76 protein-coding genes and 6 pseudogenes are annotated in these 88,137 nt (G+C 70.1%); 50 read left to right on the top strand and 32 right to left on the bottom strand.

The genetic code is table 11. The annotated features are described in order from the left end of the window. The first annotated feature begins 125 nt into the window (after positions 1 to 125). The 5 genes from ACIP94_RS27480 to ACIP94_RS27460 all read left to right on the top strand — a co-directional run bounded on the left by ACIP94_RS27480 (position 126) and on the right by ACIP94_RS27460 (position 4,690). On the top strand, positions 126 to 905 hold the full coding sequence (locus tag ACIP94_RS27480; RefSeq protein ID WP_402431083.1) for a D-Ala-D-Ala carboxypeptidase family metallohydrolase: 780 nt from the start codon (positions 126 to 128) through the stop codon (positions 903 to 905). A gap of 15 nt (positions 906 to 920) precedes the next feature. Continuing rightward, complete coding sequence (locus ACIP94_RS27475) at positions 921 to 1,058, top strand: hypothetical protein (protein ID WP_402431080.1); 138 nt, start codon at positions 921 to 923, stop codon at positions 1,056 to 1,058. A 734-nt stretch (positions 1,059 to 1,792) separates the two neighbouring features. Beyond that, positions 1,793 to 1,999, top strand: coding sequence for a ferredoxin (locus ACIP94_RS27470; protein ID WP_402431077.1), 207 nt, complete (start codon positions 1,793 to 1,795; stop codon positions 1,997 to 1,999). Positions 2,000 to 2,003: 4 nt separating this feature from the next. Next, positions 2,004 to 3,404 carry an NAD(P)/FAD-dependent oxidoreductase gene (locus tag ACIP94_RS27465; protein ID WP_402431074.1) on the top strand — a complete coding sequence of 467 codons (1,401 nt, stop codon included), beginning with the start codon at positions 2,004 to 2,006 and terminating at the stop codon, positions 3,402 to 3,404. A gap of 59 nt (positions 3,405 to 3,463) precedes the next feature. Then, positions 3,464 to 4,690, top strand: coding sequence for a cytochrome P450 (locus tag ACIP94_RS27460; RefSeq protein WP_402431071.1), 1,227 nt, complete (start codon positions 3,464 to 3,466; stop codon positions 4,688 to 4,690). A gap of 478 nt (positions 4,691 to 5,168) precedes the next feature. Here ACIP94_RS27460 and ACIP94_RS27455 read toward each other — a convergent pair whose 3' ends face one another. From ACIP94_RS27455 to ACIP94_RS27425, 7 genes are all read right to left on the bottom strand, one after another. Then, entirely contained in the window at positions 5,169 to 5,804 is a 636-nt protein-coding gene (locus tag ACIP94_RS27455) for an AAA family ATPase (protein WP_402431068.1), read from the bottom strand. Between the two features lie 232 nt (positions 5,805 to 6,036). Next, a complete protein-coding gene (locus ACIP94_RS27450; RefSeq protein ID WP_402431065.1) occupies positions 6,037 to 6,705 on the bottom strand; it encodes a response regulator in 669 nt (222 codons plus the stop codon). Next, positions 6,702 to 7,985 carry a histidine kinase gene (locus ACIP94_RS27445; protein ID WP_402431370.1) on the bottom strand — a complete coding sequence of 428 codons (1,284 nt, stop codon included), beginning with the start codon at positions 7,983 to 7,985 and terminating at the stop codon, positions 6,702 to 6,704. Before ACIP94_RS27445 ends, ACIP94_RS27450 begins: the two co-directional genes overlap by 4 nt. A gap of 52 nt (positions 7,986 to 8,037) precedes the next feature. Next, on the bottom strand, positions 8,038 to 8,889 hold the full coding sequence (locus ACIP94_RS27440) for an ABC transporter permease (RefSeq protein WP_402431062.1): 852 nt from the start codon (positions 8,887 to 8,889) through the stop codon (positions 8,038 to 8,040). Further along, complete coding sequence (locus tag ACIP94_RS27435) at positions 8,886 to 9,818, bottom strand: ATP-binding cassette domain-containing protein (RefSeq protein ID WP_402431059.1); 933 nt, start codon at positions 9,816 to 9,818, stop codon at positions 8,886 to 8,888. The genes ACIP94_RS27440 and ACIP94_RS27435 overlap by 4 nt, the downstream gene beginning before the upstream one ends. A 313-nt stretch (positions 9,819 to 10,131) precedes the next feature. Then, on the bottom strand, positions 10,132 to 10,956 hold the full coding sequence (locus ACIP94_RS27430; RefSeq protein WP_402431056.1) for an ABC transporter permease: 825 nt from the start codon (positions 10,954 to 10,956) through the stop codon (positions 10,132 to 10,134). Beyond that, a complete protein-coding gene (locus ACIP94_RS27425; protein WP_402431053.1) occupies positions 10,953 to 11,873 on the bottom strand; it encodes an ATP-binding cassette domain-containing protein in 921 nt (306 codons plus the stop codon). The genes ACIP94_RS27430 and ACIP94_RS27425 overlap by 4 nt, the downstream gene beginning before the upstream one ends. A gap of 208 nt (positions 11,874 to 12,081) precedes the next feature. Between ACIP94_RS27425 and ACIP94_RS27420 the strand changes: the two genes are divergently transcribed. Both ACIP94_RS27420 and ACIP94_RS27415 read left to right on the top strand, forming a co-directional pair. Further along, positions 12,082 to 13,257: a sensor histidine kinase gene (locus ACIP94_RS27420; protein ID WP_402431050.1), complete on the top strand. Its 1,176-nt coding sequence runs from the start codon at positions 12,082 to 12,084 to the stop codon at positions 13,255 to 13,257. Then, on the top strand, positions 13,254 to 13,916 hold the full coding sequence (locus ACIP94_RS27415; RefSeq protein WP_402431047.1) for a response regulator: 663 nt from the start codon (positions 13,254 to 13,256) through the stop codon (positions 13,914 to 13,916). The genes ACIP94_RS27420 and ACIP94_RS27415 overlap by 4 nt, the downstream gene beginning before the upstream one ends. Before the next feature lie 329 nt (positions 13,917 to 14,245). Here the strand turns inward: ACIP94_RS27415 and ACIP94_RS27410 are convergent, their stop codons facing one another. After that, on the bottom strand, positions 14,246 to 14,914 hold the full coding sequence (locus ACIP94_RS27410) for a hypothetical protein (protein ID WP_402431044.1): 669 nt from the start codon (positions 14,912 to 14,914) through the stop codon (positions 14,246 to 14,248). Between the two features lie 200 nt (positions 14,915 to 15,114). On the opposite strand from ACIP94_RS27410, the gene ACIP94_RS27405 reads away from it, so the two are divergent. Together ACIP94_RS27405 and ACIP94_RS27400 are read left to right on the top strand one after the other, a co-directional pair. Then, positions 15,115 to 15,930: a class I SAM-dependent methyltransferase gene (locus ACIP94_RS27405; RefSeq protein WP_402431367.1), complete on the top strand. Its 816-nt coding sequence runs from the start codon at positions 15,115 to 15,117 to the stop codon at positions 15,928 to 15,930. Positions 15,931 to 16,640: 710 nt separating this feature from the next. Next, positions 16,641 to 18,842, top strand: a complete 2,202-nt coding sequence (locus tag ACIP94_RS27400; protein ID WP_402431041.1) for a putative Ig domain-containing protein — start codon at positions 16,641 to 16,643, stop codon at positions 18,840 to 18,842. A 409-nt stretch (positions 18,843 to 19,251) separates the two neighbouring features. Here ACIP94_RS27400 and ACIP94_RS27395 read toward each other — a convergent pair whose 3' ends face one another. Next, the gene (locus tag ACIP94_RS27395) at positions 19,252 to 20,673 is read right to left on the bottom strand and encodes a protein kinase (protein WP_402431364.1); all 1,422 of its coding nucleotides are present in this window, start codon (positions 20,671 to 20,673) and stop codon (positions 19,252 to 19,254) included. 494 nt (positions 20,674 to 21,167) lie between these two features. Beyond that, positions 21,168 to 21,887, bottom strand: coding sequence for a DUF6461 domain-containing protein (locus tag ACIP94_RS27390; RefSeq protein ID WP_402431038.1), 720 nt, complete (start codon positions 21,885 to 21,887; stop codon positions 21,168 to 21,170). A 397-nt stretch (positions 21,888 to 22,284) separates the two neighbouring features. On the opposite strand from ACIP94_RS27390, the gene ACIP94_RS27385 reads away from it, so the two are divergent. The 3 genes from ACIP94_RS27385 (at position 22,285) to ACIP94_RS27375 (ending at position 26,066) form a co-directional block, all read left to right on the top strand. Continuing rightward, positions 22,285 to 24,066, top strand: coding sequence for a serine hydrolase (locus tag ACIP94_RS27385; RefSeq protein ID WP_402431035.1), 1,782 nt, complete (start codon positions 22,285 to 22,287; stop codon positions 24,064 to 24,066). 126 nt (positions 24,067 to 24,192) lie between these two features. Then, a complete protein-coding gene (locus ACIP94_RS27380; protein ID WP_402431032.1) occupies positions 24,193 to 25,080 on the top strand; it encodes a squalene/phytoene synthase family protein in 888 nt (295 codons plus the stop codon). A 290-nt stretch (positions 25,081 to 25,370) separates the two neighbouring features. After that, positions 25,371 to 26,066: a glycerophosphodiester phosphodiesterase gene (locus ACIP94_RS27375; protein ID WP_402431029.1), complete on the top strand. Its 696-nt coding sequence runs from the start codon at positions 25,371 to 25,373 to the stop codon at positions 26,064 to 26,066. 233 nt (positions 26,067 to 26,299) lie between these two features. Here ACIP94_RS27375 and ACIP94_RS27370 read toward each other — a convergent pair whose 3' ends face one another. Further along, the gene (locus ACIP94_RS27370; RefSeq protein WP_402431026.1) at positions 26,300 to 26,989 is read right to left on the bottom strand and encodes a class I SAM-dependent methyltransferase; all 690 of its coding nucleotides are present in this window, start codon (positions 26,987 to 26,989) and stop codon (positions 26,300 to 26,302) included. Positions 26,990 to 27,118: 129 nt separating this feature from the next. Between ACIP94_RS27370 and ACIP94_RS27365 the strand changes: the two are divergent. Beyond that, a pseudogene (locus ACIP94_RS27365) lies at positions 27,119 to 27,339 on the top strand (transposase); the annotation flags it as partial. Positions 27,340 to 27,389: 50 nt separating this feature from the next. On the opposite strand, the gene ACIP94_RS27360 reads toward ACIP94_RS27365, so the two are convergent. Beyond that, positions 27,390 to 28,208 carry a TrmB family transcriptional regulator gene (locus ACIP94_RS27360; protein WP_402431023.1) on the bottom strand — a complete coding sequence of 273 codons (819 nt, stop codon included), beginning with the start codon at positions 28,206 to 28,208 and terminating at the stop codon, positions 27,390 to 27,392. A 310-nt stretch (positions 28,209 to 28,518) separates the two neighbouring features. Here ACIP94_RS27360 and ACIP94_RS27355 point away from each other — a divergent pair, with 310 nt between their 5' ends. The 4 genes and pseudogenes from ACIP94_RS27355 (at position 28,519) to ACIP94_RS27340 (ending at position 34,440) form a co-directional block, all read left to right on the top strand. After that, positions 28,519 to 30,450 (top strand): putative Ig domain-containing protein, encoded by a 1,932-nt coding sequence (locus ACIP94_RS27355; protein WP_402431020.1) that lies wholly within the window; start codon positions 28,519 to 28,521, stop codon positions 30,448 to 30,450. A 107-nt stretch (positions 30,451 to 30,557) separates the two neighbouring features. After that, positions 30,558 to 30,998 carry a hypothetical protein gene (locus ACIP94_RS27350; protein ID WP_402431017.1) on the top strand — a complete coding sequence of 147 codons (441 nt, stop codon included), beginning with the start codon at positions 30,558 to 30,560 and terminating at the stop codon, positions 30,996 to 30,998. A 230-nt stretch (positions 30,999 to 31,228) separates the two neighbouring features. Further along, positions 31,229 to 31,405, top strand: a pseudogene (locus ACIP94_RS27345) (tautomerase family protein); the annotation flags it as partial. 353 nt (positions 31,406 to 31,758) lie between these two features. After that, positions 31,759 to 34,440 carry a TIM-barrel domain-containing protein gene (locus ACIP94_RS27340; RefSeq protein WP_402431014.1) on the top strand — a complete coding sequence of 894 codons (2,682 nt, stop codon included), beginning with the start codon at positions 31,759 to 31,761 and terminating at the stop codon, positions 34,438 to 34,440. Between the two features lie 126 nt (positions 34,441 to 34,566). On the opposite strand, the gene ACIP94_RS27335 is transcribed toward ACIP94_RS27340, so the two are convergent. Together ACIP94_RS27335 and ACIP94_RS27330 are read right to left on the bottom strand one after the other, a co-directional pair. Continuing rightward, a complete protein-coding gene (locus tag ACIP94_RS27335) occupies positions 34,567 to 34,929 on the bottom strand; it encodes a hypothetical protein (protein ID WP_402431011.1) in 363 nt (120 codons plus the stop codon). A 789-nt stretch (positions 34,930 to 35,718) separates the two neighbouring features. After that, the gene (locus tag ACIP94_RS27330) at positions 35,719 to 36,648 is read right to left on the bottom strand and encodes an ADP-ribosylglycohydrolase family protein (RefSeq protein WP_402431008.1); all 930 of its coding nucleotides are present in this window, start codon (positions 36,646 to 36,648) and stop codon (positions 35,719 to 35,721) included. A 461-nt stretch (positions 36,649 to 37,109) separates the two neighbouring features. Between ACIP94_RS27330 and ACIP94_RS27325 the strand changes: the two genes are divergently transcribed. Both ACIP94_RS27325 and ACIP94_RS27320 read left to right on the top strand, forming a co-directional pair. Next, positions 37,110 to 37,985, top strand: a complete 876-nt coding sequence (locus ACIP94_RS27325) for a polysaccharide deacetylase family protein (RefSeq protein ID WP_402431005.1) — start codon at positions 37,110 to 37,112, stop codon at positions 37,983 to 37,985. Positions 37,986 to 38,326: 341 nt separating this feature from the next. After that, entirely contained in the window at positions 38,327 to 39,451 is a 1,125-nt protein-coding gene (locus tag ACIP94_RS27320) for an alpha/beta hydrolase (RefSeq protein WP_402431002.1), read from the top strand. Between the two features lie 66 nt (positions 39,452 to 39,517). Here ACIP94_RS27320 and ACIP94_RS27315 read toward each other — a convergent pair whose 3' ends face one another. From ACIP94_RS27315 to ACIP94_RS27305, 3 genes are all read right to left on the bottom strand, one after another. After that, complete coding sequence (locus ACIP94_RS27315; RefSeq protein ID WP_402430999.1) at positions 39,518 to 40,942, bottom strand: M1 family metallopeptidase; 1,425 nt, start codon at positions 40,940 to 40,942, stop codon at positions 39,518 to 39,520. Further along, complete coding sequence (locus ACIP94_RS27310; RefSeq protein ID WP_402430996.1) at positions 40,939 to 44,898, bottom strand: Pls/PosA family non-ribosomal peptide synthetase; 3,960 nt, start codon at positions 44,896 to 44,898, stop codon at positions 40,939 to 40,941. Before ACIP94_RS27310 ends, ACIP94_RS27315 begins: the two co-directional genes overlap by 4 nt. A 664-nt stretch (positions 44,899 to 45,562) precedes the next feature. Next, complete coding sequence (locus ACIP94_RS27305; RefSeq protein ID WP_402430993.1) at positions 45,563 to 46,624, bottom strand: alpha/beta hydrolase; 1,062 nt, start codon at positions 46,622 to 46,624, stop codon at positions 45,563 to 45,565. 318 nt (positions 46,625 to 46,942) lie between these two features. On the opposite strand from ACIP94_RS27305, the gene ACIP94_RS27300 reads away from it, so the two are divergent. Next, complete coding sequence (locus ACIP94_RS27300) at positions 46,943 to 47,779, top strand: trypsin-like serine peptidase (RefSeq protein ID WP_402430991.1); 837 nt, start codon at positions 46,943 to 46,945, stop codon at positions 47,777 to 47,779. Positions 47,780 to 48,312: 533 nt separating this feature from the next. Then, positions 48,313 to 48,558 carry a hypothetical protein gene (locus tag ACIP94_RS27295; protein ID WP_402430988.1) on the top strand — a complete coding sequence of 82 codons (246 nt, stop codon included), beginning with the start codon at positions 48,313 to 48,315 and terminating at the stop codon, positions 48,556 to 48,558. 158 nt (positions 48,559 to 48,716) lie between these two features. Here ACIP94_RS27295 and ACIP94_RS27290 read toward each other — a convergent pair. The 4 genes and pseudogenes from ACIP94_RS27290 to ACIP94_RS27275 all read right to left on the bottom strand — a co-directional run. After that, a pseudogene (locus tag ACIP94_RS27290) lies at positions 48,717 to 49,038 on the bottom strand (transposase); the annotation flags it as partial. 332 nt (positions 49,039 to 49,370) lie between these two features. Then, complete coding sequence (locus ACIP94_RS27285; protein WP_402430985.1) at positions 49,371 to 50,519, bottom strand: hypothetical protein; 1,149 nt, start codon at positions 50,517 to 50,519, stop codon at positions 49,371 to 49,373. A 172-nt stretch (positions 50,520 to 50,691) separates the two neighbouring features. Then, a pseudogene (locus ACIP94_RS27280) lies at positions 50,692 to 50,985 on the bottom strand (transposase); the annotation flags it as partial. Beyond that, the gene (locus ACIP94_RS27275) at positions 50,975 to 51,190 is read right to left on the bottom strand and encodes a hypothetical protein (RefSeq protein WP_402430982.1); all 216 of its coding nucleotides are present in this window, start codon (positions 51,188 to 51,190) and stop codon (positions 50,975 to 50,977) included. The gene ACIP94_RS27275 and the pseudogene ACIP94_RS27280, both read right to left, overlap by 11 nt. A 127-nt stretch (positions 51,191 to 51,317) precedes the next feature. On the opposite strand from ACIP94_RS27275, the gene ACIP94_RS27270 reads away from it, so the two are divergent. Further along, entirely contained in the window at positions 51,318 to 51,638 is a 321-nt protein-coding gene (locus ACIP94_RS27270) for a DUF2795 domain-containing protein (RefSeq protein WP_402430979.1), read from the top strand. Between the two features lie 271 nt (positions 51,639 to 51,909). Here the strand turns inward: ACIP94_RS27270 and ACIP94_RS27265 are convergent. Together ACIP94_RS27265 and ACIP94_RS27260 are read right to left on the bottom strand one after the other, a co-directional pair. After that, positions 51,910 to 52,542: pseudogene (locus tag ACIP94_RS27265) on the bottom strand (HAD family hydrolase); the annotation flags it as partial. 343 nt (positions 52,543 to 52,885) lie between these two features. Continuing rightward, a complete protein-coding gene (locus tag ACIP94_RS27260; protein WP_402430976.1) occupies positions 52,886 to 54,310 on the bottom strand; it encodes an NAD-dependent succinate-semialdehyde dehydrogenase in 1,425 nt (474 codons plus the stop codon). A gap of 218 nt (positions 54,311 to 54,528) precedes the next feature. On the opposite strand from ACIP94_RS27260, the gene ACIP94_RS27255 reads away from it, so the two are divergent. Both ACIP94_RS27255 and ACIP94_RS27250 read left to right on the top strand, forming a co-directional pair. After that, on the top strand, positions 54,529 to 54,753 hold the full coding sequence (locus tag ACIP94_RS27255) for a hypothetical protein (protein ID WP_402430974.1): 225 nt from the start codon (positions 54,529 to 54,531) through the stop codon (positions 54,751 to 54,753). Next, positions 54,746 to 55,126, top strand: coding sequence for a DUF2267 domain-containing protein (locus ACIP94_RS27250; protein ID WP_402430971.1), 381 nt, complete (start codon positions 54,746 to 54,748; stop codon positions 55,124 to 55,126). Before ACIP94_RS27255 ends, ACIP94_RS27250 begins: the two co-directional genes overlap by 8 nt. A gap of 210 nt (positions 55,127 to 55,336) precedes the next feature. Here ACIP94_RS27250 and ACIP94_RS27245 read toward each other — a convergent pair whose 3' ends face one another. Then, the gene (locus ACIP94_RS27245; protein WP_402430968.1) at positions 55,337 to 56,227 is read right to left on the bottom strand and encodes a LysR family transcriptional regulator; all 891 of its coding nucleotides are present in this window, start codon (positions 56,225 to 56,227) and stop codon (positions 55,337 to 55,339) included. Between the two features lie 115 nt (positions 56,228 to 56,342). Between ACIP94_RS27245 and ACIP94_RS27240 the strand changes: the two genes are divergently transcribed. The 3 genes from ACIP94_RS27240 (at position 56,343) to ACIP94_RS27230 (ending at position 58,792) form a co-directional block, all read left to right on the top strand. Further along, entirely contained in the window at positions 56,343 to 57,683 is a 1,341-nt protein-coding gene (locus ACIP94_RS27240) for an MFS transporter (protein ID WP_402431361.1), read from the top strand. Positions 57,684 to 57,783: 100 nt separating this feature from the next. Further along, positions 57,784 to 58,629, top strand: coding sequence for an aldo/keto reductase (locus ACIP94_RS27235; protein WP_402430965.1), 846 nt, complete (start codon positions 57,784 to 57,786; stop codon positions 58,627 to 58,629). A 13-nt stretch (positions 58,630 to 58,642) separates the two neighbouring features. After that, a complete protein-coding gene (locus ACIP94_RS27230; RefSeq protein WP_402430962.1) occupies positions 58,643 to 58,792 on the top strand; it encodes a hypothetical protein in 150 nt (49 codons plus the stop codon). Positions 58,793 to 58,938: 146 nt separating this feature from the next. Here the strand turns inward: ACIP94_RS27230 and ACIP94_RS27225 are convergent, their stop codons facing one another. Continuing rightward, positions 58,939 to 59,508, bottom strand: coding sequence for a dihydrofolate reductase family protein (locus tag ACIP94_RS27225; RefSeq protein WP_402430959.1), 570 nt, complete (start codon positions 59,506 to 59,508; stop codon positions 58,939 to 58,941). A gap of 197 nt (positions 59,509 to 59,705) precedes the next feature. On the opposite strand from ACIP94_RS27225, the gene ACIP94_RS27220 reads away from it, so the two are divergent. From ACIP94_RS27220 to ACIP94_RS27150, 15 genes are all read left to right on the top strand, one after another. Further along, positions 59,706 to 59,960: a hypothetical protein gene (locus tag ACIP94_RS27220; RefSeq protein ID WP_402430956.1), complete on the top strand. Its 255-nt coding sequence runs from the start codon at positions 59,706 to 59,708 to the stop codon at positions 59,958 to 59,960. A 62-nt stretch (positions 59,961 to 60,022) separates the two neighbouring features. Then, positions 60,023 to 60,184, top strand: a complete 162-nt coding sequence (locus ACIP94_RS27215) for a hypothetical protein (RefSeq protein WP_402430953.1) — start codon at positions 60,023 to 60,025, stop codon at positions 60,182 to 60,184. A 279-nt stretch (positions 60,185 to 60,463) separates the two neighbouring features. Then, positions 60,464 to 61,438: a lytic transglycosylase domain-containing protein gene (locus ACIP94_RS27210; protein WP_402431358.1), complete on the top strand. Its 975-nt coding sequence runs from the start codon at positions 60,464 to 60,466 to the stop codon at positions 61,436 to 61,438. A gap of 101 nt (positions 61,439 to 61,539) precedes the next feature. After that, a complete protein-coding gene (locus ACIP94_RS27205; RefSeq protein ID WP_402430950.1) occupies positions 61,540 to 62,583 on the top strand; it encodes a sigma-70 family RNA polymerase sigma factor in 1,044 nt (347 codons plus the stop codon). Between the two features lie 106 nt (positions 62,584 to 62,689). Beyond that, positions 62,690 to 63,619, top strand: a complete 930-nt coding sequence (locus tag ACIP94_RS27200; protein WP_402431355.1) for an ABC transporter ATP-binding protein — start codon at positions 62,690 to 62,692, stop codon at positions 63,617 to 63,619. Continuing rightward, positions 63,616 to 64,386 (top strand): MlaE family ABC transporter permease, encoded by a 771-nt coding sequence (locus ACIP94_RS27195; RefSeq protein WP_402430947.1) that lies wholly within the window; start codon positions 63,616 to 63,618, stop codon positions 64,384 to 64,386. Before ACIP94_RS27200 ends, ACIP94_RS27195 begins: the two co-directional genes overlap by 4 nt. Positions 64,387 to 64,389: 3 nt before the next feature. Next, complete coding sequence (locus tag ACIP94_RS27190; protein ID WP_402430944.1) at positions 64,390 to 65,214, top strand: MlaE family ABC transporter permease; 825 nt, start codon at positions 64,390 to 64,392, stop codon at positions 65,212 to 65,214. Positions 65,215 to 65,234: 20 nt separating this feature from the next. Next, complete coding sequence (locus tag ACIP94_RS27185; RefSeq protein ID WP_402430941.1) at positions 65,235 to 66,482, top strand: MCE family protein; 1,248 nt, start codon at positions 65,235 to 65,237, stop codon at positions 66,480 to 66,482. Beyond that, positions 66,479 to 67,519 carry an MCE family protein gene (locus ACIP94_RS27180; RefSeq protein ID WP_402430938.1) on the top strand — a complete coding sequence of 347 codons (1,041 nt, stop codon included), beginning with the start codon at positions 66,479 to 66,481 and terminating at the stop codon, positions 67,517 to 67,519. The genes ACIP94_RS27185 and ACIP94_RS27180 overlap by 4 nt, the downstream gene beginning before the upstream one ends. Continuing rightward, complete coding sequence (locus ACIP94_RS27175; RefSeq protein WP_402430935.1) at positions 67,516 to 68,679, top strand: MCE family protein; 1,164 nt, start codon at positions 67,516 to 67,518, stop codon at positions 68,677 to 68,679. Before ACIP94_RS27180 ends, ACIP94_RS27175 begins: the two co-directional genes overlap by 4 nt. Further along, entirely contained in the window at positions 68,676 to 69,785 is a 1,110-nt protein-coding gene (locus tag ACIP94_RS27170; protein WP_402430932.1) for an MCE family protein, read from the top strand. Before ACIP94_RS27175 ends, ACIP94_RS27170 begins: the two co-directional genes overlap by 4 nt. Continuing rightward, the gene (locus tag ACIP94_RS27165) at positions 69,782 to 71,065 is read left to right on the top strand and encodes an MCE family protein (RefSeq protein ID WP_402430929.1); all 1,284 of its coding nucleotides are present in this window, start codon (positions 69,782 to 69,784) and stop codon (positions 71,063 to 71,065) included. Before ACIP94_RS27170 ends, ACIP94_RS27165 begins: the two co-directional genes overlap by 4 nt. Next, a complete protein-coding gene (locus tag ACIP94_RS27160) occupies positions 71,062 to 72,336 on the top strand; it encodes an MCE family protein (RefSeq protein WP_402430926.1) in 1,275 nt (424 codons plus the stop codon). Before ACIP94_RS27165 ends, ACIP94_RS27160 begins: the two co-directional genes overlap by 4 nt. Then, positions 72,309 to 72,842 (top strand): hypothetical protein, encoded by a 534-nt coding sequence (locus ACIP94_RS27155; RefSeq protein ID WP_402430923.1) that lies wholly within the window; start codon positions 72,309 to 72,311, stop codon positions 72,840 to 72,842. The genes ACIP94_RS27160 and ACIP94_RS27155 overlap by 28 nt, the downstream gene beginning before the upstream one ends. A gap of 34 nt (positions 72,843 to 72,876) precedes the next feature. Beyond that, positions 72,877 to 73,632, top strand: a complete 756-nt coding sequence (locus ACIP94_RS27150) for a hypothetical protein (protein WP_402430920.1) — start codon at positions 72,877 to 72,879, stop codon at positions 73,630 to 73,632. 292 nt (positions 73,633 to 73,924) lie between these two features. Here ACIP94_RS27150 and ACIP94_RS27145 read toward each other — a convergent pair whose 3' ends face one another. Continuing rightward, positions 73,925 to 75,880, bottom strand: coding sequence for a beta-propeller fold lactonase family protein (locus ACIP94_RS27145; protein ID WP_402430917.1), 1,956 nt, complete (start codon positions 75,878 to 75,880; stop codon positions 73,925 to 73,927). A 187-nt stretch (positions 75,881 to 76,067) separates the two neighbouring features. On the opposite strand from ACIP94_RS27145, the gene ACIP94_RS27140 reads away from it, so the two are divergent. The 8 genes and pseudogenes from ACIP94_RS27140 (at position 76,068) to ACIP94_RS27105 (ending at position 81,645) form a co-directional block, all read left to right on the top strand. After that, positions 76,068 to 76,250: a DUF6308 family protein gene (locus ACIP94_RS27140; RefSeq protein ID WP_402430914.1), complete on the top strand. Its 183-nt coding sequence runs from the start codon at positions 76,068 to 76,070 to the stop codon at positions 76,248 to 76,250. A gap of 429 nt (positions 76,251 to 76,679) precedes the next feature. Continuing rightward, positions 76,680 to 78,188: a sensor histidine kinase gene (locus tag ACIP94_RS27135; protein WP_402430911.1), complete on the top strand. Its 1,509-nt coding sequence runs from the start codon at positions 76,680 to 76,682 to the stop codon at positions 78,186 to 78,188. 74 nt (positions 78,189 to 78,262) lie between these two features. After that, the gene (locus tag ACIP94_RS27130; RefSeq protein WP_402430908.1) at positions 78,263 to 78,655 is read left to right on the top strand and encodes a roadblock/LC7 domain-containing protein; all 393 of its coding nucleotides are present in this window, start codon (positions 78,263 to 78,265) and stop codon (positions 78,653 to 78,655) included. Positions 78,656 to 78,658: 3 nt separating this feature from the next. Beyond that, positions 78,659 to 79,045: a DUF742 domain-containing protein gene (locus ACIP94_RS27125; protein WP_402430905.1), complete on the top strand. Its 387-nt coding sequence runs from the start codon at positions 78,659 to 78,661 to the stop codon at positions 79,043 to 79,045. Continuing rightward, the gene (locus ACIP94_RS27120; protein WP_402430902.1) at positions 79,023 to 79,649 is read left to right on the top strand and encodes a GTP-binding protein; all 627 of its coding nucleotides are present in this window, start codon (positions 79,023 to 79,025) and stop codon (positions 79,647 to 79,649) included. Before ACIP94_RS27125 ends, ACIP94_RS27120 begins: the two co-directional genes overlap by 23 nt. Next, positions 79,612 to 80,226, top strand: coding sequence for a GAF domain-containing protein (locus ACIP94_RS27115; RefSeq protein WP_402430899.1), 615 nt, complete (start codon positions 79,612 to 79,614; stop codon positions 80,224 to 80,226). Before ACIP94_RS27120 ends, ACIP94_RS27115 begins: the two co-directional genes overlap by 38 nt. 182 nt (positions 80,227 to 80,408) lie before the next feature. Continuing rightward, positions 80,409 to 80,816, top strand: a pseudogene (locus ACIP94_RS27110) (class I SAM-dependent methyltransferase); the annotation flags it as partial. Positions 80,817 to 80,997: 181 nt separating this feature from the next. Then, a complete protein-coding gene (locus ACIP94_RS27105) occupies positions 80,998 to 81,645 on the top strand; it encodes a dihydrofolate reductase family protein (protein WP_402430896.1) in 648 nt (215 codons plus the stop codon). Here ACIP94_RS27105 and ACIP94_RS27100 read toward each other — a convergent pair. The 6 genes from ACIP94_RS27100 to trxA form a co-directional block, all read right to left on the bottom strand. Then, positions 81,624 to 82,013, bottom strand: a complete 390-nt coding sequence (locus ACIP94_RS27100; protein ID WP_402430893.1) for a phosphoribosyltransferase family protein — start codon at positions 82,011 to 82,013, stop codon at positions 81,624 to 81,626. The genes ACIP94_RS27105 and ACIP94_RS27100 overlap by 22 nt on opposite strands. Positions 82,014 to 82,082: 69 nt before the next feature. Beyond that, positions 82,083 to 84,437 carry an FUSC family protein gene (locus ACIP94_RS27095; RefSeq protein ID WP_402430890.1) on the bottom strand — a complete coding sequence of 785 codons (2,355 nt, stop codon included), beginning with the start codon at positions 84,435 to 84,437 and terminating at the stop codon, positions 82,083 to 82,085. Positions 84,438 to 84,874: 437 nt separating this feature from the next. After that, the gene (locus tag ACIP94_RS27090; RefSeq protein ID WP_402430887.1) at positions 84,875 to 85,417 is read right to left on the bottom strand and encodes an Hsp20/alpha crystallin family protein; all 543 of its coding nucleotides are present in this window, start codon (positions 85,415 to 85,417) and stop codon (positions 84,875 to 84,877) included. Positions 85,418 to 85,465: 48 nt separating this feature from the next. Then, positions 85,466 to 87,280, bottom strand: coding sequence for an FAD-dependent oxidoreductase (locus ACIP94_RS27085; protein ID WP_402430884.1), 1,815 nt, complete (start codon positions 87,278 to 87,280; stop codon positions 85,466 to 85,468). After that, positions 87,280 to 87,543 (bottom strand): UBP-type zinc finger domain-containing protein, encoded by a 264-nt coding sequence (locus ACIP94_RS27080; protein WP_402430881.1) that lies wholly within the window; start codon positions 87,541 to 87,543, stop codon positions 87,280 to 87,282. Before ACIP94_RS27080 ends, ACIP94_RS27085 begins: the two co-directional genes overlap by 1 nt. A gap of 5 nt (positions 87,544 to 87,548) precedes the next feature. Continuing rightward, positions 87,549 to 87,995, bottom strand: coding sequence for a thioredoxin (gene trxA, locus ACIP94_RS27075; protein ID WP_402430878.1), 447 nt, complete (start codon positions 87,993 to 87,995; stop codon positions 87,549 to 87,551). Positions 87,996 to 88,137: the final 142 nt, after the last annotated feature.

Raw genomic sequence — 88,137 nt, 5'->3', positions numbered from 1 at the left:
ACCGTGGACGGCATCGTCGGATCCGACACCTGGCAGGCACTCGTCGTCTGACCCGCTCGGCCCTTGCGACCGTCAGCACATCCCCGTACAGCCGGGACTCCCCGAATCGAAGAGAGAGAAGGCTCATGAACACTGCAGCAGGAGTCGGCCGAGGCCTGGACCGGCGTACCATGCTCCGCGGCGCGCTGGGCTTGACGACCGCGGTCGGTATGGCGGCGGCCGTCAACCTGGGGTCGGCCTCCCGCGCCTCGGCCTACGGCTGGACCCGCACCCTTCAGCAGGGCTCCAACGGCTCCGACGTGAAGGAGCTGCAGATCCGCGTCGGCGGCTGGGCCGCATCCAGCGCCCAGCAGACCTACGTTGCCTGGGACGGAGACTTCGGCCCGGCCACGTACAACGCGGTCAGGCGTTTCCAGTCCGCGTACGGCCTCTCGGCGGACGGCGTCGTCGGCCCGCAGACCCAGAGTGTGCTCAACAGCCTTGAGAACGGCGACGGTTCGACCGCGCACTTCGACTGGAGCGAGTTCTCCTCCCACGACGGCTCCGGCTTCAGCGGCGGAAAGGTGAGTTCCACCGAGGTCAAGGAGAACGTGCGTCGGCTGATGTACAAGCTCGAGGCCGTGCGCAAGAAGGCCGGCGACAGCGCGATCACGATCAACTCGGGCTTCCGCAGCGTCTCCTACAACGCCTCGGTGGGCGGTGCGTCCAACAGCATGCACGTCTACGGTGTCGCCGCGGACATCGTGGTCTCCGGGCACACCACCCTTCAGGTGTACAAGATCGCTGAGACCTGCGGATTCTCCGGCCTCGAGGCCTACACCCATTCCTGGCAGCACGTGGACAGCCGCGTCCAGTATCCCTCCTACGGCTCCGGCTCGTGGTGGTGGGAAAGCGGCACCATGTGATCGGTCGGCGAGACCGTGTGCGCCGACGACCTGTACGTCCGCACCGACCCGGGCGGGCAGTTCGCAGTGGTCCGCGACACCAACCTCCGCTGGGGATTCCTGCCGATCGGCTGCGTCACCCGGCCCTCGGCCCTGTACAACGACAACGACTGAAACGGCACCTCAAGTCGGCTCAGCGCAACCGCCGACCTCGCGGCCCGAAGGCTGCGAGGTCGGTTCTCCCGGAGGGAGCCGAGCTGCGTGGGCACGTGGAGGCAGGGATTCGCCGGACCGGACCTTGGTGTTCTGGTGCGGCCGGCGAACTCTGGTGGCCGGGGCAGACCACGGCCCCAGAAGCCGGCTGTTCGGCACGGGGTGGGCCCGCCCGTCACGACTCGGTTCCCCGTGTCCTTTCCGTTCAGTGCACACCGCCCCAGCCCGCCTGACCTCGGAGCCCACCGGGTGACGTCCGCCGCTGGGTGTGCATGCGGCCCACCGTTCCCGGCAGGCCATGAGCCATGGTCGCCGCACCGTCCCGAACGCCGCCCACCGCGGGATGAAACAGGTGGAGCGAGCATATTCCCCTGGTAGCGGGTTTGTGGTCATGAAATATGGGGCGAATAATTCTCTTTGTGACGTGATGGTCTTGGCCGCCTTGTTGCTCAGGCCATTCCACATTGACCGCGATCTTCGAGCCGTGACGCCCTCCGGCAGCAAGCGTCCCCCGCGAAGAGATCGCGGGGGCGCACAAGATCGAACCTATGAGCGGTCAGTCGGTGGCTCGGCTGAGGCGACGGCTGGGCTGTCCGGCTGGGCCCATCTGGCGGGAGGCCCGTAGACCGTCTCGGAGAGGCATGACCGCGTCGATGGTCGCTGTGGGGCGCGAGACAGGACGGAAGGAGCCTGCCATGCGGATCGTCGTGGACCTGAACCGGTGCCAGGGATACGCGCAGTGCGTGTTTCTGGCACACGAGGTCTTCCGATTGAGTGGGGCGGAGACGCTTACCTACGAGCCGAATCCCGATGATGCGCAGCGCCTGCAGGTTGAGCGGGCCGCTGCCGCCTGCCCGGTGCAAGCGATCATGATCGACCGCCTAATGCGGAGCGGAGGGTGACCTCATGACCGTGTCGGCAACGGTCGCAGAGTTGGTGCGCGACTTCAGGGCCCACGGCCGAATCGTCATCGTCGGCGCCTCCCTGGCGGGACTGCGGGCCGCCGAAGCCCTGCGTGAGGAGGGGTTCAGTGGACCTTTGACCATCATCGGGGAAGAGCCGTACGAGCCCTACGACCGTCCCCCGCTGTCCAAGCAGGTGCTCAAGGGCTGGGTGCCGGCCGACCACACCAAGCTGCCCCGCCTGCGGGAGGTGGACGCGGACTGGCGGCTGGGGGTGGCCGCCACCGGGTTGGACCGGGCCACCAGGCACGTGCGCCTGGCGGACGGCGAGCAGGTCCCGTACGACCGGCTGCTGATCGCCACGGGCACTCGCGCGCGGCAGTGGCCGAACCCGGCCGAAGCCGCCCTTGAGGGCGTGTACACACTGCGTTCGCGTGATGACGCGGCGCGGCTGCAGCAGGCGCTGGCCGCGCGGCCGACGCGGGTCCTGATCATCGGTGCCGGGTTCATCGGTTCGGAGATGGCCTCCGTCTGCTGGGAACTCGATCTCCCGGTGACCGTCGCCGAGCGGGGCTCGGCGCCGCTGGTCGGCGCCCTTGGCGGCGTGATCGGCGAGATCGCCGCGGAGATGCAGCGCGACCATGGGGTGGACCTGCACTGCGGGGTGGGCGTGTCGTCGCTGGAGGGCGACGAGAGCGGGCACGTGCGGCGTGCTCGGTTCTCGGACGGGACCACCGTCGAGGCCGACGTGGTGGTGGCCTCGCTGGGGTCCATCCGCAATGTGGAATGGCTGGAGGGCTCCGGGCTGGCGGCCGGCTTCTGGGGCGTCGGCTGCGATGCCGGCGGGCGCGCCTTCGACATCAACGGCGTGGTGACCGACAGCGTCTATGTGGCGGGAGATGTGGCGCGCGCGCCACACGTGCTGTACGAGTACCAGTTCCTCGCGATGGAGCACTGGGACAATGCCGTCCTCGGCGCCGAGGCCGCGGCGCACAACATGGTGAACCTCGAACCCCGCTATCGCCCGCATCTGTTGCTGCCCAGCTTCTGGTCCGGCCAGTTCGGCGTCAACATCAAGTCCGTCGGCGTACCGTCCTTCGGCGACGAGATCGTCTTCACGCAGGGGTCGGTCAAGGAGCGCCGCTTCGCCGCCGCCTACGGCCGTCGGGGCCGCGTCGTCGCCGCCGTCAGCTTCGATCACGGCAAGTGGCTGGAGTACTACGCGCGGCTGATCGAGGAATCGGGTCCGTTCCCGCCCCCGCCGCCGGGCTGGGACCGGCCCGAGGACATGAAGCCGATCCCGGCCGAGTTCCCGGAGCCGGGCGCCCCGACGTCGATGCCCGACGTCGTCCTGACCGGCCACGACCCGAGCGAGCGCAGGGCCGAGTTCCGGCCCCGACGCTGAGGCGCCCTTCGCGACCAAGCGTCCAACCGGACCGCGCAACAGGGAAGAAGAGCATCATCATGGTCGAGGAAACCCCCTGGCAGCAGGCCCTCCGCTACGCCAACCGCGCCCATCCGTATCCGTTCTACGAAGAGCTGCGCAAGACCCCGGTGGCACGGCAGCCGGACGGCTCGTACGTCGTCAGCACGTATCGCGAGGTCGTCCGGTTGCTGCACCACCTCCAGGTCACCTCGGATCCGCGGAAGCGCCCCGCGGAGTACCGGCTCCCCAACAACCCTTTCGAGGGGATGATCATCGCTCAGGACCCGCCCGAGCACGATCTGGACCGCCGCCGGATGATGCGGCACTTCGGCCCCCCGGAGTGCCCCCACATGGTCGCCGACTTCGAGCCCGAGATCCGCCGCCTCACCGCCGAGCTGCTGGACAGGATGAAGGGCAAGGCCCGGATCGACCTCGTCGACGAGTTCGCCTTCCCGCTGCCCGTGACCATCATCTGCAAGGTCCTGGGCATACCGCTTCAGTCCATACCGCGCTTCCACGACTGGATCGAGAACGCCCTGGACGGGGTCGACTTCGGCCCGGAGGCGAGCGACCCGGAGCAGCGGCGCCGGGCGGAGAGGGCTGTCGGTGAGGTGGCCGCGCTCAGGCAGTTCATGGCCGACCTGCTCGACCGGTACGCCGAGCAGCCCGGCCCGGGCATGCTCTCGGGGATGGTCCACGACGACGGCCCCGAGGGGCGCATGTCCCAGGAGGCGCTGGTCAAGAATGCGATGCTGCTGCTCTTCGCCGGGCACGAGACCTCGGTCAACCTGATCTCCCACAGCGTACTCACCATGCTGCGGCACCCCCAGGTGTACGAGCGGCTGCGCGACCGGCCCGAGCTGATCGTGCCCGGGGTCGAGGAGTTCCTGCGCCTGGAGTCGTCGGTCCAGATCTGGCACACCCGGGCAGCGCTCGAGGACATCGACGTCGCGGGCACAACCATCCCGAAGGGCGCGCCGATCTTCCTCGCGTACGGCTCGGCGAACCGCGACCCTGAGCGGTTCGAAAACCCCGACGAGCCGGACCTCGAGCGCCCCGACAATCAGCACGTCGGCTTCAGCCAGAGCATCCACTACTGCTTCGGCGCGCCGCTCGCGCGGCTGGAGGTCCAGATCGCGCTCAGCGAGTTCCTCCGCCGCGTGCAGAACCCCCGGCTCGTCGAGGACCCGCCGCCGTACCGCCGCAACCAGATCTTCCGCGGCCCACGCCACCTCCTCATCGACATCGACGGAATCCGCGACTGACCGGCTCGCGGGAAGCACGCGGAATCGGGAGGGTGCGGTGCGATGGACGAGAGCGAGACGCGGGACACCGAAGCCGCTGATCGTCTGGGCAGCGGCATCCTGCGCGCGACTGCCCAGGGGACCGGCTCGCCGTGACGCTGTGACGCGCTGTCAACAGGACGCATTGCTCCGGGACTCCGCCATCCAGCGAGATCAGCCGGCGCGGTGAGGCCACCGGGCGAGCGGAGGCCGGTTCACGCGCGACCGCGCCCCATCGCTTCCGGCACACTCCTCAGGGGGCGCAGTGCGGCGGCGCCGGCCCGACCCACCGCGGACACCGAGGACCCCACCCATCGCATGAGGTCGCGCGGCAAGCCGGTGTCGAGCTCGATGGTCACCCGGACGTATCGGGTGTACAGCTCAGTGACCTTGACAGGACGCGGTACGGCGGCATCCGGTCCGCGCTGCAATGCGGCTCGGTAGGTGTCCTTGCGCTGATTCATGCCTTGTCCTGTCGCTTGATGAGTTCCTCTGCGAGGTCCATGTACGCCGAGCCCTTCGCCTTGACCGGGCTGCCGAATGACTGGGCGTACAGGTCGAGCCGCGGAATGTGGGTGGACAACACGTCGAATCCCCGCTCAGTGAGAGCTTCGCGGGCGTCGGCGTCGGGACCGGTACGCGTAGCGTCGGCACGATTCGTCCGGTTCAGCAGAACGGCGGCGCGGGCCGGCTGGATGCGCAAGGACTGAACGTCGCCCATCTCACCGCCGATGGGCGCCATGCGATCCAACTCGATGGGAGCTGGAGCGACCGGCAAGATCCACTCACTTGCGTACCTCATGATGCTCCGGGCGATGTGCGCCTGGTCCTCCAACTGCGGAGCGTCGAATACGACGGCCTGCCGGTCGCCCAGGAAGTCGTTCACGCGCCGGTGCACGTCGCCCACCGGAAGAGCGACCACAGGAAACGGAAAGCCACCTGCCAGTTCACTCCAGTGCAGCGCGGAGGAGGCGGGGTCACTGTCGACCAGCAGCGGTGGGATACCCGACTCGTGAAGTGCGTGGGCCAACCAGACCGCGCTGGTCGTCTTTCCCACTCCGGGTTTCAGGTTCACAAAGGCGTAGCTCAGCGACACAGGACTCAACGTATGGTCGCGAGCGACTGCCGGCCGCCGGCTGGGAGCACGCAATCCCGTCGTTCACCCTATGGCGCCGATCAATCATTCGGATGGTCCAGTACGGAAGCCGCAAGGCCCCCGAGGGGCCCGAAATGGCTCGAGAGGTCATGGCTACCGTCTGGAGACGTGATCTCGTCCCGTGCGACGGACCTCTTCCCCGCACTGTCGTACCGCGGCTGGACTCGTCGGCTCAGCCTGACTGGGGCCGGGCCAGGCCGTGGTCGTAGGCGAAGATCACCGCCTGGATGCGGTCGCGGGCGCCGATCTTGGACAGGACGCGGCCGACATGGGTCTTCACCGTGGACTCCGACAGCACGAAACGGGTGGCGATCTCGCCGTTGGTCCAGCCCTTGCCGATGGCGACGAGGATCTCGCGTTCGCGGTCGGTGAGGGAACTCAGTCTCGGATCCTCGGCGGAGCCGTCGGCGCGGGAGGGTACGAGACGGGCGAACTCGTGCAGCAGGCGGCGGGTGAGTGCGGGAGCGATCACCGCGTCGCCGACGGCTACGGCACGAATGCCGGCGAGGAGTTCCTCGGGACGGGCGTCCTTGAGGAGGAAGCCGCTGGCCCCGGCGCGCAGGGCCGCGTGGACGTACTCGTCGAGGTCGAAGGTGGTCAGGACCAGGACACGGGAGCGGTCGCCGGCGGCGACGATACGGCGCGTGGCCTCGATGCCGTCCATGCCTGGCATGCGTACGTCCATGAGGACGACATCCGGGCGGAGTTCGGCGGCCTTGCGCACGGCTTCGGCTCCGTGTGCCGCCTCCCCGACCACCTCGGTCTCGGGCACGGAGTCCAGAAGCATGCGAAAGCCGTACCGCTGAAGCGGCTGGTCGTCCACGACGAGCACGGTGGTCACCGGGCACCACCCTGGGGAGCGAGGTCGAGTGCGGCGCGCACCGCCCATCCCGGGCCCGCGGGACCCGCGCTGACGTGTCCGCCGTAGAGAGCTGCTCTTTCGCGCATGCCCACCAGGCCGTGTCCTTCCTCGTTCGTCGGTCCGCGCCGACCGATCGGGGCGGGCGGCCCGGAGTCCTGGACGGTGATGGTCAGCCGCGTGTCCGCCACGACGATCGCCAGCTTCGCACGGGCGCCGGCGCCCGCGTGCTTCAGGGTGTTCGTCAGGGCCTCCTGCACGATGCGGTAGACGGTCAGCTGTACCCCCTCATCGAGGGCGTCGACGTCACCGGCCGTACGGTAGATCACCTCCAGGCCGGCGGCGCGCACCCCCTCGCACAGCGCGTCGATGTCTGCGAGCCCGGGCTGCGGGCTCAGCTCGGGCTCGGTATCCGGGCCGTCCGCCTCGCGCAGCACGCCGAGTACGCGCCGCAGTTCGCTCAGGGCCTGGCGGCCCGTGTCGCCGATGAGGAGCAGAGCCTCCCTGCCCCGTTGCGGCGCGACGGCCGTGGCATAGGCACCCGCGTCGGCCAGCGTGATCATGACGGACAGGTTGTGGCCGACGATGTCGTGCATCTCGCGGGCCACCCGTGCCCGTTCCGCCGCGACGGCGAGCCTGCCGCGCTGGTCGCGTTCGATCTCCAGCCGGGCCGCACGGTCCCGCAGCCCGGCCAGCTGAGCCCGCCGGATGCGGATCATCAGGCCGAGTGCGAGGGCCGCGGTCGCCGTGCTGAGGAGAAAGAAGAGCGCGTCCCAGATCGACACCACCGCCGATACCCGTGCCGCGACCAGGCCCAGCGCGCCCGCCATGGCCGCACAGGCCCAGGGCAGCTGCCGAAGCCGCCCGTGCAGGGCCAGGCTGTACAGGGCGACGAAGAGGGCGACGTCCGCACGGAGTGCGGCGCCGAGGGACCACTGCAGAACGAACACGGCCGTGACCGCGCCGAAGGCCACCGCGGGCGCCCGCCGCCGCCAGAGCAGCGGCAGCACCAGCCCGGCCTGCAGGGCCAGCATGCCGGCTGCGGGCAGCCGGGTGAACGCCAGGCGGAAGCGGCGCGGGCCGTCGCCGTCCCCGCCGCCCCCGTGCAGCAGGTCCGGCAGGCAGAACAGCAGGAAGACCAGCACCACCACCGCGGTGTCCAGCACCCACGGCCGGGCCCGGTCGGCGTGCCGGAGCCGCTGGCCGGCCCGGCCGAGCCGGGCGACCAGCGGCCCCATCCCGCTGGGGTCATCGATGGTCACGGAGTTCACCAGTCAATGATGCGGGTCCGGCCCGTCATGCGGGCACAGGTGCTCAGACGTCGCTGCGCAGCAGCCGGTACGCCGCCCCGGCCAGCGCCACGGCCGTCCAGCCGAGGAAGACCAGGAGCCCGGCGGTGGGCGACAGCGTGCTGGAGTCGTGGGTCAGCGCGAAGATCGACTCGCCCGCGTGGCTCGGCAGGTAGGGGTCGATGTCGCCCTGCCACGAGGTGGGCAGCAGGGAGACCAGCCCGGGCACCAGCATGAGGGCGGCGACCAGGACCGAGATGCCGCCGGCCACGGACCGTAGCAGCGCCCCGAGGGCGGTGCCGATCACACCGACCAGGCCGAGGTAGAGCCCGGCGCCCAGCAGGCTGCGTACGACACCGGCGTGACCGAGGCCCATGGCGGCAGGCGTACCGGAGACGATCTGGCTGCCGATGAGGAAGGCGACGAACGCGCCGACAGTGGCGATGACCAGGGCGACCAGTCCGTACACAGCCGCCTTGGACCACAGCACGGGGAGCCGGCGCGGTACCGCGGCCAGGGTCGAGCGGATCATGCCCGTGGAGTACTCGCCCGCCGTGACCAGCACACCGAGTACGCCGAGTGCGAGCTGGGCGAAGTTCGTGCCGAAGAGGGACAGGCTCACTGCCGTGGCGGAGGCGAAGTCGCGGTCCATGTGCCGGCCGGAGTCGAGATTGGACTTGTAGTGGCTCGCGGCGATGACGCCGAAGGCCACGAGGAAGAGCAGGCCCAGGCCGAGGGTGATCCAAGTGGAACGCAGGGACCAGAGCTTGGCCCACTCCGAGGCCAGCACGCGTCGTCCGGTCACCCGGTAGACGGGGCGGGCCGGAGCCACCGCGGCGGAGTCGGGGGTCTCAGGTGTTGCCGTGACGGTGCTCATGCCGCGCTCCCGGAGGTGCCGGTCGTGGAGCCGTGGTACTCCACGGCGTCCCTGGTCAGTTCCATGAATGCCTCCTCCAGCGACACCGCCTTCGTGGTCAGCTCGAACAGCGGGATTCCGTGCTCGGCCGCCTTCAGCCCGATCTCGCGGGCGGACATCCCGGTCACCTGCAGCTCCTCCGAGCCGACACGGCCGGTGACCTCCACGCCCGGCCCGGCCAGTACGTCCCGCAATCGGGCGGGGTCCTGCGTCGCGACCTTCACGGTGTCGCCGCCCACCTCGGCGACCAGGGCCTGGACGGTCGTGTCGGCCAGCAGCCGCCCCCGGCCGACGATGATCAGGTGATCCGCCACCAACGCCACCTCGCTCATCAGGTGCGAAGAGACGAACACCGTCCGGCCCTCGGCAGCGAGCGACGTCAGCAGATTGCGAATCCAGAGCACACCCTCGGGGTCCAGTCCGTTCACGGGCTCATCCAGCATCACCGTCTGCGGATCGCCCAGCAGCGCGGCCGCTATGCCGAGCCGCTGCCCCATACCGAGCGAGAAGGCACCGGCCCGCTTCTTCGCGACACTGCCGAGACCCGCGAGTTCGATGACCTCGTCGACCCGGCGGCGCGGGATACCGTGGGTCAGGGCGAGCGCCCGGAGGTGGTTGTAGGCCGAACGGCCCGGGTGGATCGACTTCGCCTCCAGGAGCGCCCCGACCTCCTGCAACGGCGCTTGGTGGCGGGCGTAAACATGGCCGTTCACCGTGACAGAACCACTCGTCGGCGCATCGAGCCCGACGATCATGCGCATCGTCGTGGACTTCCCCGCCCCGTTCGGCCCCAGGAAGCCGGTCACCGTGCCCGGTTTCACGGTGAAGTCCAGCCCGTCGACGGCTGTCTTCTCCCCGTACCTCTTGGTGAGCTGCTGTGCCTCGATCATTCGCGTTCTCTCTCTCGGACCACGGCGTCCGGCACGCCTGACGCCTCCACCGCAACGCTAGGCCCGCGATCCCCCGGATCCGGTGGTACCGGGGGCCGAACCGCGCCGGGACCGTAGTACCGGGGTACTACGGTCCCGGCGCTGCTCGGTGACGGGAGCAGGCCATGGGGAGGCCGGGGGCAGAGCGCCGACACGAGCGAGGCCGATGCGTGCCGACCGGCCGCGAGGCGACGGCGGCGCAGGACGTGTTCGCTCATGAGAGACCGTCACAAGGCTGCAGTGAGCTACCGGGACGCCGCCCCTCGAGACACACTCACACGTCGCGGCGCCTCACGACGAGAATGGCGAGGGCGACCGTGATCAGCGGCCAGAGCGTGTACACGATCCAGGAGCCGGGGACCGTGGCGGTGTAGCCCAGGGACCCGGGATCCGGCTCCCAGGTTTGGACCAGGCGATTCCAGGCGGCCGACACCAGCGCGTGTTTGACGTCCGCCGACCAGCGGTTGCTCTCCGAGAACATGGTGGGCAGCATCAGCAGGGTGAAGACGCTGGTGACCATGGTCCCGGCGGCATGCCGGAGCAGAACGCCGAGGCCCAGACCGACCAGGGCACAGACCGGAGCCAGCAACGCGGATGCCAACAGCGCCCGGAACACCCCGGGGTGGGTGATGGGAACGCCGGCATGATGACCGTCCAGGATGGCCTGGGAGACCAGGAAGGAACCGGTGGAGACGGCCGTGCCGACCGCGGTCCACAGCGCGGCGGTGACGGCCGCCTTGGCCAGCACGACCGAGCCGCGGGCCGGGACAGCCACGGTCGTGGTACGGATCAGCCCGCTGCTGTACTCGCTCACGACGGTGAGCGCGCCCATGCTGCCGGCGACGAGCATCAGCGTCCAGTAGCCGGCCGCCGGGTAAGCGTCGAAGGGCAGAAAATCAGCGGGGCCGGAGCCCGCGGCCTTGTCCGCGAGCGTGGCCACGGCGGCGGAGCCGAGGACGAACAGGGCGGTGAGCCCGATCGTCCACGGGGTGGAACGCAGGGACCGCATCTTGATCCACTCGGAGGCGAGCAGGTCGCGGAAGCGGGCGGGCGGTACGGCGACGAGGGTGGCAGGGGAGGCGGAGGCAAGTGTGGTCATCGGGGCTGTCCTGCCGGGTATTCGACGCTGTCGGCGGTCAGTTCCATGAAGGCCGCCTCCAGCGAGGCGGTGCGGGTGGTCAGCTCGTCCAGCCGGATGCGGTTCTCGAAGGCGAGTGCTCCGATCCGGTCCGCCGGGAGCCCGGTCACGGCGAGCTTCTCGGCACCCGCCGAGTCCTCCGGCTCGACCAAGGCGCCCGCCGCAGTCAGCACCGCCGCCAGCTCGCCGGCCTGCGGTGTCTCCACCACCACACTGCTACGAGTGCTGCGGGCCGCGAACTCCCGTAGCGGCTCGGCGGCGATGAGGCGGCCCCGGCCGATGACGACCAGCTGGTCGGCGGTGTTCTCCATCTCCGACATCAGGTGGCTGGAGAGGAAGACCGTGCGCCCCTCGGCGGCCAGGCGCCAAAAGAGCCGGCGTACCCAGAGCACGCCCTCCGGGTCCATGCCGTTGATCGGCTCGTCGAAGATGAGCACGGGCGGGTCGCCGAGCAGGGCGGTGGCGATGCCGAGGCGCTGCTTCATACCGAGGGAGAATCCGCCGGTGCGGCGGTTCGCCACCTCGGCCAGCCCCACCTCCTGAAGCACCTCGTCCACCCGGCGCCGCGGGATGCCGTTGCTGCGGGCCAGAGCGGACAGGTGAGCCGCGGCGCTGCGTCCGCCGTGGATCTGTCCGGCGTCGAGGAGGGCGCCGACGTGCCGCAGTCCGCGCGGGTGGCGGTGGAAGGGGACGCCGCTGACGGTGGCGGCGCCGGTGGTGGGCGCGTCCAGGCCGAGGATCATCCGCAGGGTGGTGGACTTGCCGGCACCGTTGGGGCCGAGAAATCCGGTGACCTGGCCCGGCCGCACGGTGAAGGACAGATGGTCGACGGCCGTCTTGCTGCCGTAGCGTTTGGTGAGTTCGCTGACTTCGATCATGCCATCCACACTGCCGAGTTGGCCTCCGTCCGGACATGGGGCCGTGGGCTGCATTCGTGCGGCCGCATTGGCCCGTCGGCGTACGTCCCCGGGCTGATGCCGCGCGGGCGGTGGCCGGTTAGTCTCGCCGCGTGAACCCCATGACGATCACGCCGCTGCCCGCACGCGTCACGCCGCACGGTGTTGTTTCCGGAAGGCAATGCCGCCGATGACGAGAACCAAGGCCGTGGCCTGGGCGGGGGGTGTCTGTTACCTCCTCGTGGTGGGGCTGCTGGTTGGGGGCGCGCCGCGGGCGTCGGGCACGGTCCACGGTGTCGGGGCACTGCTGGCTGTGAGCCTGCTCGCCGACGTGGTGCGACGGATGCCGTTGCCGGCTCTGGCCATGGCACTCTTCGGCTCAACTGCTGTGGTGGTGGGCCCTCCGAGTTCCGGCCATGAGGGCCGGGCGGCGTCGTACCAGGGCCAGTTCCTGTCGTATCTGGCGGTCGACCTCGTGCTGGGTTTCATCGTCGCCACCTGTGTACGGCGCGCTTCGATTGTCGCCGTGGCCGTGACCTTCGCTGCGCAGGTGCTGGTGATCGGCGTCTTCGCCCACGGGGACGGCCTGGCCGTCAACGAGGTGATCGCCCTCCTGGCGTTGGCCGCATCCTGCATGGCCGGTCTGCTGAGTCGCGAGCGCCGTGCGCACGCGGTGGCGCTTCGTGCGCAGGAGGTGGCCGAGGCGGTGACCGCCGAACGGCTGCGGATCGCACGGGAGTTGCACGACATGGTCGCGCACAGCATCGGCATCATCGCCATTCAGGCCGGTGTGGGCGGCCGGGTCATCCAGACACAGCCGGCACAGGCGCGCGAGGCCCTGCGCGCCATCGAGGCCACCAGCAGAGAGACCTTATCGGGCCTTCGGCGCACGCTGGTGTCGCTCCGTCAGGCCGACCGGGGCGACACCGCCTCGGAGCGGTCACCGCTCGCACCGTCGCCGGGGCTGGCGGACGTCGAACGGCTGGCGGCAGCGACCGCGGGCGCAGGAGTACGCGTCGACGTACGCCGCAGCGGGAAGCAGCGTCCTGTGCCGGCCGACATCGACCTGTCTGCCTACCGCATCGTGCAGGAGGCGCTGGCCAACGTGGTCCGTCACGCGGGCACCGGGCGTTGCCGGGTGGCCGTCGACTACGGAGACGAGGAGCTGTCCGTGGAGGTCGTCGACGACGGGCGCGGCGCCGCCGACAACAGCTCGGCGCACGGCTTCGGCATCATCGGGATGCGGGAGCGGGCTGGCCTGCTGGGCGGCCACCTCAGCGCCGGACCGCGCCCCGAGGGCGGCTTCCGGGTGGCGGCCCGGCTGCCGCTGCCCGCACCCATCGCGGTTCCGGTGGAAACCCGATGACCGTCCGGGTGGTACTCGCCGACGACCAGCCGCTGGTGCGGTCCGGTCTACGCGTGCTCATGGCCGATCACAGCGACCTGGAGGTCGTCGGTGAAGCCGCCACCGGTGCCGAAGCCGTCCAACTGGTGAGCGACATCGGCCCCGACGTCGTGGTCATGGACATCCGGATGCCCGGCATGGACGGGATCGAGGCCACCCGCCTGATCACGGCCGGTCCGGCGACCACACGCGTCCTCGTCCTGACCACCTTCGACGAGGACGACCATGTCTACGGCGCTCTCCGGGCCGGCGCGAGCGGCTTCGTGGTCAAGGACATGGCGCTGGACGACATCCTCGCGGCGATCCGCGTGGTCGCCGCCGGCGACGCACTGATCGCGCCGGGTGTGACGCGTCGTCTGATCGCGGACTTCGTCGGGCGCCCGGCACCAGCCCCTGAGCACTCCCCACGGTCGGTCGAGGGCATCACCGAGCGGGAACGGGAAGTGCTGACCCTGGTCGGCCGCGGCCGGTCGAACGCCGAGATCGCCGAGGACCTCTTCATCACGGTGGCCACCACCAAGTCACACGTCTCACGCCTGCTCACCAAACTGGGCGCCCGGGACCGGGTCCAGCTCGTCATCACCGCCTATGAGACGGGGCTCGTCACCCTGCCTCGCTGATGGCGTCACCGGCCCGCATGGTGAAGCCGGAGATACCCTGTCGCTCACGTCGCGGGTACGAGCCGCCGAAGGAGCAGCCGCCGCCGCGCCACCCGCTGCGGCCGTAAACAGCACTGGCCGGTCTCGGGCCGGCTCAGCCCTCTCCGTCGTCGTCATCGTCGAGGTTGACGGCGTCCGGGTCGCGCAGGGGCCGCAGCCCGTCCACCGATCGGGAGGCGGTGAAGCCGTAACGGCCAAGCACGTTGGGCTGGATTCCTCGGGGAACCGACGACCGTTGAGTACGAAGTCCCACCGGCAAAGAACGTGCCGGTGGGCAGACGGATCGGCGCTCAGTGGGCCTGCGGATAGCCGATTTCGGAGATGTCTTGGGCCAGCTCCGCCAGGGTGACCTCTACGTTCAACGACGACACGAGTTCCTGGTCCAGCGGCCGCAAGGCATACAGGTCCCTCACGGCTTCCGGATCCACACAGACCTCGTAATAGTCCTCGGCAAAGCGCTGGAACGCTTCGGGTGAGCGGTCGATCAGCAGGGGGAAGAGGCCCGTCGCCCCATCAGGGTCGGGGTGGTCCAAGGGGAAATCGATCGTGCCGTGGCGCCACTGATCGTCCGTCGCTTCCCGCCACAAGCAGGCCGTCACGACGGGCACGCCGTCCTCGTCGCTGAACGCCGGCTCCTCGACGAAGGGCTTGAAGACATCGGGAACGTCGTCGATCAGTCCCGGCCAGGGCTCGCCGTCGTGGCCGTATGGGCTCATCGGCGATTCGTGGCAGAAGCCTCGGATATAGATCCCGGCCGCCGAGAACACGATGGAGTACTCGTCTCCTGACCCGTTGCGCATCGAGGCCATCTCCTCGCCCTCAGCCCAGGTGGCGTTGAAGGAGTAGTGCCGGCTTTCCCAGTCCGGGCTCAGGATCGCGTCGAGCATCGCAAGCGAGCGGCACAGGTCCCGCAGGTCGTCGGGGGTGGGAAGCCGGCGGGCTACGTCATGGACAGTCATGGGCTCATCCAACCGGATGCCTCTGACATCAACCCCGCCCCTGGCAGACGTCACGGGCAGTGGCGATACCACAGCGGGACGCGGTAGCGGGGCCGGCTATGTCCACGCATGAACCTGGCTCCCCTCATCAGGCCCCCATGGCATCGACCATCTAGGCTGGCGCGGTGACTGATGAGCGGGAGCGGGTGCAGCCGTCGGGAGTGTGGGCCACGGCGGTGGGGGTGGCCAGGGTGCGGGCGCTGGAGACCGAGCGGGAGAACGCGCTGTTCCGCGACCCACTGGCACAGGCCTTCGCCACCGCCGGCGGTCTGTGGCCCTCCTCGCCGCCGCTGCCCGATGACGAGGCCGCGCGACGCCGTCGGCTGGCCGTGTCGCTCTCCATCGTCATCAGGACGAAGTTCCTCGACGACCTGTTGCAGCAGGCCTCCGCGTCCGGGATCCGGCAGGTCGTGCTGCTCGGCGCCGGCATGGACAGCCGGGCCTTCCGGATCAACTGGCCCGAGGGCACCCGGCTGTTCGAGGTCGACACCGCCGCGCCACTGGACTTCAAGGCTTCGGTGCTGCGCCGGGAGCGGGCCGTCGCACGCTGCGAGCGGATCCCCGTCGCGGTGGATCTGCGTGAGGACTGGCCAGGCGCGCTGGCCGCCGCAGGGCACGACCCGGCCGTGCCGACCGCGTGGATCGCCGAAGGACTGCTGATCTATCTACCCGAGGACGCGGTGGAGCTACTGCTGGCCCGGATCAGCACGCAGTCGGCGGCAGGCAGTCGAATGGGGCTGACGTTGGGCTCGCGCGGCGTGATCGAGCGCTTCGGCGCGGACGCCGCGCCGGGATCGGCGGCGTCCATGTGGGTCTCGGAGATGCCCGACGACCCGGTGGGTTGGCTGGCCGGGCACGGCTGGGAGGCCGACTGCCACACCCTGCGCGAGCGCGCTGCCGCCTACGGCCGTCCGATCAGCACCCCGCCGCAGCGCGAGGAGCGGCCCGGCGGACTGATCTCGGCGGTGCGCCGGTAGAGCGCCTCCCGGTTCCGGGAAACGGCGGGCTGGTGATCGGCTGCAGGTGAAGTGGGGCTGGTCGACGCCCTCGGCGCCGCCTGGGATGAGGTCCGGTGGCTGACAAGGCATGGTGGGCGAGTTGACCAAGGGCAGGGCGTTGGGAGATCGCCGTGCCAGACGTGGACTTGGTGGACACCCCTTGCGTCGTGTCATGTACGGGTCCAGACTCCCGGTTGCGAACACGCGTGCACCTTGCGCGAACGTCCTTCACCCCCACCGCCGGGCGACCCTCGGCTGTCTGAAGGGATGTTCAGTGTCACGCTCCACATCTGGCCGAAGATGCCTCATCGCCGCGTCCACCAGGAGTGCGCCCTCGATCAGCGCAACGGCTCGGAGCGGCGGGACGGCACGAGCGAAGCCTGCCACGCCGACCAGGAGCGCGATCAGGACGAGCAACCGCCGAGCATGACGGCGCCACTTGCCGTGCACCCACCCCCCCCCGGATCGACGCCGCAGGGTCGTCGCCGCGCTGCAAGCCGCAGACGACAGGCGTCCGCCGGCCGGTGGGAAGAAGGCCGCACGGAATCTCCGGGCGCCACCTGACATAGGTGCACCCTTGGCGCGCTCCCGCTCATCTCGGTGCCTTCGTTCAGCGGCGTTGGCGGTACCGGTCTCCCGTTGTCCTGCGTCGACGGCAGCAAGCACCCACACCTACCGCGAGGAGAAGCATGTCCAGACCGGCAAGAGCGAGAATTCCCCTGCTCATCGGTGCCATGGCCGCGGCCATGGCGTTCGCCGCCCCCGCTTTCGCAGCCCCCTCGCCGCCCACGGCCGCCTCAACGTCCCCCCACGCCAATGCTCCTGCTCTCGCCCAGGTCAGCAGCGACCCGTACTCCGATTCACAGGCCCAGCACGCCACCGAGGTGGAGCCGGAAACCTACAGCTTCGGCAGCACTGTCGTAGCCGCCTTCCAGGTCGGCCGGATCTCCGGCGGCGGGGCGTCCAACATCGGATGGGCGACCTCGACCGACAGCGGGCAGAGCTGGACGCACGGCTTCCTGCCGAAGTCGACCACGAACACCGGCGGCCCGTACTCCGCCGCCAGCGACGCCTCTGTGGCCTACGACGCCAAGGACGGCGCCTGGATGGTCTCCTGGCTGGGCATCCGCTCCGGAAACAGCGTCGATGTCGACCTGAGCCGTTCCACGGACGGCGGCCACACCTGGAGCGCGCCGGTCATCATCTCCACCGGAACCTTCGACGACAAGAACTGGACGGCCTGCGACAACCATCCGTCCAGCCCGTACTACGGCCACTGCTACACGGAATACGACGACGCCAACGCCGGGGACGCCGAGCACATGAAGACCTCCACCGACGGCGGCGCGAGCTGGGGCACTCAGCGGAGTCCGGCCGACAGCCCCAGCGGCCTCGGCGGTCAGCCGGTCGTGCAGCCCGACGGCACCGTCGTCGTCCCGTTCTCCTCCGGCAGCGAGGACAGCCAACGGGCCTTCATATCCACCGACGGCGGCGGCAGTTGGGGCTCCAGCGTCCAGATCGCCACGGTCTCGCACCACCCGGTCGCGGGCTTGGAGGACGACGCCGCCGACATGTCGCGGCTGGACACACTGCGCGAAGGGCCCCTGCCGTCCGCGGAGATCGACGCCTCCGGCCGCGTCTACGTGGTCTGGTCCGACTGCCGCTTCCGCACCAACTGCACCGGCAACGACATCATCATGTCGACCTCGACCAACGGCACCTCGTGGAGCGCGCCGGCCCGCGTGCCGATCGACGCGGCCAACAGCTCCGCCGACCATTTCGTGCCCGGCATCGGCGTGGACCCCAGCAGCTCCGGCAACACCGCCCACATCGGGCTGACGTACTACTACTACCCGAACGCCGCCTGCACGGACGCTACGTGCCAGCTCTACGCGGGCTACGTCTCCACCGCCGACGGGGGCGCCACGTGGACGGCCCCGACCCAGCTCGCCGGCCCCATGACGCTGGCCTGGCTGCCGAACACCACGCAGGGCCGGATGTTCGGCGACTACATATCGACGTCCGTCCTGTCCGGCGGCAACGCCGTCACCGTCATCCCCATCGCCCACGCCGCGGGCGGCGCCACCTTCGACGTGGCGATGTACGCACCGACCGGCGGTCTGCCGATCGGCGGCGGCCAGCCGGGCGGCAACACCGTCACCGTCACCAGCCCCGGCGACCAGAGCGGCACCGTCGGCACCGCGGTAAGCCTGCAGATCACCGCGACCGACTCCTCGTCATCCGCGAAGCTCACCTACAGCGCGGCCGGCCTGCCGCCCGGCCTCGCCATCGCCTCCGGCACCGGCCTGATCTCCGGCACACCCACCACCGCAGGCACGTACCACGTGACCGCCACCGCCACCGACGGCACAGGCGCCACCGGCTCCACCACCTTCACCTGGACGGTCAGCCCGTCCGGCGGCGGAACCTGCGCCGGCACCGGCCAGAAGCTCGGCAATCCGGGCTTCGAATCCGGGAACACCGTGTGGTCCGGCAGCTCCGGCGTCATCGGTCAGTACGGCTCACAGGGCGAACCCCCGCACGGCGGTACGTGGGACGCGTGGCTGGACGGATACGGCGCCACGCACACCGACACCCTCTCGCAGTCCGTGACGATCCCCACCGGTTGCAAGGCCACCCTCAGCTTCTACCTGCACATCGACACCGCCGAGACGGCGAGTTCCACCGCGTACGACACACTCACCGTCAAGGCGGGCGGCACCACGCTGGCGACCTACTCCAACCTCAACGCCTCCACCGCCTACAGCCAGAAGACCTTCGACGTCTCCTCCCTCGCCGGACAGACCGTCACGATCACCTTCACCGGCACCGAGGACCAGTCCCTCCAGACGTCGTTCGTCATCGACGACACCGCCCTGACACTCAGCTGACCTCCCGCCGGCTCCGGCCCGCGGAGGACGTGTGGCGCGGCAGCGGCAGTGATCGAGACCGCCGCCGTCTCAACACCGTCCGCGGTGCCCTCTGCGGCACCAAGGGGGCACGACCAGCGCGGCCGTGGGCACAGTGGTGTGGAGCTGGCGTGGCTGCTGGATGGGCATCAGCGGGCACGCCAGCCCCGGTGGTCGCGATGAGGCCATCGCGGTACCGAGGCATCGCCTGTACCGCTCCACAATGGCTGCACCAGCCCGTGGTCTGGGACGACGCTCCCCCGGCCCCGATCCGGCACCATCGGTCCTCGTGCTCGTGGGGATGCCCTGCCCGGTCGCCACGCGGACCTCGCGTGGTTGGCTCTGCTGGGCCGATCCTCCGCCTCCAAGGAGGCCGAAATGCCCTCGGCCTCTAATGCGTCGGGCTTGGGCTGGGCGGTGTGCCGGTGGCGGCGCCGCCCTTCGAGGGCTTTGGTGACGGGGACGCCGTGCCGGCGGTTGGCGCCGCCGCTGGTGTCGTCCGGCTCGGGCCGGCGGCCCCGGCTGCGGTCGGCACGGATCGTGGCGGCGGTGACGCCGATCCGGGTGGCCTCGAGCTCGCGGGTGGTGCTGAGGCGCTGCGGGTCGAGCTCGGGTCAGGCGCCGGATAAGAAGCGTCGAGTGTCCTGGAGACGGGCTGGGCGTGAGATCCGGTGGGCGCAGCCGCAGGGTGGGACGCACCGAGTGCCCTGGAGGGGGGCTGAGCGCCGTGAGATCGGGTGGGTGGGAGGGCACCGGGCCCGCTCTTGGCAGTCGCCGTACCGGAGGGCGGGTGCGAGGGGGTTAGGGCGGGCGTCGCTGCCGCCCGGTCGTCGCTTCCACTGGTGCTCGATGTGACGGCGAGAGTCGCGCCCAGGGCCACGGAGAGGGCCAGGGCCGTGCCCGCTGCCAGGCGACGGCCGTGGCGAGTGCCGCCGGGGAGGTTGCGCCGGGTGGACGCCGCCTCCTGAGACCGTATGTGCTCCTCCGCTCCGGGGTGAGCGGCCGGCGGCGTCGGAGGGCGCGCCTCGGAGGGCGCCGAGAGCGGCAGGGGGTATGGATCAGGTCCGGCGTGCCGGGAGGCGAGGGCCTGCGCGCACTGCCCGGCGTCCGGGCGGGCCTCGGGGTCCTGCGCGGTCATGGCCCGCAGCAGGGCCGCGAGGTCCGAAGGGAACCAGGTGGGGACTTCGGGTGGGCGGTGGAGGCGGGCAACTGTGGCTTCCAACGGGGTGCCCTGGTACTCCAGTTCGCCTTTCAAGCACTCCAGCAGGACCAGCCCGAGCGCGTAGACGTCGGCGGCCGGCCCGATCCGCCCGCCCTCGACCTGCTCCGGTGCCAGATAGGCGGCGGTGCCTATCAGCACGTCCGGTGCCGTGTGGCGGGTGGCATTGGCCAGGCGCGCGATGCCGAAATCGGCCAGGTGAGGAGCGCCGGCCGCATCGAGGAGGATGTTCGACGGTTTGACGTCCCGGTGCACGACGCCGGCCCGGTGGACATAGGTCAGCGCCCGCGCGAGGGCGGCGCCCACATTCACCACACGCCGCTCAGGCAGCGCTCCACACCCCAAAAGGCTGCGCAGCGTGGGGCCCTTGATCAGTTGCATGACCAGGTAGGTGCGGTCGTCATGACGGCCGGCGTCGTAGACGGTGACCAGTCCCGGGTGCTGCAGGCGGGCCAGAAGGACTGCCTCCGCGGTGAGACGGTCCTCTGTCTGCGGGCCGGGCCGGAATACCTTGACGGCCACGGGGCGCCGAAGGCGCGTGTCAACGCCCTCGTACACGTCGGCCATGCCCCCCGCTCCGATTCTCGCGCCCAACCGGTAGCGGCCGGAGAGGACTTCGGCACGCTGCTCATCCGCTGGAACCGGCGCGGGCGTCGGCGGGGCTGCTGGTTGAGGGGCCTTCATCTGGTTCTCCGTTGCTGTCACCGCGTACCGGACTCGGCCATGGGCCATGCTGCGAGGCGGGTACCCCCAGCCCGCGTCAGGTATCCGGACCAAATCGGCGCAGCGACGAAAGCGGCCCTACTTCCCCCGTGGCCGGCGCGTTGCGGCAGGTCAGGCAAGCTGCCAGCCGGACAACCGGCCGTCGTCGCCGACCTCCGCCGCCCATGGGGAGCACGTTCCGAATGGCGCCCCACCCACCGATCACTGCCGGTGCTGCTGTCGCTCTCCCAACTGCTGCCTCCGCCGTAGCCACTGTCGCTGTTCGTGCGGTGATGGACAGCTCGTCGACGGCGACCCGGCACCAGCCCCGGGCGCCGGTATAGCCCGGCGGGGTCGAGTAGCACACCGCAGCGAAGCTCCGTGGGTCAGAGCTGATCCCGTCGAAGCTGCAGGTAAGTCCGCTCGCCGTAGGCATCCGTGAGGTCGATGGTGATGCTCTCCCACTCCTCTGCGGGCTCCTCGGGCACATCGCCTGTCCGATACTCGGCCTCCGCCAGCAGTTCCTCGGTCACCCGGACGCCGGTAAGGCGCTCGGTCAGTGCGAACACCGCCGCCTTGCGATCGACATCGGGAGCCTCTTCACCTGTGGGATCGAGACCGACCTCCCTCATCAGGCCGTTCAGCTCGTCCGGAGTGCTGCCGGTCCTGACCGTGGGCCACTCGAACGTAGTGCGCAACTCCCCGTTCTCATACCAGTGGAAGAAGTCCATGGGCTTCCCCCCGTTACTCGAATGGGAGACGCTCCGGGTCGCGGCGGAGAGTGCTTCCATGAAGCGAAGCGACCCCAGATCAGCGCCGAACACCAGAGCGAGGGTCCAGTCCCCGCCCTCGCCTCGAACGGTGCACGCTCCCGCGAGGATGGACTCGGCCCAGTCATCGGATTCGTAGATGAGCTCCTGGTGCTGCTCGATCAGTTCGCCGAGGCCCTCGCACACACCCCGTGGCTCGGCCCCCGCCATGCTGAGCAGCTCCGCAGGCGAGACTCCCCGCACCAGGATCAGGGTGTACCCGACCTCCAGCGCGTACCTGAAGGGCGAGGATGAGGAACGTATCCAGCCGTAGTCGGCTGCGGTGGCTGAGGTCATGCGGCGCATCCTGCCAGTCACCGCTGACACCTTGACGTCGTCCGACGGCGGCGGCTTGACTCCTGGCGCGGTGAGGTCTGGCTGCACCCGGGCTACCCCGAGGTCGCCGCCGCGTTCGATTGGCCCGAGTCGCTCGCTGCCGGAGCCACGGTGCCGGCGCCGGACACGAAGCAGTACGACGACCTGCCCGGGCCGCTCGACCGGCTGCGGGACAGCGGCGCCGACTTCCGACACGCCCGCGAACCGCACCTGCTCTACTGGTGATTGGCTGGGCCTGGCCGCCGCGCGGCACGGCCCGCACAGCGGACCGCCGATGTCGTGACACGCCCGCGCCAGCCGCCCGTCCAGCCGATCCGACACGCTGAATCACCTCCGCCAGTCGAAGGGAAGTGCACTGATGCTCTCTCGCAGAGCCGTCCTCGCCGCCGTGCCGCTGACTGTGACCGCAGCGCTGGTTCCGGCCCCCCGAGCGGCCGCCGCCCCCCGCAACGAGCTCCCGGAAGCGCCGCTCGCCGGGCGGTTCGACCAGCCCCAGCGCGGCTTCGCCCCGGAGAGGACCGTGCTGCGCGACGGCACCCCCGAGGAAGTCGGACTCGACCCCACCGCGATCAAGACGGCGCTGGACAAGGTCGCCGCCTACACCGTGCCGGACCCCGCCACCGGGCACCCGCTCTACTCCGGGCAGGTCACGCTGCTGGCCCACGACGGCGTCGTCGTGGGCGAGAACGCGGCCGGCTACGCGCTGCGGTACGCCGACCAGCAGGGCACCCCGTTGCCGGACGACCAGTGCATCGAGATGCGCACCGACACCATCTTCGACCTGGCCTCGCTCTCCAAGCTGTTCACCTCGATCGTGGCCATGCAGCAGATCCAGAGCGGCCGCCTGGACCTGAACGGCAGGGTGGTCAGCTACCTGCCGGAGTACGCGAGCAACGCAAAGGGAGACATCACGATCGAGATGCTGCTCACCCACACCTCCGGGCTGCCCGCCGACCCGACCCCGGCGCTGTGGGCCCACCCGGACCTGCCGTCGCGCGTCCAGGCCATCCTGGACACCGTGCCGCAGTACGAGGCCGGCTCCACCTACCTCTACTCCGACCTCAACATGCTCTCGCTGCAACTGGTTCTGGAGCGGGTCACCGGCCGGACGCTCGACGTCCTGGTGCGCGACGGCATCACCGTGCCGCTGCGGATGCACGACACGATGTACAACCCGCCGGCCTCCCTCAAGCCGCGGATCACCGCCGAGGAGTACGAGATCGGACCGGGCGAGCCGCAGCGCGGACTGGTCTGGGGCCAAGTGCACGACGAGAACGCCTGGGCGATGAACGGAGTCGCCGGCCACGCAGGCGTGTTCTCCACCGTGCGCGACATGGCAGTGCTCGCACAGTGCCTGCTCAACGGCGGCATCTACGCCGGCCACCGCATCCTCAGCGAGGAGTCGGTGACCCGGATGATGACCAATTACAACCAGAGGTTCCCCGGCGACTCGCACGGCCTCGGCTTCGAGCTGGACCAACGCTGGTACATGGGCCGCATCGACAGCACGGCGACCATGGGCCACACCGGGTTCACCGGGACGACCATCGTCATCGACCCCCTGTCACGTTCCATCGCCCTGCAGTTCAGCAACCGAGTCCACCCGACCCGCAACTGGGGCTCCACCAACCCGTCCCGCCGCGAAGCCGCCGACGGCCTGGCAAACGCGATGGCGGTCCGGGCGCCGGGCGGCGGACGCAGTTGGTATTCCGGCATTCCGGACGCCGGCACCGCGACGCTGAGCACCACGGTCACGCCGCGCTCCGGGGCGCTGCAGGTGAACTGGACCGGCTTCGTGGACACCGAACCGGGCTACGACCTGCTCACCCTGCAGTCCAGCACCGACTTCGGCAGCACTTGGCAGACCGTCCCCGTCAGCGCCACCGGCGACGGCGCGCCGTCCGGCGCGGTCTCCTCGCTGTCCGGCGGCAGCCGCGCCTGGTGGCAGGTGACCGCCCGACTACCCGCCACCACCGCCCCAGTGAGCCTGCGCTGGCACTACGCGACCGACACCCTGTACACCGGCCGCGGGGTCAACGTGGCGCACGTGCGGGTGCACGACGGCGCCGGGCTCCTGCTCGACGGTGACCGCACGCCGCGTGCCTTCACCGCGGAAGGCTTCACCCTCACCAGTCGCTGACCTCAACAACGCCGGCGTGGCGCGGTGGCTGTCCTCAGCGAGCAGCAACAGGGTCCGGGAGATGAAGATCCGGGACTCTCCTGACACTTGTTCGGGGGTGACGCGTCCGCGCTCTACGATCGGCTCATGCGAGGGTGGACGAAGAGCCTGGACGCGGCTGGTGTCCGGGAGCCGGGGTTGCGTGAGGACTACGACCGTCAGCGACAGCTGGTGCGACGCTTCCGGCGCACGGCGTACCTGGCGGCCAGGCTGCTGCTGCCACGGCCGTTGCTGCCGCACGTGGTGACGGCGACCGCCGTGATGCACCACGGGGACAACCTCCTGGATACCGGGCCCCTGTCGCAGCGTGAGACGGCATGGGCGTCCTGGGAGCGGCAGGTGCGCGAGGCGTTGCGGACGGGAACAAGTGACAACTCGCTGCTTCGTGCGTTCGTGCACACCGTGTCCGTCCATCCGCGGCTGCGAGAGATCGTGGAGACCTACCTGACGACCGCCACGGCCGAACTGCGTTTCGCGGGCTTCGCCACCGAGGCCGACTACCAGGCATATGTGGACGCCTACTCGTACCCCGCCTTCATGCTCGTGGCGGGAGTGCTCGCGCCGGAGGGCGACGATCTGCGGTACCGGACCGCATGCCGGACCTTCATCGAGGGCAGTCAGCGGCTCGACTTTGTCAACGACCTCGCCGAGGACGTGCAGGAAGGACGCGTGGGCATCCCGGTCGACGCGATGGAACGGTTCGGCGTCACCATGGACGGCGTGGTGTCCGGCGTCGGCGGCTCAGCCCTGGAGGAACTGATAGCCGATCAGGTCGCCACCGCACGCACCGCCTTGCTGGCCGCAAAGGAGCTCCCGGCGCTGACCCCGGCCGACGGCCGACGGCTCGCAGGTGCGCTGGTGGAGATCGAACTGCTCACGGCGGACGCCGTGCTGGCACGGGGCACCGGGGTACTGCACGGTTCCGCGAACCCGCCGCTGGGCAGGACGCTACGCGTTCTCGCGCACCGATACTGATCGGTATCGGGCGCCGGTGAACATCCGCTCGGGGGTAGACCCGGCGCTCGTCACCGTCCGGACCACGCCACGCGACAGGGCCGGCTCGAACCGTTCTACGACTCCCGTCGGCCCCATCAGGGCAGCGCGAACGGTGTCGAGGATGCGGCTTGCGGCTGTTGGGCGATCCAGCAGGCCAGGATCGGCCCCGTTAGGCTTGGGTGTTCCGACGGGCGGTCGCCCGCCGCCCGGTGGGGGTACGGCGCTCGCGCGGCTGCCCCGGGACCACCACACCCAAGGACGGCAACCGAGTGTCTTTCTTCACCATCGGCCACCGCGGTGTCATGGCCGCCGAGCCGGAGAACACCCTGCGCTCCTTCCTGCGGGCCGAACGCGAGGGGCTGGACGGCATCGAACTGGACCTGCACCTGAGCAAGGACGGCGAGTTGGTCGTCATGCACGACGAGACCCTGGACCGTACGACGGACGGCTCCGGGCCGATCGCCGACAAGAAGTTGCGGCAGCTCAAGAAGCTCGATGCCGGCCTCGGCGAGCGCATCCCCACGTTCGGGGAGGTACTGGACAGCGTCGGGCCGACGCTGCCGATCCAGGCGGAGATCAAGGACGTGGCCGCCGCCCGGTCGCTGGCCAGGGTACTCACCGAACGCGACCTGCTGGACCGGGTCTCGGTGCTGTCGTTCCACGACGCGGCGCTGATCGAGATCCACAGCCTGCTGCCGGAGGCCCGCACCGTGCTGGTGGCAGGCCCCAGCGCGCACCGCGGCACCTTCGTCGGCCGCGCTCAGAAGGTCGGCTCCACCCTGGTCAGCGTGGAGCTGCGCCAGCTGAACCGGGCCATCGTGGAGAAGTGCGGCGCCGCCGGCATCGACGTCATGGCCTGGACCGTCAACGACGAGCGCGACCTGGCGCTGGCCCGGACGCTCGGCCTCGTGGGCTGTGTGACCGACCAGCCCGGCATGAAGCGGCTGGTCGAGGCCACGGCCTGACCTCAAAGGCCCGGACCGACCTCGCCGCCGCATACGCCGAGAGATTCGCCGAATACGACGACGCGAAGATCATCACCACTGCCTCATCACACGCCAGAACTACGACGAGAACACCGCCTTCCCCACCCCACAACCAGTCCCGGCTTGACGTCATAGACCGATCGGATGCATTCCTGAGACTCCCTCACGCCCTGAGCGGGGGAGTCACTCAGCCGCGACTCCCAGGAGCAGTGTCAATGAGGAAGGCGGCTCACCCGCAGGACGGCGTCGTCGCGGGTACCGACCTCCCCCGTCGGCCCGGTCAGCTCGCGGGTGAGTACCTCATCGGTATCCACCGCCCATTCTCCGGGACCGGCCTCCAACACGCTGAGGACCTCGGCATTCGTCGGCAGCCGGAAGTCCAACGGCGGCTCCTCGAACCACGACGGCCACCCGGCGTGGCTGATGACCAGCAGCGTCCCGCCCGGTCCTACGGCAGCGGCCGCCGAGGCAAGGATCGCCTCCCGCTCCCCCACCCCGGCCACCGGTGAGTGCAGGAACTGTGCGGACACGAGATCGAAAACCCCGTCGGGGAACGAGCGGGACAGGTCGTGCTCCTGCCATTCGATCCCGTCGGCCACACCGGCCTCGGCCGCGGCGGCAGCCGCACGGCGCAGCACGGTCGCCGAGACGTCGACCGCGGTGACTCGCCACCCCCGCTCCGCGAGCCAGATCGCGTCGCCACCCGCACCGCATCCCAGATCCAGCGCCGTTCCGGCGGGCAGTGCACCGGCCTCGCGGACGAACAGCGGGTTGGCCCGGGCGACCCAGTCCGCGGGTGGCTCCCAGCCCCGGTAGAACCCTTCCCAGTAGCTCTGTGCGGTGTCGGTCGAAGTCGGGACGGGCATCGTCGGGCGAGGTGTCCTCGGAGCGGTGTCGGTCATGGATCCAGGGTCACCGGAAGGCCACGCCCCACACCACAATAGTTGCCGGAACAGCAAAGCCCTGGGCGTCGAACCGTGACAGCGTGGCCTGTGTGTGCCGGGCCCTCGAGATGGTCGGCGAGTGGCCGCACCACCAACGCGATCGAGTCGGACAACGCGCGGATCGGCGAGCGGTCAAGGCCCGCGGACACTTCCCGAACGAGCAGGCCGCGTTGAAGTGTGTCTACATGGCCATAATGTCGCTCGACCCTACCGGCAGGGGCCAGGCACGCTGGACCATGCGCTGGAAGACCGCGCTGAACGCCTTCGGCATCACCTTCGACGACCGGCTCTCAGCGGCCCGCCAGTAACCCGACCACCCGGGTTACACGCTCGTTTGACAGACCCCAATACGCCGGGGTCAAGCCCCGCGCACAGTGCTCGCCGGCTCGGCGCGGTCCCAGACACTCTGGAATGCCAGTTTCAAGCAGTTGGCGAGTGCCGGGTGTTCGATGCAGAGCGCGGTGGTGGCACCCGTGCCCGCAACCGGGTCCGGCATGTCACAGAGCACGAGCGAAGCATCGGCAATGATCAACTTCAGCGGCAATTCGGCGGTGAACCGCGCCTCCTCCCCGGCCTCGCTGAAACACCTCACATGCTCCAGCACTTCGGCGTCGTCGAGGGCGTCATGAGTGTAGACGGCTCGGGCCCGACCGCCCGCCTTGCGCAACCTGCGCACAGCTGCGATGCCTTCGGTGTTGGCGACCGGGGCGACAAAGGGCCGTTGGCAGAAGCTCAGCAGTTCACGTGTGGCCTGTTCCTGGATGTCGGCGAATCGTGCGGCAATGGCCTTGGGGTCGCGCAGCACCTCGATGTAGTCGAGCGGGTGGGTCTTGGTGCGCCCGTCTGACCAGATGGGCACCAGCGCGGTGGTCAGTGCCGACGCGACCTGTTCAAGCCGTTCCAGGGATTCGCGCTGCAGCGCCATGAGCCGGGCGGTGGCAAGTTCGGGTGCGACGGCGGAGAAACTGGCCACCCGACCAGGGCGGACGGTGGCAAGTCGGCGCCGCACCAGCGCATCCAGCACGTCGTAGACGCGTTGGCGCGGCACATCGGCCTCACGCGCCACCTCCGCCGCGGTGTACGACTCGCGTCTGACCAGCGCGAGGTAGACCCGCGCCTCGTAGCGCGCCAGGCCCAGTGCCGTGAGGTCATTGACCGGTCCGTCGTCCACATCCATGGCGCCACACGTTATATCCGATCGACTACGCACTCGCCCTGATGGGCCTGTGAATCAACTCCCGTCCCTTCCATGGTGGTTGATCCTTCAGAAGTTCATCCGTCAAGGACAAGCCTTTGCCATTGGCCGGTAGTGCCTTGGGGTGGCCGCTCACTACCTTCTGCACAGCCACCACTGCCCGGGGTGGCAGCCCGCAGCCAAGAACGCGCGCTACTCGCAGCCCACCGGCACCAGTGGATACGTGCTGTCCAAAAAGCGATCAATTGTCATGCTCGCAACATGAGCATCGATCCCCATGGAGGGCAGTTTCTTGCGATCGCAGAACACCGACCCCGTCAGACCCGACGGGCCCCGACGGCTCGCCCGCCGCGGGGCCACCGCCCTGCTGTCGGCCGCGGCTCTGATCACCGGCGGCATGCTGGCCGCCGCACCCCAGGCGGCCGCCGCGCCGACGGCATCCCACGCACCGAACAGCTCCGTCGCCAACCCCTACAGCCCCGCCTACCAGCACCCGTACCGGCACGGCGCGGTGCCGACCCTCCAGCAGCACGCCAAGATGAAGTCCTGGGCAGCCGCCCATCCGGCCGCCACCGCAGCGACCGGGCCGCAGACGCTGTCCTACGGCGGCGGAGTCGACGGCATCGGTGTCCAAAGCGGCCACTCGAAGGTCTACCTGGTGTTCTACGGCACCCAGTGGGGCACGCAGAGCACCAACAGCAACGGAGACATGACCTTCTCCGGCGACTCGGCGGGCGCCGCCCCCGTCGCCCAGGAGATGTTCAAGGACATCGGCACCGGCAACGAGCGGTGGTCCGCTGACCTGACCCAGTGGTGCGACGGTCCCAACGTGACGTCGGGCGCCACCAGCTGCCCCTCCAACGCCAACTTCATCCCCTACCAGAGCGGCGGCGTGCTCGCCGGCACGTGGTACGACAACTCCGCCGCCTCGCCCAGTGCCGCCACCGGGCACCAGCTCGGCGCCGAGGCCGTGAAGGCGGCCGGTCACTTCGGCAACACCACGTCCGCCGCCAACCGCGACGCGTACTACGTCATCCTGTCGCCCCACGGCACCAACCCGGACAGCTACCAGGGCCAGTACTGCGCCTGGCACGACTGGAACGGTGACACCACGCTGACCGGTGGTGCGGTCTCCTCGAGCTACGGCGACATCGCCTTCAGCAACCAGCCGTACAACATGGACTCCGGCTCGGGCTGCGGCGTCGGGTTCGTCAACTCCCCCGGCACACTCGACGGGTGGACCATGACGCTCGGCCACGAGTGGCAGGAAATGATGTCGGACCAGAACCCGGCCGGGGGCTGGACCAACCACACCGGCAGCTCCTACGACGGCCAGGAGAACGCCGACGAATGCGCCTGGATATCGCCGGGCAGCACGGGTGGAGCGGCGAACGTCCAGATGGGGACCGGCACCTTCGCCGAGCAGGCCAGCTGGTCCAACGACACCAACTCGTGCGCCATCAGCCACGCGATCGTCGGGGGCAGCACGGGGAACACGGTCACCGTCAACAACCCCGGGAACCAGAGCAGCACCGTGGGCACTGCCGTCTCCCTGCAGATGACGGGCTCCGACTCCGCCTCCGGCCAGACCCTCACCTACACCGCGACCGGGCTGCCGGCCGGGCTCAGCATCTCCTCCAGCGGCCTCATCAGCGGCACCCCCACCGCGGCCGGCACCTCCTCCGTCACGGTCACCGCCAAGGACAGCACGGGCGCCTCCGGCAGCACCTCGTTCACCTGGACCGTCAGCAGCACCGGCGGCGGCTGCGCGAGCCCCGGCCAGAAGCTCGGCAACCCTGGCTTCGAGACGGGCACCGCTTCCCCCTGGACAGCCGCCAGCGGCGTGGTCGACAACTCCAGTGGTGAGCCTGCCCACTCCGGCAGCTGGAAGGCCTGGCTGGACGGCTACGGCAGCACCCACACCGACACCCTGTCCCAGTCAGTGACCATCCCGGCCGGATGCAGCGCCACCTTCTCCTTCTACCTGCACATCGACACCGCCGAGACCACCACGACCACGGCCTACGACAAGCTGACCGTCCAGGTCGGCAGCACCACCCTGGCCACCTACTCCAACCTGAACGCGGCCGGCGGCTACGTGCTCAAGTCCTTCAACCTCTCCAGCTACGCCGGTCAGACGGTCACGCTGAAGTTCACCGGCACCGAGGACTCCAGCCTGCAGACCAGCTTCGTGGTCGACGACACCGCCCTCAACGCCTCCTGACCCCACCAGGCCCCTGGGCACAGCACGACACGTTCCGCCCCAGCAGGGAACCACTGCTGGGGCGGAACCGTCCCATCGGCACACACTGCCGGGAAGGAGTCTCGTTCATGGCGCTCCCTCGCACCCACTTCGCACTCCGTTTCGCCGCATGCCTGACTCTCACCGCCATCTCGGCCTGCGGCGCCGGCGCCGCGCAGTCCGCCGCGCCCACCACGCAGCGGCCCACCCCCCTCCGGCTGGATGAACGCGCCAACCACGCCACCGTCTCGGCCACGGTGGGTACCTCGTTGGTGGTCACGCTGCACAGCACATACTGGTCCGGCCTCACCAGCGGAACGCCGGATGTCCTGTCCGCCGCCGGCACCCCGCGGGTCACACGGGCCCACACCTGCGTCCCGGGCGCCGGCTGCGGCACCGTCGAACTCGCCCTGCGAGCCGTGCGGCCCGGCTCGGCAGACATCACGGCCCGCCGCACCAGCTGCGGCGAGGCCCGCCGCTGCAGCGGCGATGAGGGCCGATACAGCGTGACAGTGAAGATCCGTGGATAGGCACTGATGCCTCGGAGCCTGAACAGACTGTCCCTACCGCCTTCCTGCGCCGAGGGCACCGAAACCGGCGAGCCGCCCAGTCCAGCCCCCGGTACCTCCCTGCCCATCGGAAACAAGCGCCTCGCCCCTGGATGCCTCCGCCAACTCGTCATCGACCAAGACCGAGGCACGGCAGGCGACGATGGGTGTCAACGGGCGATGTCGCAACGATGGCCTCTGACCGTCACGACATCGTGTACATCGCCATCACGATGCGTTCCGGGCGCACCCCCGCACAGAAGCAGGCGCTGTACCGACGGATCGCCGACCTGGCTCACGAGTACGCAGGAACCGAGCCGCGGAACGTCTTCGTCACCGTGACCGAGAACGAGTCGATCGACTGGTCTTTCGGCAACGGGCTGGCATAGTACGCCATTTCATGATCCCTCACATCATCACGGCTCACCCAAGGGGGAAGACACCGGAGCGCCCTTCCGGGGCCCTGACGGGGCCGTGGAAGGGCGCCCAGCGGGACAAACGTTGGCGGCCGTCGGCAGCTCAGCTGCCGGTCAAAGCGTTGATCGATTACGCGGCGGGAGTCGGCTCACCCCCGCACCGCTGCTGACGCTCCGCCACCTCCACCCTCTCCGTTGACATGCTCGCGCCCGAGGGCGGAAGGTGATGCCGGCACAGATGCGCGATTGTGCTCGGAACGACGAGATTTCAAGCACCAGTTAACATCTGCCGGTTGGTATGAGCGGAGATGGAATCAGTGCGACGAATGAACCGAAGACTGTGTCGGCACGGGCGGTGGGCCGGCACACGCCGGGCCGCCTTCGCCGCGGCGGGGCTGGCCGCCGCCATGGCCGCCGCGCTCCTCGCGGCCCCCGCCCAGGAGGCCAGTGCGGCGACGCCGGGGAGCGGCCTGCTGGACAGCGCGCACGGCAGCGTGACCTGGCGGAGCCGGGAGTACGCCACCGGGACCGTGGGCGACCCGGCGAAGTGCCCGCCCCTGTCGGAGGACCCGGACGGCAAGGTCTGCGACCGCTTCGACCTCAAGGTCTCGGTCTCGGACGGGTACTGGGACGACAACCCCGAGGGCGGCGTACCGGTCTCGGTCGAGTGGCAGAAACCGGCCGACGACTTCGACATGTACGTCTACGACGACGCGGGCAAGCAGGTCGCCTCCAGTGCCGGCACGGCCGACCCCGAGGCCACGGTGATCCCGAGGGCGAACGGCACGTACCACGTCGTGGTCGTCCCATACGACGTGCACGACAACTCCATCGTCGGCAAGGCCTATCTGCCCGCGACGACCGACGCCGGGGACCTGACCTCCTTCACCGGCGGCCACGGCAGCTACACCATGGCGGCGGGTCGCCTCAGGGCGAAGGCCGACTTCCTCGAGGGCGGCGGACTGCGGCTCCAGGCCGACCCGTCCGGCGACTTCAGCGACCCGGCCGGCTCGCGGATCGTCCGCAAGCAGCCCGCCCCGCAGACGCACACGACGTCGTTCGACGCGGGCGCTTACTACGGCATCCGAACCCCCGGTGCCGTCCTGCGCGTCTACAAGAAGCCGCTGCGCTTCGGCCTCTACAAGGCCGACAACAGGACGCGCCTCTGGCAGGAGGACAAGCCCCTGCGCTGGTCCACCGGCGGCATGCGGCAGAGCCTCGACCGCGGCAAGGACGAGCAGTTCTTCGGCGGGGGCGAGCAGAACGGCAGCTTCTCGCACCGCGACAGGACGATGTACGTCGCCAACAGCTTCGACTGGAACGAGGGCGGCTACAACAACTCACAGCCCTTCTATCTGTCGTCGGCGGGCTACGGCGTCTTCCGCAACACCTTCGCGCCCGGTGTCTACGTCTTCGGCCCCTCCGTGCACACCGGCCAGCAGGAGCGCCGCCTGGACGCGTACTACTTCACCGGCGACGCGAAGCACGTCATCGGCTCGTACACCTCGCTGGTCGGCAAACCCTTCATGCCCCCGGTCTACGGGCTGGAGCCGGGCGACTCCGACTGCTACCTGCACAACGCCAACCGGGGCGAGCGCCACACCCTCGACTCGCTGAAGGTCGCCGACGGCTATGTGCACAACGGGATGCCGCTCGGCTGGATGCTGGTCAACGACGGCTATGGCTGCGGCTACGAGAACCTCCCCGAGACCTCCAAGGGGCTCCAGGACCGCGGCGCCCAGCTCGGTCTGTGGACCCAGGACGGCCTCGACAAGCTCGCCGAGCAGGTCAAGGCGGGCCAGCGGGTCGCCAAGCTGGACGTCGCCTGGGTCGGCAACGGCTACGGCATGGCGCTGGACGCCTGCGACCGGGCGAAGTCCGGCATCGAGGACAACAGCGACGCACGCGGGTTCGTCTGGCTGCCGGTGTCCTGGGCGGGCGCGCAGCGCTGCGGTGTCCTGTGGAGCGGCGACCAGAGCCTGTCGTGGGACTACGTGCGCTGGCAGATCCCGACGTACGCGGGCGCCACGATGTCCGGCATCGCGTACAACACGGGTGACGTCGGCAGCATCTTCCGCCACGACGCGAAGATGTACGCGCGCGACCTCCAGGCCAAGACATTCCTCCCGGCGATCATGACGATGGACGGCTGGGCCACCGACCTGACCACCCACCAGAAGGCCGATCAGCAGCCGTGGGTGGACGGTGAACCGTACACCTCCGTCAACCGCAGGTACCTGCTGCTCCGCGAGCGCCTGCTGCCCTACCTGTACACCCTGGCCGCGGACGCCGCGAAGACCGGCGTGGGCGGGGTGCGCCCGCTGTACCTGGAGTACCCCGACGACCCGCGCACGCTCGGCGACGACGCCAAGTACGAGTACCTGGCCGGCTCCGACTTCCTGGTCGCCCCCGTCTACAAGGACTCGGACACGCGTGACGGCATCTACCTGCCGAAGGGCGTCTGGACGGACTACTGGTCCGGCACAACCTACCGGGGCCCCACCACGGTCAACGGCTACCACGCCCCCATCGACACCCTTCCCCTCTTCGTCAAGGCGGGCGCGATCGTGCCGATGTGGCCGCAGGGCACGACCTCGTGGAAGACCCGTGACCGGCACGAGCTTGACTGGGACGTGCACCCGCAGGGACACAGCTCGTACACGCTGTACGAGGACGACGGCGTGACGCGGACGTTCGCCTCGGGCGCGTCGGCGACCCAGCGGGTGACGGCGGACGCGGACGAGCACGGTGTCACCGTCTCCGTCGGCGCGAGCAGGGGCAGCTACTGCGGCAAGCCTGACGCCCGCGCCTACCGCTTCACGGTCCACGGCGACCACGCACCCCGCCGCGTGTCGTACGACGGCCGCTCGCTGCCCCGCGTGGGCTCCGCGGACGCCCTCACGGCAGCCGGTACCGGGTGGTACTACGACGCGGAGACGGGGGTGACGACGGTGAAGACCGCACGGGCGTCACTCGACCGAACCTTCACGGTGGCCCTGAAGCGGTAGACACCGGCGCGGGCGCCACCGGAGGGGTGCGCGCCCGCGCAGGAGTCGCCGCGACGGTGCGTCAAGTGGACACAACCCGCCTCGCCGGGACGCCCGCCGATACCCGACGGGCTGTGCGTCCATACGTCAGCCGTGGTGCTCCGGAGCGGGTTCGGGCTGCGCCACAGCCACCGGCTGCGGGGTGGCCACCGGCTGCCGGGCGGCGGCAGTCGCCTTCCGGTGCGAACGCGACCGGAAGAAGTTGACGATGACCATGACGGGCAGGATGAACGCCTTGAAGAACACGATGTACGTGCCGCCCTGGAAGATGAACCCCAAATAGATGCCGTAGCCCATGAATCCGACACCGGCGATCACGTTGAACGCCCGCCAACCCTTGCTGAGACCACTGGAGTTGATGGCACCCAGGATCAGCATCGCGGCACCGCTGATGAAGAGCAGCACGACGTACCAGGAAAAGAGGGGCTCAGCACTGAAGTCGAGGTTCACAAAAATCCCTTGGAGAAACTGCGGATGACCAGTGAATGCGGACGGCGCACACTACCCAGGTCGCACGCGGTTTCGCCACACACTTTCGAACGGAAGGCCCGGCGCCCCCGAGTCGTCTTCTCGGCAGACCACCCCCAACAAAACGGGGCGAAGCACCGCATGAAGCCGCCGGGCCCACCCCCAACCAGGACTCCAGCGCACCCCAGGGCCCACGACCGGTGACCCAATCGTTTCCCGTTCGTGGCCCGTTCGGCTTCAAATTCCACACCGACGCCCCCGGCCCGGGGAGCTGTCATCAAAGGAAAAGGCTCTCTCAAAACGCCCCAGGCGGCGCCGCGCTCGAGCAGTCGGGCCCCCATGCCGCATGATTCAGACAGCGCGTGCCCTCCCACTTGAGTTTCGCCGTTTTCGCACGGTCGCCCCAAGGCGCGTTTCAGAAGGGGCGCCTCCGTCAGCCGCATCCCGCCTGTCTGCTGGAGGGACGGCGCTTCAATCTGCGCGAACGCCCCCTGCGGACCCTGATGGGCCGGGCCGTCCTTGGGCCGTGGAAGGGGGCCCACGGCAGCCAACGACGACCAATGGCGGCCGCTTTCCCCGTCGTCACGGCTGCGACGGATCGGGCCTACGCGACGTGTCAGAGGGACCCCCTACGGTGCCCGGCATGAAGCATGGGACACGTGGCCCGCTCCCGCACCACGAGGAAACCAACCTCGTCCTCTTCCGGGGGACGTCCCCGGCCGCGCTCACCCAAAGGGCTCTGTCACCCGGTCCCGCCGAGGCCATTGCCCTTCAGGTCGCGAGGCGCTGTGTCAGGCGAAGTAGCTCGCCACACCTGAGGACTCGCCCGCCAAAGCCTGGGAGAGGGACGTGCAGCGGTTCAGTCCAGCGGGTAGGGATCGCGTCCACCCCGTAGGCCGCGCCCGCGAGGCCGCCGGTGACTGCGGCGACGGTGTCGGTGTCGCCGCCGAGGTCGATCGCGGCACGTACCGCCTCTTCGAATGTGGCGGTGGTGCGTAGGGCCCAGACGGCCGAGCCCAGGCATGGCCATACGGCGTCGTTGAACTCCGTGGCCTGTTCGGGGTGCCAGTCCGGAGCGAGGACGGTCGCGTACCGCTCGCGATGGTCCGGGTGGACGAGGGCCAAGGTGGCGGGGAGCGCGCCGAGGGGATCGGCGCCGGCCAAGGAGACTCTGATGAGTTCGTGAAATATGGCCGTGCCTTCCCATGCTGCCCGGTCGCCATGGGTCAGAGCGGCAATGCGGCGGGCGGCGTCCATGGTCGCTTGCCGGCCCTGGGCAGCGAAGTAGACCGCAGAGGTCGAGGCCCGCATCAACGAACCGTTGCCCGCCGCTCGCCGGTTGACCTGGAAGTGAATCCCGGCGGCAAGATCCCACGGCATGCCGTTGCTCAGGACGTCCTCGGTCTGCAGTCCGATGTCCTTGGGATCGGACTTCGCCCATTGCTGAAAGCGGGCGAACATCTCTGGCAGGTCGAGCCCGCCCAGTTCCAGCAGCGAATCGGCGACCAGGACCGCCATCTGTGTGTCATCCGTGGCTTCACCCGGATCCCAGCCCCCGCCTCCGCACATCTCACCGCCTGCGCCGGGCCTGGGAAAGCGTGCGGAGAAAGCCCCTGCAGGGCCGAACTCGAAGGGTGCTCCGAGCGCGTCACCCACGGCCGAGCCGATGACCGCCCCGGTGGCCCGCTGAATGTGCCTCACCACGTCAGCCTATCGGTGGCGCACAGCCGGTCCGGTGTCGCCGTGATGTTCGCGTGCAGTACAGCAGCGGAGCGTCCGCGCCTCGCTCATGACGCGGATTTCGGCCACCGAGCCCTCTCCACCGGGCCCTCGGCCGATGCGGAACGACAAATCAGCCGTGCGACCTCTCTATTAGGGCTGTGTCCGCACCAACGAGTTCTCCGGCCCCAGCGCCCAGCGGCGCATGCGCCGCTGGGGGCCATCCGAGCGCCGCCCGGCTCCGGACAGCCCCCGGAAGATCCACGTGCACCTCCCGCGGCACCGGCCGCCTCCTGCCGGGCGTCGGCTGTGATGACCCGCATGGCGCCGGGGGTGGTGTCGGCTTTGGCCATATTCTCACCCTCCGCTGAACTTCGCCTTTCATACCGCGGTTATCTTCCCAGCAGAGTCAAGGTCAGCTTTGCATTCAGGAGACCGGTGCGGTGAAGCAACGCAACATAGGCGGCAGGTTCCACGCCCCGCTGGCCAGCGTGCTCCTGGCCGTGTCCGTAGGCGGCTGCGGCATGAGCGGTGGCAACGCAACCGGCCCGGCGGCCACCTCGTCGGCGTCCGCCACCGTCGGCGGCACGCCCGGGACCCCGTCGCACGTCACGGCTGAGCCTGCCGCCTGGCACAAGTGGGGCCTGACACCGCTGCCCGCGGCTCCCGAGCCCCCGGCGGACAAACCCATCAAGCTGTCCGCGACCGGCCCAGTCCCGGTCTTCGCGCACATACCGACATCCCAGAAGGTCGTCTTCATCACCGTCGACGACGGGCTGGAAAAGGACCCCAAGTTCGTCGAGATGATACGGGACCTGAAGATCCCGATCACGATGTTCCTGATGAACGACGCCATCAAGTCGGACTACGGCTACTTCAAGCCACTGCAGGCGATGGGCAACCACATCCAGAACCACACCCTGCACCATCCCGCGATGAACACCATCCCACTGGCCCGCCAGAAGCAAGAGGTGTGCGGCGACCAGAAGATCCTCACCCAGCAGTTCGGCACCGCCCCGTTCCTCTTCCGGCCGCCCTACGGCGCGTACAACAACAACACCAAGATCGCGGTGGGAGATTGCGGGCCACGAGCGATCGTCTGGTGGCGGGAGTCCATGCAGATACGCAATATGCAGTACCAAGAGCCGGGCAAGAAGCTGCGTCCCGGCGACATCATCCTCGCCCATTTCCGCGGCCCTGCGGAGCTCAAGGGCGCCACCATGACGGAGATGTTCGCCAATCTGCTCAAGCGCATCCGGGAACAGGGCTTCTCGGTGGCCCGCCTGGAGGACTACATCCAGCCCCCAGCCGGACACTGAACCGACCAAGAACCAGTCTGCTTCGCGCCGTTGCACTCCTTCGGCCTCGGGGCGGGCGCCGCGCAGTATGCGCCGCGGCCGACCGAATCGGGCCGGAACCTCGCCCGACATTTGCTCATCTATCTATCTGACAGACATCGCATCTCGTAGTTCTGCGAGAGACCTTGAACCCGGGTCCGATCGGGCATCCGGCGACATTGGGCCCTTTGGGGCGGTGTCCAGGGAGGAGAGGTTCACCTCCCACCGGAAAGTCGGGTCAAAGGCCAAGGAAAGCCCCGGGCAAGCCCTCGCAACGAAGCGCGGGCGGGTGCCGGGCAGAAAGCGCAGGCAGGTAACAGCCCATGGGTCTCACAAGCAACAAAGTGCTGATGCTGGCGATCGTCCTCACCGTCGTACTGTTCCTCGGCACGGTATGGCTGTGGCCGCGCCTGGCCCTGCGGAACTGGCGGGCCATCAGCGGACGGGTCGGGCTGCTGCTCGCCACCCAGCTGGCGGGCTTCGCCATGGTGGGACTCATCACCAACCAGGCCTTCGGTTTCTACGCCAGCTGGTCCGACCTGTTCGGCCAGGAGACCGGCCAGGGAGTGGTCGTCGACCATGTAGCGGGGGGCGGCGGCAACCCAGTCCAAGTGGTCTCCGCCTCCCGCGTCATCGGTGCGAGCAGCGCGCTGCCGCAGGTGGCCGGGCAGGTCCAGAAGGTCGACATCATCGGCCGTACGACCCATCTGGCCGCGCCGGCGCTCGTCTACCTGCCCCCGGAGTACTTCCAGCCGCAGAACCGCGCGCGCAAGTTCCCGGTGTCCGTTGTTCTCACGGGTTACCCGGGCACGGCCCAGGCGCTGGTGGACAAGCTGCTCTACCCGACCACAGCGCAGCAGCTGGCCAAGAGCGGGAAGATGCAGCCGATGATCCTGGTGATGCTACGTCCAACCGTGGCGCCGCCGCGGGACACCGAGTGCGTCGACGTTCCCGGCGGCCCGCAGACCGAGACGTTCTTCGCCAAGGATCTGCGCGATTCGGTGAGGGCCCGCTACCGGGTCGACAAGACGCCCGCCAGCTGGGGCATCGCCGGCGACTCGACCGGCGGCTACTGCGCACTCAAGATCGCCATGCACCACCCGCGTTCGTACGCGGCCGCCGCGGGCCTGTCGCCGTACTACAGGGCGCCGATCGACCCCACCACCGGGGACCTCTTCCACGGCGACAAGAACCTGCGGAACCGTGCCGACCTCTTCTGGGCGCTCAAGCATCTGCCCGCCCCCGAGACCTCGCTGCTCGTCACCAGCAGCAGGGTCGGTGAGCACAACTACAAGGACACGCTCAAGTTCATAAAGAGCGTGCAGAACACGAACGTGACCAGGATTTCGTCGATCATTCTTCCGAACGGCGGGCACAACTTCAACACCTGGAAGCGGGAGATCCCGTCGATGCTGCAGTGGATGAGCGAGCGGCTGGTCGCACACTGAGCCACCCGTGCGTGACGCCCCGTAAAGCTGGTGATGTGCCCGGCCGCGAGCGGCCCCTGCCGGCCCTCAGCTCCGCGTACTCTCAGCGCGTGGCGGGGGCAGCGGCGGGGGGTGCCTGTCGTAGAGCCAGGCACTGAGCAGCGGCTCGACCGGCGCAGGCGTGGAGCGTCCCGCGTGGGCGATGAAGGTTGCGGTGTCGGTGCTGTTACCGCGGTGGATGTGGTGCCAGGCGCGCAGCATCGCGAAGAACCGCTCGTCGCCCAGTGTCAGGCGCAGCGCGTGCAGGGTGCACGCGCCGCGGGTGTAGACGCGGTCGTCGAAGATGCGGTCCGGTCCGGGGTCGGCGAGCCGCAGGCCGTCGTGGTTCTTCGCCAGTGTGTGCCAGGCTGCCCTGGCGATGGTGTCGGCGGAGTCCTCGCCGATGTGCTCCGACCACAGCCACTCCCCGTAGGTGGCGAAGCCCTCGTTGAGCCAGATGTCCCGCCAGTCCCGCAGGCTCACGCTGTTGCCGTACCACTGGTGGACGAGTTCGTGGGCGACGAGCGTCTCCCACGTCCGGTCGCCGTCGACGTGGTTACGGCCGAAGACGGACATGGTCTGGTTCTCGACGGGCTGGTCGAGGTCGGCGTCCACCACGACGGCGCCGTACGTCTCGAAAGGATACGGACCGAACCAGCCGGTGAACGTCTCGAACATCTCGGGCTGGCGAGCCAGGTCGTACCGGGCCTGCCGGGAGAGGTGGACGGGGTAGGCGTTGCGGCCGGTGACCCGCCGGCCGGTCGTGGTGTCGCAGGCCTGCCAGGTCTCGTGGGCGAAACGGCCCGTGTACAGCGCGGCGAGATAGGGAGCCATGGGGCCCGGGTGGTGATACGTCCAGCACTCGGTGGACCCCGTGCTGCTCCGCTCCAGGAGTGTGCCGTTGGCGAGCGCCTGGTGGCCGCGTGGCACGGTCACCCGGAAGGTGAACTCGGCCTTGTCGTCCGGCCGGTCGTTGCACGGGAACCACGACGGGGCGCCGAGCGGCTGCGCGGCCACCAGGGTGCCGTCGTGCGGGTCGCCTGTGCGGTCCCAGCCGATCTGGCCGAACGGCGTGGGCACCGGGCCCGGCCGGCCGCCGTAGCCGATCTCCAGGGTGAAGGGCATGCCCGCGGTGATCGGTCGCGGCGCGGGCAGGAGCAGCTTGTGCCCTTTGCGGTCCGGGCGCACGGCGACCCCGTCGACCAGGGCGTCGTGGACGCTCAGCTTCGCGAGGTCGAGGTGGACCTGCCGCAGCGTCCGCCCGGCGACCGCGTGGATGAGCGCCCGGCCGTCGAGCATGCCGGCGGCCGGGTCGTACCTCAGGTGCAGGTCGTAGGCGCGGGTGCGGTGGTCGTAGGTGCCATGGCTCGCGAAGTAGCGTTCGGCCTGCCGTGGCAGGCGGTCCGCGGCCGTCACCGCCAAGGGGGTGAGCGCCGCGCCGCGGAGCAGCGCGCGTCGGCTGCACCACGTCATGCGGCTTCGCCTCCGGTGAAGGGAGCGGCGGTGCCGGTCGCGGAGACGCCGGCGATGGGGTTGCCGGCCCAGCGTGTGCCGTCGGGCACCGTCTCACCGCGCATCACGAGGGAGGCCGCGGCGACGGATGCGCCGGTGCCGATCGTGGTGCCGGGCAGGGTGATGCTGTGTGGGCCGAGGGACGCTCCGGCGGCCAGATGCACGGTGTCCATTCGCATGATCCGGTCGTGGAAGAGATGCGTCTGGAGCACACATCCGCGGTTGACGCTGACCCCGTCGCCGAGGCTGACCAGATCGGTCTCCGGCAGCCAGTACGTCTCGCACCACACCCCACGGCCGACGCGCGCGCCGAGCGTGCGCAGCCACCAGTTCAACGCGGGCGTGCCCAGGTGAGCCCCGACGCCCCACGGCACGGCCAGCACCTCCACGAACGTGTCGAACAGCTCGTTGCGCCACACGAACGACGACCACAGGGGCCGCTCGACCGGCCGGAAGCGGCCCACGAGCAGCCACTTGGCGCCGGTCGTGGTCAGGCAGGCCAGCACGGACGCGGCAAGGAGCAAGGGAACGCCGACGAGCGCGGCCAGGGGAAGGCCGCCGCGGTCCAGGGCCTCCTGCTCGGCGAGGAACAGGCACTCGGCCAGGAGCGTGCCCAGGATGACGGGCAGCAGCCGGCACATCTCCACGGCCGCGCGGGCCGCCACCAGCCGCCGGCGCGGGGCGAACGTCCGTGCCGGGTCGGTGCTGCCGGGCACGCGCGGCAGCGGCATCACGGGCCGCCCGATCCAGGACGTGCCCGGTCCGCCGTGGGCCGGTGCGTCGGACAGCACACCCACGAGTGCCCGGTCGGGGACGTTGCGGCCGGGTGCGACGATGCCCGAGTTCCCGACGAACGCGCGCGCCCCGATGTGAACAGGCCCCAGCCGCATCCATCCGTCGCGCAGTTCGAACGGTGCGACGAGCGTGTCGTCGGCCAGGAAGGCCCCGTCGTCCACTTCGAGCAGGGACGGCAGCGGCAGCACGGTCGAGATCTCGGTGCCGCGGCCGACGCGTGCGCCGAGCAGACGCAGCCAGTACGGCGTGGCCAGACTCGCGTACAGGGGGAACAGGCTGCCGCGGGCACCGTCGAGCAGCCGGGTCACCAGCCACGCCCGCCAGGCCACGCCCCCGTCCGCGCGGTGCAGACCGGGCTTTATCGACCGGCCCAGCAGACGCACGGTGACCGCGGTGATCAGCATCCCGCACACCGTGGTGAGGACCGCGAGCAGCGGTGCGGCGGCGAGCAGATGGTCGGCGGCGCCCGGCAGCGTCGGTGTGTCGCGCACCAGCAGCCAGGTGACGGTCAGCGCCGGGGCCGCCGCGAGCAGGGACAGCAGGGGCAGCAGGCCGAGGGACAGCGCGTAGGCCGGGTGCCAGCGGCGCGAGCGGTCCGCCGGGCGGGCGGGCCGGCCGACGTCCGTGAGGCGTTCGACGGGCTCGGCCGGCCTGGCGGGGGAACCGCTCCACACATGGCCGTCGGGGATCCGGTCGTCCAGACAGCTGCCGGCGGTCAGTTCCGCATCGCGCCCCACCACGGCGCCCGGCAGCAGAGTGCTGCGGTGGCCCACCCGCGCGCCCGGACCGACGGTGACAGTGCCGATGTGCAGGGTGTCGCCGTCGAGCCACCAGCCCGCGATGTCCGCCTCGGGCTCGATGCTGCATCCGTCGCCCAGTTCGGCCAGGCCCGTCACCGGGGGCATGGTGTGCAGCTGTACGTCGCGTCCGATCCGGCAACCGAGGATCCGGGCGTACCAAGCGGCCCACGGGGTGCCGAGCAGTGCGGCTACGCCGAACGCGGTCACCGCTCGTTCCGCGGTCCAAAGCCGCAGATGGACACGTCCGCCGCGCGGATACGCGCCCGGGGTGACCGAGCCGGCCAGCGTACGGGCGAGGGCCGCGCCGATCAGGCAGCGCATCGGTGCGCTGAACAGCACCACCCAGCCCACCAGGACCAGCCACCAGGAGGTGTGCGGGGCCCAGCGGTGCGGGGCGATCCAGCCGAGCACGTTGTCCGCCGTCGCCAGGCCGACCAGGCCGCGCAGCCCGGTGATCCCGTAACCGGCCAAGGTGACAAGGAACTGGACGACTGCGGTCCGCCGGGGTACCGGCCGGGCGGGGCGTCCCTCCCGCACGGCGCCGGCCAGGGAGTCGAGATGGTCGGCCATACCCTGGAGCACAGGGTGCCGGTAGAGGTCGGCGACGGAGAGACCCGGATACTCCTCGCGCAGCACAGAGGCCATCCGTGCGGCGGTCAGGCTGCTACCACCGAGATCCACGAAATGGCTGTCGCGGCCGGGACGCAGGCCCAGCAACTGCTCCCAGACGTCCGCCAGCCGTGCGGCCGTCCCGTGCAGACGGTGCGCCGTGTCGCCGCCGTGGTCGCTGCCGGCCAGGGGCACCGGCCAGGGCAGCGCCTTCCGGTCGACCTTCCCGGACGCCCGCGTGGGCAGGTCCGTCACCTCGGCCAGGACCGGTACCAGCGGTGCGGGCAGCCACTCACTCAGTCGTGCCCTGGCCTTGTCGGCTTCGAAGGCGGAGCGGCCGTCGGCCGTCTGCTGCGGGAGGATGTAGCCGACGAGTACCTGGGCACCGGCCGCGGTCGACTGCACAGCCGCGGCCGCGCCGCGCACACCCGGCAGGGCGAGGAGGGCCGCGTCGATCTCACCGAGTTCGATACGGCGTCCGCCGAGCTTGACCTGGTCGTCGATGCGCCCGACGAAAACCAGTCCCTCGGCGTCAGCGTGCACCAGGTCGCCCGAGTGGTAGGCGCGCGGCGAGCCCAGCGCCGGGCACGGTCGGAAGCGCTCCGCGTCCTTGACGGGGTCGAGGTACCGTGCGGTTCCAGTACCGGCGATGACCAGTTCGCCCTGCTCGCCGTGCGTCACCGGTTCCCCGGTCTCGTCCACCACTGCCAGCTCCCAGCCGGCCAGGGGCAGTCCGATGCGCACCGGCTGCCCAGGCTCCAGGCGGGCGGCGCAAGCCACGACGGTGGTCTCCGTGGGGCCGTAGGTGTTCCACATCTCGCGCCCGGGGCGGGCGAACCGTTCGGCGAGACCGGGAGGGCAGGCCTCGCCGCCGAGGATCAGCAACCGCACCCGGGTCAGCGCCTCTTGGGGCCACATCGCCAGCAGGGTGGGGACGGTGGAGACAACGGTGATGTCACGCTTCTCGAGCCAAGGGCCCAGTTCGTGGCCGGCCCGTACCAGGGCCCGTTCGGCCGGCACCAGGCAGGCGCCGGAGCGCCACGCCAGCCACATCTCCTCGCAGGAGGCGTCGAAGGCGACGGACAGTCCCGCCAGCACGCGGTCGCCGGGGCCGAGCGGACGGTCACGCACGAACAGCGCTGCCTCGGCGTCCACGAAGGCCGCGGCGGACCGGTGGGTGACAGCCACGCCCTTCGGCGCGCCGGTCGAACCGGACGTGAAGATGATCCAGGCGTCGTCCCCGGGGGCGGGCCCGGATCCCGCCGCCGCTCCGGACGACGCCGCGAGGTCGGCGGGCTGCGGGTGCGTCCCCAGGACGTGGCACACGCCGGCCTCGCGGAACACGGTGGCGGCGCGTTCCTCGGGGTCGTCGGCGTCGACCGGGACATAGGCCGCGCCGCAGTGCAGTACGGCGAGGATCGACAGATACAACTCGGCGCTCCCCGAGGGCACTCGTATGCCGACCCGGTCGCCGGGGCCGATTCCCTGCTCGGTGAGCCGCCGAGCGCGTCGGCGGACTTCGGCGCACAGTTCGAAGTAGGTCAGCACCTCGGCGCCGGTGTCCAGGGCGGGTGCGTCCGGGTGCAGGGCGGCGGTGGCCTGCAGGACGTCGACAAGGGTGCGGGGCGACGCAGCGGCCGCAGAGCGGAAAAGGGCTCGGTCTCCGAAGGACTCGGGGGACGGTGGCGGGGCATCGAGTGCGGTCGATGTCAAAGTCGTGCCTCAGGCTTTCGGTACTGACGGGCTTCCAACCCCTTACGGGCCGTCAGACGCTGTTGGCTGCCGAGACGTTCACCAACTCCACGCAATTGATTTACTGCCCGCCCGTGGGCAGAAATTGAGGAACCATAGACCATGGTGAGTCATGCGAATTACCTTCCACACCCTCCTTCCGATCTCGGAAAGAATTCAAAAAGAGTCTGGTTCATTTTTGTCGTGTGAACTCTGTGGACCACAGCCGTCGGCAGCTGCGGCTGATCCCCAGCCCTCCAGGCGGACCGTGCGTTGCCGCAGTGTCGGCGGCCAGGACGTAGGGTGCGCCGCCCACGGACACGTCGAACCCGAGCGAGCAGCCCACTGAGCTGCCTCGGACGGTGTCGCCTCCGGCGACCAGCGGTTTGAACGGGCCACGCCCTGTGGCGCAGGACGGTCTTGTCGCCGAGCGCGTCGACCGCGGCGATGGAGGCGGGCGCGTCTCGCTCCGGTGACCGAGGGGTCGGCCGTGACCAGGGGCGGCCCGCCCCGCCCGAACAAGGGTCGCCCAGCGCGCCAGACTCCTGGCCCGGCACGGACCCCCGGGCCGCCGGCGCTCCGTCCTCTTCGACGAGCCGGCGTCAGAGGCGTTCGCGGCCCGGGTCCGCCGAGGCGGGGCACGGCCTCAACGCGGCGCCGACAGCCACTGGCTCAACCAGCCGAAGGCCGCCGGGTACTCCGCCGACCAGGTGTTGTAGTTGTGACCGCCGCTCGGCAGCAGCAGGGTCCGCACCCGCACGGGCGACGCCGCGGACGCCGATGCGAACTCCTCAATGGCCGGGGCGGGGCTGAACCGGTCCTGACGGGAGGTCGCAAGGAACAGGCTGGCGTGTGCGCGGGTGTGCCGGACCAGGTACAGCGGGCTGTTCACTCGCCGCTCGGCCGAATCCGGAATGACGGATCGGTCGCCGGTGAGCGGGTCGGGGTCGAGGGCCGCGCCCGCGCCGAAGACCTTCGGGTACTGCAGCGGCAGCTTCGCGGAGCAGAAGCCGCCCGTGGAGTAGCCCATCACACCCCAGCCGCGGGGACCGGGCAGCGTGCGGAACTTCTGTCGGATCAGGTCCGGCACGTCGGAAGAGAGCCAGGTCGCCACCTTGCGCTGGGGCAGGTCGCTGCAGTCGGTGTCCACGCTGCCAGGGTTGACCACCGGCATGACGAGGATGAAGGGGTGCACCTTCCGCTGGTTCAGCAGTTCCTGGAACGCCCCCGGCATCCCGCCGTGCTCCAGCCAGGACTGCGGCGAGCCGGGCACCCCGTGCAGCAGCATCAGCACGGGGAAGCGCTTCGTCCGGTAGGCGGCCTGGTCGTACTGCGGCGGCGTCCACACCAGCACCTGACCGGACAGCGCCGAACGCCGCCCGTGGAAGTAAGTGTCGAGGACCCCGTCCTGGGTGGCGTGGTTGAACCTGGCACGGGATATCGGCGGTCCGGGCATCGCCACCGCGTTGCCGTTGTTCGTGTCACCGAGAAGATCGGCCCATGAGGCGTACAGGCCGTAGCTGTTGTTGATCCACGTCGCCACGACACAGATGGCCGTCAGCTGGCACACACCGATCATCACACCGTGCACCAGCCAGCGCACGACCTTCGGTCCGCGCACCCAGGACCACAGGGCGATCGTGCCGATCACCGCCACGACGGCCGCGGCCACGAGCACCGCGAAGAAGGACGTTCCGGTCAGAGCCACACGGCCACCTCTGCAACCAGGTCGGGAACAAAGCGGGCGATCCCGTCCGCTCCTTCAAGATCGCCCCCACTGTGCAGGGTACTGGGACACGATCGCCGCCCGGTCGAGTGGTACCAGCCATGCGTTGAGGACCGCGTCCGGAACAGCGGCCTCGCAGCGGACGGCGAGCTTGTCGTGTCTCGGGCCACGGCCCGAAGCCGGACGAGGAAGACCACGGCGGGCGGTGGACTGTGACGGGAGCCTCCCGGTGAAGCGCCTCCCGTTTTCCCGGCCCGCGTCGATAATGACCTTGTGCGCTTGCCAGTCAGGAATTTCATCGTGCCCTTGGCACTGGTCATCGTCGGGGTGGCCGCAGTGGTGGGCGACACCGCGGGGGGAACCCATGCGGCCAGAAGCAGCGGGCGCAGCGGTTTCGGCAAGTCCGGCGAGGCGGGCCAGCCCCCGCAGGACCAGGGCCTCCCCGCGACGGACCCGGCCGAGGACGGCAACGCGTACACCCCCCGCAGGACCGAGGAGAACGCCCGAATCGGCGCGCTCTTCGAGAAGGACGACCAGGGCGCCCACTTCTGCACGGCGAGCGTGGTGCAGAGTCCGGGCCGGAACATGCTGATCACCGCGGCCCACTGCGCCTTCGACGCCGACTCCGGACAGCCGCTGAACGACCTGGTCTTCGCCCCCGGCTACCGCAACGGCGACGAACCCACCGGCCTGTGGAAGGTCAGCAAGGTGGTTGTCGACGACCGCTGGGCCAAGTCGCAGGACGAGGACCTCGACGTCGCCTTCCTCGTCCTCGATCAGCAGGGCGGCAAGAACATTCAGGACGTCCTGGGCGGCAACACCCTCGGCATAAACCGGGGCTTCGACAACAAGGTCGAGATCACCGGCTATCCCGCCAGCCGTGACATCCCCGTCTCGTGCCGAAACCGCACCACGAAGTTCAGCGACACCCAGCTGCGCATCCAGTGCACCGACCTCGAGGACGGGACCAGCGGCAGCCCCTGGCTCACCGACTACAACCCCAAGAGTCACACCGGCACGGTCATCGGCGTCCTGGGCGGCCACGAGGGCGGCGGCGACCAGGACGACGTCTCCTACGCCGCATACTTCGACGACGACATCGCCAAGCTCTACCGGCGCGCCCAGGACCAGGACTGAGCCCAACCACAGGAGCGGCTCCACCTGCGGAACCGAACTTGAGGCATACGGCTGCCGAGCGCGCGAGCACCTCGTCCCTCGAGGCCGCCCGTGTCCGCGTCGCCACCGGACCGCCGGCCTGCTCGTCCTCTGCCGGGTGAAGGTCGGGGACGTCCCAGGAGAACGTCACTTCGTCGAGAGTTTCTGCAGATCGCAGGCTGGGACGTCCCGCGATCACCCCAAATCTGCGCATCTGCTCGGCTACACGGATCGCGGCTTGCAACCTCGGTGATGCAAGCGAGCGGCGCCGGTCGCGCGCCGCCACACCATGTCAAGGAAGGTGAACCTTGAAGCCACGCAACAGCATCGCTGCCGCAGCCGCAGTCGCCGCTCTCACACTCGGGGCGGGAGCTGTCCTCTCCAGCCCGGCACAGGCCCATCAGCCACTCACGTCGGCCGCAACCTCGGCAGCGGCAGGCACCCCACTGGGCGCGGCAAGGACATCACTCGGCGGAGCCCTGTCTCCAGCAGCTCTGAACACCAGCAGCGGGAGCATGAAGCCGGCCGGTAGCTGGCTCGGGAAGTGCTACCCCTACCACAAGGCCGGCACGAAGTGGGCCGGTGGATGGTGCGACGGCAACGGTCCCAACTGGCAGTACTGGGGCTACGTCAACTGTTCCGGGAACACCCGTTACTTCGGCCCACACCGCTGGGCGGGTGACCGGCGCGGCTCCTACGCCACATGCCCGGCAGGCCGGTCCTACAAGTCCGGTGGTGTCTACTCCGGCTGGGTCCGGTAATCCCGCCGTCTGACAGCGGCACAACCGCGGTGTCCGAGTTCCGCCTCCGTGCGCTCCGCGCGGGGAGGCGGAACTCACGATCACTCTCGTGCGACACAAGGGTGTTCAGGTGACCCGCTGATGGGTCACTCGACAAGGCGGGACTGTAATGCGCCGTCTCATGTGGTGAGTCTGCGGTAGCAGATGGGGCTGCAGGCGATGGCGGTGAACCCCAGGAAGTGCGCCGCTTGACGCTCGTAGCCGCGGTGGAGGCGGCGGCAGCCGGACAGCCGGCCAGGACATGGTGCGCTCGATCGTCCGGCGGTGCCGGCCCAGCCGAGTGGAGGACTCGATGCCCTTGCGGGCGATGCGGCGCCGGATGCCCCGCCGGCGTAGCCATCGGCCCAGGTGGTCGTAGTCGTATCCCTTGTCCGCGTGGAGCTTGGCGGGCCGCCGCCTGCGCGGGCCACAGCGGGAGCGGATCGGCGGGATGCCGCGTAGGATCCACCGCGCAACGGTCGGCCGATGGACGGCGAAATGAGAAGAGGTACCCGCTGACCTGCGAGAATGGGAGTTCCTACGCTTCCATCCGCCGCCCACGGCAAGGCACCTCGTCAGTGAGAGTCTTCCACGGGCGCCTTACACCGGCTAACAGAATGAGGTGGATCGAAGCTGTGAGCCGTGTCCGGGCGGCGGTCGAGCGTTGCCCGACGTGTGCGGGCAGGTGCGTGCCCACGCCGGCCCTCTGATGTGCTGAGCCTGGCGGCCCGGCAACGACCGGCGCCCCGCACCGGAGTTGGCTGTCGGTGCGGGGCGGGGGATCGGGGGTTGTGTCAGCCGGCGCAGCCGGTGACGATGAGGGGGCTGCCCGCGCAGTTGGTGGGGATGTTGCGCCGGATCTCGGACCGGTTCACCGTGAACTGGGTGTCGGTCAACACGCCGCCTGGTGCGACGGTGGAGGCGTTGTTGTTCACCTCGCTGTGATCGAGCGTAACCGCACCGGAATCGTTGTAGATGCCGCCCGCCTGGGAGTTGCCCGAACCGTTGGCGCTGTTGCGGTCGACCGAGCTGTTCTGCACCACCAGGGTGGCCTCGGTGTAGATCCCCCCGCCCCCGCCGTCGGCGCCTCCCACGACGTTGCCTGAGACCTCCGTCTTGATGAGCGTCAGCGAGGCTCCGTTCCAGATCCCGCCGCCTTGAATACCCGTGGTGGTGTTGTTGAGGATCTTGCTGTTGACGAACTGGACTGTGCCGCCGTCGATGTCGATGCCGCCGCCGTCATTGCCGACGGTGTTGTACTGGAGAGTGGTGTTGCGATAGACGCCGTCACCGCTGTCGTGGTCGATGCCACCGCCGTTGCTCACGGCGAAGTTGCGGTCGAACTCGACCCCGTCGGTGGTGACGGTACCGTCCGACTGCAGGCCTCCGCCCGAGCCGCCCGAGTTGTTGAAGGTGAACCAGCTGCGGCTGATGTACGCCGTGGCTCCTGACACGACATCGACGCCCCCTCCCTGGGAGTCGGCGTGGTTGTTGTCGAGGGCGACCTTGGTGAGCTTCAGATTGCCGGAGGTGTCGACGAGGATGCCTCCCCCGCCGTCGGGTGCGTTGCCGCCGCGGATTGTGACGTCGTCGAGCCGGAGGTCACCGGTGGAGGTGACGTGGAAGATCCGGAAGGCGCCGGCCGTCGGCCCGTCACGGACGATGGTGGCGTCCCGGCCTTCGATGGTGAGCTGCTTGTCGATGGGGGGCAGCCCGTCGGCGCCGGCGTAGGCGGTCGTCAGGTGGTAGGTGCAGTGGCGAGCGAGGACGAGCGTGGATCCCGCCGGCGCCGTGGCGATCGCCGTGGTCAGCGCTGTGGTGTCGCACGGCACCGAAATGCCGTGATGGCCGTGATCGCCGCCCGCCACGGCCGGTACCGCGCTCACGCCGTTGACCACGATCGTGGCCAGGGCCACGATGCCGGACAGTGTGGTGTATCGCATGGCTCTCCTTGAAGTGCGGGGACCGCCGGTGCGCAGACGGCCCGCCGTGTCGCGGACACCGGGAGTAAAACTGCCCCCCGCACATGTCCCCATGAGCCGCAATGCCTCCTCACCCGGACACAGCAGCAGATTCGGTCAAGAGGCCGCATCATCGTCCAACCAGCCTGTAGGATCAGACCACTTCCCGTCGCCTCAGCAGGGTCCCCCGCGGGCGGGAACGCAACCCGCGACCTGGCGTGATCAGACAGCAGGCGAGTTCGAGGAACGCCTCGTGCATGTCCGCGCGTCGTTCCCAGCGCACCCGCAGTCGGCGGAAACCGTGCAACCAGGCAAAGGTCCGCTCGACCACCCACCTGTAGACGCCGGGACCGCTGCCGTGCCCGGTGCCGCGCCGTGCGATGACGGGCAGGATGCCGCGGGCACGGACCTGCTTGCGGTAGCTGTCGTGGTCGTAGTCACGAACCGCACAGAGGCGCACCGCGTCCGGCAGGGCCCTTCAACGCACCGGTGAGCATCCCGAGCTCGGCGACGCGCTGGGCGTACGGGTCCTGCGGGTACTGCCGCTCGGCCTGCTCGGCCCGCTCAGCGGTGTTCGCGAGGATCTGCTCGGCGGCCTGAGCCGCGCCGCGCAGGGCGGCACGTTCGATATTGCCGGGCAGGTGATCTCCCATGGATTCGGCCGTCGGGGCACAGGATTCCCCTGAGTGCTTTGACATCGCCGGCAGCCGGTTTTGTCCGGAATGACACGGGTAGGGCACGAGTACGAAGTGTCCCGGGACAAAAGCGGAGGAGGAGATAATGTCTTCCACAAGCGTACGGGACGTCCTGGACGCGCTGCAGGACGTCGACTTCCCTGCGGGCAAAGAGGAACTGGTCCAGGCCGCCGAGAAGGCCGGAGCGCCCGAGGAAGTGGTCAAGGCGCTTCGCGCCATTCCCCCGGACGAGTACGGCAACCGGGATGAGGTGGCCAGGTCGGTGCGCGTCGACCCGGCATCCGACCTGAACCTGAGCGCGGCGCAGCGCGCGGAGCAGGCCCGGCTCGGCGGCCGCCCCGGCCAGTCGCAGCACCTGCGTGACGTCCCCAAGCCGCCCGTTCAGGACGAACTCGACCAGTCCTGATCCACCCCGCACGGCATGCGGACACCGGTACGCCCCACGGACAGTGAATCGAACACATTCGCCGCCGCATGTGGAGATCAAGAAGGGGAACTGGCCTTCCGGTTCCCAGGCCGGGCGGCGCGGCGAGCGTCCCGCTGCCCCCGCACACCCGGGCAAGCCCTCCGGCCGCCTTTGTCCATCGCCCTGTGAAGAGTTCCGCAACGCCTCCGAGCAGTGCCGCCATCCTCATCCGTCCCCGGGTGCCGGACCGCCCAGGACGGATGCGTCGCGCTCAGGCGCCGTGCGCCTCCCGGACGCCGAGTTCGTCGATGTGCCCCAGCAGGTCGAGGGGGTCGGCGTACACCCGGAACGCCTGGGCCCGCTCCAGTTCGTCCTGCCCGTATCCTCCGGACAGCAGCCCCACTCCGAGTGCCTCCGCCCGCCGCGCACCTAGCAGATCCCACACACTGTCTCCGACGACGACACAGTCGCGGGCGGGGATGCCGAGCCGCGCCGCGCCCGCCAGGAACAGATCGGGGTCGGGTTTGGCGCGGCTGACTTCCTCGCGGGTGACCGTCGGCACGTCAGGCGGCACGGCGAGTCTGGCGAACATGGGTGCGGCATCGTCCCGGCGGGCGCTGGTGGCGATCGTCCAGGGGACGCCGCAGTCCGTCAGCGTCCGGAGAAGCTCGGCGGCTCCGGGCAGCGGCCGGATGGCGTTCGTCCAGCCTTCGAAGTGGCGGTGATGGGCATTCTGCAGTTCATCGGCCTCCTTCGGCGTCAGCCGTACGCCGGTCTCGCGCATCATGGCCTGCACGAGCAGGCCACCGCTCATCCCGATCCTCCGGTGGATCCGCCAGATCGCCAGGCCGATGCCCATCTCGCTCAACGCCTGCTGCCAGGCGATGACGTGCTGGTAGACGCTGTCGACGAGGACCCAGCGGGCTGAGACACCGCGGACGAGCGGGCGGTTCTCGGAAGGTCAGCGATACACGGCGGACGGGTCAGGAATCCGGCCTCTCGCGAGACGGCACCGGGGCAGTTGGGTGAGGGTTCGAGCTGTCGACGCTCGCCACTTTGGTGTTCGAGTCCGCCGGGGAGGACGATATCGTCGCCCTCGGTGGTTCTGTGCTGTCCACGGGCTGCCGCACGGCCGTTGCCGCATATCTGCAGTCGTCCCGCGTCCGGCGAGCCGCTGCTGTGGCCGCTCGAACGCCAGCCTGTCCCGCTCGGCACACCACCGGCTCGCCATCGAGAGCGCTCGTAGGTCAGCCCAGCACCTCTTCGATCGGGGCGTCGGCGTCCACGTAGCGCACGAGCTTGCGGTTGGCGAATTCCACGATGCCCACGTCGCCGAGTTCGCGCCCGTAGCCAGAGCGCTTGATGCCGCCGAAGGGCAGCTCCGGTCGGGACGCGGTCGGGTGGTTGATCCACACCATGCCCGCCTCCAGCCGGTCCGCGACCCCGCGAGCACGTTCCGGGTCGGCGGCGAAGACCGCGCCTCCCAGGCCGTAGGGGGAGGTGTTGGCCAATGCCACGGCCTCGTCCTCGTCGGCGACCCGGTAGACCGTGGCGACGGGGCCGAAGAGCTCTTCCCGGTAGGCCCGCATGTCCGGTGTGACGTCGGTGAGGACGGTCGGCTCGACGAAGGCGCCCGGCAGGTCGGGCCGCCCACCGCCCAGCACCACCGTGGCTCCCTTGTCCACCGCGTCACGGACCTGCTCCATCAGGAGTTCGGCCGCGGCCTCGGAGGACAGCGGGCCGAGCGTGGTGGCGGGGTCGGCCGGATCTCCCGGTCGCACCTCGCTCATCCGGTCGCGCAGCCCGGTGAGGAAGGCGTCGTAGACGTCGGCAAGGGCGATGAAGCGCTTGGCCGCCACGCAGCACTGCCCGGTGTTGCCCATCCGGCCGAGGAACGCGGCGTACACGGTGCGCTCGAGGTTGTGACCGTCCAGCACGATGAAGGGATCGCTGCCACCCAGCTCGAGGACGGACTTCTTGACATTGCGGCCGGCGATCTCGCCCAAGCTCATACCCGCCCGCTCGCTTCCGGTCAGTGACGCTCCCTGGACACGAGGGTCATCGATGATCTTCCCGACGTCCTTGCCCGGCACGAAAAGGTTGGTATAGACCCCGGTTGGCACACCCGCATCCCTGAACAGCTGCTCGAGTGCCAGTGCGGACTGGGGGCAACTGCTCGCGTGCTTGAGCAGGATCGTGTTGCCGAGGACGAGGTTGGGACCCGCGAATCGGACCACCTGGTACAGCGGGAAGTTCCAGGGCATCACACCGAGAAGGACGCCGAGCGGCTCGTTCACCAGCACGGCCGTGCCCTTGGCCACCGGCAGGGGTCGCTCTTCCAGCAGCTCGGGGCCGTGCTCGCCGTAGTAGGTGAGGATGTCGGACGCGAGGTCGACCTCTGCACGGCTGGAGTTGATCAGCTTGCCGACCTCGAGGGTCAGCAGCCGCGCCAGATCCTCCTTGCGCTCCCTCATGAGCCGGCCGGCGTGTTGCACCAGGGCCCCGCGGTCGGCCCTCGGCCGGGCACGCCAGTCCGCAAAGCTACGGTGCGCCGCGTCGATCGCGCGTCCTACGTCCTCCGCGCTCAGGGCCGAGAACTCCCGAACCCTTTCACCGGTGTACGGGTTGACCGTGGCGATGGGGCTCCCCTGGCCAGTGACATGGGCGTCCATGGCGCCTCCCTGGAGTCGGGCACTTCGAGTTCCCACGCCCGGACCCGCTCACACCTGCTGATGCGTCCCATGCCACGGCAAGCTGTGGCACCTGGGTCCTCCGGGGTTCACGTCGAACGCGCAGAGCGCCACACCGGCAGTGGGACTGATCGGCCTCACCGAGGACGGCAACCTCCTCTGGTCCCTCGTCGCCATCGTGGCCGGCACCGTGTGCCCTCATGGTGGGGGTCTTCGCCCATGTGCAATACGCCGGACTCAACGTCTTCAACCCCATCCTGGCCGGCAAGGCCCTGCACACCACGGCGCACGGAGGCGTCAAGCTGGGGGTGGTCGTGGTCACCGCCGTCCGTGCGCGGGCGCGGGCCGGATCGGCGTGGCAGGCTTGCAGGGGGGCCGCGCCGTTCGTCGCAACACAGCAGCGAAGGAGGACGACGCATGGATGAGCAGGAATTCGTCCGTACCGTCGCCGAGCGCACCGGACTGAGCCGGCAGGAGGCGGCGGACCTCACCTGGGCCACGCTCGAGACACTGGCCCACAGGCTGAGCTCCGGGGAGGCCAGGGACCTGATCACCGAACTCCCCGAGGGCCTCGCGGAGGCGGTGCGCCGGGGAACCACGGACCGCATCGAGCGCTTCGGCCACTATGACAGCGTGCGGCGCGTGGCCGAACGCACCATGCTCAAGGAGGAGGAAGCCGACCGGGGTGTGCGGACCGTACTGGCCGTGCTCCGGGAGGCGATCAGCGAGAAGGAGTTCAACGACCTGTTGTCGCAGCTCGGATCGGACTTCTCCCGGGCCCTCGAATCCGCCGGGTGACCCGGAGCCTTCGGCACGGTGCCCGCGTCGCGGCGCCGGCGGCCCCGGACGCTGCGTGTGCGCCGGGGACGGACGGCGCGGTGGGTGACGCCCTCGGACCGCTGGTCCCTCAGCGTCAGCGGATGCTGCGCAGATGTGCGCGGCCGAAGCGAGGCGGACGCGGGGGGCCGGACACCATCGCCCTGTGATGCCCGGGCCGCGGCCCGGGCATCACAGGGCGATGACGTGCAGGTCGACGAGGTCGAGCAGCGCCCGCAGGGCCGAGCTGGGCCGCCGGGTCGACGACGTGCCGAGATGCATGCTCCAGCGGAGCATGGTGCCGTGGACGTCCAGGACGTGCAGGCCGGGGGTGCGGGCAACGGCGAACGCGGGCAGGAAGGCGATGCCCAGACCGTGCCGGACCAGTGCCGCCCCCATGTCGATGTCGGGCACCTCCAGTGCCACCCGGCGCACGACGCCCGCCGCCGCGAACACCCGGTCGACCACCTCGCGGTTGCCGTAACCCGGCGGGAAGTCCACGAAGGGCTCCCCCGCGAGGTCCGCAAGCGCCACCTCCCCCCGCTGCGCGAGCGGATGGGCGGCGCTCACCGCCAGGACGAGCGGCACGGTGGCCAGCTCCCGTGCGTCGATCCCGGCAGGCTTGTGCTCGGGCAGCGACAGGAAGGCCACGTCCAGGTCCCCGCTGAGCAGCGCGTGCGCCAGTCCCGCGGAGCCGGTCGTCGCCAGCCGCAGCCGGACGTCGATCGCCGGATGCCGCGCGTGCAGCTGCCCGAGGAGCGCAGGCAGGTCCACCACCTCGACCGACGCCATGGCGCCCACATTCACCGTCCCGCGCAACGTGTCCTCCGCGGCGCGCACGGCGTCCTGGGCCGCCTGGGCGGCGTGCAGGGTGGCCCGAGCCTCCGGCAGCAGCGCCGCGCCCGCCCCGGTGAGCCGGACCTGCTGCGACGTGCGCTCGAACAGCGCGCAGCCGAGCTCGCGCTCCAGGGAGCGGATCGCGGCGGACACCCCGGACTGCACCACGTGCAGCCGACGGGCGGCACGCGTGAAACTCAGCTCCTCGGCGACCGCGATGAAGTGCTCAAGCTGACGTAGCTCCACACGAGAAGTATCACTCACATTGCTGGACCCCAGCAAAAACATTCGTTGGCACTGATCCAGGCTGGTGAGGAGGATGGAAAGCGCGCCATCCACTTCCGCCTGAGGAGGGGTACCCCTGCCCGCCGTTCCGACGCCGCTGAGCCGTCCCACCGCCGACGCTCCCGGCCACCCGACCCACCGGATCCCAGCACCCGCTCCCGCCGGCCTGCCGCCCCGCGCCCCTGCCCGGCGCCGTGCCTCGCACACGACCGGCTTCTGGTTCGTGGCGGCGGCCTTCACCGTGCTGATGGCCTTCGGCACCGCGCCGACCCCGCTGTGGCCGCTGTACGAGGCCCGGGACCACTTCGGCGCGACCACGGTCACGGTGGCGTACGCCTCGATGGTCGTGGGCGCAGCGGCCGCCTTCCTCGGACTGGGACACCTGTCGGACCGGCTCGGCCGGCGGCGCATCATCGTCCCGGCGCTGCTGGTCGGCATCGTCGCGTCGGTCGTACTGATCCTGTGGCGGGACCTGCCGGGGCTGATCGCGGGCAGGATCCTGAACGGTGTCGGACTGGGGCTGATGGCCTCGACCGCGACGACGTACCTGCACGACCTCCACCACGAGGCCCGTCCGCGACGGACGGGCTCGGTGCTGCCCGGCATCGTGGCCACCGCCGCCAACCTCGGCGGCCTGGCCTCAGGGCCCCTGGTCGCCGGAGCCGCCGCCGAGTGGCTTCCCACGCCCCTGATCACCACCCAGGCCATCTTCACGCTCGCCATGGCAGTGTGCCTGGCGCTGGTGCTGTCCACCCCGGAGACCGTGGACCTGGAGCTGCCCGAGGCCGAAGCGCCCAGCAGGTTCGTCCTGCGCCCCGGCGGCCGGCGGACGTTCGGCGCGGCCGGCGCGCTGGGCGCCTTCGCCTTCGCGATCCTCGGCCTGATCTCCTCCCTCGGGGCGAGCGTGCTCCACGGCACCCTGCACACCGACTCGCACCTCGTGGTCGGCCTGGCGGCCTTCCTCATGTTCGGTTCGGCGGCGGCCGCCCAGCTGGTGCTGGGCCGGCTCCCACTGCCCCGGGTCCTGACGGTGGGGGCAGTGGTCTTCCCGGTCGGCCTGGTCCTGTGCGCCGTCGCCCTCTACCACCCGGCGCTCTGGCTCTACCTGGTCGCCGTGTCCCTGTCGGGAGCCGGCTCCGGGCTGCTGTTCAAGGGAGGCGTCGAGCGTGCCGTTTCAGTGGCCGAGCCCGCCTCACGCGCGGGGGTCCTCGCCGTGTTCTTCGTCGTCGCGTACCTCGGAATGGGCCTGCCGTCCGTCCTGTTCAGCATCGCCCTGCGGCACTTCGCCGTGCAGACGGCGATGATCGGCTTCGCGGCGGTCCTCTCCTGCGGCGCCGTTGTGTCGGTCGCCGTCGCGTTGCGCGATCGCGCACCCGGTCCCGGCGCGCGCTCGGCGCAGTCCGCCCGCCCCTCCTGACCTCCTGCGGCGCATGCGACACCGGTGTCTGGGAGGCGCGGACCTGGGCACTCGGTGCGGGTGCGCGTGACACGGATCCGCGGCAGACGGGAGGCCTGAGATGTCTGCGGAATCGGCCGGAACGATCGCGCTCCCCTCCGGTGAGGAGATCGCGGCGCTCGGGCAGGGCACCTGGTACCTGGGCGAGGACCCGGCCCGGCGGGAACAGGAGATCGCCGCGCTGCGGCTGGGCGTGGACCTGGGCATGACCGTCGTCGACACGGCGGAGATGTACGGCGACGGCGCAGCCGAGGAGCTCGTCGGGGAGGCCCTGCGGGGACGCCGGGAGGAGGTCTTCCTCGTCAGCAAGGTGCTGCCCGGCCACGCCGACCGGAAGGGCACCGTCGCCGCCTGCGAGGGCAGCCTGCGGCGGCTCCGTACGGAACGGCTGGACCTCTACCTGCTGCACTGGCGGGGACGGTGGCCACTGGAGGAGACCCTTGCGGGATTCACCGACCTGATGGAGGCGGAGAAGATCCGTTACTGGGGCGTGAGCAATCTGGACGTCGCCGACATGGCCGAGCTCACCGCCCTTCCCGGTGGCGACGACGTGGCCGTCGACCAGGTGCTGTACAACCTCTCCCGGCGCGGCATCGAGTGGGATCTCCTCCCCTGGTGCCGCGAGGCCGGGGTCACGGTCTTGGCCTACTCCCCGATCGAGCAGGGGCGGCTGCTGAAGGTCGAGGCTCTGGGTGCCGTGGCCCGGGCCCTCGGAGCCACGCCGGCGCAGGTGGCACTCGCCTGGGTGCTGGCACAGGGGGTGGCCGCGATCCCGCGTTCCGGATCACCCGACCACGTTCGGGAGAACCGCGGCGCAGTGGACCTCCACCTTCCCACCGAGGCGCTCGACGCCCTCGACGAGGCGTTCCCGCCGCCCAGCGGGCCCACGCCCCTGGAGATGCTGTGAAGGAGTCGACAGGATGGCGCGTTTCGGCCCGGCTTCCGGCAACACCACGACCGTCGCCGTTCCGAGCGGCGCCAACCCGCGCCATCTGCGGCAGACGGTGAGCGCCGACACGGACTGGCCCGCAGGTCAGTTCAGCGAGGTGGAGGCGTATCCGGCGTCGTGACCCCCCGGCACCCCGGCCTGGCACGGCTGGTGGTACGCCTGTACGTCTTCATGGGCCTCCTCGACTGGTACAGCGCGGTGCCCGGTAGGGCAGCGTCAGCCCAGGCGATGCGGGTCCCGCCCCTCCATGTCGGCGAACTCGCCACCTCACGTCTGGCGCGCCACGCGGTAGCGGAGGTGGACGACTCGCGAACTGAAGGTGCGGGTCTCGAGGAGTTCGAGATCCACCCGGCGCTCGTGCTGAGGGAAGAACGGAATGCCCCCGCCGACCAGCACCGGGTAGACCCTGGCCCGGTACTCGTCGATCAGGTCCAACGCGGCCGCCTCGGCGGCGAGAGTCGCGCCGCCGATCGCGATGTCACCCTCCCCCGGCTGGGCTCGCAACCGTTCGATCTCCTCCGCCAGGCCGCCGGAGGCCAGGCGGGCATTGCCCTGTACTGCCGACAAGGTGGTGGAGAACACCACCTTGGGGAGCGGCTTCCAGATCGCGGCGAACTCGAGCGTTGAGAAGTCGAGCGACGGATTCTGGTCGGCGGTCTCCCAGTACAGCATCGTCTCGTACAGCCGTCGTCCCAACAGGTGGACGGCGGCCTCTCGCACCTCGTCGGTGGCGAGGCGAAACACCTCCTCGTCCGGCACCGTCCAGTCGAAGCCGCCGTCCGGCCCGACGATGTAGCCGTCAAGTGAGACGTTCATCGAATAGGTCACGCTACGCATCAGAAGTCCTCCTGGCTAATGGGTTCGACGGTACGACCGCCGTACGCCGCAGGGCTCATCGCGGCTCGCGGGATCTCGACGCATGGAGGCGCCGGGGCCAGGCAAACCGGCACGCAGACGGAGCCCTGAACCCGCACCACGATGCCGACCACGACCTCGTCGATCCCGCGAACACCACCCTCGGCCACCGCGACGTCATGCGCGGGAACGCTCCCAGCGACTGGATCGTCTCCGCCCTTCCAGCGCACCCGGCGCCGGTCAGCGAGGCCGATTTCGACACCGTCCAGAACGCGCGCATCCGCCGGGAGACGGTACCCGGACGCACCTGTCTCCTGGCCGGGCTGCTGTGCTGCGGCGTCCGCGATCGGCGCATGGCGTCCCACTGGAGCCACGACCGTCCCGGATACCGGTGCCGCCACGGGCACACCAGCGCCACCCGACCGCCGCGCTGACGTCCGTGTCCCTGCCATGGAGCGCCCCCGGGAAGCTCTCGTGTTGCTGCCGGCAAGCCGCCGTGGTCAGGACCAGCACCGCCGTCACGCCCATACCGGCCGCGCCCGCCCGGGACCTCGCGCCCGCCGCCGCGTCCACGCTCAGCTATGCCCGGTCGTCGTGTTCGACCAGGCGGCCGGGGCGCGGCGACCTGTTCGGTCTGGACTCCTCCACGATGAGCTGACACGGCAACAGCCCGCCCCCGCCCCGCGCGGGGTCGGGCGGGCCGCCGCTCGGGGGCGGTGACCGCCCCGACCGCTCGGTGAGCCCTCGACGGACACGCGTGTGTACCCCGCTCCCGAAGAGGCGCCCGCCCCGTCGCCCGGTTCCGCGCGACGGACCTGCCCGCCGACCGCGTAGAGCAGACGACGGATTCACCCAAGGAGGGGACTGCACAGTGACAGCGCGTGCATTCAGGGGGGCACTGAAGGGTGCCAGGGGTACGGCGGTCGCGGCGGCGGCGATGGCCGTCCTGACCGCGTCGCAGGCGCCGAGGGCGGTCTCGGCCGAGGCGGCGACGCCCGCGCGTAGGGCGGCGCCCGCCGAGCACGGCCCCAGCGCGTCCGGCGACACCCCCTACCGAACGGCCCTTCCCCCACTGCGGACACGGAAGAACGGCTCGGCACAGGGAGCGACGGGCGGCGGCGCCCTGCCCGTGAGCGTGTTCACCGCGTACCGGCGTGCCGAGGAGGAGCTGGCGCGCAGCGCGCCCGGCTGTCGGCTGCGCTGGCAGCTGCTGGCCGCGATCGGCCAAGTGGAGTCCGGGCAGGCATGGGGAGGCCGGGTGACCCCGGACGGTACGACCGTGACGCCCATCCTCGGCCCGCGGCTGACCGGCGGCGCCTTCGCCCTCGTGCCCGACACCGACGGCGGCGCGTACGACGGGGACGCGGTGTACGACCGCGCGGTCGGCCCGATGCAGTTCATCCCGTCCACCTGGGTCCGCTGGGGCGCGGACGGCAACGGCGACGGACGATCGGACCCGAACAACGTCTACGACGCGGCGCTCGCCGCCGGCCGCTACCTGTGCGCGGGCGGCCGGGACCTGTCGCACCCCGCCGACCTGGACCGGGCGATCCTGGGCTACAACCACTCGGACGCCTATCTGCGCACCGTCAAGGCCTGGTACGCGTACTACCTGACCGGGCACAGCGTGGTGCCGGACGCGTCCGCCGGATCCCGGTCGGACCCGCCGAAGCCGTCCCGCCCGAAGAGCCCGAAGCCCTCGCCGACGACGCCCTCCGACGACCGGAAGCCGGGCCCTGGTCCCTCGCGCACGCTGTCGACACCGCCCGCCTCACCCTCGCCCCGCCCGTCCCGTACGGCCGGCGTCCCGTCGCCGTCCGGGACGCCGCTCCCCGTCCCCGAGCCGACCCTCACGCTCCCGGGCGGCGGTGTGCTGCCCGACGCGGGGCCGCTGACCATCGGCAACGGCTGAAAGACGATGGGCGTCGCCCCCTCCACAACCACCACTACTCGGCGGTAATGTCGCCACCCGCCGGAAGCACAGGACCGGCGGGTGAGTGCGAAGGGGCCCTCATGGCGACGGACATGCCTGCGGACACAGCGGCCACCGAGGAGCGTTGGCAGCGCATGTGGAGCCACCGCGAGCAGCTGCTCAAGGTGGCCCGGCGACGCTCCATGAGCCGGGAGGACGCCGAGGACGCCGTACACGAGGCGATGTTGCGGGCCGCGGAACGCCCGGACCTCGACGACGAGCGGCTCGGCGCCTGGCTGACGACGGTGACGATGCGGCTGTGCGTCGACCGCTACCGGCAGGTCAACCGCGAGGCCGAGGTGGGCAGCCGCCCCACGCTTCTCGCGCCGGGCCCGGTACCCGTCGAGGAGGCGGTGTGCGACCGGGCCGAGGCGAAGTGGCTCGCCGTGCGCAGCGGTGAGCTGCCCGCCCGGCAGGCGGAGGCGCTCCGGCTGAAGTCCGAGGACCTGGACGTGAGCCAGGTCGCGGTGCGGATGGGGCTCAGCTACCGGACCGTCGAGTCCCTGCTCGCCCGGGCCCGGCGGACGCTGCGCGCCTCGCTGGCCGGGACGCTCGGACTGGTGCTGTTCCTGGTCGCGCGCGGGCGGCTGCGCGGGGGTGGCAAGGCCCAGGCGGTCGCGGTGACCTCGACGGCGGCGACCCTCGCGGTGGCGGGATTCGTGCTGCCGTACGCGCTCGACGCGGGCGGAAACGGGAACGGTCCGACACCGCGGCCGGCCGTGTCCGGCTACGCGCAGGTCCGGCACGGCGACGCCACGGGCCGGGGACGCGCACCCAGGACGCGCACCTCCTCGCCCGCGGCGCCCGGGGCCCGGAGTCGGACGCCCTCACACACCGGGGGAACGTCCCTGCCGCTGCCGGTGCCGTCCCTGCCGGACGTGTCCTCCTCCCCGCTCCCAGGGCTGTCGGCGCCGCAGGTCCCGCAGGTGCCCGACGTGCCGAAGGTGCCGGACCTGCCGGCGAGGTCGGCCCCCTCGTCGGTTCCATCGCTTCCCGCGGTCCCGACGGTGCCGGCCGCTGCGTTCTCCTCCCCCGTCCCCGCCCCGAGGACGCCTTCGGGCACGCCGTCGCCGAAGCTGCCGTAGCACGCCGTAGACGCGTCCGAAGAAAATTCCGGTCGCCGCGACGGACGCCCCCACCTCCCCCGTAGAGCAGATGTACGAGCTGCTCCACGGGCGAAGGGTGGACCGGATGGGTGTCGAGATCTGTGTGGAAGGGCTGACCAAGTCCTTCGGCCACCAGGTCATCTGGCAGGACGTCTCGCTGACGCTGCCCGCCGGGGAGGTCTCGGTGATGCTCGGCCCCTCGGGGACGGGCAAGTCGGTGTTCCTCAAGACGCTCGTGGGGCTGCTGAAGCCGGAGCGCGGCTCCATCACGATCCAGGGCCGGGACATCACCAGGCTCCGTGAGCACGACCTGTACGAGGTGCGGAAGCTTTTCGGCGTGCTCTTCCAGGACGGCGCGCTGTTCGGCTCGATGAACCTGTACGACAACATCGCCTTCCCGCTGCGTGAGCACACCCGCAGGTCCGAGAGCGAGATCCGGCGCATCGTGCTGGAGAAGATGGACATGGTCGGGCTGATCGGCGCCGAGGGGAAGCTGCCCGGCGAGATCTCCGGCGGTATGCGCAAGCGTGCCGGCCTCGCCCGCGCCCTGGTCCTCGACCCGGAGATCATCCTGTTCGACGAGCCGGACTCGGGCCTGGACCCGGTCCGCGTGGCCTACCTCAACCAGCTCATCGTCGACCTCAACGCACAGATCGACGCGACCTTCCTGATCGTCACCCACGACATCGCCTCGGCCCGGCAGGTCCCGGACAACATCGGGCTGCTGTTCCGGCGCGAGCTGGTGATGTTCGGGCGCCGCGAGGAGCTGCTGACCAGTGACGAGCCCGTCGTGCGGCAGTTCCTGAACGGCCGGATGCAGGGGCCGATCGGCATGGCGGAGGAGAAGGACGCGGCCCAGGTCGAGCAGGAGCTGGCCCAGATCGACGAGGGTCCACGAGTGCGCGACCTGACTCCCCGCCTGCTGCCCGGTCCCGGCATCACCCGGCCGCCCCGCTGGGAGGCGATCGCGAGACGCGAGGCGGCGCTGCACGGGACGGGGGTGAGCAGCGCATGAGGCTCTCCCCGGCAGGTGCGCTCCGGCACTCGGGCAACCTCTTCGCGATGGCGCTGGACGTCGTCCGCACCCTGCCCCGGCGGCCCTTCCAGGCACGGGAGTTCATCCAGCAGGCGTGGTTCGTCGCGAGCGTCACCATTCTGCCGACGGCACTGGTCTCGATCCCCTTCGGCGCGGTCATCGCTCTGCAGATCGGCAGCCTGACCCGGCAGTTGGGCGCGCAGTCCTTCTCCGGTGCCGCGTCCGTGCTCGCGGTGCTGCGCGAGGCCTCGCCGATCGTCACCGCGCTGCTGATCGCGGGCGCGGGCGGCACGGCGATCTGTGCGGACCTCGGGGCGCGCAGGATCCGGGACGAGATCGACGCGATGCAGGTGCTCGGCATCGACCCGATCCACCGGCTCGTCGTACCGCGCGTGCTGGCGTCGATGGTCGTGGCCGTGCTGCTCAACGGCCTCGTCTCGGTCGTCGGTGTCGCGGGCGGCTATTTCTTCAACGTCGTCCTCCAGCACGGGACGCCCGGCGCCTACCTTGCGTCCTTCACCACCCTCGCCCAGCTGTCCGACCTGTGGGCGGCGGAGATCAAGGCGCTCGTGTTCGGGGCCATCGCGGCGATCGTCGCCTCGTACAAGGGGCTGACGGCACAGGGCGGTCCGAAGGGCGTGGGCGATGCCGTCAACCAGTCCGTGGTGATCACCTTCATGCTGCTGTTCGTGACCAACTTCGTGATGACCGCGGTGTACTTCCAGGTCGTCCCGCAGAGGGGTTAGCCGATGAGACCTCAAAAAGTCCTCGACCGTCCCTTTCGCTCGCTCGAAGAGCTGGGCGCCCAACTGTCCTTCTACGGGCGCTCGCTCGCGTGGACGGGCCGCACCCTGCGCCGCTACAAGAAGGAGATCCTGCGGCTGCTCGCCGAGGTGAGCTTCGGTCGCGGCGCGCTCGCCGTCGTCGGAGGCACGGTCGGCGTGATCGCGTTCCTGTCCTTCTTCACCGGCACCGAGGTCGGCCTCCAGGGCTACGCGGCCCTCAACCAGCTCGGCACCTCCAACTTCGTGGCGTTCCTGTCGGCGTACTTCAACACCCGGGAGATCGCCCCGCTGGTGGCCGGGCTCGCCCTGTCCGCGACGGTCGGCGCCGGGTTCACCGCGCAGCTCGGTGCGATGCGGATCAGCGAGGAGACCGACGCGCTGGAGGTGATGGGCGTCCCGTCGCTGCCGTTCCTGGTGACCACGAGGATGGTCGCCGGCTTCGTCGCGGTGATCCCGCTGTACGTGATCGGGCTGCTGTCCTCGTACCTGGCCGCCCGCACCATCACCACCGGCTACTACGGGCAGTCGACGGGCACGTACGACCACTACTTCCACCAGTACCTGCCGCCCGTCGACGTGTTCTGGTCCTTCGGCAAGGTGATCGTCTTCGCCGTGCTGATCATCCTGGTGCACTGCTACTACGGCTACCACGCGAGCGGCGGCCCGGCGGGCGTCGGCGTCGCGGTGGGCCGTGCGGTGCGCACCTCGATCGTCGCCGTCAACGTCCTGGACTTCTTCCTGAGCCTCGCGATCTGGGGCGCCACCACGACCGTACGGATAGCGGGGTGAGAGCGGTGCGCACGCACAGAATGAGACTCAGGCTGTACGGGATCGCCTTCCTCGCCGTGCTCGCGCTGCTGCTGTCGCTGGCGGTGGCCGTCTACCAGCAGGCGTTCACGTCCGTCGTGCCCGTCACCCTGCAGGCCGGCACTCTCGGCAACCAGCTCGATCCACGCGCCGACGTCAAGCTGCGCGGGCTGCTGGTCGGCGAGGTGCGCGAGGTGCACGCGGACGGCACGAAGGCCACGCTCGACATCGCGCTCGATCCCCGGTACGTCCCGTACATCCCCTCGGACGTGCACGCCCGCCTGCTGCCCAAGACGCTGTTCGGCGAGAAGTACGTCGACCTGGTCCCGCCCCCGCGTTCGGCGCGGTCGTCGGCTCGGCCCATCCGCGCCGGAGACGTCATCACCCAGGACCGCACGAAGGCCGGCATCGAGGTGCAGCAGCTGATGAACGACCTGCTGCCACTGCTGCGCACGGTCCAGCCGGGTGAGCTCGACGCCACGCTCTCGGCGTTCGCCACAGCGCTGGAGGGCCGCGGCGACCGGATCGGTGACAACCTCGGCCGGGTCGAGGGCTATCTGCGCCGCCTCAACCCTCACATGCCCTCGCTCAAGGAGGACATCTCGCGGTTCGCGGACGTCGCCGAGGTGTACGGCGACGCCGCGCCCGACCTGATGCGGATCCTGCGCAACACGGTCACCACCAGCCGGACGATCGTCGACGAGAAGGACCGGCTGGCCGCCGCGCTCCGCTCGACCGCTTCCGTGGCGGACACGGCGAACGGCTTCCTGTCCGAGAACGGCGACCGGCTGATCACCCTGGGCCGGGTCTCCCGCCCCACGCTGGAGCTGTTCGCCCGCTACTCCCCCGAGTACCCGTGCCTGCTGACGGGACTGGTCCGTCAGGAGAAGGCCTCGGAGGACGCCTTCCGGGGCGGCGAGATGCGGATCACCCTCGAAGCCGTCCGGCCGCAGGGGGCGTACCGGCCCGGTGAGGAGCCGGTGTACGGCGAGCGGTCCGGCCCGAACTGCCGTGGCCTGCCGCATCCCCCGGTGCCCGGCCCGAAACCCCATCTCAGTGACGGTACGTCGGCCGGAGGTTCCGGCGGCGCACTCCCCGGAGGTGTCAACGTGTCCGCCACCCGGGCCGAGCAGCGGGCCGTCGGCTCGCTCGTGGCCCCCGTCATGGGCGTCCCCGCCGACCAGGTGCCGCCCGTCGCGACCCTGCTGTTCGGTCCGCTCGCGCGCGGAACGGCGGTGAGTGTCGCATGAGCAGGTCAGGAGCCCGGCAGACCGCCGCCCCGCTGGTCAAGTTCAGCCTCTTCGCACTGGTCACGATCGCGGCGACGGCGCTGCTCGCCGCCACCATCGCGAACATCTCCTTCGCCCCGAAGGACACCTACCACGCCGTGTTCACCGACGTCACCGGGCTGGAGACCGGTGACGACATCCGTGTGGCCGGAGTGCGGGTGGGAGAGGTCGAGGGCATCCGGGTCAAGGACCGGACCCTGGCGGAGGTCACGTTCACCGTCCGCGCGGACCGGCCGCTGCTCGCGGGGACCCACGCGGTCGTCCGCTACCGCAACCTGGTCGGGCAGCGGTACATCGCGCTCACCGAGGGCCCCGGCGACGTCACCGCCCGGCTGCGGCCGGGCGGCACCATCCCGCTGTCCCGGACCCAGCCGGCGCTGGACCTCAACGCCCTGCTGAACGGCTTCAAGCCGCTGTTCGCCGCGCTCAGCCCGAGCGGCGTCAACCAGCTCGCCACCGAAATCGTCCAGACCCTCCAGGGCGAGGGTGGCACGGTGAACAGCCTCCTCGCGCACACGGCCTCGCTCACCACCACCCTCGCCGACCGCGACAAGCTGATCGGCTCGGTGGTCGACAACCTCAACACCGTCCTGGACACGCTCGACAAGCGCGGCTCCCGCTTCTCCGGGCTGCTCACACAGCTGCGCCGGGTGGTCTCGGGGCTGTCCGCCGACCGCAAGCCCATCGGGGAGTCGCTCGTGAGTATCGGCGACCTCACGGATGTCACGTCGGGACTGCTGAAGGACGCGCGTCCACCGCTGAAGGAAGACATCGCCGGGCTCGGCGGTCTCACCGGCACGCTGAACAAGAACGACAACACCGTGGAGGGCGTCCTGAAGCGGCTGCCGAACAAGCTCAACGCACTGACCGGGACGGCGTCGTACGGCTCCTGGTTCAACTTCTACCTCTGCGACTTCGACGGCCGGGTCGTGCTGCCGAAGACCAAGCAGGTGATCACCCCGGACCTGCACGTGGCACGGGCGAGGTGTGGCGGATGAGACTGCGTCTCCCAAGGCGGCGGAACCGACCCGAGCCCCTGGTGAAGGTACGGATCCTGCCCCCGAAGCTGCCCAGGCTCCCGCGGCTGCTGCCGAAGCGCAGGCCCCGCCCCCAGCCGTTGGTCAAGGTGCGCGTCCTGCCACCGAAACTGCCCGGGCTCCGGCTGGGGCGCCCGCGCCTGAAGCCCTTCCGCGAGCGTAACGCGGTCGTCGTGGGCGCCGTCGGCCTCACCGTCCTCGCGCTGCTCACGCTTGCCGCCTTCAACGCCGACAGCCTGCCGCTGATCGGTGGCGGCGACACCTACAGCGCGGCCTTCTCCGAGGCCGGCGGGCTCAAGCCGGGCGACGAGGTACGGATCGCCGGGGTGAAGGTGGGCAAGGTCGAGGGCGTCGACCTGGACGGCGATCACGTCAAGGTCACCTTCAAGGTGAAGGGCCACCCCGGGTTCGGCACCGACACGGGCGCGGCGATCCGCGTCAGGACAATCCTCGGCGCGAAGTACCTGGCCCTCTACCCGCAGGGGCCCGGCCAGTTGAAGCCGGGCAGCGAGATCCCGCTCGGCCGGACCGTGTCGGCGTACGACGTCGTCCAGGCCTTCAGCGACCTGACGACCACCACCGAGGCGATCGACACGGACCGGCTCGCGAAGGCGCTGGACACCATCTCCCTCACCTTCCAGGACTCCCCCGAGGACGTGCGGGCGTCGATCAAGGGACTGTCACGAATCTCCCGGACCGTCGCCTCGCGTGACCGGGCGCTGCGCGGGCTCCTCGACCATGCGAACGGGGTCACCAAGGTGCTGGCCGGTCACACCAAGGACTTCTCCGCGCTGGTGAAGGACGGTGACGCGCTGTTCAAGGAGATCGACAACCGGCGCGCGGCGATCCACACCCTGCTCAAGAGTTCCGCACTGCTGGGCGTCGAGCTGTCCGGCCTGGTCGACGACAACAGCAAGGAGATCGGGCCCGCACTGAAGAACCTCGACACCTTCCTGAAGATGCTCGAACGCAACCAGGCGAGCCTCGACCGCAGCGTCCAACTCCTCGCCCCGTACGTGCGGCTCTTCACCAACACCCTCGGAAACGGCCGCTGGTTCGACTCCTACGTCCAGAACCTGGTCGCCGCTCCGGTCACCCCGCGGACGGGAGGCACCCGATGACCCGCAGACTCCTGGCCCTGTTCACCGCGCTCGCGGTCGTCGCCGGCCTCGCCGTCGTCCTGTGGCCCGGCCCCGTCCCCGTCCACGTCACGGCGTACTTCCCGCGCACGGTCGGCATCTACCCCGGCTCGGACGTCCGCGTCCTCGGCGTTCGCATCGGCGAGGTCAGGAAGATCACGCCGGAGGGCGACCGGGTTCGGGTGGAGCTGGAGTACGACCGGGGGCGCAAGGTCCCCGCCGACGCACAGGCCGCCATCGTCAACTCCTCGGTGGTAAGCGACCGTTACGTGCAACTGCTGCCGGTGTACCGAAAGGGCGCGGTCATGCGGGACGGAGACGTCATCCCCGAGTCCCGTACGGCCGTCCCCGTCGAGCTGGACCGGATCTTCGACAGCCTGCACACCACCGCCGAGGCGCTCGGCCCGAACGGCGCCAACAAGCAGGGCTCGCTGTCCCGGCTGCTCGGGGTGAGCGCGGACAACCTCCGGGGACAGGGCCGGAACCTCAACCAGACGGTGGACGACCTGTCCCAGGCCGTCACCACGCTGTCCGACGGGCGCGGCGACCTGTTCGGGACCGTACGGAACCTTCAGGTGTTCACGGCCGCGCTGGCGGCGGACGACACCAGCGTGCGGTCGTTCAACACCGACCTCGCCGACGTGGCCGGGCAACTGGCCGGGGAGCGCGAGGATCTCGCCGCCGCGCTGAAGTACCTGGCCGCCGCACTCGGTGACGTGGCCGGCTTCGTGAAGGGCAACAAGCAGGCGCTGTCCTCGGACGTACACGGCCTGGCCAAGGTCACCAAGGTGCTCGTCACCCAACGGGCCGCACTGGAGGAGCTGTTGACCGTCGCCCCAACGGGCCTGTCGAACCTGCAGAACGCCTACAACCCCGCCGCCGGCACCCTCGACACCCGCAACAACGCGCAGGCTCCTCAGGATCCGTCATCACTGCTCTGCTCGATCCTGAAGACGACCGGCGACGAACACGACAACTGCGCCGCGCTGAAGAAGCTCTTCGACTCCCTGCCCAAGGTGCCGTCGGCCCCGGTGTCGACGGGCACGGTCGACAAGACCCTCGGCGGAATCCTGGGGGCACCGGCATGAGCGTGAAACGCCTGGCGCGGGTGGCCGCCTGGACGGCGACCGGCTCGCTGCTGCTGACCGGCTGCGAGTTCAACGGCTGGTACGACGTCCCGCTCCCCGGCGGCGCCGCCTCGGACGGCCACGCCTATCACGTCACCGTCGAGTTCCGGGACGTCCTGGACCTGGTGCCGCAGTCGGCGGTCAAGGTCGACGACGTCACCGTGGGCACCGTCGAGAAGGTGGAGCTGGACGGCTGGCACGCGCGGGTACGGCTGCGCGTCGCCGACTCGGTGAAGCTGCCCGGCAACGCGGTCGCCGACCTGAGACAGACCAGCATGCTCGGCGAGAAGTACGTCGCCCTGTCCGCGCCGGCCGGCACCGCGCCCGTCGGACGGCTCCACGACGGCGACCTCATCCCGCTCTCCCGCAGCGGCCGCAACCCGGAGGTCGAGGAGGTGCTGTCGGCCCTGTCCGCGCTACTCAACGGCGGCGGGGTGGCCCAGCTGAAGACGATCACCGTCGAGCTGAACAAGGCCCTCAGCGGCCGCGAGGACCGGGTCAGGTCGCTGCTGAAGCAGCTCGACACGTTCCTCGGCGGCCTCGACGGCCGGCGGGCGGAGATCGTGCGCGCGCTCAAGGGCGTCGACCGGCTGGCGAAGCGACTGAAGAAGGAGAAGAAGACGATCGCCCTGGCCGTCGACACCATGCCACCCGCTCTGAAGGCCCTCGCCGACCAGCGCAAGGACCTGACGAAGATGCTCACCGCCCTGTCGACACTCGGCAAGACCGGCACCAGGGTGGTGAACGCCTCCCACGACGACACCGTCGCCGACCTGAAGAGGCTCCAGCCCATCCTGCAGGAGTTGAACAAGGCGGGCGACGACCTGCCCAACTCCTTGGAAATCCTGACCACTTACCCGTTCCCGCGCAACGCGACGGACGCCGTCAAGGGCGACTACGTCAACCTGAAGATCACCGCCGACCTCGACCTGGCGGACCTGTACGGCAACGTCACCGGCAAGGCGGGCAAGGGCGGGAAGCCCCCGGCCCCCAAGGCCCCGCACCTTCCCGGCCTCCCCACTCCCACCCCTCTCCCGTCCGTCCCGTCCCTGCCGGGCACCCCGTCCGTGCCCCCCGTGCCCTCCCCACCCAGCGTGCCCGCGACACCCTCCGACGGCAGCACCCTGCTGTGCCCGCCCGTGTGCACCGCGGCCTACGGCACCGGGGGCGGCTCACGTCGCCTCCCGCCCGGGATCGATCTCGGCCTCGCCGAGCTGATGCTGAAGGGGATCATGCCGTGATCACACGTACGGTCAGGGCCCAGCTGCTCGCCTTCGCGACCGTCACCGCCCTCGGGGTGTCGTACGTCGGCGCCCGGTACACGGGCCTCGTGGACGACGTCCTGCACCGCGGGTACACCGTGCGCGCCGACTTCGCGGAGTCCGGGGGCGTCTTCCCCGGCGCCGAGGTCACCTACCGTGGCGTGCCGGTAGGCCGCGTGGGCGATCTGCAGCTGACCGGGTCCGGGGTGTCGGTGGCGCTGAAGATCGAGGACGGCGCCCCGAGGATCCCGGCCGACACCCTCGCGGTGGTCGCCGACCGTTCTGCGGTGGGCGAGCAGTACGTCGACCTCCAGCCGCGGCGGTCGGGCGGGCCGTACCTCATGGACGGCAGCCCCATCCCGCGCAGCAGCACCCGCACCCCGCTGCCGGTCACCGACCTGGTCCTCAGCCTCGACCGGCTGGTCAACTCGGTCGGCAAGGACGATCTGCGGGTCACCGTGGACGAGTTGGGCAAGGCCTTCGCCGGCACCGGACCGAACCTGAGCCGGCTGGTGGACTCCGGCAACGCGCTGGTCGAGTCGGCGTCCGGGTCGCTCCCCCAGACGGTCTCGCTGATCGAGGACTCGCGGAAGGTGCTCAAGACACAGGCCGACCAGGGCTCGGCCATCAAGTCGTTCTCCCGCGACCTGGCCACGCTCACCGAGCAGCTGAAGTCGAGTGACGGCGATCTGCGCAGACTGATCGGCAACACCGCCCCCGCCGCCCAGCAGTTGGACTCCCTGCTGAAGTCCACCCGGCCGCACGTGCCGGTCCTGCTGGCCAACCTCGTCAGTGGCGGCCAGATCACCCTGGCCCGGCTGCCCGGCGTCGAACAGGCCCTGGTCACGCTCCCGCTCACGGTCGCGGGCAGCTACACGGTCATCCCCGGTGACGGCACCACCCACTTCGGGCTGACCGTGAACGCCGACGACCCGCCCGCGTGCACCCAGGGCTACGGCACCCAGCGGCGCGACCCCGCCGACACCGGCACGCGCCCGGCGAACACCGGCGCGCGCTGCACGGCACCGCGCGGCAGCACGACCTCGGTGCGCGGTGCCCAGAACGCGCCCGGCCCGGCCACCGGTCGGTACAGCCCCGACCAGGCCGCGTTCGTGGCCCCGTACGACCCGGAGACCGGCACCGTGACCGGCCCGGACGGAACGACCGTCGAGATCGGCTCGACGGGCGGCGAACAGACCGTGTTCGGAAAGGAGTCGTGGCCATGGCTGCTCGTGGGACCTATGGCGTGACAGGGGGCCGGGCGAGCGTGACAGGGGGCCGGGCGAGGCTGCTGTCGGCGGGTCTCGTCGCCGCGACCGCGCTGACGACCGTGCTGTGTGTCTGGCTGGGCCTGAAGCTGGCCGACCAGCGCGCGGCGGAGCACCGCCGTCAGGACATCCTGGCGGCGGCCCGCCAGTCTGCGGTGAACTTCACCTCGCTCGACTACCGGCACTACGACCGGGACAGCCGCACCGTGCTGCAGGGCGCCACCGGCGACTTCAAGAAGCAGTTCGCCGCGCAGACCGCGCAGCTGACGAAGCTCGTCGCCCAGAACAAGTCGGTGTCCGAGGGGCAGGTCCTGGAAGCGGGCATCATGCGGTCCGACGCGCGCTCGGCCCGGGTCCTGGTCGTGGCCGACGGCAAGGTGACCAACACCGCCGCGCCCCAGGGCCAGCCGCGCACCTACCGGCTCCAACTCGACCTCGTGCGCGTGGCCGGCCGCTGGCTGACCTCCGATGTCACGTTCGTGGGCTGATCCGACTGTGAGGCCGTCAATGAGGAGAGACACCGTGGCGAACCCGACCTCCCGCACCCGCGGCACCGGCTCCCCGGCCCGCCGCACCATGACCGCGGCCGCCCGCGCCGCGGCCAAGCGCGCCGGGCGGCCGGCACGCCCCGAACGCGCTGACCGCCGGGAAGAGGAAGCCGTTCCCGGGCGCACCCTGCTCGTCGAGCCCCCGGCCGACGGCTGGGAGGACCCGCCGGAGCCCGAGCCCGAGGCCTTCGCGAAGGGGCCGGAGGAGAGCGCGCCCGCGCGCAGGGTCGGACGGAGTCTGCTCCCCGCGGTACTGGGCCTCGTCCTCGTGGCAGCCCTGGTCATGGCCACCGTCCTCGGGTGGCAGTACCGGCAGGGGCGGCAGGCGGAGCAGGCCCGGGGCGAGGCCCTCGCGGCCGCGCGGAAGGCGGCGCCGGTCGTGCTGTCGTACGACTACCGGCATCTCGACCGGGATTTCGCCCGGGCCCGCGTGCTGCTGACCGGGCACTTCCGCGACCAGTACGGCAGGACGACGAAGACGGTGGTCGCGCCGACGGCCACGAAGTACCACGGCGTGGTCAAGGCGACCGTGGCCACACCCTCCGACGGCGGCACCCCTGCTGCGTCCGTCGTGTCGGCCACACCGGACAAGGCCGTCGTCCTGCTCTTCGTCAACCAGGTCACCCAGAGCACCCAGGCCCCGCAGCCCCGGCTGGACCTGAACAGGGTGCGACTGACGCTCACGCGCACCTCCGACGGCTGGAAGGTGAGTGGCGTCGACGCCCTCTGACCAGGCATATGCTTCGGTGCGCCGAGTTGATCGGGGCTGGGTACACCTCTCGCACGACCTCGTACTCAGGCGCAGGGGCCCCGCCGACGCTGCGGTGGGCCCCTGCTTTTGCGGATCAAGCGGTCTGGGGATCGGGCTGACTGTCTGCGGCGGGCGGGGCAGCGCCCGGGGACCCGGGTGCGCGCACGGCGATTGCCGGGACGGCATGCACCCCCGCACACGCGACCGTTCGCGTCCGCAGCCGGGTTACGGGACCGCAGAGCAGCCGGACCTCAACCCTTGGCCGGCCACGTCAGTTGGTGAAGTAGAAGTACGACCAGGCCCCGTACGTCGTGGAGTTCACGTTGTCACCCGACGAGGGGTCGATGTACGCGGCGCGCACCCGGGCGCGTACACCCGACGTCCCCGGGTGGCCCAGGTTGACGATGCACTTTCCGCCGGTTCCGAGCGGGAAGTACTCCGAGTCCGTCGTGTACCACTTGCCGTTGGAGTAGACCTGGAGGTCCAGGCGCTCCTTGCGGCCCTTGTAGTACGTCATCGTGGTGGTCAGGACGGCGTCGGTCTTCTTGTGGAAGTAGTAGTAGCGGGTCGAGCCGATGGTGCCCGTCCGGTAGTACTTGGACAGCGAGCTGGCGATCTTCACGTGCGTGTACGCGGTGGACTTGACGGTCCGCGTGCCGTACTGGGAGTCGCCCTTGAAGACGGCGGTCACGGCGGTGTCGCGTGACATGTTGACGGTCGCCGACAGGTTGCCGTGCGAGTCGACCTTGCCGGTCTTCAGTAGCTTGTTCGGCTTGTCGGCGCCGTACGGGTCGGCCCAGATCTCCACCGTGCGGTTGCTGTAGGTGGTGCCGAGGTGGGCGGTGAAGACGACGTTCTTGCCGTAGTCGTACGCCTTGCCGTTGTTGGTGAGCGTCAGGGCGGGCGTGGCCCGGGAGACGGCGACGGTGTCCGAGGTGGATGCCGGGGTGTGCGAGGCGTCCCCGGCGTATGTCACCGTGTACCGCACCGTACCGCCGGCCGGTGGGGCGTCGGTGAAGGAGAACGTGCCGTTCGCGCCCAGCGCCCTGGTGCCGAGGGACTTGCCCGACGGGGACAGCAGGTCGGTGCGTACGACGTTCAGCAGCGTCCCGGAGGGCGGCGTCAGACCGGCGGCGAGCGTGCCCTTGACGGTGAGTGTCCTGGCGCGCGTGGCCGTGGCAGGGGCGTTCGCGGTCAGCTTCGTCACGTACTTGCGCGGTTCGGTCACGGTGTGGAACTGCATAGAGCCGGACGACCCGGTCAGCACGAACAGCTTCGTGCCGTCCGCCGACCAGGCTGTCGAGTGCCCGCCCCACGGCATCCACTCGTCCGACAGGTTGCGGACGCTGGCCGGTGCGTCTGCTCCGCCGGGGAAGACGTAGGTGTCGCCGGTGTTCCCGGTGTCGAGCGAGGTCGCCGCGACCGTGCCGTCCGGGGCGACGCTGACAGTCTCCGACTCGTCCTTGACCGGGTACTCGTGCACCTTCTGGAGGTCGGAGAGCCGGTATTCGACGACCGCCTGGTGCCCCTGCCCGACCACGAGGATCGACTGTCCGTCCGGCGTGAGCGCGGCGTCCCGGTAGAAGCCGCCCTCGTTCGCGGTGACACGGATGGCCGGGGTGCCGGACGAGACGTCGTAGACGACGATCGGCCCGGTGCTGATGCCGCCGTCCAGGGCGACGAGGGTGTCCGGGTTCGCCGGATCGGCGTACAGCATCGGCGTGCTGGCGAAGTCGTGGTCGCCTGCGAGGTCGAGGGTCACGGCCGCCGGATGCGTGGTCAGGTCGACCTCGCCGAGGCCGGAATCCCACTGGTCGCCGTAGCCGAACCAGATCCGGCCCTCGGTGAGGGCGATCCGGCGCGGCGCCGTCCCGGCGCCGGTCGGATACTCGGCGGTCTGTGTGAGCGTCGCGGTGTCGAAGGCGACGATCTTGTCGGCGCCGGTGACCGCGGCGTAGAGCGTGTTGCCGTCCGGGCTCAGCTGGAGGTCGGACACCCCGGACAGGCCGGTGAGCGTCGTGACCACCTTGCCGGTGTAATCGGTGACGGCGATCACGCCGCCGCCGCTGATGTAGAGGTGCTGGTGGGCGCCGTCGACGACGGTGTCGAGCACGTTGTCGAGGGCGATCGGCGTGCTGGTGTCGGCGGCCGCCGGGACGGCCGCGAGTACCACGGAGCTGAAGAGGGCTGCCGTCGCGACGGCAGCCGGAAGTGTGCGTATGCGCACGGTGATTTGACCCCCAGAAGCGTGTGGCCGCTGTGTGCGGCCGGGACCGGCCCTGCGGCCGGTGAGTGAAGGGTAGGGCAGGTCTCCGACACTCCCTGAGGCGCCCTCGGTTCCGCGCCGGGAGGTCCGCCGGGAAGCGGGTGAAGACGTCGACTATCGCGACAGCCGCGCAGCGCCACATGTCCGTTTGCCGGATCAGCCCTTCAGGGCGGCGCTGAGAGCAGCACTCCGGGCCGGCAACGGCGCGCTCTGCGATCAGTTGATCCGTCTCCGCCACAAGGCCGGTATCGGCGAGGACATCATCCTGCGCGTCTTCGACGCCATCGCCTGGATGCGTCAAGGACAACGGCGTCAGACCTCGGCGAGCTGAACCGTAGTGCCGTCCGTCCTCTGGCCCGGCGGATCCGTGGGACCGGTGATCCCGCTGGGGCCCAGGCTCTGCTCGCGGATCGGGCACAGTGGGACATGTATCGGCATGGGGCCGGCCCCGCTCGGCTGGCTGCTCGACGAATTCCTCGTGGAGGCGTGGCGATTGCGCACCAGCCTGCTGGTGACGGCCGCGGGCACGAAGGTTGTCCCCAGTGCTGGTGACCCTTTCCACACTCGCACGCCTGGGACGGGCGCTTCGAAGCGAACTCGAGGACAACGGTTCGGTTTCTGTACGCACCAGGGGTGACGCCGGGGTACTGGTGCGCGATAACGTGCGCGTTCGGCCCGATCATCGTACTGTCCAGGGACTGTTATGCCTGATCCTTCCATGTCGCCGGACGACCGGCCGACGTCGCCTTTGATCTCCCGTGTGACAGCCGAGTCGCGAGCCGGGGTCCTGAGGCGGCGTCTGGTGCTGTCGTCCGTGCTACCGCCGGGCGTGGTCGCCGTGGCCGGTGCGGTGGCCACCGCCCTGGCCCGGGATGGCCGCCTGGACGGGGCGGACCAGGGCGTGGTGTTCGGCGGCGTGGTGCTCATCGGCATCATGGCGGCCGGGATCGCCGGCATACGGGCTTCGGCGGTGGCACGAGCAGTCACCGAACACTGGGCGGAGCTGTCCCGCGAAGCCGACCGGAACCGTGCCGAGCTGGCCGAGCTGACCCGTACCACCGCCGAGGGCAGGGCCGAACTGGAGTTGTTGTGCCGCCGGTTGCGGAACGGGGAGCGGCCCGTGCGGCGCCGGCCAGAACTGCCGCCGCAGACCGGCCCGGACGAACTCTCCCGCCTCGGGTTCGAGATCGCCGCGGCCCGGCAGGAGGCGGAGGCAGCCCTGTTGGAGACCGCCGCCGGTGCGGTCGGTGCGGAACACAACTCCCGGCTGGAGCAGTTCGAGGTGTTCGCCAACCTGGCACGCCGCCTGGAGTCCCTGGTGCACCGAGAGATCGGCCTGCTGGACGACCTGGAGAACGAGGTTGAGGACCCCGACCTGCTCAAAGGGCTGTTCCGGGTGGACCACCTGTCCACCCGGATCCGCCGCTACGCCGAGAACCTGGCTGTGCTCGGCGGCGCGAGCACCCACCGCCAGTGGACCCGCCCCGTCAGCCTGACCGACGTACTGCGTTCCGCCGTCGCCGAGATCGACCAGTACGCCCGGGTCAAGCTGGTCCCGCCCGTCGAGGGATCGGTCAGCGGCCACGCCGTGGTCGACGTCGTCCATCTGCTGGCCGAGCTGCTGGAGAACGCCACGGTCTTCTCACCGCCCCAGACCACCGTGCACGTACGGGTGGAGCCCGTCGCCGCGGGGGTGGCGATCGAGGTCGAGGACCGAGGTCTGGGCATGTCCCCGGCCGAGCGCAATCAGATGAACACCGTTTTGAGTGCACCCGACAAGGTCGCCCTCGGCGAGCTGCTGCAAGACGGCCGGATTGGCCTGTACGTGGTCTCCGTCCTGGCTCAGCGGCACGACATCGCCGTGCAATTGCTGAGCAACGTCTACGGCGGCACTCAGGCCGTCATGGTGCTGCCCAGCGCACTGCTCGGCTCGCAGCCGGCAGGTCCCGCGCCCGCGCACCACACGGTCCCGACCCCTGACGCGGGGCCGCCCGACGCGGTGGAACCCGAGGCGGCGGACCTCCGGGCAACAGTGAAGGTCGTTGCGGATCCGCGCGTGTCCGATTCCGAACCCCGGCCCGCCCCGATGCCCTCCGACGGCGCGGACGACCGTCCGCAGCTGCCTCAGCGCCGCCGCCAGAGCCACGCCGCCGAACGGCCGCACGCGGCCCCCAGCACCGGTGTCTCCGAGGACATCGCACACGACCCGGGTCTGATGGCCGCGTTCCAGACCGGAATGCGCAGGGCCGAGGAAGCGGAGACGCCCTGACAGCCGAGCCGACCTGAGGGCCCCGGGCCCCGTCCAGCAAGCTGTTTCCTTCCGTAGAAGAGGAGTACACGATCGTGGCGAGCGAAGACCTTTCCTGGCTGTTGACGGGTCTGGTGAACCGGGTGCCGCACACCCGAAGTGCCCTGTTGCTGTCCTCGGACGGGCTGGTGAAGGCAGCGGAGGGGCTTGACGAGGACGCCGCGGACCGGTTGGCCGCCCTCGCCAGTGGGCTGTACTCGTTGGCGCGCAGCGCGGGCCGGCACTTCGACGACGGCGGGGACGTACGACAGATCGTGACGGAGCTCAGCACCTCGCTGCTGTTCGTCTCGTCCGCCGGGCGCGGCGCGGTGCTGGCAGTGCTGGCCGGACGCGAGGCCGACGCGGCGGTGCTGGGCTACGAGATGGGGATGATGGTCAAGAGCGTGCGCCCTCACCTGGCCACACCGCCCCGGCACCCGGTGGGATGACCGATGACGCCGGTCCTCCCGGACGGACCGCTGGTCGACGAAGCGGCCGGGCGGCTGGTCCGTCCCTACACGGTGAGCGACGGCCGGACCAGGGCCACGTCCCACTTCACGCTGGTGACCATGGTGCGGGCCACTGGCGCCCAGACACAGGGCGCTTTCGGCCTGGAGCATGCGCAGGTGCTGGCGCTGTGCGACCGGCCGGTGAGCGTCGCCGAGGTCGCGGCCCGGATGCAGGTGCCCGCCGCCGTGGTCAAGGTGTTGCTGTCCGATCTGGCCGAGGGAGGCGCGGTGGTCGCAGGCGATGCGCACCCGGCGTCCCCGGACCACTACGCACGACCTGATCGAGACCTCCTGGAAGCGGTACGCGATGGCCTCCTCAAACGACTGTGACCCTCTGCCGACGGCCGAAGTCCTGCCAGTGGGCATCAAGGTGCTGATCGCCGGCGGGTTCGGCGTGGGAAAGACCACCTTCGTCAACGCGCTCAGCGAGATCGAGCCGCTGAGCACCGAGGAGGTGCTGACCGCCGTCAGCGCGGCCACGGACCGGCTGGACGGAGTGGAGAACAAGGCCACCACCACGGTGGCCCTGGACTTCGGCCGTATCACGCTCAGTCCGTCCCATGTCCTGTACTTGTTCGGCACGCCCGGGCAGGAGCGCTTCTTGTTCACGTGGGACGAACTCTCCCAGGGAGCGCTCGGGGCGGTGGTTCTCGCCGACACCCGCAGGCTGGAGCACTCCTTCGCGGCGGTGGACTTCTTCGAGCGGCGCGGCATGCCCTTCGTCGTTGCCGTCAACGAGTTCGACGGGGCCCACCGCTACCGCGGGGAGGAGGTGCGGACCGCGCTCGACCTCAGTCAGGAGGTGCCGGTGGTGCTGTGCGACGCCCGCGTCCAGAGCTCGGGCATCCGCGTGCTGCTCGAACTGATTCAGCATCTGCTCACGACAAGGAGTTCCCATGGCACCGACACCGACCAACCCCTCCTCCGGGCCTGAGTCCGGGATCGCCCTGCGCCACCTGCTCCTCCCCCCGGAGGACCCACAGGTGCGTGCCCGATCCGAGCGGCTGCGCGAGCTGGGCATCGATGCCCGTCCGGATGCGGAACTCGACGCCTTCGCACGGGAACTGGCACACCGTACCGGCGGCTGCTACGCCGGGGTCAACTTCTTCCTCGACGCCGACCGCCAGTACTTCGCAGGCTTGTACAGCGCCGCGCAGGACACCACGGTCCACGTGGGAACGCCGTTGCTGGAGGATCCGGTGCCGGGCCGCGTCATGCCCCGCGACATCGACATGGGCATCTGCCCGCACGTGGTCAAGCGCCGCCGGGCGCTGGTGCTGGAGGACATCCGGGACTTCCCGCGGTTCGCCGGCAACCTGGTGGTCGACGCGATCGGCGTCCACTCCTACCTGGGCGCACCGCTGATAGACAGCACCGGCGTGGTGCTCGGCACGATCTGCGTGGTCGACCAGGACCCACAGCCGTGGGGGCGCAAGGGGCTGGAAACCATCAAGGCCATGGCTGCCGAACTCGTCGAGCGGCTGGAGGAGTCGGCGCACCGTCGCAAGTGACCGGCGCTGCCGGACTCGCACGCGGCCGCCCCGGAGTGTCCCCGGCGCGGCCGTCCGGCACCCGACCGCGGCTCCCGCACCCCGGCTCCGCCCATGAGTCAGTCGCAGCAGCACGATCAATCATGCTCCCGCGGTTCTCGGCATGCACGGCAGGGCACCGCTCCCAGCGACAACAAGATCCCTCCCATCCGGCGCTGCGGTTCGATGAGGCGCGGATGGAGGCCCTGCCAGTCGAGAACGGCGCGCTCGGCGGCGTGCTGGCCCACTACTCGATGATCCATACCCCGCCTGGGGAATTGCCCGCGCTCCTCGCCGAGTAAGTACGTGTTCTGGCGGCCCTGCTCCTGGTCTCGTTCTTCGCGACCGACTGGCCGGAGCCGGTACGCTTCGACCACAAGGTGAGGCCCGCCTATGGCTGGCCGGTGGGCCGGTTCGCCGAGTTGCTCGCCGGGGCCGGGCTCGTCACGTTCGCCCGGCTGTTCCACGACCCGGCCTCCGAGCGAGGCTTCCTCGACGCCCACTTGCCAGCCCGCCACCCCTGGTGCTCTGGTTCGCCGGGTTGGCGGTTGGAACGGTTGGATGTGCGGTGACATCCGTTGCGACGCATGTGAGTGGTCGCGGCTGCCACCACCACACCGCCAATGAGGCCGCTTCCTGACGTGCCTTGGAAAAAAGTTGCGGGCCGCTGTCGATCCGGCCACGTCCCGTTCGACGTCATGATGTGCGGCGCCTCGCCACACGATGACGCGACAGGACCTGACGAGGACAGACGTGGATCAACTGCTGAGAGTCATGAACTTCAACGTCTCGAGTGACGGAATCGGTGCCGGCGAGCACCAGAGTCTCGAGCGGCCGTTCGGCCACGACCATCCCGAGAGGCTGTTCGCCTGGGCCGGAGCCACGGCGAGCTGGCCCATGCGCACGGATCCCGGCGGCAGCCGGGGCCTCGACGACTACTTCACGCGGGACTTCGCACGCAACATCGGTGCCGAGATCATGGGCCGTAACAAGTTCGGTCCCCAGCGTGGGCCCTGGCAGGACCATGAGTGGCGCGGCTGGTGGGGGGAGGAGCCCCCGTTCCGCACTCCGGTGTTCGTCATGACTCACCACGAGCGTCCGTCGCTCACGCTCTCCGACACCACGTTCCACTTCATCGCCGGCGACCCGGCAACGGTCCTCGAACGTGCGCGGGAAGCGGCGCAAGGCCAGGACGTCCGACTCGGCGGCGGGGTCACCACCATCCGGCAATTCCTCGACGCTGGCCTCGTCGACACCATGCATGTGGCGGTCTCGCCGGTAAAGCTCGGGTCCGGACTACGGCTTTGGGAGTCCCCCGATGAGCTGCTCGACCGGTTCCACCGGGAGGTCGTACCCAGCCCGAACGGGCTGACGCACCATCACCTGTTCTGGCGAAGGTGAGGCGAGGGCCACTCGAGTTCAAGCTGCGAGGTGGCGCAGACCACGTCGTCGGCCATGTCGGCCAGCTCGCGGCAGGTCGACTGGGGGGCGGCAGGCACCGCGACGACGATTCTCGCCGGCCGGTGGCGGCGCAGGGCCAGGATCGCGGCACGCGTGCCGGCCCCGGTAGCAAGGCCGTCGTCGACCAGGATCACCGTGCGGCCCTCCAGCTCGGGCGCGGGCCGTTGCTCCCGGTAGGTCTGCTCCTGGCGCAGCAGTTGCCGGGCCTCCCGCCCGACGGCGCTGCGCAGCGTGCCCGGCAGGATACCCAGGCCACGGACGACGTCCTCGTTGAGCACCACCAGTCCGCCGTCCGCCATGGCTCCCATCGCCACCTCCTCCTCGCCGGGCACGCCGAGCTTGCGGACCGGGAGGACACCACCGCGGGCGCCGACGTCCTACCGGCCCGCGGCGGCTGTCTCCGTCGGCCGGGTGTCCGGCTCGGCCTGCTGCTCCCTGAATCCCATGCCGAGCGGGCGGGCGAGTCCCAGGACGTCTTCGTCCACCCGCTGCAGATGACGCAGTGCCACCTGAGTGAGCCGGTTTCGCCGCTGCTCCGTCTCCGGCGCCGTCCGCCTTCCGGATCCGGGGGCGTGAGGGGCTTCGGAGTCCTTCTGCGCGGTGGCGGTTCCCGCCTCGGCGTCGAGAGGCTCCCGGCAGCCACCCTTGGTCTGCAAGCACTCGATGAGCGCGCCGAGGTTGCGGTCTACGCGTCCTGCCGCCTCGGATAGCCGCGCATCGCTCACGATCCCCCGACTGCCTGGCGCGGGCTGGGCGATGGCCGCGAGGTTGCGGGCGTGGTAGGCGGCCGTCTCCAGCAGTCCCAGGACGTAACGGGTGAGCCGCCGGCGACGGCGCAGGGGGGTGATCGGATGGCGCAGCGGCAGAGTGGTGGTCCGCAGATCGGCCAGTGCGCTGTCCAAGGCCCGTGAACGGTGGAGCAGGTCGACGGGGCGACCGCCGCCGAGCTCGGCCACACCCTGGCCGGTCACCTCACGCAGTCGTGCGAGCACTTCGCGGATCTGTTCCTCGGTGCGCTCCTGCGTCCGCACCGGCAACACCAGCAGGCCCACCACGACCGCGCAGGCGGCCCCCAGCGCGGACTCGCCCAGCCGGATCACGAGCAGGTCCGGGGTGAAGCTGTGCAACAGCGTGTAAAGCAGCCCGATCATCGCGGTGACGAAGAAGGACACCACCGCGTAGGAGATCGCGTAGAAAGTCCCGAACAGGCACAGGATGACCAGCGTGAACGCGGCCCAGGGCTGGTTGCCGACCAGGCCGGCCAAGCCGATTCCGGCCAGGACGCCGAGCAGGGTGCCCACCAGGCGCCGGGACCCTTTGACCAGGATTTCTCCGGCCGAGGAGGTGTTGACGAACACCACCCAGCAGGTGAAGACGGCCCAGTACCAGCGCTGCGGCGACAGCAGTTCGCCACCCACGATCGCCAGGGCCGAGGCGAGGGAAACCTGCACGGCGATGCGGGTGGTCGTGCGTTCCAGGCCTGCCGGTTCGCCCTCCTCCTCGGACTTCTCCCTTAGGGCGTCCTCGGCGTCGAGGACGGCATCCTCGGTTTGCAGCTCCTCCCGGCAGCGCACGGTCTCGGGGCTGTCATCCGGACTCTCCTCGCTCTCGTCAGGCCCGGTCAGTGCCAGGCGCAGGCCGAGCAGGGCTCGGCTGACGTCGCCGATCGCCCGGAACACGTCCTGCACGGCAGGGGGCGCGTCGGGCAGCCGTTCGTCGTCGCGGTAGCCCAGGAGCCGGTCCCGCACGATCTTCAGGCCGACACCGTGGTCGCTGCCGGGAGCCCGCCCGGCGACCACCTTCAGCGCGTGCAGATCGGCGATGAGACGGTGGATGACCTGCTCGTCGGCCGTGCGCAGCGGTACCGAGACGTCCGGTGGCACGCGGCCGGTGCGCTCGGTGATGTCGCTGGCGACGGGATTGACCCCCTGCAGGCCGAGCGCCCCTGTCAGCAGGACCGCGAGGTGTTCGGCGGCGACTTCCGCCTCGGCGATGCGCCGCTGGACATGGGCTGCCGTGCAGTGCTCCCGGATGGTGTCGTCCAAGTGGTCCTGGATCATCAGTGCTGCCTGATGCAGGGCAGCCGTGCGCCGCCGCAGACGGCGCACGGCCCGTTCGGGGCCAGGTGTTCCCGGCTTCTGCCGAGCCAGGTCGATGACTGCCTCAAGGTGCTGCACCAGTCGCGCGCGGAACGCCTCAAGCAGTCGTTGCAGGGTGCCCTGCGACGACGTCGGGACGAGCCCGAACCTCACCACCGCGCTGCAGACCGCACCGATCACCAGCAGCAGGCACAGCCGAGGCAGCCACTGCGGGTGAGGCCTGACGAACTGGGTGATGAAGAACATCTGGAAGGCGATGACACCCAACGCTTTGCACCGTCTGCTGAACCGTCGCGCGTAAGCGGCCGCGAAGATCACCAGGACGCAGACCACGTCGCTCACCAATCGGTGGTGCACCAGCAGTGCTCCGAAAGCCAGCGCGGTAAGACCGGTCGGCAGTCCCAGAGCCAGCGTGATCGCCTGATCGCGCCGGTGCGGATCGGAGACGGCGAACGAGAAGACCTCCGCCGCCGTCGCACCGGTGACCAGGAGCGGAAGAGGGATGTGCAGCGCAGTCATCACGAGGACGGACAGCAGCACGCTCAAGACGATGCGCAGCGCGTTCAGCAGCCGGATGAACCCGGGATCGGAGGCGATGACCCGGTCCCACGCGGACGTCCAGACATCCCCCACCCGCCCGGCCGGCCCCACAGTGCCTGCGGGTACTCGTCGCTGCGCGGTGTCCTGGTCCGTGGCTGGGCCTCCCGAAGCGTTCCGGCCCCCGGTAACGGCTTTCGTGGGGCCGCCGACCGGCGTGCAGGCGGGGCACGCGGCGTGGCCTGGGCCCCCTCAACCAGGCGGGTACCCGCATACATCCACCCGGACCGCACCCCCGACGACGACCTCACCGACGGCCGGCAGACAGACGTCGCGGGAACGGAACTGCCGGTAGGTCGCACTCCCGGGCACACGCCGGGCTCCGTCACGCCGCGTCGAGCGCCGTCACACGTACCCGGACTCCGACGTGTGCGTCGAGACCATGCCGATCAGCCGCACCGTGCAGGCCGTCGTCCTCGTCGCGACGGCAGCGGTGGCGGACGCTGGTCCGGCACCGCCGGCCCGGTGGGGGCTCAGGGGGCGGTGGTCCCGCCGCCCGCCGCTGCGCCGCTCTGGGTGGCGTCTTCGCGCGCGCCCTCGCCGGACTCACTGATCTGGACCCGGCGAGGCCTGGCGGCTTCGGCCTTGGGAACGGTGATGCTGAGCACCCCGTCCTGCATCTCAGCCTTGATCTTGTGGGTGTCCAACTCTCCGGGCAGCCGCAAACGGTACTCGAAGGCTCCGACGCGGCGGGTGCTGCGGCGCAGCACACCCTTGCGTTCCCGCTCCTTGATCTCTCCGGTGACCACGAGTTCCGGACCGTTGGCCTCTACGTCAATGTCCTTGCTCTTCACACCGGGGAGTTCGATCTCTATGTGGAACGCGTCCTCGGACTCCGACACGTCCGCGAGAGGCGTCCACGCGGCCGCGGGGGCCGCACCCACCGTCGACTCCAGCAGGCCGCTCATCTGGTTGAGCAGTTCATCGAACTCGACCAGGGGATTGACAGGGGTGGGTGCCCAGACGGGCCTTTCCTGCAGACCGCCACCGCGGTGGCGCCGGACGGGCATGGCCATCGCCATCGCCTCCTTGTTCCTTCTCGTGACCTCATCGCCCGCCATAGGTCATGCGAGCCATGCGGATTCCTTGTGACGTATGCGTGGGGAGACGTCCGAGCCGCCCGCGGCGGTTGGCGTGCCCGTGGTGCCGGGCGCGGCCGAGTGCCCCAGGTGCCGGTGCACGAAGTGGATGGCCATCGCGCCCTCCCCGGCCGCCGAGGCCACCCGCTTCACCGAGCCGCTGCGGACGTCCCCGGCCGCGAAGACCCCGGGCAGGGAGGTCTCCAGGGTCATGCAGGAGCGCCCGCGGCCGTGCCACACCTCGGGGTGGGCGCAGGCTTCCTGGGCCTCCGGCCCGGTGAGGACGAAGCCGCGGGCGTCGAGGGCGATGGTGCCGGCGAGCCACTCGGTGTGGGGGTCGGCGCCGGTGAAGACGAACAGGCTCCTTACGGCGACCCGGCGGTGCCCGCCCGTGCGGTTGTCGACCACGTCGAGCTCCTCCAGCACCTCCTGGCCGATGACCTCGGTGACCTCGGTGTGCAGCATGACCTCCACCCGCGGATGGCGCTCGACCTGGTCGACCAGGTAGCGGGACATGTTGGCCTCAAGGCTTGGTCCTCGGACCAGCAGGTACACCTTCGGCGCATACCCGGCGAGAAACAGCACCGCCTGGCCCGCCGAGTTGCCGCCGCCCACCACGGCCACCGGGTCGGTGCGGCACTGCTGGGCCTCGTAGACGGTCGCCGAGTAATGGACGCTCGTTCCCTCCAGGCGTTCGATGCCGGGCACCTGGAGCCGGCGGTAGCGGGCACCCGTGGCCAGGACGACGGCGCGGGCGGCGATCTCGCTGCCGTCGGCGAACGCAACCGCGTAGTGGTCGTCGTCCTTGTGATGGAGACCGGTCGCCTCCACCGGAATGCTGATCCTGGCGCCGAACTTGTCGGCCTGGAGCAGGGCACGTTCGGCGAGTTCGGCGCCGGAGATGCCGGAGGGGAAGCCGAGCAGATTCTCGATACGGGACGACGTGGCGGCCTGGCCGCCGGTGGCCAACGCCTCCACCACGGTGGTGCTCAGGCCCTCGGAGGCGGCGTACACCGCGGCAGCGAGGCCGGCGGGTCCGGAGCCGACGATGAGGACGTCGCCGTGACGGTTTCCGGCAGGCAGTGACGGCAGACCGATGAGACGGGCCAGTTCGGCGTTGCTGGGGTTGCGCAACAGGGTGGTGTCCCGCCAGATGACGAGCGGTGTCTCCTCCGGGCCGACGCCGAAGCGGCGCAGCAGTTCCTCAGCCTCCTCGTCGGTCTCCAGGTCGATCCAGCGGTGCGGCAGCCGGTTGCGGATGGCGAACTCGCGCAGCCGCCTGGTGTCCGGCGAGTAGCGCGAGCCGACGATGCGGAAGCCGGCGCCCTGTCCGACGAGCAGCGCGCGACGGCCCAGACAGGCGCGCAGCACGACGTCCCCGATGGTGGAGTCCTGGGACACCAGGTGGCGCAACTGGTCCAAGGAGACGACGAGCACCTCGCCCGGCTCCTTGGCGACAGCGGTGTAGAAGGCCACCTGTCCGTGCAGCAGCCCGAGTTCGCCGATGAAGCGACCGGGGCCGTGCACGCGCAGCACGTGCTCCTCGGGAGTGCCGTAGTCCTCGACGACGGCGACGGTACCGCTGAGGATGACGAAGAGCGTCTCGCAGCGCTCCCCCTCCCGGATCAGCACGTCGTTCGGAGCCATGCTCCGGCGTCGCCCGTGCTCGGCCAGACGTGCTATCTGGTCCTCCGTAAGACGCGGATACGCGCCGTAGATGTCCGGGGTCTCCCAGAAGACGGCCTCATCCGCCTCGTCGGGCACCGGTCCTTCGCCCGGCAGCGACTGGTCGGCGGACATCAGACGAACGCCTCGTGAACGTAGCACCAGCGCCAATCCTCGCCGGGCTGGAACGACTGCACGATCGGATGGGCGTCGGCAGCCGCGTGCCTGCGCGCGTGCTTGTTCGGCGAGGAGTCGCAGCAGCCGACATGACCGCAGGTCAGGCAGAGCCTCAGGTGGACCCATGGGGAGCCGAGCATCAAACACTCCTGACACCCCTCTGGGGTCAGCGGCTTGACCGGCCGTACGAGCGCGAGGTGGGGGTCTGCATGCATGGTCATCCGGATCACCCTTTCCGGGCGGTGATCGACTGTTCCACCCACTGGCGCAGAGTGTGGGCGGGCGCCGCCCCCGTCTGCCGGGCGAGGGTCTCCCCGTGGTCGAGGATCAGCAGTGTCGGCACCGCCTGTACCGCGAAACGCTGCGACAGTCGCGGGTTCTTGTCGATGTCGACCTTGACGAGTTTGATGCGACCGGCGAGGTCGGTGGCGACCTTTTCCAGGGCGGGGCTGACCATGCGGCAGGGGCCGCACCAGGTGGCCCACAGGTCGACCACGACGGGGACATCGGCCCGCTCGGCGACCTCGGTGAAGTCGTCGTCGCCCGCGTCCACCATCCACGGTAGGGGCTGCTTGCAGTGGCCGCACTTGGGGCGGCCCTCCGCGGCCGCGGGCACCCGGTTGGTGCGCCCGCAGTTCGGACACCTGACGGTCGTCGCCTGCATCGTGCTCATGCCGCCCGCGCTCCCTTCACGTCTTCGGGCTGGTCGTAGGTGACCAGCAGTTCCCCCGCCTCGGCGTCGACGCGGACCGTCGCGCCGTCCTGGACGTCGCCCTGCAGAAGGGCGCGTCCGACCAGTGTCTCGACCTCGTGGG

This window comes from Streptomyces sp. NPDC093261 (genome assembly GCF_044753645.1).
In the GTDB taxonomy this organism is placed as follows: Bacteria; Actinomycetota; Actinomycetes; order Streptomycetales; family Streptomycetaceae; genus Streptomyces.
The sequence above is the reverse complement of the archived record's forward strand: the minus strand, read 5'-3'. Positions and strand labels throughout refer to the sequence as shown.

What these genes read in the sequence shown, in the direction of transcription:
- ACIP94_RS27190 (WP_402430944.1), top strand. Translation starts at nt 64,390, where the DNA reads ATGAGACCTCAAAAAGTCCTCGACCGTCCCTTTCGCTCGCTCGAAGAG.
- ACIP94_RS27370 (WP_402431026.1), bottom strand. Translation starts at nt 26,989, where the DNA reads ATGACCGACACCGCTCCGAGGACACCTCGCCCGACGATGCCCGTCCCG.
- ACIP94_RS27205 (WP_402430950.1), top strand. Translation starts at nt 61,540, where the DNA reads ATGGCGACGGACATGCCTGCGGACACAGCGGCCACCGAGGAGCGTTGG.
- ACIP94_RS27350 (WP_402431017.1), top strand. Translation starts at nt 30,558, where the DNA reads ATGGCGCTCCCTCGCACCCACTTCGCACTCCGTTTCGCCGCATGCCTG.
- ACIP94_RS27285 (WP_402430985.1), bottom strand. Translation starts at nt 50,519, where the DNA reads ATGCGATACACCACACTGTCCGGCATCGTGGCCCTGGCCACGATCGTG.
- ACIP94_RS27430 (WP_402431056.1), bottom strand. Translation starts at nt 10,956, where the DNA reads ATGACCACACTTGCCTCCGCCTCCCCTGCCACCCTCGTCGCCGTACCG.
- ACIP94_RS27175 (WP_402430935.1), top strand. Translation starts at nt 67,516, where the DNA reads ATGAGACTGCGTCTCCCAAGGCGGCGGAACCGACCCGAGCCCCTGGTG.
- ACIP94_RS27230 (WP_402430962.1), top strand. Translation starts at nt 58,643, where the DNA reads ATGGCGCGTTTCGGCCCGGCTTCCGGCAACACCACGACCGTCGCCGTT.
- ACIP94_RS27120 (WP_402430902.1), top strand. Translation starts at nt 79,023, where the DNA reads ATGGCCTCCTCAAACGACTGTGACCCTCTGCCGACGGCCGAAGTCCTG.
- ACIP94_RS27340 (WP_402431014.1), top strand. Translation starts at nt 31,759, where the DNA reads ATGAACCGAAGACTGTGTCGGCACGGGCGGTGGGCCGGCACACGCCGG.
- ACIP94_RS27410 (WP_402431044.1), bottom strand. Translation starts at nt 14,914, where the DNA reads ATGACTGTCCATGACGTAGCCCGCCGGCTTCCCACCCCCGACGACCTG.
- ACIP94_RS27320 (WP_402431002.1), top strand. Translation starts at nt 38,327, where the DNA reads ATGGGTCTCACAAGCAACAAAGTGCTGATGCTGGCGATCGTCCTCACC.
- ACIP94_RS27155 (WP_402430923.1), top strand. Translation starts at nt 72,309, where the DNA reads ATGGCTGCTCGTGGGACCTATGGCGTGACAGGGGGCCGGGCGAGCGTG.
- ACIP94_RS27100 (WP_402430893.1), bottom strand. Translation starts at nt 82,013, where the DNA reads ATGGGAGCCATGGCGGACGGCGGACTGGTGGTGCTCAACGAGGACGTC.
- ACIP94_RS27415 (WP_402431047.1), top strand. Translation starts at nt 13,254, where the DNA reads ATGACCGTCCGGGTGGTACTCGCCGACGACCAGCCGCTGGTGCGGTCC.
- ACIP94_RS27085 (WP_402430884.1), bottom strand. Translation starts at nt 87,280, where the DNA reads ATGTCCGCCGACCAGTCGCTGCCGGGCGAAGGACCGGTGCCCGACGAG.
- ACIP94_RS27255 (WP_402430974.1), top strand. Translation starts at nt 54,529, where the DNA reads ATGGTGGGGGTCTTCGCCCATGTGCAATACGCCGGACTCAACGTCTTC.
- ACIP94_RS27195 (WP_402430947.1), top strand. Translation starts at nt 63,616, where the DNA reads ATGAGGCTCTCCCCGGCAGGTGCGCTCCGGCACTCGGGCAACCTCTTC.
- ACIP94_RS27210 (WP_402431358.1), top strand. Translation starts at nt 60,464, where the DNA reads ATGGCCGTCCTGACCGCGTCGCAGGCGCCGAGGGCGGTCTCGGCCGAG.
- ACIP94_RS27425 (WP_402431053.1), bottom strand. Translation starts at nt 11,873, where the DNA reads ATGATCGAAGTCAGCGAACTCACCAAACGCTACGGCAGCAAGACGGCC.
- ACIP94_RS27115 (WP_402430899.1), top strand. Translation starts at nt 79,612, where the DNA reads ATGGCACCGACACCGACCAACCCCTCCTCCGGGCCTGAGTCCGGGATC.
- ACIP94_RS27260 (WP_402430976.1), bottom strand. Translation starts at nt 54,310, where the DNA reads ATGGACGCCCATGTCACTGGCCAGGGGAGCCCCATCGCCACGGTCAAC.
- ACIP94_RS27200 (WP_402431355.1), top strand. Translation starts at nt 62,690, where the DNA reads ATGGGTGTCGAGATCTGTGTGGAAGGGCTGACCAAGTCCTTCGGCCAC.
- ACIP94_RS27315 (WP_402430999.1), bottom strand. Translation starts at nt 40,942, where the DNA reads ATGACGTGGTGCAGCCGACGCGCGCTGCTCCGCGGCGCGGCGCTCACC.
- ACIP94_RS27090 (WP_402430887.1), bottom strand. Translation starts at nt 85,417, where the DNA reads ATGGCCATGCCCGTCCGGCGCCACCGCGGTGGCGGTCTGCAGGAAAGG.
- ACIP94_RS27180 (WP_402430938.1), top strand. Translation starts at nt 66,479, where the DNA reads ATGAGCAGGTCAGGAGCCCGGCAGACCGCCGCCCCGCTGGTCAAGTTC.
- ACIP94_RS27460 (WP_402431071.1), top strand. Translation starts at nt 3,464, where the DNA reads ATGGTCGAGGAAACCCCCTGGCAGCAGGCCCTCCGCTACGCCAACCGC.
- ACIP94_RS27080 (WP_402430881.1), bottom strand. Translation starts at nt 87,543, where the DNA reads ATGACCATGCATGCAGACCCCCACCTCGCGCTCGTACGGCCGGTCAAG.
- ACIP94_RS27440 (WP_402431062.1), bottom strand. Translation starts at nt 8,889, where the DNA reads ATGAGCACCGTCACGGCAACACCTGAGACCCCCGACTCCGCCGCGGTG.
- ACIP94_RS27165 (WP_402430929.1), top strand. Translation starts at nt 69,782, where the DNA reads ATGAGCGTGAAACGCCTGGCGCGGGTGGCCGCCTGGACGGCGACCGGC.
- ACIP94_RS27400 (WP_402431041.1), top strand. Translation starts at nt 16,641, where the DNA reads ATGTCCAGACCGGCAAGAGCGAGAATTCCCCTGCTCATCGGTGCCATG.
- ACIP94_RS27270 (WP_402430979.1), top strand. Translation starts at nt 51,318, where the DNA reads ATGTCTTCCACAAGCGTACGGGACGTCCTGGACGCGCTGCAGGACGTC.
- ACIP94_RS27125 (WP_402430905.1), top strand. Translation starts at nt 78,659, where the DNA reads ATGACGCCGGTCCTCCCGGACGGACCGCTGGTCGACGAAGCGGCCGGG.
- ACIP94_RS27220 (WP_402430956.1), top strand. Translation starts at nt 59,706, where the DNA reads ATGCGCGGGAACGCTCCCAGCGACTGGATCGTCTCCGCCCTTCCAGCG.
- ACIP94_RS27380 (WP_402431032.1), top strand. Translation starts at nt 24,193, where the DNA reads ATGCGAGGGTGGACGAAGAGCCTGGACGCGGCTGGTGTCCGGGAGCCG.
- ACIP94_RS27420 (WP_402431050.1), top strand. Translation starts at nt 12,082, where the DNA reads ATGACGAGAACCAAGGCCGTGGCCTGGGCGGGGGGTGTCTGTTACCTC.
- ACIP94_RS27480 (WP_402431083.1), top strand. Translation starts at nt 126, where the DNA reads ATGAACACTGCAGCAGGAGTCGGCCGAGGCCTGGACCGGCGTACCATG.
- ACIP94_RS27235 (WP_402430965.1), top strand. Translation starts at nt 57,784, where the DNA reads ATGTCTGCGGAATCGGCCGGAACGATCGCGCTCCCCTCCGGTGAGGAG.
- trxA (WP_402430878.1), bottom strand. Translation starts at nt 87,995, where the DNA reads ATGAGCACGATGCAGGCGACGACCGTCAGGTGTCCGAACTGCGGGCGC.
- ACIP94_RS27435 (WP_402431059.1), bottom strand. Translation starts at nt 9,818, where the DNA reads ATGATCGAGGCACAGCAGCTCACCAAGAGGTACGGGGAGAAGACAGCC.
- ACIP94_RS27470 (WP_402431077.1), top strand. Translation starts at nt 1,793, where the DNA reads ATGCGGATCGTCGTGGACCTGAACCGGTGCCAGGGATACGCGCAGTGC.
- ACIP94_RS27385 (WP_402431035.1), top strand. Translation starts at nt 22,285, where the DNA reads ATGCTCTCTCGCAGAGCCGTCCTCGCCGCCGTGCCGCTGACTGTGACC.
- ACIP94_RS27465 (WP_402431074.1), top strand. Translation starts at nt 2,004, where the DNA reads ATGACCGTGTCGGCAACGGTCGCAGAGTTGGTGCGCGACTTCAGGGCC.
- ACIP94_RS27295 (WP_402430988.1), top strand. Translation starts at nt 48,313, where the DNA reads ATGAAGCCGGCCGGTAGCTGGCTCGGGAAGTGCTACCCCTACCACAAG.
- ACIP94_RS27275 (WP_402430982.1), bottom strand. Translation starts at nt 51,190, where the DNA reads ATGGGAGATCACCTGCCCGGCAATATCGAACGTGCCGCCCTGCGCGGC.
- ACIP94_RS27390 (WP_402431038.1), bottom strand. Translation starts at nt 21,887, where the DNA reads ATGACCTCAGCCACCGCAGCCGACTACGGCTGGATACGTTCCTCATCC.
- ACIP94_RS27170 (WP_402430932.1), top strand. Translation starts at nt 68,676, where the DNA reads ATGACCCGCAGACTCCTGGCCCTGTTCACCGCGCTCGCGGTCGTCGCC.
- ACIP94_RS27185 (WP_402430941.1), top strand. Translation starts at nt 65,235, where the DNA reads ATGAGACTCAGGCTGTACGGGATCGCCTTCCTCGCCGTGCTCGCGCTG.
- ACIP94_RS27225 (WP_402430959.1), bottom strand. Translation starts at nt 59,508, where the DNA reads ATGCGTAGCGTGACCTATTCGATGAACGTCTCACTTGACGGCTACATC.
- ACIP94_RS27360 (WP_402431023.1), bottom strand. Translation starts at nt 28,208, where the DNA reads ATGGATGTGGACGACGGACCGGTCAATGACCTCACGGCACTGGGCCTG.
- ACIP94_RS27250 (WP_402430971.1), top strand. Translation starts at nt 54,746, where the DNA reads ATGGATGAGCAGGAATTCGTCCGTACCGTCGCCGAGCGCACCGGACTG.